Below are 114,674 nucleotides of genomic sequence, written 5' to 3'. Positions count from 1 at the left end.
GCGGATGCCGTCCACGTCGAGCAGCGGCTTGCGCGGGCCGCTCGGCTCCCAGCTGTTCGCGCCGCCGAGCAGCCCGGACAGCACGAACACCGTGGCCGTGAAGCCCTGTCGGCGCAGCAGCGGCACGGCGGTGGTGACGAAGTCGGCGTACCCGTCGTCGAAGGTGAGCCCCACCAGGCCGCGCTCCGCGCCACGGGCGCGCGCCGCGAGCAGTTCCCGGACGCTCACCCCGCGCAGGCCGCGGCGGGACATCCAGGCGAGCTGCCGCGCGAGGCGGGCGGGGGTGACGGTGACGTTGTACGGGTCGTCCGGGCAGTCGGACACGGAGTGGTACATGGCGACCCAGGCCGCGGGACGCGGCTTCGGGCGTGCCTTGACGGCCGTTCCGGGAGCGGGTTCGTCCGCGCGTGGCGCGGCGGAGATGTCAGCGACCATGGTGAGGCTTTCGTGTGACGGAGCGACGGACAGCGTGCGCGACGGGAAGCAGGAGGGCCCGGGCGCCCGCCGCGTCGAGAATCCAGGCCAGCAGCAGAAAGAGCGCGGTCACGCAGGCGCAGCCGGCGGCGACGGCCGCCGCCGGCGAGGCGAACAGCCCCGCGCAGACCAGCCCGGCGCCGCCGGCGCACACGGCCGCGTACACCGGTCGGGCCAGTTCGAGGACGACCCGTCGGACGCGCACGGGCACGCTGCGCGGACCCAGGCCGTGCAGCAGGAGCAGCGCCGTGAGGGTGATGCCGGCCGCGTTGGCCCCGGCGATGCCGCGGACCCCCCAGGGCTCGACGGCCCAGGCGCCGAGGGCGACGGTGGCGAGCGCGCCCACGCCCATCGCGCCCAGTGGGTACCAGGTGGTCCGGCCGGCCGAGAAGTACGACCGCACGAGCGCGCCCACCAGCGTGTGCCCGAGCAGCCCGACCGCGTACACCCGCATGACGGCGGCGGTCGCGGCGGTGTCCCGCGCCGTGAACGCGCCGCGCTGGAACAGGAGCTGGACGATCTGCGGGGCGCAGGCGACGACCACCGCGGCACCGAGCAGGACGAGGCAGGCCATCAGCGCCAGGTCCCGCTCGACCCGGTCCCGGGCCCGCCGTGTGTCGCCCTCGGCGATGGCCCGCGCCACCACCGGGAAGGTGACGACGCACACCATCATCGACAGCGACATCGGCAACTGGGCGACCTTCTGGGCGTAGTTGAGGTGCGAGATGGCGCCGGCCGGCAGTCCGGAGGCGAAGTAGCGCTCGATGAGGACCTGCGACTGCCGGCACAGCGCGAAGAGCAGGACCGCGCAGACGAGCCCGGACGCGAGCGCCCGTTCCGGGGGCGGCGCCGTCCGCTCGGAAGGCGGCGTCCCGGGCCGCCCGGCGATCCGCCGCCGCAGGGACGGTGCCTGTACGGCGGCCATGAGGCAGCCACCCAGCGCGACGCCGAGCGCCGCGGCACGCACGCCCCAGCGCTCACCGATGACGAACAGCGTGGCGATGATGGCGACGTTGTAGGCGATGTAGATCGCGCCCGGGGCGAGATAGCTGCGGTGGGCCCGCAGCGCCGCGCTGAAGTACCCGGCCAGCCCGAAACTCAGTACGCAGGTCGCGGTCAGCCGGGTGCAGGACACCGCCAGGGTCGGGTCGGGCAGGCCGGGCGCGAGGACCGAGACCAGCAGCGGCGCCCCGGCCGCGAGCACGGCGGCCGTACCGGCGAGGGCGAGGCACAGCCGCGGCAGCGAGGAGGCCACCAGGGCCCGCACGGGATCGGGCCCGCCGACACCACGCGCCCGCCGCGCCAGCGCGACACTGAACGCGGGCACGAGCACGAACGCCATGCCGTCCTCGATCAGCAGCGTCGACGCCATCTCGGGCACCGTCCAGGCCACCAGAAACGCGTCGCTCTCCGCACCGGCCCCGAAGAAGTGCGCAAGCGCCTGATCCCGCCCGAGCCCGAGAACCGCCCCCGCCAGGGACAACGCAGCGGACAACAAGGTCGCCCTGGCGAGAAACCGCCCCGAGGACACCCCGGCCCGCCTCCGCACGAAAGAGCGGACCGGCCGCCCTTCCCCACGGGTCGGCCCATCGACACCGACAGCAGGACGCCACCGCCCGCCCGACGAAAGCCACCCACCCTGCGGGAGCGGGCGCCCGGTACCGTCCACCGGGCTGGGCGGGCCACCCGGTGGGAGCGCACCTTGTGCGCCGGTCGCCGGGCTGGGTCGGTCAGGCGGGGGGAGGGGGCGGGTGGTGTGGGTCGTTGTGAGTCGTGCGCCCGGTGGCAGTGAGCCTTCCGTGCGGGACGCTGGATCGGGTCGGTGACCCGGCTGGAGCGGGTCGTCCGCGCCGGCCACCGGATCGTGTCTGCGGCCTGGCGGCAGCACACCGTCCGCGTCGGTGGCCGGGGGTCGGCCGCCCGGCAGGAGCGGGGCTTCCGTGCCGGTTGTCGGGTTGGGCTGGGTGGTCTGTGGGAGGGGGCCGGTGGTGGTTGCCGGATTGTTTCGGTTGCTTGTCGGGAGGGGGTGGGTGGTGTGGGTCGTTGCGGGTTGGCCGCTCGATCGGTGTGGGTTGTTCGGACTGGTCGCTGGGTCGTGTCTGGGGCCTGAGGGAAGCAGACGTTCCGCGTCGGTGGCCGGGGGTCGGCCGTCGGGCAGGTGTGGGTCTGCTGTGCTGGTTGTCGGATCGGGCTGGGCGGTCTGGGGGAGGGGGCCGGTGGCGGTCGCCGGATTGTGTCGGCTGCTTGTCGGGAGGGGGTGGGCGGTGATGGTCGTTGCGGGTTGGCCGCCCGATCGGAGTGGGCTGTTCGGGCTGGTCGCCGGGTCGTGTCTGCGGCCTGGGGGGAGCAGACCGTCCGCGTCGGTGGTCGCGGGTCGGCCGTCGGGCAGGAGCGGGGCTTCCGTGCCGGTCGCCCGGTCGGGCAGGTCACCCGGTGGCAGCGGGCGTTCGGTGCCGGGCGGCTGGTCGGCGGTGCCCCCGGTCGTCGTCGGGCGGGGGCTCATCGTGTGCCCGACTTCGTGGGCGGGGCCGTCGTCTCCGTGTCTGCCAGGGCCCACCAGGCGGCGAGCCCGAGGCAGATGGCCGTCAGGACGGCGGAGGGGCCGCCGGTGTCGGCGTACAGGAAGTTGACGAGCTGCCACAGCAGCAGCCCGCACACCGCGAGCGCACAGTCCCGGGCGGGCCCGCCTCGCCGCAGCCGCTGCAAGCGTCGCAGCCGTCGCAGTGCGCACACCAGCAGCGCCAGCCAGCTGCCCGCCACCGTGAGCAGCCCCAGCATGCCCTGCTCGCTGAGGACGAGCAGGTACATGTTGTGCGGGGACAGCAGCGGCTGGCGCCGGAAGGCCTGCCCCGCGCCCCCGGTGTCGCCGGCCGACGACAGCGCGAGCGAGGCGTGGCCGTCCCGGTGTGCCGGAAAGCCCCTCAGCCCCACGCCCGTCACCGGGTGCCCGCGCCACATGTCGACCGCCGCCGCCCACATGGTGTACCGGTCGACGACGGACTGGTCCGGCGCGTCGGTGACCTGCGTGATGCTGGTCAGCCGCTCCTCCAACGCCGCGGCGCCCAGCCCGAACCCTCCCACCAGCACCACCGAGGCGGCGACCGCCGCGGCGAACACCTTCACCGCCTGCCGCACCCCGGCCAGCAGGAGCTGCGCCCCGCAGGCCACCGCCGTGGCGATCCAGGCGCCCCGGCTGAAGGACATGGCGAGCGGCACAAGCAGTGCCAGCGCACATCCGGCCGCCACCAGACGCCGGCGCCGCGCCCGTGTCCCGAGGGCGAGACCGGTCGCGGCGACCACCCCGAAGGCGACGACGGTCGCCATCGCCATCACGTGGGACGGCCCGAACGTGCCCACCGCCCGGATCTCGGCCCCCTGATACAGGGCCCCCGTCCCGGTGAGGTACTGGCGCACGCCGATCGCCCCCTGCCACAGCGCGAGGCCGACCAGGGACCACAGCACCAGCCGGGCGCCCCGCCGGTCACGCACCAGCAGCAGCACCGCGATCGGCACGAGCACGAACACCTGCAGGTACCGGGCCAGCCCCGTGATCGCGTCGCCGGTGCCGGCCGCCCCCGCCGCGGCGACCGCGATGCCGAGCACGGGCAGCCCCAGCACGACCGCCGCCGTCCGCGTCAGGGGCCGCCCGGCCCGCCGTACGACCTGGACGAGGGCGCACAGCAGGACCAGCCCCGAGGCCGCGTCGGCGGGCGTGACGGCGCGGTCCGGTGCGACCGGCAGCCCCAGCAGGACGACGACCGCCACGACGGGCAGCACGGACAGCACGGGCCGGACCCGGCGCAGCACCGCGGGCGCCGGCACGAGCGGGAGGGAGACCGCCGAGGGAGTGCTCACCGGCGCTCAGCTCCCCGTCGGCCGTACGAACTGTGCCGCCGTGCGCAGCAGGATGCAGACGTCCTGCCACAGCGACCAGTTGTCGATGTAGGCGTTGTCGTAACGGCACCGGTCCTCGATCGAGGTGTCACCGCGCAGCCCTTGGATCTGGGCGAGCCCGGTGATCCCGGTCCGCATCCGGTGCCGCGCCGGATAGCCCGGATACGCCTGGCTGAACTTCGCGACGAAGTACGGCCGCTCGGGCCGCGGTCCGACCAGGCTCATGTCGCCGCGGAAGACGTTCCACAGCTGGAGCAGCTCGTCCAGCGAGGTACGGCGCAGGAAGTGGCAGAAGCGGCTCATGTCCTGTTCGTTCGCCACGCTCCAGCGGGTCGCCGCCTCGTGCGCGCTGGCGGGCCGGTGCGTGCGCAGCTTCAGCATCGTGAACGGCCGCCCGTCCTTGCCGATCCGCTCCTGCCGGAACACCACCCCCGGCCCGTCCATGACCCGCAGCACCAGCGCGCACACCGCGAGCACCGGCCCGGTCAGCACCAGCAGCGACCCCGAGAGCACCACGTCGAGCGCCCGCTTGCCCGCCCCGCCGCGCCGCCGTCCGCCCTCCGGGCCGAGCAACCGGCAGGAGAACCCCGCCAGTTGCCCCGCCCCCCCGCGGGCCCCGCCGGGACCGTACGCCGGCAGGTCCGTGTCCAGCTCCGTGTCCAGCTCCCACAGCAGACAGCCGTACGCGGCGAGCCCCCGCAGCTCAGCGGCCTTCGCCACCCGGGTGGCGGCCCCCACGACGAGCACCGTCTCCACACCGTTCTGGATGACCGCCCGACGCGCCTGAAGCGCCGTGGTGAGCACCGGCAGCCGGGGCTCGTCGTCGGTGTCGCCGAGGACCTCCGGGTCGTCGGCGACGAGCCCCACCGGCCGCACCCCGCAGTCCGGCCGGCGCAGCAGCGCGGCCGCGACCCGCCGGGCCGTGCCGACCGGACCGACCACCAGAGCGGGACAGGGCCGGCGCCGCAGCGCCCGGCGCCGGTGCCCGTGCACCGCCGCGCGACCCGCGCAGGCCAGCCCGCAGTGCACGGCGACCGCGACGACCAGCGCGGTCATCGGCAGCGACCGCAGCGGGGAGAGCGTCACGGCGGCCGCCCAGGCGACGGCGATCCGCCCCCAGACGGCGGGGAGTTCGTCGAGCACGCCGGGGACGACGCAGGTGTCGTACAACGAGGCCCGCCGGTTCAGAACGATCACACCGAGCGCCAGCAGGGCGACGACCAGCGGGTACCTGTGCGACGCGGGCACGACCAGGGCGGTCGTCAGGGCGGCGCCGCCGTCGACGGCCCCCAGCGACGCCCCGCAGGCCCGCCGCGGCCGACGGGGTCCCCGCCCGACGGGCGCCCGGCGTCCGGCGGAGTGGCCGCGCCGGCCGAGAACGGAGACGGCGCCCTCCGGCGCCGCGTGCTGCCCCGCGGGTGAGGCAACGGTGCTTTCCGCGGTCATGTGGTGATGCACTTCCTGCCCTCGTAGGGTCCGACGACCGGCGCGGCGGTGCCGCCGAGCAGTTCGCGGTACAGGTCGGTCACTGCGTCCGTCACGTGCCGCAGGTCGTGGGCGACGAGCACGTGCGCGCGGCCCCGGACGCCCAGCGCCGCGCGCAGCGGCTCGTCCCGCAGCAGCGCCGTGAGCGCCCGGGCCAGCGCGGCGGGGTCCTCCGGCGGCACCAGGCAGGACGGGGCGTGACCGGGCGGAAGGCTCTCGCGCGCCCCGTCCACCTCCGTGACGACGACCGGCCGGGCGCACGCCATGGCCTCCAGCGGAGCGAGCGCCATCCCCTCCCAACGGGACGGCAGGACCACGACGTCCGCGGCCCGGTACCAGGGGGCGGCGTCGGCGGCGGCACCGGCGAACTCCACCGACGCGGGCGCACCGCGGCGCAGCCGCTCCGCGTCGGGACCGTCGCCGACCAGCACCAGCCGCGCGCCGGGCACCCGCCGCACCACCTCCGGCCAGGCCGCGAGAAGCACGTCCTGCCCCTTCTGGCGGCACAGCCGGCCCACGCAGACGACGAGCGGCGCGTCCCCGGACCGCGCGCCGTCCCCCTCCGGACGGAACCTGCCGGTGTCGACGCCGTTGGGCACCACACGCCACGCGGCGGTGATTCCGCGTCGCTCCCCGGTCCGCCGTTCGGCCTCGCTCACGCACACCACGCGCGCCGTCCACCGCACCCCGAACCGCTCCCAGCCCAGCGCCAGCCGCGCCACGAGGCCGTCGGCGGCCTCGAACGACCAGGCGTGCGGCTGAAACACGGTCGGCAGCCGGCCGTGCACCGCGAGCCGCGCCGCGAGCCCCGCCTTCGCGCTGTGCGCGTGCACCAGGTCCGGCCGCACTTTGCGCACCAGCCGCGACAACTGCCACATTTCACGCGGGAGTCGAGGCCCCGGCGAGCGGGTCGCGTCCCAGCGGATGACCGTGCAGCCCAGCGCGCGCAGGGCGTCCGCGAGCGCGCCACCCTCCGGGCAGGCCACCGTCACGCGCAGCCCTGTGGCGAGCTGTGCCGCCACGAGGTCGGTCACGACCCGCGCGACTCCGCCCTCGACGGGCTGAGCGACATGCAGGATGTGCGGCGCCGTAATGCGCATGACCGAGGCTGCCCTTCCGAAGAAAAGAGTCCGAACCAGCAACACGATGTGTGGCTCGCGTTCCCGATGTAAGATCCCGCGTCTGTTCGAGAGGGTGCGTGCTTCAACCGCTTCCTGGATTCGGGGGACGAGCGGCACCTGCCACTTTTTTATATTTATCTGCAAACCCGTCAGTCAGGTAGGAATGGCGGCGCTCTGCGAGCGGTTTCCCGCGTGGGACCACCCGTTCGGAGCCCTCGGGCGGTGTGGTTCTGCGCGGCCACCCGATCGGCTGGCGAGATGGCCTGCTCGGGGCAACGGGTCTTTTCGTATGAGTTCCAGCGACTCGGGGGCAGCAGAGTTTCCCGAGAGGTCCCCGGTCGTTAGCCCAGGAGAACCGAGACCGAGTCACTCGCGAGTCCTGCGGGATGAAATCCCTTACGACCACCGCGAGTTACGGAAGACGAGTTTCCAGGAAAGGGAACATGATGAAGAAGCTGAAGGCTGCCGCCGTCGTCGCGGGCTCCCTCGCCGTTGCCGGTGTCGCAGGTCCCGCCGCCGCGCTGGACATGCCGGCGCAGGGCCTCGTCGACAACGGGAAGACGGTGGCCCGCAGCCTCCCCTCGGCCGCCAAGCTGCCGACGGGCTACGTGGGCAACAACGTCAAGCGCACGGCGGACGGCGTGAAGAAGGGCGTGAAGCGGTCGGGAGTCGTGAAGACCCCCGTCTTCGGCGGCACCCTGCCCAACCCGATCGACGGCCAGCTGCTCGGTGGACTCCCGATCAACAAGTAGGCGATCAGGCAGGCGATTCGTTCCTCGACTTCGTCGCCCATCGGCTCGACGTTCCGGGCCGGCTCCGCAGTCCGCGGAGCCGGCCCTTCGGTATATGAGGGGGTGTACGGATTTTCCTCGCCGTTGTGCATATTTTCTCTGCCATTGGGCCGAACGGCTGGTTCAGGGTGACCATGGGCCATGCACTGCCGTTGGACCAATTGAGTGGGCGCTCTTTCCTCCTTGCCGGCGCTCTGACCGTGGGCCCTGTCCGCGCTTCGACGCGGACTGGGCCCACGGGTTTTTCCATCGAACCGGATTCGCCATGGAGCACGACACGGCACAACAGGCGATGGCGGCCCGCCGGATACCCGGCGGGCCGCCATCGGATGAGGCGCTGCTCAGAACAGCAGGCCGCCGACGTACGGGGCGTTCTGCTGCTGGTTGACCGTGGCCGTGTCGCAGGCGGCGTAGTGCGAGTTCGGCGCGGCGACGCCGCCGAGGACCGCACCGTTCGACCACGGGGCGAGGCAGCGGGCGTCCAGGAAAGCGCCGTTGACGACGGCGATCCCCTGCTGCGGTTCGTTCACGACGACCGGGGCCGACGAGAAGCCGCTGCCGCCCTTGACGGTGGTGGTGTCGCTGTCCGCGGCGGCGGTGCCGCCGGCCGCGAGGACGATGCCCGCGGCGATGGCGGAAATGGCCGTGACCTTGTTACGCATGAGCTGAGCCTTTCCGGGCTGCGTTTAGGGTTTACCTGCTCCGAATTGCTCGGAGCAGGAGTCAGAACAGCAAGCCGCCCTTGTACGCGGCGTTCTGCTGCTGGTTGATCGTGGCCGTGTTGCAGGCCGCGTAGTGCGAGTTCGGCGCGACGACACCGGCGAGAACGGCACCGTTCGACCACGGGGCGGCACAGCGGAGGTCGACGACCGTGCCGTTGGCGACGAGGATCCCCTGCTGGGGGGCGTTCACGACGACCGGGGACTGCGAGAAGCCGCTGCCGCCCTTGACGGTGGTGGTGTTGGTGTCGGCGGCGGCGGTGCCACCGGCCGCGAGGGCGATACCGGCCGCGAGGGCGGAAATGGCCGTAACCTTCTTAAGCATGAGTTGCGCCTTTCCGGGCTGGTTGGGGGAATGGCCTGTTGGCAACTGTCCTGAGCAGGCGTCAGAACAGCAGCCCGCCGACGTACGGGGCGTTCTGCTGCTGGTTGATGATGGCCGTGTTGCAGGCGGCGTAGTGCGAGTTCGGCGCGGGGACGCCGCCGAGGACGGCTCCGTTGGACCACGGGGCGAGGCAGCGAGCGTCGACGAGGCTGCCGTTGAGGACGACAACGCCCTGCTGAGGCTCGTTCACGACGACCGGGGCCGACGAGAAACCGCTGCCACCCTTGACGGTGGTGGTCTTGCCGTTGCCGTCGTACTCGCCGGCGGAGGCGAATCCGGCGGTGCTGACGACGGTGCTGAGGGCGAGGGCCGTGATGACCGCGAACTTCTTGGGCAACTCGGTTCCTTCCTGAATTCACGGTTGCGCACGCTTACGAAAAGGAAACCCGTATATGCACGCATAAGTCACGGCGGGAACAATCAAACGGGGACAGATTCCATCGGATGGCGCAACGCGGCGTGCCGACCGGCCCATCCGGCTTTGGCGTGATTCCTGGAGCGGGTCCCGGGCGCGGATGGGAAGCGGGTTTTCCGGAATCCGCGCGGGGTGCGGGAAAAATCCGGTTCGTTGGGCCGAATGAAGGGGGACGAACGGACGCCGACGTGCCTCCGGCCCACCGGCCAGGAAGTGGGCCGGTGGGCCGGAGGGTGGTGCGTGGGTACCGAGAACCGGATCAGAGCCTCAGAATTCCGGGACCAGGGACTCGTACGGTTGCCGGGTCGTCACTTGGGGAGGAAGGTGCCGAGCCCGGCGGCGGTCGGCGCGTGCAGCGGGTGGACCTGGACCGAACCGGAACCGGCCGGGTTCTTCACCGGAATCGTGGGCCTCTTGGCGGCCTTCGGGTCCATTCCGTCCAAGTAAATGCCCGAACTTCCCACCGAGCCGGGCTTCTTGTCGAATGCGCTGCCCTTCGTGACACCGCCGTCGCGCGCCAGTCGCGTCACGGCGTCGGCGGCCGGCACGATCGCCGGGCTCACCTTGGTCGGGGACACGAGACCCCCGAGCGTACTGGCGGAGACCCCCGATCCTCCGGAGGCGGCCGACGCCGCGGCGGCTGAGCCACCCACAAGACCCGCACCGATGGCCAACGCCGCAGTGGTGAAAACTGCCTTCTTCATGATTCACCTCGCTTGAAAGTACCTCTGATCCGACGGTTGGAGAACATAGCAGTCCACGGACCCTGCAAAAGCGACGCGTTGCTCCATACGCGTGAAAGTCGCGGGGGTGAAGAATGGAATGCACGGAGGCATTCGCATGGATTGGCATCTGGTCGGCGAATCAATTGATCGTATGGTGCGCCCGGCTCGGTTCGCGTGCCTGCGCGGACTGAAACGGGAATTCGGCAGGTGGCCTAACCTCGCCGCCATGACCATCGACACCGCCACGCTCACCCCGGCCTGGTCGGAGGAGTTCGACACCCCGATCTCCTGGGGTGCCAGATGGGTCGGCGACAGATCGAGCGCCTACCGCTACTGCGATCACAACCCGGACGACAACAAGCTCGATTGGCTGAATCCGGGCTGTGTGACCGTCTCGGCCGGTATGGCCACCTTCACCGCCACACCGGCCGACCGCACCCTCGAGAACGGCCGGCGGGCCTGGCACACCGGGCTGCTCACCACCGAGTACTCGGACGAGGGCTTCCAGGTCCGCACCGGCGACCACGTCGAGACCCGGGTCCGGCTCCCCTCGGGGACGGGAGCCTGGCCGGCGCTGTGGACCTGGAAGGACGGCGCGAACGAGGTCGACTGCTTCGAGTACCACCCGGACAACCCGAACCTGCTGGAGCTGTCCAACCACGTCAACCACTCCTCGACGTACCACACCGACGCCGACGCGATCGCCCCGGACCGGTGGGTGACCATCGGCACCCGCTACGGCGCGCGTTCCGTCGAGTGGTACGTCAACGGCGACAGGGTCTGCCGCGACGCAACCGGCGTCGGCGACGACTGGTCGGCGTATCTGATCCTGAACCTGTCGGTGTGCGCCGGCCGGCACCACCCGGCCCCCTGCGGCCCGGATCCGATCAGCTTCGCCGTCGACTACGTCCGCGTCTACCGCGGGGCCCCGCGATGGTGACCCCCGCCCCCGCTCCCGCTCCCGTCCCCGCCCCCGCCCCCGGCTCGCGGCGGACCGCGGGCGGCAGCCGTGCGTTCGCGGTGCTGCTGGTGCTCAGCGGGGCGGCCGGACTGCTGGCCTCCTGGGTCATCACCCTCGACAAGTTCAAGCTGCTGGAGGACCCGGACTTCACCCCCGGGTGCAGCCTGAACCCCGTGCTGTCCTGCGGCAGCGTGATGGAGAGCGACCAGGCCTCGGCGTTCGGGTTCCCCAACCCCATGCTGGGCCTGGTGGCCTACGGCATCGTGGTCTGCGTCGGTGTGAGCCTGCTGGCCGGGGCCGCGTTCCCGCGCTGGTACTGGCTGGCCTTCGAGGCCGGATGCGTCTTCGGGATCGGGTTCGTCTCCTGGCTGCAGTTCGAGTCCCTCTACCGGATCAACGCCCTGTGCCTGTGGTGCTGCCTGGCCTGGCTCGCGACGATCGTGCTGTTCTGGTACCTGACGTCGTTCCTCGTGCGCGACGGCTTCCTGCCCGCGCCGGAGCCGGTGAGGACCCTCTTCGCGGAGTTCACCTGGGTCCTTGTGCTGCTGCACATCGGGATCGTCGGGATGCTGATCCTGACCCGTTGGTGGGACTTCTGGACGAGCTGACCACGGAGCCCGAGGCCGGGTTCCGGGCTGTGCACCGACCGCCCGGGCGTGTGGGGCGACACCGCCGTATGGGCGCCTCGGCGGTGACCCCGAAGGGGTGTGAACGGTTACTCGTACGAACAGCCGAACCGTACGAGGAGTGAGCGATGGCCGTCAGCGCAGACGGGGTGTCGGTGGGTGCGGTCCAGGGGGCGGGCGCCCCGGTGAGCGGAGAGCCGAAGCGGCGGACACGGCGGGAGGTGGCGCGGCTGCTGCTCGCGTCCTCCGCCGTGGCGCTCACGCCGGTGCTCGCCGCCTCCCGGCCCTCACAGTCCGCGGACGGGCAGCGGGAGATGCCCCCGCCCTTCGACGAGACCTACCGCGGCCGCCACATCCAGGGCGCCCCGCTTCCCCTGGAGGGCCTCAGCGCCCTCGGCGCCCAATGGCGCGTCACCGTCGACGGCAACGCGCTGCACCTGATGCGCCGCGCCGACGGCACCTGGCTGAGCATGCTCGACCACTACAGCTGGTACCGGACCCCGCTGGAGGCGACCCGCGCGGCCGTCGACGAACTCGGGCCCACCCGGCGACTGCGCGACCTGGCCCCCGGGCCGTTCGGCGGCGGACACCCGCACAGGGAGGCAGCGCATGGTGTACGTGCGTAAGAACGTGAGCAAGCTGACGGCCACCGAGCGACGGCGGTTCGTCGACGCGCTGCTGGAGCTCAAACGGAGTGGCGAGTACGACGAGTTCGTACGGCTGCACATCGCGCACTTCCGCGGTGACGGCGAGCGCGGCCTGCGCGCCGCCCATATGGCGCCGTCCTTCCTGCCCTGGCACCGCCAGTTCGTGCTGGACCTGGAGAACGCCCTGCGCCGCGTCGACGACTCGGTGACGGTGCCGTACTGGGACTGGACCCGGGACCGTTCCCCCACGTCGAAGCCGTGGACCGACGACCTGCTCGGCGGCAACGGGCGGCGAGGGGACCGGCAGGTGATGACCGGGCCGTTCGCCTTCAGGACGGGCGGGTGGACCATCAGGGCGGGCATCACCGACGGCAGGTTCCTCACCCGGGACCTGGGCCGTTCCCGCAGACCGATCGACCTGCCCACGAAGGCCGATCTCGACTGGGCGCTGAGGGACCCCGTCTACGACGTCTCCCCGTGGGACTCGACGGTCTCCAAGGGCTTCCGCAACAAGATGGAGGGGTGGGGCAGCGGCGGCACCCCGTGGCGCAACCACAACCGGGTGCACCGCTGGGTCGGGGGACACATGCTCGGCGGCGCGTCCGTCAACGACCCCGTGTTCTGGCTGGTCCATGCCTTCATGGACATGCAGTGGTCCCGCTGGCAGCGGCGCCACCGCAAGCACCGCTACCTGCCGGCGCGGCCGCCGGGCCGGGACAGCGACCAGCGCAACCGCATCGTCGCCCGGCACGAGCGCATGCCCCCGTGGGACGTGACTCCGGACGAGCTGGAGGACGTGTCCGAGATCTACCGGTACGCCTGAGACCGCCGGCGGAAAATTCGCTCAGCTTCGCGGGCGACGTCCACTAGCCTCCCGGCATGGCAACCGATCCGACGGAACAACTGGTCCGACTGTTCGCCGAGGAGAGCCGGGTGCGCGCCTTCGCCGCCGTGGCGCTGGGCGCCGGGAGCGCCGAGCAGGTCGCCCGGGCGGCGGGGCTGTCTCCCAAGGAGACGGCCGTGGCGCTGCGGCGGCTCGGGGAGCAGGGCGTGGTGACGGCGGGGGACGACGGAGAGCTGGCCGTGGCGTACGACCTGTTCAAGGAGTACGCGCGGGCGGCGGCGCAGCGGGAGAAGGACTCCGCGACCCCCGGGGCTCCGGCGTCCGGGGACGAGCGGGCCGACATCGTCCTGCGGACCTTCGTCCGCGACGGGCGGCTGGTACGGCTTCCCGCGCGGTGGACCCGCAAGAAGCTGGTGCTGCGGCACATCGCCGAGCAGACCTTCGAGCCGGGCGTCGCGTACCCGGAGCGGACGGTCGACGAGAAGCTGCGCGCCTGGTGCGAGGACAGCGACGACATCGACCATGTGACGCTCCGGCGCTCTCTGGTCGACCTGCACCATCTGCGCCGGAGCGAGGGCGTCTACCGGCGGCCGGCCGAGGCCGCGCACACCGGGGGCGCGCACGCTGAGGCCGCGCACGCCGGGGACGCGGACATCGCCTGACCGCCGGGCCTCAGGGCAGCCGCCGCACCGGTGCGCCCGCCAGGTACGCCTGGATGTTCTCCACCGCCTGGCCGTAGTACGTCGCGTAGTTGGCCTGCGAGACATAGCCCAGGTGGGGTGTGGCGAGGAGGCGGGGGGCCGTGCGCATCGGGTGGTCGGCGGGCAGGGGCTCGATGTCGAAGACGTCGACGCCGGCGCCGGCGATACGGCCCTCGTGCAGGGCGGTGAGCAGGGCGTTCTGGTCGACGATGGCCGCCCGTGAGGTGTTGACCAGGTAGGCGGTCGGCTTGAGGAGGGCGAGTTCGGGCGCCCCGAGCAGGCCGCGGGTGCGGTCGCTCAGGGCCAGGTGGACGGAGACGAAGTCGCTGTCGGCCAGCAGCTCCTCCTTGGAGCCGGCCAGGTGGACGCCGACCTCGTCGGCGTACTCCTTGGTGAGGTTCTGGCTCCAGGCGCTGACACGCATGCCGAAGGCGAGGCCCACCTGGGCCACCCGGCTGCCGATCTTGCCCAGGCCCAGCAGTCCCAGGCGGCGGCCGTGCAGGTCGGCGCCGACCGTGCTCTGCCAGGGGCCGCCGCCGCGCAGGGCGTTGCTCTCCTGGACGATGCCGCGGGCGAGGCCGAGCAGCAGCGCCCAGGTGAGCTCGACGGGCGGGGTGGAGGAACTGGCCGTGCCGCAGACCGTGACGCCGTGCGCCTCGGCGGCGGCGTAGTCGATGACCGAGTTGCGCATGCCGGAGGCGATCAGCAGCTTCAGCCGGGGGAGACGGGCGATCAGGGAGGCGGGGAAGGGGACCCGTTCGCGCAGCGTGACCACGATGTCGAAGTCGGCGAGGGCCGCGGCCAGGGCGTCCTCGTCGGGGATGTGGGTGGTGAACGGGACGACCTCCACGTCGTCCGCGAGCGGAGACCAGTCGGCGACCTCGGTCGCCACGTTCTGGAAGTCGTCGAGCACAGCACAGCGCAGCCGCACGGTGGTTCCTTTCATGGCCGGGGTGAACCGACTGTACGGAAACGCGCGCGACCCGCGGTACGCAGGCCGGGCCTTGCGCTGTACCGTGACGGCCAGGCACGGCGTCGGAGCCCGCGTACGCGTCCCGGGAGGACCGCACCTTGTCACCGAGCATCCTCGTCACCGGAGCCAGTGGCTTCGTCGGAGGTCATGTCGCCGCGGCACTGGGGGAGTGGAAAGGCACCGCCGCGCCCTCCCGGGTCCGGTTCCTCCTGCGCGACCCCGGGCGCCTGCCACGGCACCCCGGCGTCGCCACCCCGGCGGCGGACGTCGTACGAGCGGACCTGGCCGAGCCGGTATCCCTGCGCGGGGTCTGCGACGGCATCGATGTCGTCCTGCACTGCGCCTCCCACATCGGCGACGACGAATCGCGCACCGAGACCGTCAACGACCACGGCACCCGCGCCCTCGTCGAGGAGGCGACACGCGCCGGTGTCGCCCGCGTCGTCTACGTGAGTACGGCCGCCGTGTACGGCCGAGGTCCCTTCACCCACGCGTCCGTGGCCGGGTCGACGCTCGCGCCGGCCTCGCCGACCAGCCGCTCGCGCGCCGCCGCCGAGCGCCATGTGCTGGACGCGGGCGGCGTCGTACTGCGCCCGCACCTCGTCCTGGGGGACGGCGACCGGTGGGTGGTGCCCGGGCTGGTCGCCCTGATGAGGGCGCTGTCGGCGAGCCTGAAGGAGGACACCGCCCGGCACTCCGTGGTCGACGTACGGGCGTTGGGGCGCGCGGTGGTCGCCGCCGGGCTGTCGGAACGGGAACTGGCGGGCGCGCATCACGTCAACCATCCGGAACCGGTGGGTACTTCCGACCTGCTCGACACGGTGGCCGACCGGATCGGCCTGCGCCTGCCGGGCACACCCCTGGACGTCGACGAGGCCCGGACACGGCTCGCCGGGCAGCCGCGGGCGCTGCGCCACCTCGCCATGCTCGCCGTGGACCACTGGTTCGCGGACGACGGCTTCTGGGCCGGCGTCGGCGTGGACCCAGGAGCGGGGCCGGTGCGCAGCTTGGCCGAACACGCGTGGTGGTACGGGCAGTTCCTGGCCCGCTGACGGGGCATGCTGCCTTGCTCGGAACAGGCTTTCGACACGCGGGGTCTTCGTGGATACCAAGCGCACACTGACGGGCAAGATCGCACTGGTCACCGGGGCCGGCCGCGGGATCGGCAGGGCCATCGCCGGGCGGCTCGCCCAGGACGGGGCACTCGTCGGCGTCCACTACGGCCACAGTGAGGCCGCCGCTGTGGAGGTCGTCGCGGAGATACGCAAGAACGGCGGGCGGGCCTTCCCGGTCGGGGCGGAGCTCGGAGTGCCGGGCGATGCCGCCGCCGTCTTCGAGGCCTTCGACGCGGGGGTGCGGGAAGAGGCGGCGGTGGACGTCGAGGGCTCGCTCGACATCCTGGTGAACAACGCGGGGGTGAGCGGCTCGGGCCCGGTGGGGGAGGCGGTTCCCGAGGTCTTCGACCGGATGATCGCCGTCAACGCCAAGGCACCGTTCTTCCTCGTGCAGAGCGCACTGCCGCGTATGCGGGACGGCGGGCGCATCGTCAACATCTCCTCGCTCGCCTCACGACGCGCCTTCCCCGAGTCCGTCGCGTACGCCATGTCCAAGGGCGCCCTGGACACGATGACCCTGTGCCTGGCGAAGGAACTCGGCGGCCGCGGCATCACCGTCAACACGGTCGGGCCGGGCTTCATCGAGACGGACATGAACGCCCGGCGCCGGACCACACCGCAGGCCCGGGCCGCCCTGGCCGCGCGGTCCGTCTTCGACCGGATCGGCAGGCCCGCCGACGTGGCGGACGTGGTGGCGTTCCTCGCCTCCGACGGCTCCCGGTGGATCACCGGGCAGTACATCGACGTCAGCGGGGGGACGGATCTGTGAGGGCGGCCGGGCGGCCCGGCGGCCTAGGCCGAGCCGATGCCGGCCTGAGGCTTGGCTGCGTCCAGTGGAACCAGCTCTGACCAGCAAAAAGCCCTCCCGAGGGGGAGGGCGGAGACTTGCGCCCCCGGCAGGACTCGAACCTGCGGCCAAGCGCTTAGAAGGCGCTCGTTCAACTCGTGGCCTCTGAGCTGGGCCTACAGCTGGTGACAGCTCTCTTATACGCCAACTTCGACACGTATTCGACCCGAGCTTCGGATTACTCGTACACGGCCGCAGCTCCCAAGGCCCGTGCGAAGAAGCTCCAGTCGCCGTTGACGGGCAACTCGCGGCCGAAGTTGCTGTACCAGCCGTCCGCATCGTCGATCCATGCCGCCAGGGCTTCAAGGAAGCTCCCGAGGTCCGCGTTCTCCCATGAGCTGCCGTCCTCAGCGTGGCTGCGGTGGAGGGAACGGACGAAGGCGGCCAGGTCTTCTCTGCTGCCGACGTGATCAGGAGAGGTGGTCATGCCCGGCACCCTAATGGGCAGGCCAACAGCCGTGGTACGGCAAGAAAAACCCCATCTTGCCCGACCGCTACCCCTGGGGGGAAACCCATATGGTCGAGGGGCTCTGACCTGCGACTTTCACCCGGAGGTCCCCTAGCTCATCTGTCACTGTCGGTCGTCATCGATCGGCTTCGGGCAGCCTTGCACCGCCCAGAGACGGCCCAGAACGCATGCAGGTGGTCACGCATAGGACTGCACGCATCTGGTGGGATCTGAGTATGCGCCACGTCACTCGGGTGCAAGATGCCTCCCTGAACGAGCTGAGCGCTCTTGCCGACATCGGCAAGATCATGGGCGGGGTGGTGGCGGCACTGACCCTCATCGGAACGGTGACCGAGTGGTGGAAGAAGGGTCCGGGCAGGCGGCGGACTTGGACCAAGAACTTCAAACTGCCCGCCCCGGGCGTGCGGCCGGCCTACGTCGAGGCCCTCTTCGGAGAGCCTGCGTTTGAGCTGACGGTGCCGGTGCTGAGCATCACACCTGGCGAGGGGAGCCGCCTGAGCGTGACAGAGCGGGTATGGCCCCTGGCGACCGAGAGCTACCTGACGACATGGGGCAGTGAGTCCGACGTTGTGGCCTACTCACTCACCACCACCAGTAAGCGGTTCAAGCCCAAGATCCGTATAGGCTCCTCCTGGTACTCCAACGGGCCCGCCCTGAATGTGCGCCTGGGGCGTACGCGGCTCGCTCAAGTCAGCAGCGCTCTGGACTTGCCGCACCCGGAAGAGATCGCCTCATGGAAGGGTGCTCGGCGGCACGAGTACTACGAAACGTACTACTTCGGGAACCCAGGGCATTACATGACGTGGATGTGCGGCGTCTCCGGTACCGGTTATCGGGCTGGTGAAGCAGGAGCCATGGAGCGGCTCGGTCCTGAGAACTCGGCGTTTCTCCGGGGTGACCTGATCGAAAGACTCCCAGTGGATCAACAGCAGGAGCTGGACGTGTACCGCACCCGTGCGGTCGTGAACAGCCTGATGGTTCAGGGCATGGAACGGTTGAACATCTGCCCGGAGGTACCGCGCAGCGGTCCTGACTACGACGTAGTCCGAACACTCGAGAAGGCCCCGGGGGTCCTCGGCAAGATCAGGATTCGACGGGAGTTGCGAAGAGTGGAGGGGCGCCCAGGGGCCTGGGAGAAGGTCCGGCATCGACTTCCTAGACGGTTGCTGCGACGGGCCAGAGGCCCACGACCACCGCTTTATAAGACATCGACCGCTGAACCGGCAGGTGTTGGCACTGTCTCGCCGCTTGGCGTGCGCGATTGCCTGAGACTCGCCTTCGAGGAGAATGCTGAGGGTACCCATCAGACCGGTGCCCGCCAGGAAGTGGGCGAGTGGTGCTACCGACGTAGCCACCCCTTGTGTGACAGGGCCGCCGTGGGCGAGTGAATTGCGCACGGATCGCAGGCGATTGAGGGCACGCGACCAGCGGTCATCGAGCTCCTCCTACCAGGTGCGCATGCCCCTCGCCTCCTGCTACTCGGCCCGTCATGTCCTCAGTACGCCGGCGCTGCCTGCTGTGCGTGGGGTAGATCGACATGAGGTCGGGCAGCGTGGAGATGACCCTGCGCACGTCCGTGCGGAAGCCCATCCGCCGTTGCCCTTGGTCAAGATGAGGCACTTGCCAGGCAGGGCAAGCCGTTGGCCCACTGACGGGACCCCGCCCAGCGCGCCGCGACGGACGACATCACGGTCGTTCGGCCGTCAGCATGTCCGGAAGTTCCCGCAGGTCCTGCGCGCTGTAACTGGGTGGCAGCGCCGTCTGCGGATACACCGACGCTCCGCGCCGCAGCCACGCACCGTCCAGCCCGGCTCGCTGCGCTCCGTCGATGTCCCAGGGATGCACGGCGACCATCAGCGCCTGGTCGGGCCGTACGCCGACCCGCTCGACGGCGTAGTGGTAGGCGGCCGGCGCGGGTTTCCAGCAGCGTGGGCCGCTCACGTCCGACAGGGCGTCGAAGCGGTCCAGTACCCCGGCCTTGTCCAGTAGCCGCTCGGTCAGTGCGACGCTGCCGTTGGTCATCGCCGTCAGGCGATACCCCGCCTCGCTCAACTTCCGTACGCCGTCCGGCACATCGGGGTGTACGTCCAGGTGGGCGAAGCCATCGAGAATGTGCCGGGCTGCCGCTTCTCCATCTCCCGCACAGCCCGCCAGCCCGGACAGCGTCGCCTGAAGTCCGTCGTGGGCGATGGACGTGAAGTCCGCGTAACCGCCGGCCGCCGTCAGCGCGAACCCGTCCCGCAGTACCCCGGCGAACCAGGTAGCCAGCAGATGCCCAGGGGCACCGATGTCCTCGAATCGGGTGCGCAGCGGCGTGAGGTCGCTGAGCGTCTCGTTGACGTCGAAGACGAGGACCTGGGGCCGGTCGGCTGGCATGCTCTCCTCCTCTTGGCGTCCGATCGTCCGATGTCGGATGCAAGGCCCATCAGGCTGCGAGTACCCGGCCTGCGCGCAAGTGCTGCGGCAGCTTGGCTCCTCCGTCGGCTTCGGAGTGCTGCAGGGGCATGGGCAGACGGAATCCGCGGAGCGTCCGGGTCTCCAGTTGGATGGCGGCATCGCGGCGCCGGCCGTGTTCCAGCAGGCGGCCCAGGGCTTGCCGTATGCGGGTGGCCGGTTCGTCGATGCAGATACGTTCCTCCGCGTAGGCGTGGACGAGGGGGTGGAGCCGGAAGCGGCCGGGCGCGGTGCGCTCGATCAGGTGTGCTGCCGTCAGGGCGGCGAGATGATGCTCGGCCGCGGCGGGCGGTTCGCCCAGGAGCGCGGCGGCCGTGGCGGCGTCGGTCTCCTGCAGGGGCTGGAGGGCCAGCAGACGCAGTAGCTGTCGCGCGCCCGTCGGCAAGTTCGCGTCGGAAGCAGACAGTGCGGTCCGTACGCCGTCCTCCAGGGCCAGGGTGATCAGGGGCTCGCGGTAGTAGTCGCCGAGCGCCCAGGCAGGGTGGTCCCGCATGTGGCGGCCGATAACCGACAGCGCCAGCGGGAGGTGGCCCAGCAGGCCCGCGATCTCGTGGACGGCCGTGCTGTCCGGGATGATGCGATCGGCTCCCGCTGTCGCCCGCAGCAATTCGACAGAGTCGTCCGGGTCGAGCGGCCGCACTGCCAGACGGGCGGTGTCACCGAGGCCGGAAAGGGCGTGCCGACTGGTGATCACAGTGCGGCATCCTCGGGTCCCGGGCAGCAGGGGACGCAGCTGTTCCGCATCCGCCGCATCGTCCAGGACGATCAGTGCGCCGGTTCCCGCCAGCAGCTGCCGGTAGAGAGCTGCGCGTGCGTCGAGGTCGTAGGGGATGCGGTCGCCGGTGGCCCCGAGCAAGCGAAGGAAGATCTCGAGTACGGCTGCCGGGTCGGCGGGCGGGCCCTGCGGGGCGGAGCCTCGCAGGTGTGCGAACAGGACGGGCGCTCCGGTGCGTTGCTTGGCGAGCAGTTGGTGAGCGATGTGGAGGGCCAGTGACGTCTTGCCCACCCCGGGCATGCCCTCCAGCGCCAGCGTCGTGACGTCCCGGTCGCAGGCGAGTAAGACCTCCGCCCGGGCCGCCAGGTCAGTCCTGCCGACGAACACGGAGAGCCCGGCGGGCAGCCGGTCGTAGGCGCTGACCCGTGCGGCGGCCTCGGCCTCGCCGAGCACGGCCCGAAGCGACTGCCGCCACACGGAGAGGACGGCTTCGTCGGCGCCGACGAGGGCTTGCACCACGGCCAGTAGCAGGTCGGAGTTGGGGCGGCGGCGGCCCACCTGGAAGCAGTTGCCCACGGTCGAGCGGGCCGGCCATTCGCCGCGGGGGCGTCCAGCCCGCTGCCAGTCCCGGTGGACGCGCCGCGTGATCTCGGTGATCGACGGGTTGCCCGCCCACGCTTTCAGCAGTCTGAGTTCCGCGATGAATTCATCCATTGTGCGGGCTTTTCTCGGATCCAGTACCTGCGGCACGAACATCCTCCCCCATGGGACACCTGGGCCACGACCAACTTGGAACGGTCGTTTCAAGTTAGCCGTCATGGGGCTGTACCTGTCAACTGGCTTCCATCTGTTGAGCTCCAGCCACGGAGCGCATCCAGGATCATCCACGATCCGTCCGGAAGTCCGTATTCCGTCCTGATGCTGAGGCCCGTTCCCCCTCACCGGCACCCCGGGAATCCGACCGAGCCCCGCGTGCCCCGTTCCAGGACAGGAGTCCGTGCATCGCCATGCCCGAAATCGGTGTGTCCCTACGCCCCGGCGGCGGCAGCGTCGTCGTGGGTCAGGCCAGAGACCACACGGTCACCATCGACCGGCCCAAGGAGAAGGAGGGCACCGACGCCGGCCCCATGGGCAGTGAGCTGCTACTTCTGGCTCTCGGCGGTTGCTACGTGAGCACCTTCCTCGCGGCCTTGAGGGCTGAGGACCCGGAGGCCGACGCCTCCGAGATCGGCTTCCAAGTCGACGAAACCCTCGTGAGCGCGCCGACCCGCTTCTCCGAGATCACCGTGCGGGTGTCGGCGCCGGCCGCCCTCCAGGACCTGATCTCCAAGCCCCTGCTCAAGGCCGAGCGGGGCTGCATCGTCCACAACTCGATCCGTGACGCCGTGACAGTTCGCTTCACCCACGAGTGGCACTGACTCTTCCCCCCTGAAGGAGACAAGACCGTGGAAACGCAGCACAGCACCATGCAGGACAGCCACAGCCACAGCCAGGACCGCGGCATGGCGGACATGGTGATGCACGCGAGCAGCATGCAGCACGGCCCGATGGGCGGTGCGGCTCCCGACACCCGGCGCGTCACGATCGTAGGCGCCGGGTTCTCCGGCACGCTCACCGCCATCCGGCTGCTCCACTTCGCTGATACACCACTGGAGATATGCCTGATAGAGCGGGAGGAGGGATACCGCTACGGCGGTATCGCCTTCGGCTGGGCGTCCACCAACTGGGAGCACATGCTCAACATCCAGGCCGGCCGCATCACCCTGCGCCGGGAGCGTCCGGAGGACTTCCTGGAGTGGGCCAACGAGGAGGCGGACCGCTCCGAGTGGCCGCAGAAGTGGCAGTACCACAACTTCGGCGTGGCCTGCGTCGTACCGCGGCGGATCTTCCGGCAGTACCTGGCCGAGCGGCTGCGCGGCGCGGCCGCCGACGCCCACGCCGAGGTGACGCTGCGGGAGCTGACCGGTGAGGTCATCGACGTACGCGGCCAGGGCGGTGGCTACGTCGTCAAGTACGCCGACGCCGGAGAGCAGGGCGGCGTGCACGACCTGCCGTCGGACCAGGTGATCCTCGCGACCGGTCACCTCTCGCCGGTCCAGGCGCCCTTCTACCACCGCATCAAGAACTCCGACCGTTTCATCGCCGACCCCTACGCGCCCGGAGCTCAGGAGCGGTTCCAGGAGGTCGGCCCCGAGGAGACCGTCCTCGTCACAGGCTCCGCACTGTCGGCCTTCGACACAGTGATCTCCCTCGTCCACGCCGGCCACCGGGGACAGATCCTGATCTGCTCGCGCGGCGGCCACATGCACGGCACCTACCCCGTCGACCACGAGCACGACATCTGGCAGGCCCGCCGACCACCGTTCCTCGACGCTGAGGAGCTCACCCCCGAGTCGGTGGTCGAGGGGATCAAGGCGGAGTACGCGCACTTGCGTGACGAGCAGGGCGTGGAGCCGGGCAGCGCGCTCGACGCCGTCTTCCCCGAGCGCGTCATGAAGGCGTGGGAGCCGTACGTCATCGAGCTGATCTCCCGCATGGACGCCCACGACGTGCGCATGCTGCTCGACAAGTACAAGAGCCTGATCGTCACCAACCGCACCAGCACCGTGCGGGAGATCGGCGGCGTCGTGCGCAGCCGGATGCGCGGATTCAACGGCGCACCGAAGACCGTCGAGGTCCTGTCCGCCAGCATCCAGGACATGCGCCTTGTCGAGGAGGGCACGAAGATCCGGGTGGTGTTCGCCGACCAGCCGGACATCGTCGTCGACCGCGTCGTCAACTGCCTGGGCAACAAGACCGACTACGAGCACACCGGCCACCCTCTGTGGAACGGCCTGGTCAACGGACACGGATACGCGCAGCCGCAGACCAAGACCCACCGGGGCATCGAGGTCGGCGCGCACGGACAACTCATCGCCGCAGACGGCGAGGTGGCACCGGGACTGTTCGGCGTCGGCCCCATGCGCCAGGGAGACGAGACCACCCGCCGCGGCCGTCTCGGCGCGTTCGTGTTCAGCATCGGCACCCTGCGCAACCAGTGCTTCGACACGGCGATGGAGGTGCTGCGCCAGCTGAAGTCCGCGAGCGACGAGGAGCAGATGGACATCCCCGACGGCGTCCACCACTGCCTGATCCGCAGCAGCGACTGGATCGCCGCGGACCTCACCGCCGAGGAGCCGCAGGCCACCCGCCTGCGGGAGCGCCTGCAGAGCTACGCCTGTGAGAGCGCCTACCCCAACGCCGTCAACTACCTGCAGGCCCAGGACCGCACCGAGCGCCGCAAGTACCGCGGCATCCTCGATGACGACCTGGCGGACTTCGGCGCCGCCCTGGCCCGCGAGTTCGACATCACCACCCAGCAGGCCCGGCGGACCGTCTCCCTGCTGGCCACCCTGGTGGAGAAGCACGCGGTACACAACCTGTGCGACATCACCAAGCTGGCGGGCTGGGACTCCCAGTACGCCGACCAGGTCAAGCACGCCCCGAAGAAGGGCATGTGATGGCAGGCCACGACGAGCAGGAGCTGCTCGGCCGCCTGTTCATGGTCCGGCACGGCGAATCGACCTGCAATTCCGTCCACCGCATCGCCGGTCAGCGCGACGCACCCTTGACCTTCCTTGGCCGGATCCAGGCCGAGAAGGTCGCCAAGGGGCACCGCGGCCAGCACTTCGACCGTGTCTACGTCTCCCCGCTGACCCGCGCGTACGAGACTGCCGACACCATCTTCGGCATCGACGCCCCCGACGCGGACGCCCCCGAGGTCGTGGTCGACGAGCGCCTGATGGAACGCGACTTCGGCAGCTACACGCTGGAAAGCAAGTCCATCCTCCAGCGCCGCCACGGCATCGCCGAGTACGAGCGGGCCATGAACGCCGACAGCCCGACCATGCACGGCGGCGAGTCCTTCCAGCAGTTCAAGGACCGCGTGCACGCCTTCTACGAGGAGGAGCTGCTGCCGGCGCTGCGCCGCGGCGAAGTGGTTTGCGTGGTCTCCCACAAGTACGTCGTCGAGCTGATCTGCCGGTTCATCCTGGCCCGCCCGGCTGACGAGTCGTACGACCTGCGCCTGCCCAACTCTCAGATGTTGCAGGGCGATCGGATCCACAGCTATGTGAAGAACGAGAACAAGACCATGAACATGGTCTACGACTGGATCGTCGTCAACCATCCCGTGGTCTTCTGCGGGGGACTGGCGGCGGGTCTACTCGCCAATGTCGCGGGGCTGCGGCTCTCGACCTCGCCGTACGTGCTGCTCCTGCTCCTGGTGCTGGCCAGCGTCATCACCATGTGCCGCATCGAGTTGGAGAACGCGCGAGCGTTCGTGACCGACCGAGGCCCCCTTCGGTCCGTTGCCCTGCGCTACCTCGCCCTGCCGATCGCCTTCGCGGCCCTGGTGCACTGGTCGGACGCGGGCAGTTCGAGTACGGCGGCGATCGCCGCGGTGTTCCTCGCGACCCCCAGCTCCGTGGTGGCGATGACGGTCAGCCGCTGTCTCGGCGGCATGATCATGCCGACGTTCGCGCAGGTCCTGCTCTCCTCACTGGCGGCGACGCTGTCATTCTCGGCCGTCCTCGCCCTGACCCTGCACGAGGACGTGGCACCGGCCGTCGCTATCAGCGCTGCCACCTCGACCGGTGTCGTCACGGCGGCGTACGTCTTGGTCAAACGCCTGCGGGAGCGCTCTCCCATCCGTACGGCCAAGTACGGCGAGCGCAACGGATACGTGGCGGTGCTGCTGCTGACCGCGTTTATCGTGCTGGTCTGCCTCAAGCTCGACTTGGACGGCTTCACCACCTATGCGCCGACCGCCGTGGGTATCGCTGTCGGGCTGCGACTGGTTGCCGCGCTGCTCAGGCGCCGCCGTCACGTCCAGACGCTCGACGACTACACCGCGATGACCTACCCGAACGTCTTCGTGGTGGTCATCATCGCCGCGCTCACCGGCAACGGGCCGCTGGAGCAGGTGGCGATCTGGACCCTCCTGCCCATGTTCGTCCTGTCGTTCTTCGACAGCTGGTACGCCCGCTTCCTCGTCGTCGCCCCCGACGACGCGCGCTGGCCGGCCGTCCTCGGACTTCCCGCGCACCGTCCCGTGTGTGGCCGCCCGGTCACCGAGGACCCACGCGAGCCCTCCGTCCCCGCCCGTTCCTGATGACCACGGGAGTCGATGTGCAACCCACGCACCCCACGGCCTATCTGGCCGCCACCACCGACAAGAACCTCGAACTCGTCCTCCACGTCCTGCCCGCGATCGTCGTCATCCTGGTCGCCTCGGCCCTCTGCGGACGCCTCGCCCTCCTGGTGAAGCAGCCGCGGGTGCTGGGGGAAATGGTCGCGGGCGTGCTGCTCGGGCCTACCTTGTTCGGCGCGCTGTTCCCCGAGGCGCAGAAGGCAATCTTCACCGCCGATGTGAAGCCGATCCTCTACGTCCTGAGCACTATCGGCCTGACCGTCTTCATGTTCCTGGTCGGCGCCGGCCTCGACCACGGTGGCGGCACCGGCGGGAAGGACACCAAGAACGCCGCTGTCCTGGCCGTCTCCGGCATCATTCCCTCCCTGCTGCTCGGCGCCGGCGCTGGCTACCTCCTCTACGACCGGCTTTCCCGCCCCGACGTCACCTCCTTCGAGTTCGCCCTCTTCATGGGCGGCGCCCTGTCGATCACGGCCTTCCCGATGCTGGCCCGCATCCTCTACGAGCGCCGGCTGGAGAACACCCCGCTCGGCCGGATGACCCTCTTGGGCGCCTCCATCGACGACGCTGCGGCCTGGTGCTTCCTCGCCGTGCTGTCGGCCATGCATTCCGGGGGCGGCCCCATGCAGGTCCTGCGAATGATCGGATTCACCGCCCTGTTCGCCCTGGTCATGCTGACCGTCGTGGCCCGGCTGCTGCGCCCCATGGGCGCCAAGGTCGAACGCACCGGCCACTTCGGCTTCGACCAGATGTACATCGTCGTCGGTATCGTCCTGCTGGCCGGACTGTTCACCGACTACATCGGCATCTACTCCGTATTCGGCGGCTTCATCGCCGGACTCGCCATGCCGCGCAACCCCGCCTTCCGCGCGGCGCTGCACAACCGCATGATGGACATCGTCTGCGTCCTGCTCCTGCCGATCTTCTTCGCCTTCTCCGGCCTCAACACCGAGCTCGGTGGCGTCGCGGGATGGGCCATGATCGGCCCGTTCCTGCTGATCCTTGCGGCGGGCTTCGTCGGCAAGTACGCGGGCTGCGCCCTCGCCATGCGCGGTGTCGGATTCTCCTGGCGCGAGTCCTGGGCGGTGGGCGGCCTGATGAACGCCCGCGGCCTGATGATCCTCATCTTCATCAACATCGGCCTCGCCCAGGGAATGATCAGCAAGGACGTCTTCTCCATGCTGGTCCTGGTCGCGGTCATCACCACCGCCGGCGCCGTACCGCTGTACCGCTGGGCGCTGCCCGAGCGGCTCGAACAGCGGATGTCCCCTCCGGCACCACAGCCCAAGGCAGCTTCCGGATCGACCCCGGCCGAGGCAGAGCCCGTTCACGCCTGACCCAACGGCCGGCCGGACGCGTAAGCGCCCGGCCGGCCCTCACGTCATCACCCGCTTGAAATCCTTCGTCCCCGCACGGGAGCAGCCATGCCCAACGGCGTGAACGGCGTCGCACTCGCCGTCTTCATCTTCTTCTTCCTGGCCGTCACGGTCATGGGCTTCCTGGCCTCGCGCTGGCGCAAGGCCGAGAACGAGCACAGCCTCGACGAATGGGGCCTGGGCGGCCGGTCGTTCGGCACCTGGGTCACCTGGTTCCTGCTCGGCGGCGACGTCTACACGGCCTATACGTTCGTGGCGGTCCCGGCGGCGATCTACGCGGCGGGCGCGGCTGGCTTCTTCGCGGTCCCGTACACGATCCTCGTCTACCCGTTGATCTTCACGTTCCTGCCCCGCCTGTGGTCGGTGAGCCACCGCCATGGATACGTCACCACAGCGGACTTCGTCCGCGGCCGGTTCGGCTCGAAGGGCCTGTCGCTCGCGGTGGCCTTCACGGGCATCTTGGCGACGATGCCGTACATCGCGCTCCAACTGGTCGGAATCCAGGCAGTGCTGGACGTGATGGGCGTCGGCGGCGGCGAGAACACCAACTGGTTCATCAAGGACCTCCCCCTCCTGGTCGCCTTCGGCGTGCTGGCCGCGTACACCTACTCCTCGGGCCTGCGCGCCCCCGCCATGATCGCCTTCGTCAAGGACACGCTGATCTATGTCGTCATCGTGGTCGCGATCATCTATATCCCGATCAAGCTGGGCGGTTTCGACGAGATCTTCGCCGCGGCGGACAAGAAGTACACGGACGCCGGTGTGGGCGGACTGCTCCCGGTTCCGGCGGGCCAATGGACCTACGCCACACTGGCGTTGGGATCCGCGATGGCCATGTTCATGTATCCGCACTCGATCACGGCGACGCTGTCGTCCCGCAGCCGTGAGGTGATCCGGCGCAGTACGACGGTGATGCCCCTCTACACCCTGATGCTGGGCCTGCTGGCCCTGCTGGGCTTCATGGCGATCGCGGCCGGCGTCAAGGTCACCAACGGGCAGTTGGCGATCCCGCAGCTGTTCGAGGACATGTTCCCGTCCTGGTTCGCGGGTGTGGCCTTCGCGGCGATCGGCATCGGCGCGCTGGTCCCGGCGGCCATCATGTCCATCGCGGCGGCCAATCTCTTCACCCGCAACATCTACAAGGACTTCATCAAGCCGGACGCGACGCCCGCGCAGGAGACCAAGGTCTCCAAGCTGGTCTCGCTGCTGGTGAAGGTGGGCGCCCTGGTCTTCGTCCTCACCATGGACAAGACGGTCGCGATCAACTTCCAGCTCCTGGGCGGCATCTGGATCCTCCAGACCTTCCCGGCCCTGGTCGGCGGCCTGTTCACCCGCTGGTTCCACCGCTGGGCCCTGCTGGCCGGCTGGGCGGTCGGCATGATCTACGGCACGATCGCCGCGTACGGCGTCGCCTCGCCGACCCAGAGGCACTTCGGTGGCTCGGCGAAGGAGATCCCCGGCATCGGGGAGATCGGCTACATCGGCCTGACGGCGTTCGTGCTGAACGTGGTCGTGACGGTCGTCCTCACCTTCGTCCTGAAGGCCGCGAAGGCCCCCGAGGGCATCGACGTCACGTCCCCCGGGGACTACACGGCGGATGCGGCAGAGGAGGCGATCCCCGCGCTCCGTCCCGGCACTTCACCTGCAACCAACCCCAGTTGAGCCGGATCCACGCACCTCTACGCCGCCGCCCGGACGCCGATCGAGTCCAGGGCGGCGGTCACCGTCTTGCCCAGAGTCGCGGCATCCGCACCGGCGCGGGAGCGCAGGTTGACGCCATAGGCGAGCAGCGCCAGCAGATCCGCGGAAGCTCCGGGGTCGGCGCCAGGGGCGAGCTGCCCCTCGCGGTCGGCGGTGACGAGGGCGGCGTACATTGCCTCGCGCAGCCCTCGGTGATGCTGGTCCAGGACAGCGCGTACCTCAGGATCGCTGTTCTCAGCCCCGGCGTGCGCGTTGGAGACCATGCAGCCCCAGCGGGCGTACTCACCCGAGCAACGCGCCTCGATCAGGCCGCCGAAGAACTCGGAGATCGCGGGCAGGCCCCGCTCGTCCTCGGCCAGGCGCCGGAACATCGGCTGGGAGCGCTGCTCCAGGTAGCGGCGCAGCGCGGCGAGGTAGAGCTCCTGCTTACCGCCGAACGTGGCGTACAGGCTGGAGCGGTTGAGCCCGGTCGCGGTCACCACGTCCTGGATCCCGGTCGAGGCCACGCCCTGCCGCCAGAACAGTCGCACCACGGTCTCCAAGGTGGCATCCGGATCGAAGTGCTTGATGTCCGGCATGTTTCACCTCGCCATCTTGAAATAGGGATTCCAAGATACTCCCCGTTCAGCAGACGGCAAAGGTGCTGACAGATGCAGAGCGGGGCAGGTCGCCCGCCAGCGCGAAGGCGTCCAGCTTCGTCCACGATCCGCCCGGTGGCCGCCCGCGCGCCGCGACCATGCCCCCATGAATCGCATACCAGCCCTCTGGGCGGCCGCGTACGGGTCGCAGTCACCCCGCGTCAGCCGCTTTCTCGCCCGCCGTGTGGTCCATCTCTGCGCCTTCATCCGGGCTCTCGCCCTGACCGACCATCGCCCGTTCACCAGTCTCTGACGCGTCGACACCTCCGCGTGGCTGGCGCGGGACTGCGGATACCCTTATCTTGGAACGAGCGTTTCAAGATCTGCTCGCGGGTACCGCTCGGATGCTTCGTCGCGTCCGGTCCCGCTCCAGTCGCCAGCCAGGAGGAACAAGCACCATGACCACCCTCAACGCCGAACTGCGCACCTTCTATGAAGCGCGTCAGCAGCAGATCCCCGCCGAGATCCGGGCGATCATGCAGCGGGCCGGCCAGGAACTCGCCGACTCCGGCCAGGCTGACCGCGCCCTGACCGTGGGCGACAAGGCCCCGAGCTTCAGCCTCCCCTCCGCGGCTGGACAGACCCTGTCCCTGGACGCCCTGCTCGCCGAGGGCCCGGTCGTCCTGACCTTCTACCGCGGCGCCTGGTGCCCGTACTGCAACATCGCCCTGCGCTCCCTCCAGCAGCACCACGACGCCGTCACCGCACACGGCGCCCGCCTGGTGGCCGTCTCCCCGCAGATCCCCGACGAGTCCCTCACTCTGACCGAGAAGCACGACCTCGCCTTCGACGTCCTCAGCGACATCGGCTCCGACACCGCCAAGCAGTACGGCCTATCCTTCGACCTCCCCGACGACCTCGCCGCCGTCTACGACAAGCTCGGCTTCGACCTCCAGCGCGTCAACGGCGGCCACCCGCGCACCCTGCCGCTGCCCGCCACCTACGTCATCGACCGCGACGGCGTGATCCGCTGGGCCTTCGTCCACACCGACTACACCACCCGCGCCGAACCGGCAGACATCCTCGCTGCTCTCGACGCGCTGGCCTGAAGCAGGCAGCCCTAACAGAGCTGGTGCCGTCAGGGCCTGTCAGGCATGGGCGAGTTCGGCCGCACCGAAGGAGACGTCGAACCGGTCACACCAGATGCTGACGCTGCTGAAACGGGCCGGGTCGACGTCCTCGGGCAGGGCGTAGTTCTGGCTGCCCTTGTTGCCCTTGAGCTTGCCGAGGCTGACGTATTCCCCAGCGTCGAAGACGTGCCAGCCGGCCGTCCCTTCCTTCACCGGTGCGTCGGTGAGCCACACGCGCAGGTCGGGGCCGTTGCTGGTGTCGAGGTTCTCCAGCCGGACGATGTGGGAGCCGTCGGCCAGCCGTACGAGCTTCACCGTGCCCGACGTCGGGTGTTCGTGGCTGATCAGCTCACCGCTCGCCAACGTCTGCGGCCCGGCCGGCGTGGTGGGTGTCCGGGAGCGTGCCGCCGCAGGAGGTGCGGAGGTTTCCACAAGCTGGGGCAGGGCCTCCTCGACGGTCTCGTCCTGCCACAGCTTCCACGGCTGGAACCAGTACAGCCCGAAGCCGACTCCGCCGACCGCCACCACAGGCACCGCGATGACCAACGGCCTGGTCAGCACCTTCCGCACGCGCCCCATCCCCGCCTCGCCTCCTGGAAGTTCTTCTGTCCTGCCCCATTCAACGGAAGCGGGCGGCCGTCCCACACCCCGCAGGAGATGACGGAATCCTTACGCCGCACCGTCGCATTCAGCGGTGCTCGGGGTTGTCCGCCCCGGCCGGCAGCCGGCGTCCCACTCCGAGTGCATCAGGTTCCAAGTCATGAAGGAGGTGTTGCGGTTGATGAAGTCATTCTCCGGGCCGCCCAAACCGTGTCCAGGTACGAGGGGCCGGGCCCGTCCGCGTCGATCCAGCCCGCGTCCGCCTTCCCGGTGATCAGACGCCCTGCGACTCGCCCGTAGCAGGCGTACGGGCCCTGGGAGTTGAGCAGGCTGGAGCAGTTGTACAGGCGCTCAATGACCTGCTGAGTGACGGAGCTGTTGTCGCCAGCCAGAGGTGCCCGGCCAGCACCCGCTCGTGCTAACCCGGCCAGGCGTCGGTGGCGAAGACGTGCTCGGTCATTTCCGGATAGAGCATGTGCCTCAGTGTCCCTGCCATCTGCGGCGACGCCTGGGAATCCGAGTTTCGGCTGGGCGGGATGACGCGGACGGTCAGAGCGCCCCGCTTTGCGCGGCCGAGTGCGATGCTTGTGGCTGACCACAGACCCTGGCGTGGGTGAGCGGTTCGACGGCAAGAGACCGTACTGAAACCTCGGGAAGTTTTCGGGAAGGACACCCGCCGAGGGCCGGACGAAATCGGCCCTAGCCGGACACTCGCTGACTCCGTCCTAGGGTCCACCTGCACCCGCGAAGCTGCTCCGCCGAGCCCGATAAATGGCCTCTGACCAGCAAAAACGCCCTCCCGATGGGAGGGCGGAGAGAGGGCGCCCCCGGCAGGACTCGAACCTGCGGCCAAGCGCTTAGAAGGCGCCTGCTCTATCCACTGAGCTACGGGGGCCGGTTGTGGTGGCCTCGGTCGTGGTGCCCGGGTGTGGGCTGATCCGTGACGTTGCCGGGGACAAGGATAGGGCTCCCGTGTCCATGTCCCTGTTGCTTCGCCTCCGTGGCTCGATGTGGAGGTTCGGTGAAGCGGTCCTGATAATCGCAGGCAGGTGCGAATCGTGCACCGTTTTTTGGCCTCTTGCGTCCCGGGTGTTGTGCACTCGTTATGCCTGGACTGTGCCTGTGTCCCAGTCGCCCCTTCCGTCCCTTGTGTTCCATCGGCGCGCAGACATGCTCATATGCTTCAGAATTCCCCTAAAATTGGGCATTCTTCGCATGTGGTGACCTTGGACGTACGGCCTCAGCTGCTCGACGCACTCTCCGCCCTGCGCGACCGTGTCGCCGCCGCACGCTTCCCGCTGCCCCTGGCGGGGGCCCCACGCGCGCGTGCCAACCGCGACGAACTGCTCGCGCAGCTCGACGACTATTTGGTGCCCCGCTTGAGAGAGCCCGAAGCACCCTTGCTGGCCGTGGTGGGCGGATCCACCGGGGCCGGCAAGTCGACGCTCGTCAACTCCCTCGTGGGCAGACGCGTGACCGAGGCGGGCGTACTGCGGCCGACGACACGGACCCCGGTGCTGGTCTGCCATCCGGAGGACCATCACTGGTTCAGCGGGATGCGCGTACTGCCCGACCTCGCACGCGTGTGGGTGCCCGAACACGATCCCGCTGAGGAGCTGATGCTGCCCGGCGAGGACTCCGCGCGCGTGCTGCGGCTCGAGACGGCCGACACGCTGCCACCCGGGCTCGCCCTCCTCGACGCGCCCGACATCGACTCCCTGCTCGGCGACAACCGCGCCCTCGCCGCCGAACTGATCTGCGCCGCCGACATCTGGATCATGGTCACGACAGCCGCCCGGTACGCCGACGCCGTCCCCTGGCACCTGCTGAGGACCGCCAAGGAGTACGACGCCACCCTCGTGACCGTGCTGGACCGGGTGCCCCACCAGGTCGTGTCCGAGGTGTCGCGGCAGTACGGGGCGCTCCTCACCAAGGCCGGACTCGGCGACGTACCCCGCTTCACCGTGCCCGAACTGCCCGAGTCCGCCTGGGGCGGCGGGCTGCTGCCGGCCACGGCGGTGGCGCAGCTGCGCAACTGGCTCGTCCAGCATGCCCAGGACCCGGCGGCACGGGAGCACGCCATGGCCCGTACCGCCTACGGGCTGCTCGACTCCCTCAAGGCCCGCATGCCCGAACTCGCCAGTGCCGCCGCCGCCCAGTACGCGGCCGCGCTGCGGCTCACCGCCGCCGTCGACTCGGCATACGACAGCGAGTACGCGCGCGTGCGGGCCCGGCTCCAGTCCGGCGCCGTACTCGCCGGTGACGCCCTGAAACGCTGGCGTGCCTTTCCACTGGACTGCTCCGCCGGGGAGCTCCTCGACTCGCTGGTGGAGAGCCTGAGCACCCTGCTGCTGTGCGCCGTCACCGCCGCCGACGAGCGCGTCGACGACGCCTGGCGACGCGAGCCGGCCGCCGACGCGCCGGAGCTGATGGGCCGTGACCCGAGGCCGACGAGTGTCGAACACCGTATCGGCGTGGCCGTACGGCGCTGGCGGCGGGAGTTGGAGGAGTACGCCGAGGACGAGGTCAGCGACCTCGAGCGCACTGGCGTCGTCCCGGATCCCGAGGTCGTCGCCGCCCTGGTCGCCACCGCCCTGCTCGGTGCCCGCCGCGCGCGGTCCGCGGGGGAGGGGCTCGCCGAACGGATCGGGGCGCACGGAGCGCTGCGGCTGCGCGACCGGGCGGGGCGGCTGCTCGCCGAGCACCTGGACCGGGTCATGCACCACGAACGCGAGCGTCGGCTCGCGCCGCTCGACGCGCTGGAAATCCATCCGGAGCCGCAGGCCGAACTCATCGCCGCGCTGTCCGTACTGCAGAAGGAGAGGTGACCGGTGACTGCCGTCACTGACCAGGACCAAACGGAACAGGACCAGACGGAACACGTCGATCGCCCGGAGGACAGCGCCACGAAGAACGCCGAGCGGGAGAACACCCCCATGGAGGCCGGCTCTGCGGAGACCGCCCCCGAGAACGGCCTCCCCGCCGGGAACGGCCGCGCCGAGGCCGACCGCGCGGACGCGGAGCCCGGGGAGGGCGAGAACTCCGCAGCGACCGGGGAGCCGGAGAAGCGCACGCTCTGGGGGAAGCGGGGGAAGCAGGAGGAGGACCAGCCGAACGACGAGGGGCACGCGCGCGTGGACGACGGTGACACCCGCGCGAGCGCGAGCGCGGACGCGGAGGACGGCGACGCCGGCACGACCGCGAACGACGGGGACGCCCCCGCGCGCGTGGAGGACGGTGACGCTCACACGCGCGGACGCACTTCCGGCTCCGGTGGGTCCGGCGGCTCCGGTGGGTCCGGTGGGTCCGGTGGGTCCGGTGGGTCCGGGGGGTCCGAGGGCGGTGGCTCCTCGCGTCGTACGGGATCGGCTTCTCGTACGGAGTCTTCCGGCCGTAAAGAGTCCACGTCTCGTACGGAGTCCCCGACACGCAAGGAGTCGCCCACTGCGCGTGCGGAGCGATCGTCCCGTACGGAGTCCTCCTCGCGTAAGGAGTCCCCCTTCCGTAAGGAGACTCCCTCGCGCAACGACTCCCCCTCCCGCAAGGAGTCCTCCTCGCGCAAGGACTCCCCCTCGCGCAAGGAGTCCTCCTCGCGCAAGGACTCCTCGTCCCGTACGGAGGCCACTTCCGGTGCGGAGGTCGCGACCCCCTGGGACGACGGGCTGATCGCACGGCGGGTCAGTGAGAGCGCCGCCCCTGAGCAGCCCGCCGCCGCGGAGCCCCGGGCCTCCGGCTCGCCGGTCGTGCTGCCGCTCGCCTACGACGGACCCCTGCGTGCCCGGCTCGACGCGCTGCGCGAACTGGTCGGGCTCTCGCGTACCCGGCTCGACAGCAAGACGCTCGCCGAGGCGGGCCGGGTGCTCGACGAGGCGGCGGCGCGGCGCAGGCTCTCGGGGCAGCACACCGTCGTCGCCATCGCCGGTGCCACGGGCAGCGGCAAGTCACAGCTGTTCAACGCGCTCGCCGGAGTGACCATCTCGGAGACGGGCGTACGGCGGCCGACGACCGCCTCACCCCTCGCGTGCAGTTGGAGCGATGGTGCGGTCGGCCTCATCGACCGGCTCGGCATCCCGCCACGGCTGCGGCGCCGCCCGGCGCAGAGCGCGGCCGCGGACGGGCAGCTGCGCGGGCTCGTCCTGGTCGACCTGCCCGACCACGACTCGGCGGCCGTGGCGCACCGCGAGCAGGTCGACCGCGTCCTGGCACTCGTCGACGCGGTCATCTGGGTCGTCGACCCGGAGAAGTACGCCGACGCCGTCCTGCACGAGCGCTATCTGCGGCCCATGGCGGGACACGCCGAGATCATGTTCGTCGTCCTCAACCAGGTCGACCGGCTGCCGGGGGAAGCCACCGACCAGGTCCTGGACGACCTGCGGCGGCTGCTCGACGAGGACGGCATCGCCCTGGGCGAGCACGGCGAACCGGGCGCGACGGTGCTCGCGCTGTCCGCGCTCACCGGGGAAGGCGTGGGCGATCTGCGGGAGGCGCTCGGCCAGTTCGTGGCGGAGCGCGGAGCCGCGGCCCGCCGGGTCGCGGCCGACATGGACGCCGCCGGATGGCGACTGCGGCCGGTGTACGCCGCGCGCCGGAGGACCGGGCTCAGCGAGGAGGCGCGGGACGAGTTCTCCGCCCGGCTCGCGGACGCGATCGGCGCCACCGCCGCGGGGGAGGCCGCCGAACGGGCATGGCTGCGCAATGCCAACCGCGCGTGCGGGACGCCCTGGCTGCGGCTGTGGCGCTGGTACCAGGACCGGGGCGAACCCCCGACGGGACGCCTGTCCCTGCGCGCCCAGACGGACGAGGAGGCCACCGCGCGGCAGCGCGTCGAACAAGCGGTGCGTACGGTCGCCGAGAAGGCGTCGGCCGGGTTGCCCGCGCCCTGGGCACAGGCGGTGCGGGAGGCGGCCGTACGGGGGGCGCAGGGGCTGCCGGAGGCGCTGGACGAGCTGGCGGCGCGGGCCGGACTGCCGCCGGGGCGGCCGCCGCGGCCGGGCTGGTGGCCGGCGGCGGTGCTGGTGCAGGCGGCCATGACGATCCTTCAGGTCATCGGGGGACTGTGGCTGGTGGGGCAGATCATCGGGGTCATGTCGCCCAACCTGGGCGTGCCGGTGCTGCTGATGGTGGCCGGCATCGTCGGTGGCCCGCTCGTGGAGTGGGGTTGCCGGATCGCGGCACGGGGGCCGGCGCGGCGGTACGGCTTGGAGGCGGAGCGGCGGTTGCGGGAGGCGGCGGCCGGGTGCGGGCGGGCCCGGGTGCTGGATCCGGTGGCGGCCGAGTTGCTGCGCTATCGGGAGGTTCGGGAGCAGTACGGGAGGGTGATGGGGGTGGGGGTTGGCGTGAGGTGATCAGGCGGCCGGTGAGGTGACGGCGGCCGTCGGCGCGGCGAAAAGACGGTCTGGTGCTGGTGCTCACCCCCTCCCCTTCGTCACGCGTTCGGGTGGCGGAGATATCCACAGGCGGGCGTTGATCCACAGGGCTCAGCGGGCTCGGCCCGACGGAGGCAGTCTGGCTTCGCGGCGATCGCGATGGACGCGGTCGACATGTCGGACGCAGCCGTACGGGACGGGCCCGTACGCGTATCCGCCCGGCGAGAGCGGCCGGGCCAGGGAGGGGTTCGAGATGAACGAGACGATCATCTGCGCGGTGGGCAACGTGGCGACACAGCCGGTGTACCGGGAACTCGCGACGGGACCGTCCGCGCGTTTCCGGTTGGCGGTGACCTCGCGTTACCTGGACCGCGGGAAGAACGAGTGGACCGACGGCCACACCAACTTCTTCACGGTGTGGGCCAATCGGCAACTGGCCACCAACGCCGCCGGGTCGCTGAACGTCGGCGATCCGGTCGTGGTGCAGGGCAGGCTGAAGGTGCGCTCGGACGTACGCGAGGGGCAGAGCTGGACGTCGGCCGACATCGACGCGATGGCGATCGGCCACGATCTCGCACGCGGCACCTCGGCCTTCCGGCGCACACCCAGGCCGGAGCCGGGGGCCGTCACCGCACCGGCCCAACCCGAGCCGAACTGGGAGACGCCACCCGCAGACAGCGAGTCCCAACAGGCCCCAGAACCAGTCGGCATGACGTGACGTCAGTCACCCACAGGAGCTGACCGAACTGCGGCTTATCGGTGAATGCGCGCCGAACGACCTCAGTGGATTTGTCGATAAGCCCTGCTCGTCGCGGGTCTTGGCGATAACGATTCCGAGTCGGATCGGCCCTCCGACGGGATCACGGGGAAGCGTGGTGCGCCGCGTCCCTAGGATGCCGGAGATAGCTCTCGGGGCATCTGATTCTGCTGGTGGGACCGTATCCCCCCACGTCAACGGGTCCTGCTCGAAGGGGAATTCTGTGTTTGCTGCGTTCTCTGCGCTGTCGGTGCGCCGGCGAGGTGCGGCCCGCCTCGCCGCCTCGACCCTCGTGTCCGGGCTCGTCACCGCCTCCGTGATGGCCGGTGCCGGAACGGCGGCAGCGGCCGACGGGAGAACGCAGAGCCAGGGCGGGGCGACCGCCACCATAGGTGGTCTGAAGACGTACGGCGCGGCGGTCGTCCACGCCGACTCCGGGGACCAGGAGATCTCGGCGGGCCTGTTCGAGATGTCCGTCGACGGGGGCGGCACCCTGCAGACGTACTGCGTCGACATCCACAACCCCACGCAGCGGGACGCGAGGTACCACGAGACGCCCTGGAGCGGCACCTCGCTGGGCGCCAACAAGGACGCGGGCAAGATCCGTTGGATCCTGCAGAACTCCTACCCGCAGGTGAACGACCTCGCGGCCCTCGCCGCCGAGGCGGGCGTCAAGGGCACCCTCACCGAGCAGGACGCGGCGGCCGGTACCCAGGTGGCCATCTGGCGCTATTCGGACGGCGTGGAGGTCGACGCCCTCGACCCGCAGGCCGAGCAACTCGCGGACCACCTCGAGAAGAACGCCCGTGGCGTCGAGGAGCCCCGGGCGTCCCTGACGCTCGACCCGCCCGCCGTCTCCGGTCACCCCGGTGAGCGGCTCGGCCCGGTGACGGTGCACACCGACGCGGACAGCGTGACGGTGACGCCGCCGGCGGACGCGGCCACCAGCGGGGTGCGGATCGTGGACAAGGACGGCAAGGCCGTCACCTCCGCGGCGGACGGCGGCCAGGTGTTCTTCGAGGTACCCGACGACGCCGCCAACGGCCAGGCGGAGCTGACCGTGCAGGCCTCGACGACCGTGCCGGTGGGCCGCGCCTTCGCCGCCGAGAGCCGCAGCCAGACGCAGATCCTGGCCGGCTCGAGCGAGTCGACCGTCTCGGCGACGGCGAGCGCGACCTGGGCGAAGACCGGCGCGATACCAGCGCTGTCCGCGGCGGAGAACTGCGCCAAGAACGGCGTCGACATCACCGCGGTCAACGAGGGCGACGCGCCGTTCACCTTCGAACTCCTCGGCATCGAGTACACCATCGGGGCGGGTGAGTCCCGGACGGTGACGGTCCCGCTCCAGGAGGACCAGGCGTACGACTTCACCATCCAGGGGCCGGGCGGCTTCGAGAAGCGGTTCACCGGCGTGCTGGACTGCAAGACGCAGGTGACCGAGGCGGACGAGGCGGGCACCGTCACCCAGACCCTGAACGAGCCCAGCCCCGCCACGGTCGGCACCACCTCCGACGACACCAACCTCGCCGCGACCGGCGGCTCCAGCATGACCCCCCTGATCGCGGGCATCGCCATCGGCCTGGTCCTGATCGGCGGGGCGGTACTGGTCGTCGTGCGGAAGAAGGAAGCACCGGCAAAGGGCTGAGAAGCGCAAAGGGCTGAGAAGCAGGGCGTGACAAGGTCTCGGTGACCCGGTGGCGGCGGGCTCTGTGAAGTGCGCCGCGTCACCGGGCCGCCGGACCTACCCTGGCCGACATGGCCGTCGATCTCTTCGCAGGCATCCCCGTCAACGACTACGCAGCAGCGCTGACCTGGTACGAGCGGCTGCTCGGCTCCCCGCCGACCTTCGTCCCGAACGACACGGAGGCCGTGTGGGAGCTGGCGGAGCACCGGCATCTGTACATCGAGCACCGGCCGGGGCGGGCCGGTCACGCCCTGCACACCGTCTTCGTCGACGACTTCGACACCCGCGTCGCCGGCATCGCCGAGCGGGGACTGGAGCCCGTGAGCCGCGAGACCTACGCGAACGGCGTGCGCAAGGCCACGTACCACGATCCCGACGGAAACGAGATCCAGTTCGGCGGCGCTCCCCTCTGACGGCATCGGCCCTCGTCCGCCCGGCACTACGGGGAGCGCATTCCGCAGCCGGGCGTTGGCTCAGCGCTCAGCGCTCGCGCGCAGCGACGAAGGGCAGTGACATGACAGACGGGATGGCGTACGGGCCGAGAAGCGGAGACCGCAGGTCACAGGCCCCCGGCCATACGCGTTTCCACCCAGGGGTGGCGGTACGGCAAGATGGGGTGTATCTGCCCACTGCCTGATTTCAAGCTGCCGGACGGTTTCTCTTGGCTGAGTTCATTTACACCATGCGCAAGGCGCGCAAAGCGCACGGCGACAAGGTGATCCTCGACGACGTCACCCTGAACTTCCTCCCCGGGGCGAAGATCGGCGTCGTGGGCCCGAACGGTGCCGGTAAGTCGACCGTTCTGAAGATCATGGCGGGGCTTGAGCAGCCGTCGAACGGTGACGCCTTCCTGTCGCCGGGGTACACCGTCGGCATCCTGTTGCAGGAGCCCCCGCTGAGCGAGGAGAAGACCGTCCTGGAGAACGTCCAGGAGGGTGTCGCCGAGGTCAAGGGCAAGCTCGACCGGTTCAACGAGATCGCCGAGCTGATGGCGACCGACTACTCGGACGCGCTGCTCGACGAGATGGGCAAGCTCCAGGAGGAGCTCGACCACGCCAACGCGTGGGACCTCGACGCCCAGCTGGAGCAGGCCATGGACGCGCTCGGGTGCCCGCCCGGTGACTGGCCCGTCGTCAACCTCTCCGGTGGTGAGAGGCGCCGCGTCGCGCTCTGCAAGCTGCTGCTGGAGCAGCCCGACCTGCTGCTCCTCGACGAGCCCACCAACCACCTCGACGCCGAGTCCGTGAACTGGCTGGAGCAGCACCTCGCCAAGTACGAGGGCACCGTCGTGGCCGTCACCCACGACCGGTACTTCCTGGACAACGTCGCCGGGTGGATCTGCGAGGTCGACCGCGGCCGGCTGCACGGCTACGAGGGCAACTACTCCAAGTACCTCGAGACCAAGCAGACCCGTCTCAAGGTCGAGGGGCAGAAGGACGCCAAGCGGGCGAAGCGCCTCAAGGAAGAACTCGAGTGGGTGCGGTCGAACGCCAAGGGGCGGCAGGCCAAGTCCAAGGCGCGTCTCGCGCGGTACGAGGAGATGGCGGCCGAGGCCGACAAGATGCGGAAGCTGGACTTCGAGGAGATCCAGATCCCGCCGGGCCCGCGCCTGGGCAACGTCGTCGTCGAGGTCAACAACCTCAGCAAGGGCTTCGGCGAGAAGCTCCTCATCGACGACCTCTCCTTCACGCTGCCCCGCAACGGCATCGTCGGCGTCATCGGCCCGAACGGTGCCGGTAAGACCACCCTGTTCAAGATGATCCAGGGGCTGGAGACGCCCGACTCCGGCAGCATCAAGGTCGGCGAGACCGTCAAGATCTCGTACGTCGACCAGAGCCGCGAGAACATCGACCCCAAGAAGACCCTGTGGGCCGTCGTGAGCGACGAGCTCGACTACATCAACGTGGGTCAGGTGGAGATGCCCTCGCGGGCGTACGTCTCCGCCTTCGGGTTCAAGGGCCCGGACCAGCAGAAGCCTGCCGGTGTGCTCTCCGGCGGTGAGCGCAACCGTCTGAACCTCGCGCTCACCCTCAAGCAGGGCGGCAACCTGCTCCTCCTCGACGAACCGACCAACGACCTCGATGTCGAGACGCTCTCCAGCCTGGAGAACGCGCTGCTGGAATTCCCCGGCTGCGCCGTCGTCGTCTCCCACGACCGGTGGTTCCTCGACCGTGTCGCCACGCACATCCTCGCCTACGAGGGTGACTCCAAGTGGTTCTGGTTCGAGGGCAACTTCGAGTCGTACGAGAAGAACAAGATCGAGCGGCTGGGTCCGGACGCCGCGCGTCCGCACCGCGCCACCTACAAGAAGCTGACCCGGGGCTGATCGATCTTGCGGCACATCTACCGCTGCCCGCTGCGCTGGGCGGACATGGACGCGTACGGCCACATCAACAACGTGGTCTTCCTCCGCTACCTGGAGGAAGCCCGTATCGACTTCCTGTTCCGCCCGGAGAAGGACTTCAAGCAGGGGTCCGTGGTGGCACGCCATGAGATCGACTACAAGCGGCAGCTCGTCCACCGGCACACCCCCGTGGACATCGAGCTGTGGGTCACGGAGATAAGGGCGGCGTCCTTCACCCTCACCTACGAGGTGAAGGACGACGACCTCGTCTACGTCCGGGCGTCGACGGTGATAGTGCCGTTCGACTTCGAGGCGCAGCGGCCTCGCCGGATCACCGCTGAGGAGCGGGAGTTCCTGGAGGAGTACAGGGACGACGACGAGGAGGAGGCCGTCGCCGCATGACGGTGCTCCACCTCGCCGACGAGGGGGAGGCGGCGGATCTCGCGGCCTTCCTCTCCCGGCTGCTCCACTACGACCGTTCAGCCGCGGTGCGCCTGCAGGCGGCCGGCACCGCGCTCGCCGTCTTCGGGCGGCCGCCGTCCTTCGAGGTGCTGGCGATCCGCGCGGTACGGCTGGCGAAGCCGTACGAGAACGGGCTCGACGTCACGCTGGACGTGACCGTCTCCGCGGGCGAGCTGCTGGAGTCCGTCGACGAGGCGGCGGCCACCGCCGTCGTCCCGGCCGCCGTCACCGGCCCGCCATGGGCCGGGGTACTCCCGCCGCGCGGCGGCTGGCGACGCGAGGCGGGGCTGCCGGAACCGGGTGAGCTGCGGGCGGCGGTCGGCGCGGCGGTCGCCGAGTTCCGGTCCCGTACGCGGGAGCTGGCGCCGGAGCGGCGTACCCGGGCCGAGCTCGACCGGATCGGGCGGGAGATCTGGTCCCGGACGATCGGGGAGACCCGCCTTCCGGTACGGGCCGTGCACGCGGCCCAGTCGCTGGGCTTCCTGCGGCCGAGAGGGGCCGCAGGGCAGGGCCAGGAGGAGCTGGGGCTGTTGTCGTCGGGCGCCTGGCTGCGGCTGCGCACGCCGTACGGGTCGATCGCCGTCCGCACGGCGGGGCTCGGGGCGCTGGACGTCAGCGTCCGCTGATCCCGCCGCTCGGCGACCAGGTCCTCAGTCCGCGGTGTTCACCATCGACGCCGCCGCGTACGTCAGGTAGTTCCACAGCGTCCGCTCGTGCTCCTCCGAGAGGCCGAGCTCGTCGACGGCGACCCGCATGTGCTTCAGCCAGGCGTCGTGGGCCGCCCGGTCGACGGCGAACGGGGCGTGGCGCATGCGCAGGCGGGGGTGGCCGCGGTTCTCGCTGTACGTCGTCGGGCCGCCCCAGTACTGGATCAGGAACAGGACGAGGCGCTCCTCGGCCGGGCCGAGGTCCTCCTCGGGGTACATGGGCCGCAGGATCGGGTCCTCCGCGACACCCTCGTAGAAACGGTGGACGAGGCGGCGGAAGGTCTCCTCCCCGCCGACCTGCTCGTAGAAGGTCTGCTCCTGAAGAGTGCCGCGCCGAATCTCGGTCACGCCGCGCCGAATCTCGGTCACTGTGGGCTGCCTCGCATGTCTTGTTCCGGTCCGCCCGAGTCTGCTCTGCCGGGGGGCCCGGGGGTCCTCCCCCGGAATGCAGTACGTCACCCATGGTCTCAGACGGGACGGCCCAGGACTCAAGGCCTAGGACCACCCACCCCGAGCCCCCGGTTCCGCATCCGTCGGTCAGGGGGCTCGCCTCGCGTCGTCGGCCGCAGCACAGTGGACGTATGAGCGCGCAGGAACTCGACAGGGACGCCGGGGAACTCGCCGACCTCGCCGCCTCGGCGCGGGCCGCGCTGGTCCGCGAGATCGAGGCGAGCGGGGCGTGGGCCGACGACCCCCGGTGGCGGGACGCCTTCGCCGCCGTACCGCGGCATCTGTTCGTGCCGTACTACTACGTCGGCGTCGCCGGCGGCTACGAGCGGCGCTGGGGTCTGAGCCCCGACCCGGCCGCCCGGGAGCGCTGGGTACGCGGCGCGTACGCCGACGTCCCGCTGGCCACCCGGCTGCGCGACGGCGAGCTGCTCTCCTCCAGCAGCCAGCCGTCCCTGATGGCGATGATGCTGGCCGCGCTGCGGGTGGCGGACGGCGACCGGGTCCTGGAGATCGGCGCGGGCACGGGCTACAACGCCGCCCTGCTGGCCCACCGGCTCGGCGACGACGATCTCGTCACCACCGTCGACCTGGAGCCGGAGATCACCGAGGCGGCCCGGCAGCATCTGGCGGCCGCCGGGTACCACCCTGTCGTCGTCACCGGCGACGGCGCGCGCGGTGTGCCCGAACGCGCTCCCTTCGACCGGATCATCGCGACCTGCACCCTGCCGTCCATCCCGCGCGCCTGGCTCGCCCAGTCCCGCCCCGGCGGGCGCATCCTGACGCCGCTCGCGACCGGCCTGGTCGCCCTCGACGTGCGGGACGCCGAGCACGCCGAGGGGCGCTTCCTGCACACGCCCGCCTACTTCGTGCCGCTGCGCGGCGGGACCCGTTCCGAGCCGGAGCGCGCGCACCTGGGCGGACTGCCGCGTCGTGCTCGCGACGACGACCTGTTCCGCTTCCTGTTGGCGCTGACCCGAGGCAGCCTCGATCCGCAGGAGGCGTACGCGCTGTGGGAGCGCGAGGGGCAGCCGTCGCGGGAGCGGTACGGCATCACGGTGAGCGGCGAGCACGAGTGGGCGTGGCTGGACGATCCCGAGGGGCCGTACGCGTGGCCGCTGCCCGGCTGAAATGCCCGGCTGAAATGCCCGGCTGAAACGCCCGGAGGGGGCGGTCGTACGGCGCTTTCTCGCCGTACGACCGCCCCCTCCGGGTCTCGCTCCGTACCCTAGCCGCGCCGGACCGTGATCGTCGTCCACGCCCCGACGTGCACCCGGTCGCCGTCCTGCAGCGGCACCGGTACGAACGGCTGGATCGGCTCCTCGGCGCCGTTCACCGTCGTGCCGTTCGTCGAGTTCTGGTCGACGACCGCCCAGCTGCCGTCCGGCTGCTGGACCAGGACCGCGTGCTGGTGCGAGACGCCCGGGTCCTCGGGCGGCACCGACAGGTCGATGTCGGGGGTGTCGCCGGTGGAGTGGCGGCGGCGGCCGATCGTGACCTGGTTGCCGGTGAGCGTGCGCTGCTGCTCGGGCGAGTACGCGGGCAGGTTGAGACCCGCGGCCTCGGGGCCGGAGCGCTGCATCATCGCCATGAAGTACTCGCGGTCCGGGCCGATGGTCGCCATCCAGGTCGCCGGCTGCTGCGGGAAGGCGGGGCCGGGCGGAGGCGGGGCCTGGGTCGCGCCGGGCTGCGGGTAGCCGTAGCCGCCCTGAGCCGGAGCGCCGGGGCCGCCGGGAGTGCCGGGAGCGCCGGGTCCGCCACCGGGGCCGGACGACGGCGGGGAGATCACCCAGTCGTCGTCACCGCCGCCGAAGGGCGGGCCGCCCGGCTGCGGACGGTTCGGCTCCTGCGGGAACCCGGGCGGGGCGGAGGGGCCACCGGGCGCCGGCGGGGGCGGGGGCGGGGCCGAAGGGCCGCCGGGTCCGGGCTGGCCGGGCTGCAGGAAGCCCTGCGGAAGGCCACCGGTCGCACCGGGGCCGCCGGGCGGTGTGGATCCGGGCGGGGGTGGAACCGGCCGCGACGGGTTGCCGCCGAAACCGGAGGGGCCGTTGCCCTGCGGGCCGCCGTGACCGCCGGGGCCGCCGGGGCCGCCAGGGCTGGTGTTGCCAGGACTGCCGGGGGGTCCGCCGAAGCCGCCCGGGCCACCGGGCCGACCGGGGCCGGGGCCTGGACCGGGGCCGGGGCCGGGGCCACCCATGGCACCAGGACCACCAGGGCCACCGGGGTGCCCAGGACCACCAGGGCCACCAGGGCCGCCGTGCCCCCCGGGGCCGCCAGGGTTGGTGTTGCCAGGACCGCCGGGGCCCGCGCCGAAGCCGCCCGGGCCACCGCGACCGCCAGGGCCTCCCGGACCCGGCGGCTCCGCGCCGAACGGCGGGATCGGCTCCGCGGGGCGGTTCACCTGCGACGGGCGCGAGCCCTGGTAGTCGTACGAGTCACCGCCGCCGTACGACGGGCCAGGACCCGGCGGCTGCGGGAAGCCACCGGCCGGGCCGGGGCCGGGGCCGGGCGCCGGAGGGTGCGGGGCAGCGGGGGTGTACGACGTCGCCGTGTTGGTCAGGAAGTTCCACCGGCACTCCTCGCAGAACGGCGCACCGCCCTCACGCGGCGTACGGCACTGCGGGCAGAGCTCCGGCTCCGGTGCTCCTCCCATGTGCGGGCGACCGCCGCCCGGCTGACCGGCGTTCGGCCCACCGGACGGACCGCCGGGGCCGGGCGGTGGAAAGCCGTAGCCACCGCCGGGCGGGGGCGGGGGCGGCGGAGGGGGCGGAGGCACGGCACCGGCCATGCGGTGACCGCAGACCTCGCACCAGTCGTCGGAACCCGACTGGTGTCCGTTCGGGCAGGTCGGCATGTCGGCGCTTCCCCCTCTCCTTTCCGGTCGGTTCGACCGGATTTCTCCAACCCCAAGGGGTCAGGCTCGCTTGTTTTCCAAAACCTTCAGGGTCGTGCTAGGCCACTTCTTTACACGAACAGTCTTTGTCGACCGTGTCTCGAGAGTCATCTCGTCGGCCTCCGCGACCTTCGCCTTCAGTCGCACAGTACCTGCCGCGGCATCGACCACGTCCACCACCTTCGCAAGGAGTTTCGCCGTATCCGCGTTTCCGGAGCTGCTGGCGAGCTGAACGGCTCGGCCGAGTTTGGCCGTTGCTCCGTCCATATCTCCCGCTTTGCGGAGATCGAGACCTTGCTGGATGGCCTGTGCCAGTTCTGCCTGGCCGGTGTAGTGGGCGACCTGGGGGTTGATCGAGGTCGAGGCGACCATGTCGTCGGTCCAAACGGCCCGTACGAGGCCCTGGGCGCCCAAGTTCCGCGCGGTGCCGTCGGGTTGCGGGACGACCAGGGAGATCCGGGCGGCGAGCATCTCCTGGCCGAGGTTCGCGGCGGGGACCTCGACGCAGACGTGGTAGTCACGGGACTCATCACCCCATGAGCCCGTGGGGTAGTCCCCGGCGCGCGGGCCGGCCTCGGTGCGCCGGTCGGTCAACTCCTCGACCGTCGGCGCGACTTGCTTGACGAACTTGATGGTGGTGCCCACCGGCGTCCACACCCGCAGGGCGACGTCCGCGACCTCCTTGCCCATCGCCGTCTCCATCATCCGCGTGAAGTCGGCGGCGAGACCGGCCGGGTCGGCGACGATGTCGGCGCTGCCGAGCAGCGCGGAGGCGATGGCTGTGACTTCTTTCACTTCCCAGTCGGTGCCCACGCCGCGGGCGTCACAGGTGAAGCGTCCGGCGCAGGCGTCGAGCGCGGCCCTGAGGTCCTCGGGCGACTCGTGTTCGTTGCGGCCGTCGGTGAGCAGGATGCCGTGCCGGATGGCGACGTCGGCGGAGGACAGCAGCCGGTCGGCGAGGCGCAGCCAGGTGCCGATGGCCGTGCCGCCGCCCGCGCCGAGCCTGCGCAGCGCCTGCTTGGCCTGGTCGCGGGTGGTGGCGTCGGCGACGGCCAGGCGGCCGCCGCCCGGGTAGACCTCCTTGGCCACGTGCGTGCCGCCGATCACCGCGAAGTGCACGCCGTCGCGCAGGGTGTCCACGGCGGCGGCCGTGGCGTCGCGGGCGTTGCGCATCTTGGTCGGCGGGTAGTCCATCGAGCCCGAGCAGTCGACCATGAGCGCCACCGCCGCGGACGGCCCCTGCCCCGGTGCGTAGAGGTGGGGCGCCGCGACCGCGCTCCCGACCGTGCCGCCGCCGGTCGCGGTCACCGTGACGATCGCGTTGACCTCGCGACCGCCCTCCGGCAGGTACTCGTTCTGGTACACGTCCACCGAGAACTGCGGCACGTTCGACTTCGAGAAATTGGCCATACGCTCTCAAACCCCCCTAAAACCCCCATGGTGGGGCGATGGCTGTCACCGGACCGGTCCCCTCCGGTCCGGCGAGGTCGCTCCCCGCAGTGCGGCCTCAGGCCGATCCTGCCCCCATCGACGGTGCCGGGAACGGCAGGACGGCCACTGTTACGTTGTCGTGGCCGCCGCCGTCGAGGGCGTGACCGACCAGGACCTGGGCGCTGTGCAGGGGGCGCGCGGCGGCGTCGAGGGGCACGACCTCGGCCATGTGCTCGGCCGCCTCCGCGTAGTTCCACAGCCCGTCCGTGCACACGACCACCACACCCGGGCGGTCCGGCTTGAAGGACGCGGTGTGCGGCTCCAGTTCGTAGGCGTCCGCGCCGAGCCAGCCCGTGATCGCGTGGGCGCGTTCGTCGGCGTACGCCTCGGCCTCGTTCATCAGGCCCGCGGCGACCATCTGCGCCGCCCACGAGTCGTCCTCGGTGAGCCGGGCCGGGGGTGTGCCGCGGTCCACCGGGACCCAGTAGGCGCGGCTGTCGCCGACCCAGCCGACGATCAGCAGCTCGGGCGTCACCACGGAGCCGACGATGGTGCAGGCGGGGGCGTTCTGGTGCGGGGCCTGCTCGCGGGCCGTGGCGGGTTCGTCGGCGAGCGCGTTGACCGCGTTGGCGGCGGCGACGATCGCGTCGTGCATGGCCTGCTGCGGATGCGTGCCGCGCGGCAGGGCGGCCAGCAGCGACTCGCTCGCGGCCCGGGAGGCGGCCATCGAGGCGTCGTCGGGCCGGGTCGCCGAGGACACGCCGTCGCACACGATCGCCAGGACCGCGGGCCGGCCGTCGGGCAGCGCGGTGCTGCCGACGGCGAAGGCGTCCTCGTTGCGGTGGTGGCGCAGACCGCGGTCGCTGACGGCGGCGACCGGGCCGGCGTCCAGCTCCATGTGGTCCCGTTCGCGCGGCTGCGCGTGCCCGCAGTTCTCGCAGTACCCGTCGTGGTCGACGCGGCCCGCCCGGCAGGCCACGCACACCTTGGAGCTCTCGCGCGGGTTCGGCAGCTCGGCGACGCGCGGGTCGGGTGCCTGCAAGGGGTACTCCTCGGGTTCGGCCGGGCGGTCGAACCGGACGCCGGTGGCCGGGGAGGCCGGGGAGTCGGTCGGGGCGGGGGGACCGGCGGGCGCGGGCGGCACCTGGGGAGCGGCCGGCACGCCGTGGTCGCCGCCCGGGGCCGGGACGCCGGGGAAGCCGGGGGCGGCGGAGACCGGGGAGCCGTGCGGGTCCGCGGAAGCCGAGGAGCCTTGCGGGTCGGCGGAAACCCAGGAGCCGTGCGGTGCGTCGGGGCCGCTCCCGGGCGGTGGTACCGGCGCGACCGGCGGCGGTGACTGCGGGGGCGGGGGTGTGCCCGGAGGCAGATCGTGGCCGCCGGAGCCGATGCCGTGGAGGTCCGCCGGCTGATGCGCGGCCGGCGGGATGCCCGTGCCGTCCGGCGCGTGGGCCACGGGCCAGTGCACGCCGGGCGCGCCCGCGGCGGGGGGCGGCACCGTGCCGTTCATGGCGATGGTCGGGTTGTCGTCCGGCCGTACGGGCACGGCGGACAGGTCGTATCCGCACGCACCGCAGAAACGGTCACCCGACTCGAGCGGCCACTCGCAGCTCGGGCAGGCGGACAACTGGGGCATCTGCGACATCAACTACACCCACGTCCGGGGGCGGTAACGGTTGGCACGTTCCACCAGGTCGATCCTCTCCTCGCCGCCCCGTGCGAGCCGGGCCAGCGTGCGGTACGAACGCTCCAGGCCGAAACGCAGTCCCCGCTCGTCCAGGCCGCTGCCGAGCAGCGTCCGTCCTCCGGGGGCGGGCGGGGCGGAACCCTGGCCACCGGAGAGTATCCAGTCCAGCGCGCAACCGAGGACTTCCGCCGACAACTGCTCCCGGCGCGCCGGATCCAGACCGTACGCCTCCAGCGCCTCGACCTGGCCCGCGGCGGCGGTCAGGTCCTCAAGGAACGGTACGTCGGCGGCGGCCGCCGTGCGTTGACGCAGTCGCGCGCGGACGGCCGCCACCCGGGCGGCCGTGTAGTGAATGGAGCTTTCCGGAACCGACTCCAGGGTCCGCACGGCGCCGCGGCGGTCGCCGGTCGCGAGCTGGACGCGGGCGAGACCGAAGGCGGCGCTGACGTAGCTGGGGTCGGTCGACCACACGAGACGGTAGTACTCGGCGGCGTTGTCCAACTGGCCCAGCACCTCCGCGCACATGCCGAGGGCCAGCTTGGGGGCGGGCTCGCCGGGAAACGCGTCGTAGATCGCGTCGAAGGCCAGCGCGGCGCCCTCGTGGTCGCCGGTGACGAGGGCGGCCACGCCGCGGTACCAGACGACCCGCCAGTCGTCGGGCCGCTCGTCCTCCAGTTCCAGCAGCGCCACGTGCGCGTTGCCGGTGTCGCCGTTCTCCAGCCAGGCACGGACCTGCCGCAGCCGCGTCTCGGTCGACGGCGCCGGCGTGGCGGCGAGGGCCCCGAGCGACTCGGCCGGAGCCGTGGTCATCAGACCCGCGAGGAAACCGGCGTTGGGGTCGGAGGGGTCCACGTGGGGGACCGGCAGGGCGAGGGCGGCGGCGGGGGCGTCGACGGACCTGACGATGCCGGCGGGAAGCGGAGCCGCCGGGGAGTGGGCCCAGGTGGCGAGCGGAAGGGCGGAGCCCGAGGAGGTGCGGGTGACGGAACCGGACGAGGTGCCGGTGACCGCGCCGGACGAGGTGCCGGTGACCGCGCCGGACGAGGTGCCGGTGCCGCCGGCCGAGGAGACGGCCGAACCGGCGGCGGCCCTGCGGCGCCACCGCCCCGGCGGGGCCACCCGCGCCCCCAGCCGCGACACCTCCCCGTCCGCCTTCGGGAACAGCTCCGTGTCCGTGACCCGCACCTCCGGGCCGAACAGCGTCGACAGCGACGGCCGCGCGCGCCCCGTCTGGAGGGACACGACCTCGCGCAGGACGCCCGTCAGTTGCTCCGCCATCTCCTGGGCGGAGGCGAAGCGGCGGGCCGGGTCGGGGTCGGTCGCGCGGACCAGGAGGCGGTAGAAGGACTCGTACTGGCGGAAGACCTCGATGTTGTCCGGGTCGGGCAGGGAGTCGACGTAGACGTTCGTGTAGCCCTGGAAGTCGAAGGTGAGGACGGCGAGCGTACGCGCGACCGTGTACAGGTCGGACGCCACCGACGGGCCCACCTCCGCGACCTCCGGCGCCTGGTAGCCGACCGTGCCGTAGATGGCCGACTCCTCGTCGTCCATCCTGCGCACCGCGCCCATGTCGATCAGCTTGAGCTGGTCCTCGGTCTGGATGGCGTTGTCGACCTTGAAGTCGCAGTACAGCAGGTTCCGGCTGTGGAGGTGGCCGAGCGCCTCCAGCGCCTCGATGCCGTACGCGCACGCCTGTTCGACGGGCAGCGGGTTGCGCCGGCCCTCGGGCGTACGGCGGCCGTTGGCGATCTCCTTCAGCGACTTGCCGCCCACGTACTCCATGACGATGTAGCCGTCGAGCGAGCCCGTGCGCTGGTCGAGGTGCTCGACGAAGTTGTAGATCCGCACGATGTTGGCGTGCTCGATCTCCGCGAGGAAGCGCCGCTCGGAGATCGCCGCCGCCATCGCGTCCTGGTCGCCGGTGTCGAGCAGGCCCTTGAGCACCACCCAGCGGTCGGAGACCGCGCGGTCCACGGCGAGGTAGATCCAGCCGAGCCCGCCGTGCGCGAGGCAGCCCACGACCTCGTACTGGCCGTGCACGATGTCACCGGCCTTCAGCTTCGGCACGAAGGAGTACGGGTGGCCGCACTTCGTGCAGAAGCCCTCCGTACGGCCCGGACGGTCGCCGCGGGCCCGGCCGACGGGCGCGCCGCAGTCCGAGCGGGAGCAGAACCGCTTGCGCTCCGGCACCTCTGCCTTCGCCAGCACCATCGCGCGCGGGTCGGGGCGCGGCACGTCCGGGACCTGGACCAGACCGGCACCCAGCCGCCCACGGCCGCTGGAGCCCGCGGGGGAGCCGGAGCTGCGCACCGACACCGAGCGTCCCGTGGCGCGGCCCGACGACGAGCGCGACAGCCGGCCCGACACCGAGCGCCGGGACTTCGACGACTGCGACGACGTACGGGAGCTGCCGCGACCGGTGGCGCGGGAGCCGGCGCTGCCCGCCGAGCCGCGCGAGCCCTTGCCGCCGCCCGTGACCCCGGTGGGCGGTGAGCCGACCATGCCGGTCGCCGAGACGACCGGGGCGAGGCCGCACGTGTCGCAGTACAGCTCACCGCCGCCCACGTCCTCGTACGACCCGTCGCAGTCCGGTCGCTGGCATTGCCGCTGTGCCTGACTCATGGCGACGACTCCCCCCTGTCCCTCATGCCCCCGCTGCCCGTCATGCCCCCGGACCCCCGCGGTCCTCGGGCCCGCGCGGCCCCGGCACGCGCCCGCTGCCCAGCAGTTCGGCCGCCGCCTGCTGGTAGCGCAGGACCGCCTGCTCGGCGACGCGCAGGTCGCACGGCGCGCTCCACAGCATGCGGCGGGCCGCGTCGTAGCGCTCGATGAGGAACGGGTCCTCGGCGAGGCCGTGCCGGGCGACCTTCGCCCGGTACGCGTCGAGGCGGCCGCGCAGCTCGGCGCGGACCGCCAGGGGCGCGGTGACCGCGGTCAACGACTCGCGGGCGCGCAGCAGTTCGTCCTCCGCCTTCTGCTCCAGGGACTCCAGGAGCGGGGACAGGCGGTGCCACTGGGCCTGTCTGCGGTACTCGGCGGCCGTCGCCAACTGCTCCTGCAACGCGGTCGGCGGGCCGCTGACGACCGGCACCTCCGTGGCGGCGATCTTCGCCAGCACCTCGCCGCGCGCGGTGCGGGCCTCGGCGAGCGTGCGGTCCGCGCGGGAGAGCACGTCGCGCAGCTTGACCAGGCGCTGCTCGGCGTCCTGGCGAACCGTCAGTACCGCGTCGATCTCACGGCGTACGTCCTCCAGGGCGCGCGCCTCCCGGTCGTAGACCGTGGTGTCCGGCTTGCCTCCGCCGGGCGCCGAACTCCCCGGCGTGGGCAGCCAGTACGCGAGCGGGTCGGACACCACCTCGGCGCGCAGCTTGGTGAGCGTGCGCGTGATGCGCTCCAGGTCGTCACCCGCCGGGTGCTCACCGGGCCGTACGCCGACGGAGTGCGCGAGCCGGCGGGTGCGCTGCAACTCCGCGGCCAGTAAATCGATACGGGCGGGCAGCGCCGACCAGACCGCGTCCGCGGCGACGACCATGTCCAGCGACGACGCGTACAGCTCGTTCATCCGGTCCACCAGCGCCGCCAGGCTGAACTGCTCGCTGAGCCTGCCCGAACCACCGTGCAGGGTCGGGGCGTTGGCCGTCGCGGTCGCCGAACCGGCGACGGTCACCGACTCGCCGCGCAGCAGCTCCGTCAGCTGCACCAGGTCGTCGCGGCTGGACCAGCGGCGGCGGGCGCGGATCTCGCGGGCGGAGCGCAGCGCGTCGGTGTACGCGTCGAAGTACGCCCACAGCAGCGTGATCGACGCCTCCGCTGCCGTCCAGCGTTCCTTGGTGGTGCCCGTGAGCTCGGCGCCCTCGAGAAGTCTGCGGCCCGCGTGGTCCTGGAGGGCGAGGAGCGAGGTCTCGATCGCCTCGTGCTCCGCCCCGAGCCGCGCCAGCGCACGGTCCACCTCGTCCCGGTCCATCACCGGCCCGGCGGGGTCCGTGACGCCCATCGATCACCTCTCGCTGCGTAGTGTTCCGTCGGTCGGTCGTCGGTTGCTTGCAGTCGGCTACTTGTAGTCGGCCTCGGGAGGCGTTGCCGACCTCGACTTCTCGCCGGGCTTGTCCATGGTGGGGTGCAGCCACTTCTCGTAGGACGCCCGCCAGCCGTCCGATGCGGCTATGTAGCTCTCCAGCGTCCGGTTGACCTGGCGTACCAGATCCTCCGCCTTCAGATTCATCGCCACGCCGTAGTACTCGTCGGTGAACAGCCCGCCCTTGAGTTCCACCGTCGGGTCCTGGGCGGCCTGGCTGGCCGCGAGGGCGCCGTCGGTGACGACCGCGTCCGCCTGGCCGAGCTGCAGCTTCACCAGGCAGTCCAACTGGTTGGGCACGGTGGTGGAGATGTCGGCCGAGGCCGGCAGGTCGCGGTTCTTCTTGTCCGCCTCCAGTTTGTCGTACGCCGTGGATCCCGTCGCCGAGCAGATCCGCTTGCCGGCGAGGCTGTCGTCGTAGCCCTTGATCGTCGAGGTCTTGGGCGCCAGGACCTGCTGGCCGGTCACGAAGTACGGGGCGGAGAAGGCGACTTCCTCGATGCGGTCGCAGTTGATCGTCATGGTGCGGACCACCATGTCGACCTCGCCCTTCTGGATCGCCTCGATACGCCGGCTGGTCGGGATGGCCTTGAACTGCACCGCGTCACGGTCGCCGAGGATGTCCTCGGCGATCCGGTGGACCAGGTCGATGTCGAACCCCTCCAGCTCACCTGCCGGGTTGTTCGGGTCGAGATAGCCCCAGCGGTAGCTGTTGGTGTCCACGCCGACGATCAGGCGCCGGTCCTTGCGGGCCTTGATGGCGTCCAGGGTCGGCGTCTCGCCGTTGCCGCCGGACGGCGACAGGCTCTGGTTCTGCGGGTCCTCGCAGTCCTCGGCCCGCACCCGGGTGCTGTGGGCGACGCTCTGGCCGGCCGCGGCCGCGGCGTCGCCCCGGTTGTGCGGCTGGCTCAGGGGCAGCAGCAGCGCGAAGGCCACCGCCAGGGCGCACAGGAGTGCCATCGCGCCCACACCGCCCCAGCCGCGCAGGTGCGCCCGGTTCGCCGTCGTGTCGCGTGCGTTCATCGTCGTGCCCCCTCTCACCGGTACTCCGACAGCCTGCGGCCGATGCCGAGCACCGCGCCGGCCGCGCCCAGGACCGCGAGGACCGCGGCGCCGGTCGGAAGGCCGGTCAGCGAGTCACGGCCGTCGCCCGCGGCCCGCCTGAACTCGGTCTGCTCGTGGGCGAGCGCTGTCGCCAGGGCCCTGTCGACGTTGTCGAAGCACACGCTCGTCGGCTCCTTCGCGGCACCGATGACGCGGTCGCGGGCGGCCTGGTAGTCGCCGGAGTCGTTGTCTTCGCGGGCGAGGCCGTGGCGGTCCTTCCAGATCTTCATGAAGCCGTTCGCGTCCTGCACCGGCTTCCTTCCCGCCGTGTCGTCGGCGAGGTCCTCGGCTCGGGCGAGAGCCTTGCCGAGCTGGTCGATCTCCTGGTCGTAGCCCCACTCGTAGGCGTCCACGACCGTGCCGTCGTCGAGCGTCTTGGAGTCCGCGCCGCGGCGGACCAGGGTCAGGTTCTCGTCGCTGCGGGCGGTGAGGGACGCGATGCGGGCCTCGTGCAGCACGTCCAGGGAGCGGACGCCGTGCTCGTACGAGTCGTTCAGGCCCGCGCGTGCCACGGTGTGGCCCACGGCGAGCCAGAGCAGGACCACGGTGGACGCGGCCGTGGCGGTGACGAGGCCGTGGTTGAGGACCCTGTTCGTGCGCCGGTAGTTGCGGCGCTGGGCCCAGGCGAGGGCGGCCAGGGCGACGATGCCGAGGCCGGCCGCGGCCCAGGGGAAGGACTTCGCCGCCGCGTAGTCCGAACGCAGGCGCTGGTTCTCCGTCTGGTAGAGCTTCTCCGCGGCCGGCAGCATCTTCTGCTGCATCATCTCGTTCGCGGCGCGGAGGTAGGCGCCGCCGACGGGGTAGCCCTGGCGGTTGTTGGCCCGAGCCGTCTCGACCAGGCCCTTGTACTCCGGCAGGAGTCCGCTGAGTTCGGTGATCGTCTTCGCCGACGGGGAGCCCGGCTCGGAGTTGGCGGCGGCCGTGACGAGTTTGGCGGCGGCGGTGCGGATGTCCTTTTCGTAGCCCTCGCGCATGGCGGGTTTCTCCTGGAGGCCCGCGAGGTAGCCGCTGGCCGCGGCGGTGTTGGCGTCCGCGAGGGAGCGGTAGATGTCGGCCGCGTCGGAGCTGAGGGGCTGGCTGCGGTTGAGGACGTCGTCGGCTGCCGTCGCGCGGTCGGTCATCTGCCAGGCGGCCAGGGTGCCGAAGGCGATGACGAGGAAGGCCAGGAGGGCGCCGATGACGCGCAGGCGACCGGGTTCGGTGGTGGCGGCCGCGCGGAGTTGGTCGAAGCCCTCGGCGAACGCGGTGCGGCGGGGCGCGGTGGCCGCCGGGTGTGCCGCCGGGTGTGCGGTGGGGCGGACGGGCCGGCCGGGCTGTGGGGGTACGGACGGCAGGGTGGGTGCGCCGGGGGCCGGGCTGTGTCCCGGTGGTGGTGCGCTGCTTTTCGGCGTCTGTGTCACTGCTGACCTCCCCCATGGTCATCCGTCGCCGCAAGTATCGCTGCCGGGACTGACATCCGCATCGCGGACCCCGGACCTTCGGCACACCAATCACGCCCCGCACGTCCCCCTGCCCATGAATACGCCGCGGGAATCGGTTCGGTTCCAGGTTCGGGGGGTGGGTGCGTGCGTTGATGCCTGCGACACCTGTGCGGGTGGCGCGGGGGTGCGCGGCCCGACCCCGACTGGGGGTGGCCGTGCGACTTGGCCTAAGGCTCGAAGTGTTGGCGGAGTCGTGTATGGGCCGCCGTGGGTGCTTCGATCGCGTCCAGGCCCAGCAGAGCCGCGCCCAGGACCGGGCTTGCCGTGACCAGCCTCGGTACTGCCTTGGGGGCGCGGGTGGTGAGCAGGTCGTGGATCCTGTCGGTCAGTTGGGCGTGGCGGGCTGCCAGGACGCCTCCGCCCAGGAGTACGGGTGTCTCCTCTTTCAGCAGGTCCAGGCGGGTCAGGGCGACCGTGGCCATCGTGACCACCTCGTCGGCCAGGCGGTCGACGATGTCGCGGGCGATCGGGTCGCCGGCCGCGGCCGTGGTGAAGAGGACCGGGGTCAGTTCGTGGCGGCGGGCGGGGGTGATGTGCTCCAGGTGCAGGGCCTCGATCAGGGCGTACATGGTGGGGAGGGCGAAGTGGGCGGGCAGCGTCTGACTCAGCGCCGTGGGTGACCCTCGGCCGTCCTCCGCTCGGGCCGCGTGCCACAGGGCCTCCTCCGCGAGGGCCCAGCCGCCGCCCCAGTCGCCGGAGACACGGCCCAGCGCGGGGAAGCGGGCCGTGCGGCCGTCGGGGCGCATGCCCACGCAGTTGATGCCGGCGCCGCAGACCACGGCCACGCCGCGGGGTTCCGTCACGCCCGCTCGCAGGATGGCGAAGGTGTCGTTGCGGACCTCGACGGTGGAGCCCCACGCGCGCGCGTGCACGGCGGCCGCCAGGCTCTCCTCCTCCACCGGGAGATCGGCGTTGGCCAGGCAGGCCGAGACGTGGTCGACGGAGGTGACGCCCGCTGTGGCGAAGGCTTGTCGCACGGTGTCGGCGAGGGTGGCCATCGCCGGGTCCACGCCCACCGTCGGCGGGCGGAAACCGCCTCCGCGGGCGGTGGCGAGGACGGTTCCGTCGGCCGCCACCACCGCCACGTCGGTCTTGCTGTTGCCCGCGTCCACGGCGAGGACTCGTGCGGTCACGCCCACGCGAGGTGCTCCCGGTTGTGTGCGATCAACTGGTCGGTCAGTTTCTCCGCGTACGCGTACTGGCCGATCAGGGGGTGGGAGAGCAGGGCCTTGAAGACCCGGGTGCGGCCGCCGCGCAGGGCCGCGTCGAGGGCCAGGTCCTCGTAGGCCGTCACCTGGGCCATCAGGCCCGCGTACAGGGGCGTTGGGCTCGGTACGGGGAGGGGGGTGGGTCCCTTCTGGCCCACCGCCGCCTGCACTTCGATCACCGCGTCGTCGGGGAGGAAGGGCAGCGTGCCTTTGTTGTGGGTGTTGACGACCTGGTAGGGGCTGCCGGCGCCGTTCAGCAGCGCGGCCGCCAGGTCCACCGCCGCCTCCGAGTAGTAGGCGCCGCCGCGCTTGGAGAGCAACTCCGGCTTCTCGTCGAGGGTCGGGTCGGCGTAGAGGGTCAGCAGCTTTCTTTCCATTTCCGCCACCTCCGCGGCGCGGGACGGTTTGGTGCGCAGCTCGCGGACCACCTCGTCGTGGGCGTAGTAGTAGCGCAGGTAGTAGGAGGGGACCACGCCCAGGCGGTCCAGGAGGGGGCGGGGCAGGCGCAGGTCCGCGGCGATGGTGTCGCCGTGGTCGGTCAGCAGTGCGGGCAGGACGTCGTCGCCCTCGGGGCCGCCCAGGCGTACGCCGGTCTCCCAGGTGAGGTGGTTCAGGCCCACGTGGTCGAGATGGATGTCGGAGGGGGACGCGCCGAGCAGGGCCGCGAACTTCCGCTGGAGGCCGATCGCCACGTTGCACAGGCCGACCGCCCTGTGACCCTCCTGGAGCAGGGCCCGGGTCACGATGCCGACCGGGTTGGTGAAGTCGATGATCCAGGCGGTGGGGTTGGTGCGGCGGACCCGGTCCGCGATGTCGAGGACCACGGGAACGGTGCGCAGGGCCTTCGCCAGGCCGCCGGCGCCGGTTGTCTCCTGGCCGACGCAGCCGCATTCCAGGGGCCAGGTCTCGTCCTGTTCGCGGGCCGCCTGGCCGCCGACGCGGAGTTGGAGCAGGACCGCGTCCGCGCCGTCCACCGCCGCGTCCAGGTCCGTGGTGGTGGTGACGGTGCCGCCGTGGCCCTGACGGGCGAGGATACGGCGGGCCAGCGGGCCCAGCAGGTCCAGGCGGTCCGCTGCCGGGTCCATCAGGACCAGTTCCTCGATGGGCAGGGTGTCCCGGAGGCGGGCGAAGCCGTCGACGAGTTCGGGGGTGTAGGTCGAGCCTCCGCCGACCACGGTGAGTTTCATGTCTGGGTCAACCCTTTACTCCGGTGAGGGTGACGCCCTCTACGAACGCCTTCTGCGCGAAGAAGAACACGAGGATCACGGGGGCCATCACGAGAACCGTGGCGGCCATGGTCAGGTTCCAGTCGGTGTGGTGCGCTCCCTTGGTGGCACCGGACTCCGACTGGCCGGTGCAGGCCGTGGCGAGCAGGGCCAGGGAGGCGGAGGCGGAGGCGGCGAGAGCGGTGGCCGTCCTACGGGACACCGAAGGTATGACATTCCATGACTTTCTGGGCATGGCGAGGTCTCCCAAGGGCGGGATGGGCTGGGTGAGGGAAGGCGGGGGGTGGGTCAGGGGGATGCGTTGCGCGTGCGCCGGCTGGGCCGGGCGGTCAGCGTGAGGTGTCGAAGACCTCGTCGCGTGTGGTCGCGAGCGCGCTCTCCAGCGCGCCCCGCAGCACGGGGTGTTCACGGACGTCGCCGACGACGAGCCGGGGCCGGGACGCGGCCAGCTCCTCCAGCTCGGACTGGACCAGGGAGCGCAGTACCTCGCCGCCGGAGGTGAGGGAGGCGCCGCTGAGGACGACCAGTTCGGGATCGAGGACGGAGACCAGCGAGGCGAGACCGGTGGCCAGCCGCGTCGCGTACGTCTCCAGGAGCAGCCGGTGCAGGACGGTGTCCTCCGTGGCGGCCCGCTGGACGAGGGTGGCGGCGGCCTCGGCGTACGGCCCCGACGGGACGTTCGTCATGCCGAGTTCGCGGGCGAGCCGGAGGATCGCCTGGGAACCGGCCAGCTCCTGGTAGCCGCCACTGTTGGCCTTGGTCACCTGACGGACCAGGGGTGCCCCCGGAACCGGCAGGAAACCTACCTCGCCCGCGCCGCCGGTCCAGCCGCGGTGCAGGCGCCCGCCGAGGACCAGGGCGGCGCCGAGGCCACCCTCGTTCCACAGCAGCACGAAGTCCTCGTGGCCGCGGGCCGCGCCGAGCCGCTGCTCGGCCACCGCCACGAGGTTGACGTCGTTCTCGTACTCGACCGGCATCGGCAGGGCGGCGGCGAGTTCGTCGAGCAGCGCCGGGGTGTGCCAGCCGGGGAGGTGGGAGGCGTAGCGCAGTCGGCCCGTGTTGGGGTCGAAGGCGCCCGGGGTGCCGATGACGAGCCGGCGGACGTCGTCACGGGCGAGGCCCGCCGCCTTCACGGCGCCGTCGAGGGCGTCGGTGACCTGCCGGACGACGGGCTGGGCCGGGCGTCTGCCGGGGGTGGGCAGTTCGTACGACCCCACCGTGCGGCCGGTGATGTCGGCGACGGCGGCGAGGATGCGGTCCGGGGTGACATCGAGCCCCGCGGCGTACGCGGCGGCCGGATTGACCTCGTACAGCTGGGCGCCCGGGCCGGGCCGGCCCTCCGTCGTGCCGGTGGCCAGGACGAGGCCGGCGGCCTCCAGGCGGGCCAGCAACTGGGAGGCGGTCGGCTTGGAGAGGCCGGTGAGCTTGCCGATCCGGGTCCGGGAGAGCGGCCCGTGCTCCAGGAGGAGGTCCAGGGCGGCGCGGTCGTTCATGGCGCGCAGGACGCGCGGGGTGCCCGGCGTACCGGCGGTTCCTGCCATGGGATCGACACCTGCCTTTCGGCTGACCAGCTTCTCAGCGGCTCGTCGGGTACGTCCATTCGGGTACCTCGAAGGAGCATTGTTAGGAAACTTTCCTATCGCTCGCAGAGGAAGGTAAGCCCGGGAGGAAGGGCACGTCAAGAGCGGCCGTTCTGGCCGTTCCGGGCGTCCTGGTCGTCCCGGTCGTCCCGGTCGTCCCGAGAGGGGGAGCCGTTACTTGCGCGGCAGCAGCAGAGGGGTCGCCAGGAGGAGCACGCCGGCGGCGGCGATCGCCGTGCGTGTGTCGGTGGCGGCGGCCAGCAGGCCCCACAGTGCGGTCATCGCGGCGGTCGTCGTCCTGCCGGTGATCTGCCAGGCCGACAGGGTGCGGGTCACGCGATCCCTCGGGGTCAGTTCGAGGCGGCGGGTGGCGAGCACCGGGTTGAAGACGCCCGCGCAGGTGATCAGGCCGAACTCGACGGCCATGACGAGGAGGAGACCGGACGTGCCGGGCCCGACGAAGGCCAGCCCGACCGACCAGCAGGCGCGCAGGGTGCCGGCCGTGAGCAGGACCCGGCGCGTGCCGTACCGGGCCACCAGCCGGCGCGACAGACGGGAGCCCAGCAGGCCGCCCAGGCACGGAACGGCGAAGGCGAGGCCGTACTGCCAGGGAGAGAAACCGAGGTGGCCGAGCATGAGGACGGCGAGCAGCGGGGCCGGTGCCATGATCAGGGCGTTGACCAGGACCGTGTTGAGGAACAGCGGGCGCAGGGTGGGGTGGGTGAGGATGTGCCGCCAGCCCGCCGGAAGGTCCGCGGCCGACAGCGCGCCGGCACGCCGGGCCGACGGGTGCCCAGGACGGAGCGGTTTCCTTTGCTCACCGACCGGGGGGTCGCTGGGCAGCGACTGTTGCCTTTCCTTACGCGCCGACGGAACGTCAGCACGGGGCCGTTGCCTTTCCTTACTCGCCGACGGAACGTCAGCACGCGACTGTTGCCTTTCCTCACCGCCGATCGCCCGGATCCCCAACGCTGACAGCAGATAGCTGACCGCATCCGCCAGCACCGTCGTCATCGGCCCGAACACCCCGATCGCCGCCCCGCCCAGCGGGGGCCCGAGCGCGGTGGCCGTCCATGCCGTGGCCTCGAAACGGCCGTTCGCCACGAGCAGGTCCTCGGGCGCCACGAGGGACTTCAGATATGCCCCGCTCGCCGCGGTGAACGTGATGTCCGCCGCGGCGACCACCATCGACACCACCAGCAGTTGGCCCAGGCCGAGCACACCCAGCGCGAACGCGGCGGGCACGCTCAGCAGCGCCACACACCGAAGCAGGTCCGCCGCGATCATCACCGGACGCTTCCGCCGAAACTCCACCCAGGCCCCGAGCGGCACCGCCACCGCCGCGCCCACCGCGAGCCCCGAGGCCGCCAGCAGCGCCACCTCCCTCGCCCCGGCGTGCAGCACGACGACCGCGATCAGCGGCAAGGCGTCGAAGGCCAGCCGCGTCCCGAACGTACTGACCCCGTACGCAGCCCACAGCCACCCGAAACGCCGCCCCAACGACTGCCCGCCCGCCATGGCCCGCCCCAGCCTCCCGTTGTCCGAGCCCATCCAAACGAGCGTCGATCTCACAGGTCAAACAACCGTCGCTCAGTTCTGCTCGGCTCGCTCCGTCTGCCGTGGCCGGCCCGTCGCGGCCGCGCACGCGCCGATCACCCAGAGCGCGATGGCCACGGCGGCGGCCGAGGTTCTGGACGACGGATGCAGTGACCAGGCCCATGGCTCGGGGGTGTTGTCGCTGCGCACGCCGAGGAGCAGCGTGGGGCCGAACATGGCGAGCGGCAGCAGCCACGCCAGGCCACTGCCGAAGAGGCGGGCGCCGATCATGGCGAGGCCGAGATAGCCGATCACGTTGCGGGCGGCGGAGACGAAGACCTCCCCCGTGGCACCCGCGAACAGCGGCAGCGCGCTCAGGCCCAGGGCCAGGGCGAGCAGGACCACCAGATACACGCCCCGGTGGCGGCTCATCGGCTGAGCCGACGTCTGCTCCAGATCGGCCATGGGCGAGAACAGCGTGGTGGCGAGGACCACCGCATGGGCGAGCGGTACGACTTCGGCCACCGGCACACTGAAGTCGACCAGATACCGGAACTCCGGCACGGCCAGACGCTGCCCCGCGAAGGCGGTTGCGACCAGGGCGAAGATCAGCGCGACCCCTGTGGCTCGGAGCAGGCCCCGGCAGCGTACGAAGGCGATGACCGCGCCCAGCCGGGGGCCGGGCGCCAGGCCGGCCCGGCGATTCTCCCCGGGCTCCGCCGCGGCGTGCGGCGTGGAGGGCGCGCGGCTCACCGGGGAAGCCCGGGGACGGGCTCGCATGCGCGGATCGCCCTGGCCGCCTGCTCGATCCAGGCGTCCTGCTTCGCTCGCGGGGCGCCGGTGACCCGGTCGAGGGCACGGCCGAACTTCTCGCCGTAGTACTCGCCAGACACGCCGATGCGGGAACGGACGACGGCTTCGAAGAGGAACGTGTCGGGATAGCCGCCGGTCTCGTCGAGCGGATGGGGCGGGCAGCCCGGCGAAGCGGGCTGCGGCAGGGCCGCCGTGAACATGGCGTCGGTCAGCTCGGCCTGGCTCACCGCGGGCGACATCAAGGACAGCCCGGCGGTGTCGCCCGCAGGGAGCTTGAGACCGCTCGCGTAGAAGCTGCGGTTGAGCCCGGCCAGCGAGCCCAGCGACGAGTCGACGGTCTTCACGGCGGCGCGGGCCGCCGGCAGCAGGTGCCGGTCCTCGGGCCACAGGCACACCTTCGTGCGGCCGCTGGTGGCGCAGAGCGGGTGTGCGGGCTGTTCCTTGCGCACGGCCCAGTACGAGTCGGGCACCGGCGTGCGGAAGGCCACGAGGGTGCCGCCCATGACCAGGGCCACCACCGTCAGGGCTCCCAAGAGCAGCGGCCGGGGCGCCAGCGCGGCACGGCGCCGCAGCGTGGACAGCGCCGTCAGCACCAGGGCGAGCGTCAGACACCACGCGACGGCGATCAGCATGCGGGTCCTGTTCGGCTCGAACTCCGAGCTCCAGAACTCGTCTATCGCCGGGAACAGCTTGTCCAGGGGAGTACCCGGGACGAACCCCACGAAGACGAAGAGGACGTACCACAGGACCCCGGCGAAGGGCGCGACCACGCGTGACGGCAGCGCCGAGCCGATGGCGACCCCGACGGCGATCTCCAGGCCCATCATCGCCGCGCCGAGCAGCAGAGGGGTCCACGCGGGCTCACTGACATCGCTCACCGCCGAGGTGCGCGAGAACGCGATGGCGATGAACACCGCGTATGCGAGCAGGGCCCACAGCCAGACGGCGAGCCAGAGCAGGAGCGCCTGCGACCAGCCGTTCCTGGCGGCCGCGTCGGCCCAGACCCGGGTGCGGTGGCGGAAGGCGCGGCCCGCTCCCCAGGCGGCCGCGGAGCTCATCACCGAGCCCATGACAATTACCGAGAAGAGTTGGACATGCAGGCTGGTCTGGTTCCACCAGCCGATCCAGTCGCTGTCGCCGGGGGTCTCGGAGCTGAAGTAGTAGACGCCGACGGCCCCCATGAGGGCGGCGGCCCACTTGGCCTCGCCGCGCCGCATCTCGGTCAGCAGGACGCGCATCAGGTCGCCACCGTTTCCGTTCCGGCCAGATGCAGATAACCGGCTTCCACGGCTCCCCCGTCGACTTCCCTGTCCGTCGCGTCGTTCGAGCCCACGTCCTCGGAGGCCGTGCCCCCTTCCGGTAGGGCGCACAGCTCGGCGACCGTCCCTGTGAATCGGACCGTCCCGTCCAGCAGGACGGCGACCCGATCGCACACATGCGCCACGTCCTCGGCGAGATGGGTGCTCATGACGACGGCGCAGCGGTCGCCCAATTCCTTGATCAGGCTCCGGAACCCGACCCGCTGAGCTGGGTCGAGACCGACCGTCGGCTCGTCGAGGAGAACCAGGGAGGGGTCGTTGACCACGGCCTGGGCGATACCGACACGGCGCAGCATGCCGCCCGACAGGGCGCCCATCCGGCGGTCGGCGTACTTCTCCATCTGGACCAGGCGCAGCGCCTCGCGGGCACGTTCGCGCCGCTGGGCCGCGGGTACCTTGCGCAGCCACGCCGCGTACTCGGTGAACTCCAATGCGGTGAAACGGGGATAGAACCCGAAGGACTGGGGAAGCACCCCGATCCGCTGCCTGAGATGCTGCACGCGCGCCCGGCCCGACGCGCTCTCTCCCAGGAGGGTGACCGTGCCGGACCTGGGTCTGCGCGCTGTGCTCAGCAGCGACAAGAGGGTGCTTTTCCCTGCTCCATTGGGACCGAGGAGGCCGGTGACCCCGGAGGGAAACTCGAGGGAGACGTCGTCGAGGGCGGTCGTCGATCCATATCGGACCGTGACGCCCGCGACCGCCGCGACCGGTTGGGCGCCGGCCGCGGCGGTGCTGTGCAAAGAGGTCACGTGAGTCCTGATCCTGAATCAGTTCTGGGCGTTCACGTAACCATAGGCCCGGCTGCCGGGTATGCTGGCCCAGGTGGCCTTGGTGTAGTACTTGTCACCGGTGCTGGTGCCCTTGTACGACCCGCAGCCGTATGCCTGCTTGTAGCTGCGGGACGTGCTGGCGATCTGCGGGTCAGGACGGAGGCTCCTGTCCTGGTAGATGTACGCGCTGAACGTCCGCGTGTCGTTCACCGGCACGTCGCCGCACGCCTTGGCGTGACCGCTGCCGCTGCCCTTCCAGCGGTTGCCGTCCTCCGCGCTTCCTCCGGTGGCGATCGCGAACGGCAGCCGGCTTCCGCTGATCTCGGCCGCGACGGCGGTCACTGCGGGTACCCCGATTGTGATGGCCGTCAGCGTCCCGACGACCGCGAGCTTGCGCTTCCCCGTCAAACTCTTGCGCATGAATCCCCCTAAAAGCAGGGCTAATTGGTCATGCGTCAGGTTGCGCGAGAGACACGAGAGGTTGTCGGGCGCGCGTTCGATTGTGTTGATCGTCACCATTGTTGCGACACGCTTGCAGTTGCTTGTTGGCTGCCTGTGCGCCTGATAACGGAAAGGCGGCCCGGTGGATCGCTGGGGTGAGGCCTACTTCGTCACGCTCGGCGGCGTCAGCGGCGTAGCCGCCTGGGCCTGTGGGGAAGTGGTGTTCGCGTACACCGACGGGGCCGCCATGCCCGCCGTCGGGTCGGCCGTGGACTCCTCCTCCAGGGTGAGGGGGGCGCGGCCCACGATCGGGATGTCGGCGGCGTCGAAGGCGCGCTTGATGCGCCAGCGCAGTTCGCGCTCCACCGTCAGGGACTTGCCGGGCATCGTCTTGGCGGACACCCGCACCACCATCGAGTCCAGCAGCACGCTGTCCAGGCCGAGCACCTCGATCGGGCCCCACAGGAGCTCGTTCCAGGGCTCCTCCTTGCTCATCCGCTCGGCGACCTCGTCGATGGTGGCCTTGACCTTGTCCAGGTCCTCGCAGGAGCGGACCGTGACGTCCACGCCGGCCGTCGCCCAGCCCTGCGAGAGGTTGCCGATGCGCTTGATCTCGCCGTTGCGGACGTACCAGATCTCGCCGCTGTCGCCGCGCAGCTTGGTCACGCGCAGGCCGACCTCGATGACCTCGCCGGAGGCGACGCCCGCGTCGATCGAGTCGCCGACGCCGTACTGGTCCTCCAGGATCATGAAGACGCCGGAGAGGAAGTCCGTCACGAGGTTGCGGGCGCCGAAACCGATGGCCACACCCGCGACACCGGCGGAGGCCAGCAGCGGGGCCAGGTTGATCTGGAACGCGGAGAGGATCATCAGGGCGGCGGTGCCCATGATCACGAAGCTGGCCACCGAACGCAGGACCGAGCCGATCGCCTGTGAACGCTGACGGCGCCGCTCGACATTGACCAGGAGGCCGCCGATGGCCGTGCCGTCCACCGCCTGAACGGTGCGGTTCATCCGGTCTATGAGCTTGGTGATCGCCCGCCGGATCGCCACTCTCAGCACCGCCGCGATCACCAGGATCAGCAGGACCTTGAGGCCGATCGCGAGCCAGGTCGACCAGTTCTGCTCCACCCAGCTCGCGGCCTGGGTCGCGCTCTCCTGGGCGTCCTGGATCGTGGGAACCGCCGGGGGCGTCGTCCCCGAGGGAGACGGTGACGGCGTCGAACCGACGGCCAGTAGGACGGCGGGCAAGGACACGGCTGGTACCTCCAGTGCAGCGGCCCGCCCCACCGGCAGCTGGTCAAGGTCATGAGGTCAAGGTCACGAAAAGGTCACCGGTAGGGCAGGTCCACCACACTATCGGGGCATCGTGTGTGGGTCGTCGCGATGTTCGAGGGAGAAACCGTGCCCACCTGGGGATGTACTGGTGGGATGAACAGTTCCTCGTCCGGGGGATGAATCAGATGTGGTCGAAAACACTCCCAGCCCGTTACCGGGACATGGTGGCGCTTTCACCAGGCAAGAGGGGAGACTGACTACCAGATCGTCCCGGCGCGAGCCACGCGCCGCCGACGCCCAAGGAGGCATCCGTGCCGCATGTCCTGGTCCTCAACGCGTCGTACGAGCCACTCGGCGTCGTACCGCTCCGCCGCGCGCTCGTCCTCGTCCTCGAGAACAAGGCCGTATGCCTCGAGGAGTCCGGCGCCTATCTGCACAGCGCAACCGTCACAGTCCCCGCACCCAGCGTGGTCCGGCTCAAGCGATTCGTCCGGGTTCCCTATCGGGGACCCGTTCCTCTGACCCGAAGGGCGCTCTTCGCGCGCGACGGGGGCCGGTGCATGTACTGCGGTGGCGTCGCAACCAGCGTCGACCACGTCATCCCGCGCAGCCGCGGGGGCAAGCACGTCTGGGACAACGTGGTGGCGTCCTGCCGCCGCTGCAACCATGTGAAGGCCGACCGACACCTGTTCGAAATCGGCTGGCGGCTGCGTCACAAACCCGCCCCACCCACCGGTCTCGCCTGGCGCATCATCGGCACCGGGCATAGGGACCCGCGCTGGCTGCCGTACTTGCAGCCGTACGGCGCGGAGGACGCCATGGCCCGGATCGACGGCATTTCCGCCTGAGGACCCGGGCTTTCGCATACGCCGGTGCGGCACACACCGGCGAGGCGCACGACGACCAGGCGGCCCCGGTGCCGGGCACGGGCCCCGACCCGCGTCCGGCACCGGGCCCCATCCGCGTCCGGCACCGGACCCGCCCCGCCTCAGTCGCGGGCCTCCTCCGCTCGCGCCCCTCGCCGCAGGTACAGCACGCCCCCCGCCGCGAAGGCGACGAGCGCCACCAGCCACGCGTCCCACTGCCCGGCCGGCTGCACGAGCCAGGCCCACACCGGCACCGAGTTCCCGCGCAGGCCGGCGGCCCCCACATACACCGCGCTGACGTACCCGAAGACCGGCAGCCAGCTCAGCCGGGCGCCGAGCAGCACGGCCGAGGCCGCGGTGAGGCCGACGCAGCCGAGGGTGTTGCGGATCATGGCGGGCGGGCCGAACGACGACGTGTGCCCGAGCACCGCCCACGGCAGCAGGGCGGCGGCGAGGGCCGTGAGGGCCAGCAGGTGGAGCAGCCGTCGCCGCCACCACGGGCGTACGGCGGTGCGGTCCAGTTCGTCGGATGCGGTGTACAGGCTCATGCCGATCACCGCGGCCGCGGCCAGCGGCGCGAGCGCGACGACCGGGACCCGTCGGTCGGGGTCCAGGTAGGCGTCCAGGCCGTGCGCGGCCCAGACCGCGAGCGCCGCGGTCGCGACGAGAGCGGCAAGGGTGCGCGGGACGGCGCGCGAGCGGGCGTAGAGAAGCGGTCCGGAGGTCGTCACAGGGCAGGCACCTCGCTCGGGTCGCACGCGCGCGCGGTCGCGAAGTACTCCGACAGCCAGGCGCGGCGCTCCTCGTCGCCCATCGCCTTCAGACGGGCGCGGGCGTCGAGCCGGGCCCGCAGCTCGGCACGTTCCGCCTCGCTGCCCTCGGCGGCAAGCTCGTCGAATCGCCGCTCTGCCGGGCTCGGCGCCAGATAGTGCTGCACGGCGTCGTCGGTCCTGGCCAGGCGCGGGTCACCGGTCAGGTCGCACTCGACCCGGCTGTACAGCGCCATCCCGGCCTCCCACGCGAACTGCCGCGGATCGGTGAGCCGTCCCCGTGCGACGCTCCAGCCGAACGGCGTGATCATGGGCAGGTCGACCTCGTCCGGTCCGGGCTCGCCCGGCAGATCGGTGAAGCGGACCGGAAGGTTCTGTACGCCGTCCAGTCGGCCCGTCAGACCGGACAGGGCGTCCGTGACCTGGGGCAGGAGCTTCTCGTAGCGGGCGTTGACGCAGATCTGCGGGGAGGTGGAGGTGTCGCACACCTGGCGCCGGGTGACCGGGTTGGTGTGCCACAGACCGTCGCCGGTCTGCACCAGCAGCGCGCCCGCGGCCGTCGCGGCGGCCAGCGGTAGCAGGGCCGTGAACCGGTGGCGGGCGGCGTACCCGAGGACCGCGGCCGCCCCGACACCGCCCGTCCACACCACCATCGCCAGGGGCTGCCACCACACCGGTAGCTCGGTGTTCGACGTGTAGCCGATGGGGGACAGGTGACGGAGGGGGCCCCTGCTGTCGTACGCCACGACGCCGAGGACGACGTACCCCGCCACCGCCAGCAGCGGTGCCGTCAGCCGCCAGGGCAGCAGCCGGCCCAGGACATGGCCGATCAGGGCGGCGGCCGCCAGGGTGACCGCGTCCGTGACCGGCGCGACGAGGTCCGGCTCGTCACCGGTGGCGTACAGCCGGGTGGCGAGCAGGGCGAGGGCGGCGGCCACCGCGTACCCGGCGGCCGCCCCGACCGCGACCGGCAGGGCGGCCGCCAGGAACCGGGCGAGCCGGCCCCGCACGGCCGTGGCCAACAGGTCCTCGGTACGGCGTCTGCGCTCGCGGCCGCCCTGCCAGCAGCCGGCGGCCAGGGCCAGCGGGACACCGAGCAACTGGGCCACCGTGTGCAGCCGCTCGCGGGTCTCGGCCCAGCCGCCCTGCCACTGCGCGGACGTGGTGGCCAGGCCGACGGCGAGCGTGACGAGGACGACCGAGCCGGTCCAGGGAGCGATGCCGCGCACGAACTCGGCGCGCAGGGGGTGGCGCGACGCGCGGGCCGGAACGGCGGCTCCCGCCCCGTGCTCCTTCTTCCTCTTCTTCTCCGCTACGAGGGTCATCGTGCCGTGCCTTCAAGGGTGCGGGCCGCGTGGGCGGCGGACTCCTGGGCGGCGGACTCGTGGGCGCGGTGGACGCGCAGCGCGGCCGTGTAGCCGCGCTCGATCGGGTTGTCACCGACGCCGCCCGCCGCCGTCTCGCCGAGGGCCGCGAGGGACTCGGGTGTGCCTCGGTAGGCGACGCGGCCGGTGTCGACGAGGGTGACCTCCGTGCAGGCGGCGGCCACGTCCTCCACGAGGTGGGTGGAGACGATGACGGTGGCCGAGGCGCCCAGTTCGCGCAGCAGCTCCCGGAACTCCACACGCTGTTCCGGGTCGAGACCGGCGGTCGGCTCGTCGAGGAGCAGCACCTGCGGGTCGTTGACGATGGCCTGCGCGATGCCGACCCGGCGGACCATGCCGCCGGACAGCGTGCGGACCTTCGCGTCGATCCGGTCAGCGAGGCCGACGCGGGCGACGGCCCGTTCGACGGCGGCCGGGGCCTCGGCGGGGGGCATCTCCTTCAGCCACGCCACGTACGCGACGAACTCCCGCACCGTGAAGCCCGGGTAGTAGCCGAAGTCCTGCGGCAGATAGCCCAGGCGCCGCCGCACCGCCCCGCGCCGCCGGTGCTCACCGGTGTCCTCGCCGAGGATCTCCACCCGGCCGCCGGACGGGTCGGCGACCGTGGCGAGGACCCGGATCAGCGAGGTCTTGCCGGCACCGTTCGGGCCGAGCAGACCGTGGACGCCGGGGCCGAAGTCGAGGTCCAGCGCGTCGAGGGCGACGGTTTTGCGGTGCCGGACCTGTAGGCCGGTGACTCGGATGGCGGGCAAGGGGGCTCCAGGGGTTCGGGGTGATCGGGTGGGTGGTCGCGGCGCGCACCGGGGTGGGCGACGGTCGCGAGGTGCGGGCGGTCGCGACATGTGCGGTGCACGCGATGTAGGTGGTGTGCGCGGTGTCCTAGGTGTCCGCGGTGTTCGCGGTGTCCGAGGTGTCCGCGGTGTCGGCGGTGTGGCGGTTGTCGTGGTGCGTCGTGGTGGAGGCGGCGTGCGTGGTGTGCCTCGCCCGCTCCGTTGACGAGGGCCGGACCGTACCGCTCGCGGGCGGTGGCCCGGACCGCGGTCAACGGTGTTGCAGTCGGCCGAAGGCCGTGCGGCGCGTGGCCAGCAGGGCGGCGCAGACGAGGGCCGCCCCGGCCCAGCCACCCTGTGCGGCGGCGCCGTCGAGACATGCCGAGAGCTGGTCGGCCAGACGTGCGCTCAGCCGGCCCTGCTCGGTGAGCACCGGGGCGAGTACGGCGCACAGCCAGCCGCCGCCCGTCAGTGCCGTGGCGGCCCGGACCCCCACCCAACCGGCCAGGGCCAGCGAGGCGAGCGTCAGGGCGAGCCCGGGCAGCAGCCAGGCGGCCGCGGCAGGCGCACCCGAGGACGGCAGCAGCAGCCCCGCCAGGGTCAGCAACGGCAGGCTCACCGCCAGCACGGCCGCCGTCCGGGTCAGCACCAGCCGGAGCCCGGCCGAGGGGGTGGCGGCCGTGATCTCGTGCAGCGGGTCCGCGTGCGCGCCGTAGGACAGGGCGGTCCCGAGGACCGGTACGACGGGAGCGACGGCCAGCAGCAAGGGCCGTGCCCCGTCGAAGCCGACGCCTCGGGCCAGCACGACCGCGCCGAGGGCGACGAACAACACGGCCAACGACCACGCCCCGCGCACCGCGGGCCCGGCGGCCCACAGCACCTGGGTGAGCCGGGAGCCCACGGCAGGGACGGGCAGCCGCCGTGAGGCACGGGCGGGGATGTCGCTGAGGGGCGGCCGTACGGACGTCGGTGCCGGAGTCCGCGGGGGAGCCGGTGCCCGCACCTCCGCCGCACGCACCTCCGCCGCACGCACCTCCGCCGCACGCACCTCCGCCGCACGCACCTCCGCCGCTCGGACATCCTTCGGTGCCGTCCCCAGCACCGCCTCCCGCAGCTCGGCCAGCACCACGCCCGCCGGCGTCCGCCGCACCGCGCTCGACACACGGGACGCGCAGGTGCCGCAGGACTCCAGGTGCTTCTCCAGGGACCAGGCGTCGCCATCCGGCAGGGAGCCGTTCGCGTACCGGGTGACGACGTGGTCGGACGCATGCCATTCGGTCATGCCGGGCCTCCCAACGGGGACGGGCTCAACTGGGCGAGGGCGGCGCGCAGTTCGGCACGGGCGCGCATCGCGCGGGACTTGACGGTGCCTTCCGGGATGCCGAGCAGCCGGGCCGTCTCCCGGGTGGTCAACCCGTCGACGACCGTGGCGCGCAGCACCTCGCGCAGCTCGGGCGAGATCCGGTCGAGGGCGGTGCCGACATCGCCGTACTCCAGCCCCGCCAGCACCCGCTCCTCCACGGACGGCGCGGTCGCGGCGGCGTACCCGACCCCGGCCCCGGCCCCGGCCTCGTCCATCGGCATGGTCTCCAGCCGAGCCGCCCGCTCCCGCACGCGCAGCGCGTCGACCAGGCGTCGCGCCGCGATGGTCCACAGCCAGCCGCCGGCCTGCTCGCCCCGGTGCGCGTCCGCGGACCGCCACACCGTCACGAACGTGTCCTGGAGCACCTCACGCACGACCTCCGGATCGGCGCAGCGCCGGCTCAGCCGGGCGTGCAGCCACCCCGCGTGGCGGTCGTACAGCACGGCCATCGCCGCCGAGTCCCCGCCCGCGACAGCACGCAACAGCGCCGCGTCCGAGTCCCCCTCGTCGATCTCCCGATGGCCCCCCATGGGGCGGAACAGTCTCACACCCCGTCTATCGACGAGGTGGGGGGAGCCGGTTCACGCTCCGGGAGAAGCGGGGAATCAGCGATACGTTCGCGACCTGGAGGCGTCGAGGCGCGGGGGCGGCAGAATGTGAGGCGAGGCACGTTGTTGTGGTCGGTACGTCTGCCGCCGCGCCCGCTGGGTAGGGCTGCGGTAACCGCCAAGCCGTACTCGACACAAGGAGGCCCCCGTGCCCACAGCATCTGCCCTGTCCAAACCTGAGGCGCCCTTCGAGCCCGAGATGCACGCCTGCGTCTTCAGCGCCGAGGGCGCCTGCGCCGAGATCCCCCTCACCAGCGAACCGCCCCATCCCGACGCCGAGCCGCTCACCAGTGAGCCGCCGCTCGCCGATGCCGCGCCGCTGACGAGTGAGGCGGCCACCTGGGACACGGGCATGGACATGGGTATGGACATGGGTATGGACACCGTATGGACATGGACCTAGCCACGAGGCCGTAGATGACAGCAGAGCGGTCGGCCGAAGCCCCAACCGAGGAGCCCGCGGAACCAAGGGAACCCGAGCCCGAGGCGCCCGAGGGCCCTGGTGGTCCCGAGGGGCTCCCCTCCGACGATCTGTCCCGGCTCGCCGAACTGTACGGCGTCGCCACCTCCTATCAGCCGTCCGCGGACCGCACGGTCACGGCCTCCGCCACCGCCCTCACGCTCGCCCTCGCCGCACTCGACGTCGACGCGAGGACACCCGCTGCCGTCGATGCCGCGCTCGCCGCGCGGGAACGGGAGCTGAGTGAGCGGCTGCTGCCGCCGACGGTGGTGTGCTGGAGCGGCGCCGAGCCCGACGCGCTGGCCGCGCTGCCCGCGCTGCCCTCCGGAACCCGGCTGCGCATCGAGACCGAACAGGGCGAGACCACCGACGCCGTCGGCCAACTCCTGCCCGGCGTCCACCGTTTGACGGTCACCGCCCCCGACGGCCGTACGGCGACCAGCCACCTGGTCGTCGCCCCGCCCGGCCTGCCCACCCCGCCCGGACGCTCGTACGGCCTCCTCGTCCAGCTCTACTCCCTCCTCTCCCGCCGCTCCTGGGGCATGGGCGACCTCGGTGACCTCGCCGAGCTCGCCGCCTGGGCCGGCCGGGCGCTCGGCGCCGGATTCGTGCAGGTCAACCCGTTGCACGCGGCCGTACCCGGAGCCCCGACCGACCCTTCCCCCTATCGCCCGTCCTCCCGCCGCTTCCCCGACCCGGTGCATCTGCGGATCGAGGACGTACCCGAGTTCGCGTACGTCGCGGACCGCGAGCGGGTGCGGACGCTGCTGGAGCGGGCCGGGCGACTGCGTGAGGCGGTGCTGGAGAAGGACGCGTTGATCGACCGGGACGCGGTGTGGGCCGCGAAGCGGGAGGCGCTGGAACTGCTGCGCGAGGTACCGCTCGGGCCGGGGCGGCGGGCCGCGTACGCCGACTTCCTCGCGCGGGAGGGCGAGGCGCTGGAGGACCACGCCACGTGGTGCGCGCTGGCCGAGGTGCACGGCTCCGACTGGCAGCGGTGGCCGGAGGGACTGCGGGACCCTCGATCGCCGGAAACCACCCGCGCGCGACGGGAGTTGATGGACCGCGTCGACTTCCACTGCCGTCTCGCCTGGCTCACCGACACCCAGCTCACCGCCGCCCAGCGGATCGCGCGGGAGGCGGGGATGCCGGTGGGGATCGTGCACGACCTGGCCGTCGGGGTGCACCCCGGGGGCGCGGACGCCTGGGCGCAGCAGGAGTACTTCGCGGCCGGCATGTCGGTGGGGGCGCCGCCGGACGCCTTCAACGCCCGCGGCCAGGACTGGGGGCTGCCGCCGTGGCGGCCGGACCGGCTGGCCGAGTCGGGGTACGCGCCGTACCGCCGACTGCTGCGGGCGTTGTTCGGCCACGCGGGCGCGCTGCGGATCGACCACGTCATGGGGCTGTTCCGGCTGTGGTGGGTGCCGCAGGGGCATCCGCCGACGGAGGGGACGTACGTCCGTTACGACGCCGAGGCCATGCTCGCGATCCTGGTGCTGGAGGCGTCCCGGGCCGGGGCGGTGGTGATCGGGGAGGACCTCGGCACGGTGGAGCCGGGGGTGCGGGAGAAGCTGCGTGCGCGGGGTGTGCTGGGCACGTCGGTGCTGTGGTTCGAGCGGGACTGGGGCGGGGACGGCCGGCCCCTGCCGCCGGAGTCCTGGCGTGCCGACTGCCTCGCCACCGCCACGACCCACGATCTGCCGCCCACCGCGGCCCGTCTCACCGGCGAGCACGTCGAACTCCGCGACAGCCTCGGCCTGTTGACCCGGCCCCTGGAGCAGGAGCGGGCGGAGGCTTCGGCGGACACGGGGGAGTGGCTGGAGCTGCTGTCCCGGCTGGGGCTGCTGCGGGGCACGGGGGGCGGGCGCTGCGCCTCGGAGGAGGAGGCCGAGATCCAGGCCGTCCACCGCTTCCTGCTGCGGACCCCGGCCCGCATGGTCGGCATCTGGCTCCCGGACGGCATGGGTGACCGCCGGCCGCAGAATCTGCCGGGCACGTGGGACCAGTACCCGAACTGGCGGCTGCCGATCGCGGACGCGGAGGGCAGGCCGGTGACCCTGGAGGAGCTGGCGGCTTCACCGCGGGTGCGGGCGCTGGTGGACGTGCTGCGGGACGGGATCGCTCGGCGCGGGTGACGTCGTGCGGCGTTGTCGTGCGGTGGCTTCGGAGCAGTGCCGTCGGAGTGGTGGCGTCGGTGCGGTGCCGTCGGTGCGGGCGGGCGATACGGCACCCCGGGCGCGCGGCCAGCCGTGGGGTTCTGTACTTTTGGGACCGTGGACAAGAAGAACGCCCTGCGCGCCGGCGCCCTGGCTGCCGGTACGACGCTGATGATGCTGCTCATGTCGTCCCCCGCGCTCGCGCTCACGCGTGACGACGGCGACGACCCCGGTCAGGGTCTGAGCGTGATCGAGACGGTGACTCAGTTCGTCCTGGCCCCGATCGTGCTGTTCGCGGTCATCGCGGGCCTGGTCATGGTCCTGGACAGGTCGCACAAGCAGAAGGACACGACCAGCTCCAACATCCAGACCAAGGCCAACGCCGACGCCAAGGTCTGACGCGGGGCTCTCTTCGAGTCCGCCGCGCACTTTCCCGAGGGCGCCGACCCCATCGTACGTACGCGCATCCGCCGTACGTGGACGAGGCCGGCGCCCTCGGCGCGTCCGCCCGCCGGCGGCCCTCACGTCCCCGGATGCGGCGCCGGGTAGGGCGCCGTCAGATACCGCTGCACCGTGGGCGCCAGCCAGGCCACGACCTCCTCGGGAGTCAGTGCCACCGCGGGCGGGAAGCGCAGGACATAGCGCGTGAGCGCCAGTCCGAGCAGCTGTGACGACACCAGCGCGGCCCGCGCCGGAGCCTGCTCGGGGTCGGGGCACACCTGGCGGGCGAGCGGCAGCAACTGGTCCCCGAAGACGCCCCGCATGCGCTCGGCCCCGGCCTGGTTGGTCACGCCGACCCGGAGCAGGGCGGTGAGCACCTCGTTCTCCTCCCACATGGCCAGGAAGTGCGTCACGAGCGCCCGGCCGGCGTCGTGCCGGGTCAACGACGCCGGGTCCGGCAGCCGCAGGTCGATGGCGACGGCCGCCGCGAACAGGCCCTCCTTGTTGCCGTAGTAGCGCATGACCATCGACGGATCGATGTTCGCGTCCTTGGCGATGGCGCGGATGGTGGCGCGCTCGTAGCCGTCGGCCGCGAAGCGCTCGCGGGCCGCGTGGAGGATCGCCGTGCGGGTGGCGTCGGAGCGGCGCGGTGGGGTGGGGGCCTTGCGTTCGGTCATGCCAACGATCGTAGGCCAACGGCAGTAGGTCCACGCTTGTAGGCCAACACCTGTTGACCCGGCTGTCCGGGCGGCCCTAGGCTTGCCTACAGGCGTTGACCAACAAGTGTTGGCACTCTGGAGGAGGCCGCCATGACCGGCACCACCCACCACCCCGTCCCCGTCCCCGACCCCGTCCCCGTCCCCGTCCTCGTCGTCGGCGCCGGCCCCACCGGCCTCCTCCTGGCCGGTGACCTCGCCGCCGCCGGCGTACGCGTCACCCTCGTCGAGAAGCGCCCCCACGGCATCAGCAACCTCTCCCGCGCGTTCGGCGTCCACGCCCGCACCCTGGAACAGTTCGACGCCCGAGGCATCGCCGACGACCTGCTCGCCACCGGCACCACCATCACCGAGCTGCGACTGTTCCGCCGTCTCTCCCTCGACCTGGGCACGCTGCCGTCCCGCTTCCCCTTTCTGCTCATCACTCCGCAGTACGAGGTCGAGCGACTGCTGGAGCGGCGGGCGCGCGAGCTCGGCGTCGAGTTCCTCTTCGAGCACGAGGTCGTGGGGCTGCGGCAGGACGACAGCGGGGTCGACCTCGACATCCGCGACCCGGACGGCGCGGTCGTCACCCGCCGCGCCGTGTACGCCGTGGGCGCGGACGGCCACCGCAGCGCCGTACGCCGCGCGCTCGCCATGCCCTTCCCCGGCGTCTCCGTCATCAAGTCCCTGTTCCTGGCGGACGTCCGGCTCACCGAGCGGCCCGACAGCGTGCTCACCATCGACGGAGCGGGCGACGTCTTCGCGGGGATCGTCTCCTTCGGCGACGGCTGGTACCGGGTCATGGGCTGGAACCGCCGCCACGAGGTCCCCGACGACACCCCGCTCGACCTCGACGAGGTCAGGGAGGTCACCCGCCGCGCCCTGGGCACCGACTACGGCATGCACGATGCGCGTTGGCTCTCCCGCTTCCACAGCGACGAGCGACAGGCGCCCGAGTACCGGGTCGGGCGGGTCTTCCTCGCCGGCGACGCCGCCCACGTCCACTCACCGGCCGGCGGCCAGGGCATGAACACCGGTCTCCAGGACGCGGCCAACCTCGGCTGGAAGCTCGCCGCGGCCGTGCGGGGCTGGGCGCCCGAGGGGCTGCTGGACACGTATCAGGCCGAGCGTCATCCGGTCGGCAGGGCGGTGCTGCGCAGCAGTGGCGGGCTGGTCCGGCTGGCGCGGGCGCAGAGCCCGGTGCTGCGTGCCGTACGCGCCCTCGTCGCCGCCTTCCTCGCCGCGGCCCGGCCCGCCCGGGCGAAGGCCCTGGCCCAGATCTCGGGCATCGGCTACAAGTACGCCGCCCCGCGCGGCTCCCACCCCCTGGTCGGCACGCGCGTCCCCGACGCCGCCCTGGAGAGCGGTCGCCTTTACGAGGCGCTGCGCGGCGGACGGTTCGTGCTGATCGGACCGGAGTCCCCGATGGCGTACGACGGGCAGGGTGCCCGCAAGGACCGGCTGACCGTGGAACGCTGGGCGAGCGGCCGCCGTACGGCCGTGCTGGTGCGGCCCGACGGATACGTGGCCTGGGCGGCGGAGGGCGCGGACGCGGCGACGGTTCGGCGGGCGGTCGCCGCTCACCTGGGGTGAGTGAACTCCTTACCTGGGTTCGGATGTCGCCGTGAGCAAGTCCCGGAGCAGGTCGGCCAGTTGGCCGGCCTGGTCGTCGTCCAGGACGGACAGGGCTTCCATCTGGACGGCGAGTCCGGCGGTGACGGCCTCGTCGACGAGGGCCAACCCCTTCTCGGTGAGGGTGACTTGGAGGCCCCGGCGGTCGTGCGGGTCGGGGGAGCGGCGAAGAAGCCCTGCTCGCTCCAGCTTGTCGAGGCGGCCGGTCATGCCACCCGTGGTGAGCATCAGCGTCGCCGAGAGCCGGCGGGGCGGAAGGGTGTACGGCTCGCCGGCGCGGCGCAGGGTCGCCAGGACGTCGAACTCGCCACGCGAGATCCCGAACCGGGCGTACGCCGTCTCCATCCGGGCGCCCACCGTCTGCGTGAGGCGGTGGATCCGGCCGAACACCTCCATCGCGGTCGTGTCGAGGTCGGGCCGCACCTGCGCCCACTGGTCGATGATCGCGTCGACGGCGTCCCTGCGCCGGGGCGGGCGTGCACTCATGGGTCGAGTATCGGGCGCCGGACGATCACCCGCAAGGAAGTAGCTTGGCAGAAAGCCGCTTGAGTGAAAGTAGCTTAGTGTTGAGCTACCCCTCCCCGTGGAACAGGCCGATGTGCTGTCAGCTCGACCGTGTCGATGTCGCAGAGCGGCGGCGGCCTTCTCGATCGCCGGCCAGAACCACGTGTCGGGCGGATACGCCTCCTCGTAGTTGGACCGTCGACGGATGGGCACCGGCGAGGAACACGGCCTCGACACCGTCGAAGGCAGGGGCGCACTCCAGCGGGCGGGTGATGGAGCCTTCGACGACCTTCACCCCGTCAGGCCAGCCATCGCACTGGCCCGGCTCGGCGATCACCCGGACATCTGGGACTGGCGCCCTCGCCCCTGCGGGGGCTGACGGCGGTCAGCAGGTGTACGCCTGCGGTGCCCCAAGGGGCGTCCGGTCCAGGACCGGACGCCCCGACAGACGTTCCTGGGACGGCCGTTACCGCTCCGCCGCCGCGTCCGCAGCCTGGGCCTTCAGGGCCCGTTCCACGCCCGAGCGGGACTCCGAGACCAGGCGGCGCAGGGCCGCGTTCGGGTCGGCCGAGGCCAGCCAGGCGTCCGTCTTGGCCAGGGTCTCCTCGGAGACCTGGAGGGACGGGTACAGGCCGGTCGCGATCTGCTGGGCGATCTCGTGGGAGCGGGCGTCCCAGATGTCCTTGACCACCTCGAAGAACTTGTCCGTGTAGGGGGCCAGGAGCTCACGCTGGTCGGTCTGGACGAAGCCCCCGATCACCGCTTCCTGAACGGCGTTGGGAAGCTTGTCGGAGTCGATGACCGACGACCACGCCTCGGCCTTGGCCTCGGCGGTCGGGCGGGCCGCACGGGCCGTGGCGGCGTGCCGCTCGCCGGCCGCCGTCCTGTCCCGCTCGTACTCGGCCGCGATCTCCGTCTCGTCGAAGCGCCCCACGGCCGCGAGCCGCTGTACGAACGCCCAGCGCAGCTCCGTGTCGACGGCCAGGCCCTCGATCGACTGCGAGCCGTCCAGCAGGGCCTCCAGCAGGTCCAGCTGCTCCGGCGTGCGGGCCGTCGCCGCGAACGCCCGCGCCCAGGCCAGCTGGTGGTCGCTGCCCGCCTCGGCGCCGCGCAGGTGCGCCAGCGTGGCGTCCGTCCAGCGGGTCAGCAGGCTCTCGCGGGCGGCCGGGGCGGCGTACAGCTCGATCGCCAGCTTCACCTGGCGCTGCAACGACTGCACGAGGCCGATGTCGGACTCCTTGCCGATGCCCGACAGGACCAGGGAGAGGTAGTCGCGGGTGGCGAGTTCGGCGTCGCGCGTCATGTCCCACGACGACGCCCAGCACAGGGCCCGCGGGAGCGAGGCCTCGAAGTCGCCGAGGTGCTCGGTCACGAAGGCCAGCGACTGCTCGTCCAGGCGGACCTTCGCGTACGACAGGTCGTCGTCGTTGAGGAGGATCACGTCCGGGCGGCGCGTGCCCGACATCTGCGGTACGGCGGTCAGTTCGCCGTCCACGTCCAGCTCGATGCGCTCGTCGCGGAGCAGCTTGCCCGACGCGTCGTCGAGGTTGTACAGGCCGACCGCGATGCGGTGCGGACGCAGCGTGGGGTCGCCCTTCGCGCCCGTCGGCAGCGCGGGGGCCTCCTGGCGGATCGCGAAGGACGTGATCACACCGCTCGCGTCCGTCTCGATCTCGGGGCGCAGGATGTTGATGCCGGCCGTCTCCAGCCACTGCTTCGACCACGTCTTCAGGTCACGGCCGGAGGTCTCCTCCAGGGCGCCCAGCAGGTCGGACAGGCGGGTGTTGCCGAAGGCGTGGCGCTTGAAGTACGCCTGGACGCCCTGGAAGAACTCGTCCTCGCCGACGTAGGCGACGAGCTGCTTGAGGACGGAGGCGCCCTTGGCGTAGGTGATGCCGTCGAAGTTGACGAGCACGTCGTCCAGGTCGCGGATCTCGGCCATGATCGGGTGGGTGGACGGCAGCTGGTCCTGGCGGTACGCCCACGTCTTCATCTGGTTGGCGAAGGTGGTCCACGAGTGCGGCCAGCGCGACTCGGGCGCGTACGCCTGGCAGGCGATGGACGTGTACGTGGCGAACGACTCGTTCAGCCACAGGTCGTTCCACCACTCCATGGTGACCAGGTCGCCGAACCACATGTGGGCCAGCTCGTGCAGGATGGTCTCCGCGCGCGTCTCGTACGCCGCGTTCGTCACCTTGGACCGGAAGACGTACTGGTCGCGGATGGTCACCGCACCCGCGTTCTCCATCGCGCCCGCGTTGAACTCCGGCACGAACAGCTGGTCGTACTTCTTGAACGGGTACGGGTAGTCGAACTTCTCCTGGAACCAGTCGAAGCCCTGCCGGGTCACCTCGAAGATCGCGTCCGAGTCGAGGAACTCGGCGAGCGAGGGCCGGCAGTAGATGCCGAGCGGGACGGACTGGCCGTCCTTCTCGTAGACGCTGTGCACGGAGTGGTACGGGCCGACGATGAGCGCCGTGATGTACGTCGAGATGCGCGGCGTCGGCTCGAAGGACCAGACGTTGTCCTTGGGCTCCGGGGTGGGCGAGTTGGAGATGACGGTCCAGCCGTCCGGCGCCTTCACGGTGAACTGGAAGGTGGCCTTCAGATCGGGCTGTTCGAAGGACGCGAAGACGCGGCGGGCGTCCGGGACCTCGAACTGGGTGTAGAGGTAGGCCTGCTGGTCGACCGGGTCGACGAAGCGGTGCAGGCCCTCGCCGGTGTTGGTGTAGGCGCAGTCCGCCACGACCCGCAGGACGTTGGGTCCCTCCAGCAGGCCGGACAGGGCGATCCGGGAGTCCTTGAAGACCTCGGCCGGGTCGAGTGCGTCGCCGTTGAGGGTCACCTCGTGGACGGTCGGGGCCACGAGGTCGATGAACGACCCCGCGCCGGTCTCGGCGACGTCGAAGCGCACCGTGGTGACAGACCGGTAGGTACCGCCCTCCTGCGCGCCGGAGAGGTCGAGATCGATCTCGTAGGACTCGACGGTGAGCAGCTGCGCCCGCTGCTGAGCCTCTTCGCGGGTCAGGTTTGTGCCAGGCACGCGGTCATCTCCTCGATATGTGTAGGTTCGGCGGTTCGGTCATCCTTCCATGTGAGGTGCACGGCTGTCTCCGACGGTTCAGCCGGGGGGTCGGGGGGCGAGGTGTGCAGGGTTGCCGCAGGAGGATGTCGCCTTCGTCGACGAGTACGCCGCCAAGAAAGCGGCGGATTCCAGATCCGCGGTGATACACGACGCCATTCAGATGCCGCGCGAAGCAGCTCTTGAGGAGGAGTACCTCGCGGCTTGGGACGAGTGGTACGCGAGCGAGGATGCGGAGCTGTGGGATCGTACGGCGGGGGACGGCATTTCTGATGAACCGCGGTGACATCTACCTGGTGGATCTGGAGCCGGTCGTCGGCAGTGAGGCGAACAAGAGGCGCCCGGCGGTCCTCGTGACCAACAACGCCGCGAACCGTATGGCCGACCGGGCGGGGCGCGGCGTCCTGGCGGTGGTGCCTGTGACCTCCAACGTCACACATGTACGGCCGTTCCAGGTCTTCCTGCATGCAGCGGAGTGTGGCCTGAGAGTCGACTCCAAGGCGCGGTGCGAGCAGATCCGGGCGCTCGACCTGTCGCGATTCGGCCACCGCATCGGTGTCGTGCCACCGCACGCGCTGAAGGAGACCGACCAAGCGCTGCGCCAGCAACTGGCACTCTGAACACGACGAAGGGGCGCCCACCGTTCACCGGCGGGCGCCCCTTTCGTATGTGTACCGGCGTCAGCCCTTCAGCTCCGCCGCCACCAGCTCCGCGATCTGCACCGCGTTCAGCGCGGCCCCCTTGCGGAGGTTGTCGTTGGAGAGGAACAGGGCGAGGCCGTGCTCGACCGTCTCGTCGGTGCGGATGCGGCCGACGTACGACGGGTCCTGGCCGGCCGCCTGGAGCGGGGTCGGGACGTCGGTGAGGGCCACGCCGGGGGCGCCGGCCAGCAGCTCCTTGGCGCGCTCCACGCTGATCGGGCGGGCGAAGCGGGCGTTGACCTGGAGGGAGTGGCCGGAGAAGACCGGGACGCGCACACAGGTGCCGGAGACCTTCAGCTCGGGGATCTCCAGGATCTTGCGGGACTCGTGGCGGAGCTTCTGCTCCTCGTCGGTCTCATTCAGACCGTCGTCGACGATCGAGCCGGCCATCGGCAGCACGTTGTACGCGATCGGCGCGACGTACTTGTTCGGCGCGGGGAAGTCCGCCGCCGAACCGTCGTGGGTCAGCTTGGGCGCGTCGTCGCCGACCTTCTTGACCTGCTCGAACAGCTCGTCCACGCCGGCCAGACCCGAGCCGGACACCGCCTGGTAGGTGGCGACGACCAGCGCCTGGAGCCCGGCCTCCGCGTGCAGCGGCTTCAGCACCGGCATCGCGGCCATCGTCGTGCAGTTCGGGTTGGCGATGATGCCCTTGGGGCGGTCGGCGATGGCGTGCGGGTTCACCTCGGAGACGACCAGCGGGACCTCGGGGTCGCGGCGCCAGGCCGAGGAGTTGTCGATCACCACGGCGCCCTGGGAGGCGACCTTCGGCGCCAGCGCCTTGGAGGTCGAGCCGCCCGCCGAGAACAGGACGATGTCCAGGCCGGTGTAGTCGGCCGTGGCCGCGTCCTCCACGGTCACGCCGTCCAGGACCGTCCCCGCCGAGCGGGCCGAGGCGAACAGGCGCAGCTCGGTGACCGGGAAGTCGCGCTCCGTGAGGATCCTGCGCATGACCGTGCCGACCTGCCCGGTGGCTCCGACGATTCCGACCCTCACGGCGACTCCCTTACGCGTTCTTGAATGTCTGCGGCCTTTCCATCATGCGGCCGACCCGGGTCCGCCTGTCCAATTCTTTGCGTTCCATGCCCGAGGACCGGGACACCCCGACCCGTCCGGCGGCACCGGAACTCCCGTGCGCACCCACACTGAGCTGCAGAAATTCGCCCTACGAGGCCCTCGTTCCGCAAGCTGTGCTGCGCCCGCGCCGCGGTGTGACGTACGCCTCGCGGAAACTCCCGGCGACCCGGGCGAACGTTTCCGTGCGCTGCGGCGTCGTAGGAGAAACGCGGTGAGGGGGGTGGCTTGTGCTGCGCAGAAAGGCCCGCCGTGCCCAGGAGGACGATCACACAGATCCTCTGGACGCGGCTCAGGAGCGCCGGGTGCGGGCGGTGCTCGCGCTGGGCGGGGTGCCGCAGACGGACCTGCTGGACGGGGTACAGCAGGTCCGCCTGCGGCTGCTGGAGCGGGCCGCGAGCGGGCGGGAGGCGCCCCGGGACGTCTCGGCGTGGGCGGCGGTCGTCGCCTCCAACCTCGCCATGGACTGGCACCGGGCCAAGAAGCGCCAGGAACGGCTCGGGGAACGGCTCGCCTCCCTGCGTCAGCTCGAACACCCCTCCGGCGAGGACACCAGCCTGCTCTCCCTCGCCGTCGCCCAGGGCCTGGACGAACTGCCCGACGCCCAGCGTCAGGTCCTCGTCCTGCGCTTCTACGCCGATCTGCCGGTGCGCGGGATCGCCGAGGAGCTCGGCATCCCGGAGGGCACGGTCAAGAGCAGGCTGCACACGGCGGTACGGGCCCTGCGCGCCCGCCTGCACGAGGACGAGGTGGTGTGACGTGACCGCCGAGAACGAAGGCCGTAACGGTCGCGACGGCAACGACGGCAACGACGGCAACGACGGCTACGACGGCAACGACGGCTACGACGGCTACGACGGCCACGACGGCAACGACGGCTACGACGGCCGAGGCGGCGTCGACGCGCTGATGGCCGCGATCACCGGCGAGCCGCTGCCGGACGCGGCCCGCGCGGACGCCGCCCTCATGGCCGAGCACCGGTCGGCCACCGCCGACGTGGCACTGCTGCGGCAGCAGCTGGGGATCATCGGGGACGCCCTCGCCGCGCCGCCGGCACCGGCTCCCGAGCCGGCTCCCGAACCCGCACCCGAGCCCGTTCCCGTACGGCACTCCTCCCGGGTCCGGCGGCGTGCGTTCACCCTCGCCTTCGGCACCCTCGCCGTGGCCGCCGTCGCCTCCGTGGTGACCGGGCTGGGCTGGCTGCTGTCGCAGGCCGGGGACGGCGGCCTGGCCTCGGGAGGCAGTGCCGACCAGGCGAGCTCCAAAACGGCCGAGGCCGCCTTCGGCAGCCCCCGCTACCTCGCCTGCGCCCGCCTTGTCGCCGAGGGGGACGTCACCGCCGTGGAGCCGGTGCCCGGCACGGCACACGAGCGGATCACCCTGAGCGTGACCCGCTCCTACCGCCCGCAGAAGCCGAGGACGCCGGAGAAGGACGAGGACGAGGTGACCTTCCTGATGGAGGAGGACGCCGTCGGCAAGGGGGAACACCTCCTGGTCGGCATCCCCCGGCATGCCGCGGGGCCGGACTTCTGGGCCGTCGGCGAGCAGGACATCGCCCCCGAGCGGGCCTGGATCACCGCCGCGCTGCCCGAGGCGCGGAACCTCACCTGCGCATGACGAGGGGCGGGCGCCCGTACGGACGCCCGCCCCCATGGCCGTACACCGGACTACGGCGTGACCTTCTCGATCTTCACGTTGCCGAGGCCCGCGACCGTGCCACGCGCGTTCAGCAGCCGTACCTGACCGAAGAACTCACGGCCCTCCGGAGCGGCCGCCAGCGCGGTGACGCTGCCGGAGACGGAGGCCGAGTCGCCCGTGCCCAGCTTCACCGGCGCCGACTCGTCGACCGTGACGGTGCCGAGCGCGGCCGAGTAGAACACGTCCAGGTAGTCGTACGCGGTCGAGCCGGCCGGCACCGCGTAGCCGATGACCTCGATGCGGTACTTCCCGGCCGCCGGGTTCGCGACCGAGACCGACTCCTCCGAGTCGCCGTCGGCGGAGCTGCCGACCTCGGTGCCGGCCGCGTCGTAGACGACCAGGTCGAGGTCCGCGGCGGCGTCGGAGACGTTGCCGATGGTCACCTCGAGCGACTTGGCGCCCTCGGGCACGTCGACCGCGGTGGTCTGCGTGACGCCCTCGGCGATGGTCGGACGGGTCGTCTTCGACGAGCCGAGCGGGCCGCCGGCCAGCTTGCCGTCGAGCGCGGCGTACTTGTTGGTCACCTTCCAGGAGGCGGTGGCCGGGGTGCCGACCTTGGCCTCGGGGACGGTCACGGTCTCCGGGTCGAAGGCCGCGCCGAGGACGGCGACGTCCAGCTTGTACGGGTTGTCGAGCAGCGGCGACGTGCGGCGCGACTCGACCTCGATCTCCCAGACGCCGGGCTGCGGGTCGGCGTAGGAACGCACGTCCGGCTTGCAGCCGTTGCCGTCGAGGTAGTTGTTGTAGCAGCTCGGAGTGCCGGTGGGGTCGGACGGGACGCCGAACGGGTGGATCGAGACGAACCGGGTCTGGCTCTTGTCCTTCAGCCCGCCGATCGCGACCTCCAGCGTCTTCGCGCCCTCGGGGACGGTCACGAAGTACGACTTGGTGCTGTTGCGCTGCACCGAACCGGACGCGGAGTAGGTGTGCTTGACCGGCTCCGACACCACGACCGTGTTGAGGACCTGCTTGTCGATGCCCTCGGTGCGCGGGTCGTCGACCTCCAGGATCGCGCTCTTGATGCCGGCCGAGGACGGCTTGGCGGCGACCTTGACGGTGACCGGCTTGTTCAGGCCGAGGCTGATCTCGTCGGAGCCGACGATGCGGAAGGTGCCACCGGCGTTGTTCTCCAGGTGCAGCTCGTGCCGGATCGCCCGGTCGGCGCCCGACGTACGGGTGACGGTGACGTCGTACGTCTTCTTCTGGCCGACCTTCAGGCCGCCTTCGCGGTCGTAGAGGCCGGTGCCGTAGCCGGGGGTCTTGAGCTTGTCGTCCATCGCGGTGTCGACCGGCGCCTTCACCGTGTACTCGTGGGCGGTGGCGCCGTCACGGACGGCGTCCCAGGCGTCCTCGATGTTGATGAGGCCGGCCCCCTCCTCGTACGCCTGGACACCCTTGATGTGATCGGCGGTCGAGGTCAGCGCGGTGCGCAGCTTCGCGGGCGTCAGGTCGATGCCCTTCTGCTTGGCGGCGCTCAGCAGCAGCGCGGACGCGCCCGCCGCCTGCGGGGAGGCCATCGAGGTGCCCTGGAGCATGCCGTAGCCGGCCGGGAGCGAGTAGCCCGCCTCGGCGACCGGGGCGCCCGGCAGCCAGGTCTGGATGGTGTTGATCGCGGCACCCGGGGCGGTCAGGGTCGGGGTGAAGCCGCCGTCCTCACGCGGGCCGCGCGAGGAGAACGGCATCATCGCGTACTTCTTCTCCACGACGGAGCCGTAGTTGGCGGCCCAGGTCTCCTTGGAGATGGACGCGCCGACCGAGATGACCTTGCTGGACAGAGCCGGGTCGCCGATGGTGTTGGCGCCGGGACCGGAGTTGCCGGCCGAGATGACGAGCTGGACGCCGTAGGTGTCGATCAGGCGGGTGTACAGCTCGGCGCGGGCGTTGTTGCCGTCGTTCAGCGCCGGGAGACCGCCGATGGACATGTTGACGATGTCGACGCCGCGGTTGACGACGAGGTCGATCATGCCCTCGGTGAGCGCGACGTTGGTGCAGCCGCCGCTCCAGGTGCAGGCACGGGAGGCGACGAGCTTCGCGCCGGGCGCCGCGCCGTTCATCTTGCCGCCGAACAGGCCGTTGGCGGCGGTGATGCCGGCGACGTGCGTGCCGTGCTCGGACTCGATGACGCCGATGTTGACGAAGTCGGCCTTCTTGCCGACCCAGTCGCCGCCGTACGGGTCCATCGGCACGTCCTTGCGGATCTGCACGACGAACGGCTGGCGCTCGGCGACGTCGGTGGCCGGGTCGTCGGTGCCGAAGTACCCGATCTGGAAGCCGTCCTTGTACGGCTTCATCGGGGTGTCGTCACCGAAGTCGTTGTTGTTGTTGAGGTCCACGCGGACCGTGCCGTTCGCGGCGTCGTAGAGCATGCCCCACGAGTCGGTCTTGTCGCCGTCGCGGTTGGCGTCGCCCGCCGCGTCACCGCCGGTGGTGTACGACTCCAGGAAGGTGCTGACCTGGTACGAACCCGCGGGCGCCGTCCAGGTCCTGCCGCCGTAGGTGAAGGTGGGCCCGGAGACGGAGGTCACCATCGGGCGCCAGGTGCGGTCGTTGTCGACTATCGGGTCGGTGGCGGTGACCCAGTCGACGATCTTGCGCTCGCCGGTGGTGGTCTTCTGCAGGGCCGGGTGCCCGAGGTCCACACCGCTGTCGAGGATGCCGATGGTGATGCCGCGGCCGTCCGCCTTCGGGTTGTCCTCGACGAAGTCGACGGCGCCCGTCTCGAAGGACGGGTTGTACGGGTTCTCGGCCGGGGTCTTCTTGCCCGGGGCGGGGTACGAGGTCGCGGCGGCCGTCGACTTCTTCGTGTCGACGGCGGGATCGTCCAGGGGGATCTCCTCGCGCAGGTCGATGCCGTGCACCGAGGAGAGCTTCGTCGCGGCGGCGATGGCCGAGTCGGCCCTGCCGGTGGGGACGGTGGCCCGGACGTAGCCGAGCTTGTCGTAGGTACGGCCCACAGAGCCGACCGCGTCGAGCTGCTCGGCGACCTTCTCGGTCTGGCCGGGGGCGGTCGCGACCATCATCGTGACGTTCTTGTCGCCGTCGGCCTTGGCCTCGGCGAGCAGGTCGGCGTCGTCCGAACCGAGCTTGTGGTGGGCGGACTTGACGCTCGGGTCCGCCGCCGCGGGCGCGGGGTCCGCGGCGAAGGCCATGGGTATCGGCCCGGCCGCACAGAGCGCGGCGACGAGACCGGCGGCCACGGCTGTGCGCGCCGCGCCTCTCGGACCCGGCTTCGGATCGCGCTGGGGGGTGTGGGTCATCGGCATCCCTTGTTGGTAAAGGAGCATGGGTCGTCCGGAATGCGACCCCGGACGACCGCACAGCTTTATGCAAGGGAAGGATGTTTGGGAAGAGTTGGCCGAATCGAAATGGACGGATGGGGAAAACCCCCGACGGACTTTGGGGAGATGGGCCGCAAAGGGGGACAAGGTGACCGTCGGCGCTAATGTCCGTATGTGCGGAAGAACTTGAGGGTGGCGGCCTACGCCATATGCGTACGTGACGGACAACTCCTCCTCGCCCGGTCCCCGGCGTCCCACGGCGGCTTCGAGTGGGTGCTGCCGGGCGGCGGCATGGAACACGGCGAGGATCCCTACGACACGGTCGTGCGGGAGGTGGAGGAGGAGACCGGCTACCTCGTCGAACCCACGGGGCTGCTCGGCGTCGACTCCTCCCGCCGCGTCGTCCCGGACCGCTTCGGCCGGAGCGTCGACCACCACGGCGTACGGCTCGTCTACGAGGCCCGGATCACCGGCGGCGACCTGCGCTACGAATCCCATGGCTCGACGGACATGGCGGCCTGGCATCCCCTGGACGCCGTGGCGACGCTGACCCGCGTCTCCCTGGTCGACAAGGGGCTGTCACTGTGGCGCGAGCGGCCCGCCGCGGGGCGGATCCAGAGCGCCGGGACATAGCTTCCCTACCCCGGAAGATGAACACAAAGTGACCGCGTCCCGGCCGTTCGAGGAGCGGCCGTGGACGCGGAAGGTAGTCCAAGATCCACGTACGGTGATCGGCGCTGCGCGTTGCGGCACCGTTCATGCACAGGTCACCCCGGGTGCCAACGATCCACAGTGAGCGGGACGTTCGCCTCGGCGAGCGCCCGCGACCACTGCCGACGCGTTCGCACTCGGGGAGATCGCGCATGTCGCGCACACGCTCTGTCGCCAGCTCCGCGCTGGGGGTCCACCGCCGTACGCTGCTCGCCGCCACCGGAGCGGTCGCTGTCTCCGCGGGCGTCGGCTACGCCCTGCGGCCCACCGCCAGCGAGGCCGCCACGTCCACCGGCACCGCGGGCGCCGTCGGCGCGGGCAACGCCGCCGCCGAGGCCCCCGTCGGCGCCTCCCGCAAGCTCCCGGTCGCGCTCGCGCCGTACACCCGGGGCACGACCCTCGCGAACGTCGCCACCCCGACCGGCTCCTCCGGCTACCGCCGCCTCGGTGACGGCCCCGGCTGGCGGCGGATCGTCCGCGAGGACCTGGCCGCGCCGAAGACGGGGCGCGCGAACCGGCGTACGGCACTCGCCGCCTTCGTCCAGCTCACCGACCTGCACCTGATCGACGCCCAGCACCCGCTCCGGCTGGAGTACCTGCGCGCCACGGACGCGCACGCCTGGCGGCCGCAGGAGGCGCTGACCGTGCCGGGCGCGGTGGCGCTCGTCGAGCGGATCAACGCGCTGCGCGGCGGTCCCGTCACCGGCGCCCCGCTGCACTTCGCCATGACCACCGGCGACAACACGGACAACAACTGCAAGTCCGAGCTGGAGTGGTTCCTGACGGTGATGAGCGGCGGCCGCGTCACCCCCAACACCGGTGACCCGCGGCAGTACGAGGGCGTCCAGAACAGCGGCCTGAAGCTCTACTGGCAGGCCGACGACAGCGTCCGCGACGCCGACAAGCAGCTCGGCTTCCCGCACATCGAGGGCTTCCTCGCCGCCGCGATCCGCGAACTGCGCAGCCCCGGCCTCAACATCCCCTGGTACTCGACGGTCGGCAACCACGACGCGATGCCGCTGGGCACCTACGCCTCGCACAGCGACTCCTACCTGACCGACCTCGCCGTCGGCGGCAAGAAGCTGATGAACGTCTCGGCGGCCGACGCCAAGAAGCTCCAGGACTCCCTCAAGCAGGACAAGGACCCCAGGGGCACGGTCTTCAAGGACTTCCTCAAGGCCCACGCCCGCTCGATGCGCTCGGTCACCCCGGACGAGAGCCGGGCCCCGTTCACGCCCAGGGAGTACCTGCGGGCCCACCTGGACCCGGCCTTCCAGGGCCACGGCCCGGTCGGGCACGGCTACTCGGCGGCCAACCTCGACGCCGGCACCCAGTACTACAGCTTCCGCATCGCCGACGACGTCATCGGCATCAGCCTCGACACCACCGACCCGGGCGGGCACTACGAAGGGTCCATCGGCGCGGCGCAGTTCGCGTGGCTGGACAGGACACTGCGCGACAACAAGGACGCGTACGCGATCATCTTCAGCCATCACACCAGCGAGACGATGGACAACCTCCGCCGCGACCCGGCCCGCCCGGGCGAGCGGCGCGTGGGCGGCGCCGAGGTGGTCGAGCTCCTCGCCCGGCACCGCAACGTGCTGGCCTGGGTGAACGGCCACATCCACAAGAACGTCATCACGCCGCGCTCCGGCGCCGGCGGCGGCTCCTTCTGGGAGATCTCCACCGCCTCCCACGTCGACTTCCCCCAGCTCGCCCGGATCATCGAGGTGGTGGACAACCAGGACGGCACGCTCTCCCTCTTCACCACCCTGATCGAGTCCTCGGCCCCGCACCGCACGGACTTCACGGACCTCTCCCAGACGGGCCTGGCCGCCCTCTACCGGGAGCTCTCCCTCAACGCGCCGGGCGCGCGCACGACGCTGGCGGGGGAGCGGCGGGACCGCAACACGGAGCTGGTGCTGAAGAAGGGCTGAAACACGATCAACTACCGCCCCTTGCCTCAACCTTGGCCGCACCGGCCCGGTCTCTCCCCCTGACCACGCTCGACGTGAGCGGGCAGAAGGGGGAGAGACATGAGCGTACGTACGACACGCACGGCCCTGGTGGCGGCGACCGCCGTGGCGCTGTCCGTGGCCCTCGCGGCCCCCGCGGTGGCCGCGGCCCCCGCCGGAGCCGACCACGGGGCGACCCGCAAGGCCATCGAGGCCGCGGTCGGGGCCGGGGTCCCCGGCGTGACGGTGACGGCGAAGGACGGGCAGGGCGCCTGGTCGGCGACGGCGGGGGTCGGCAACCTCAAGACGGGGAAGCCGCGTTCGGCGGACGACCGTTACCGGGTGGGCAGCATCACCAAGACCTTCGTCGCCACGGTGCTGCTCCAGTTGGAGGCGGAGGGCCGGTTGTCCCTGGACGACACGGTGGAGGAGTGGCTTCCGGGCGTGGTGCGGGGCAACGGCCACGACGGCAGCCGCGTCACCCTCCGCCAGCTCCTCAACCACACCAGCGGCATCTTCAACTACACGGCGGACGAGGAGTTCGGCCGCACGTACTTCCTGAAGGACGGCTTCTTCGAACACCGCTACGACACCAAGAAGCCCGCGGAACTGGTCGCGCTCGCCATGACCCACAAGCCGGACTTCGAGCCGGGGGCGTCCTGGAACTACTCCAACACCAACTACATCCTGGCCGGAATGGTGATCGAGAAGGCCACGGGCCGCCCGTACGGCACCGAGATCCGCGAGCGCGTCATCGAGCCGCTGCACCTGACGGCCACCTCGGTCCCCGGTACGCGCGTCTCGGTGCCGCAGCCCAGCAGCCGTGCCTACTCCAAGCTGGCCGAGACGGCGACGGGGCCGACGTACGACGTCACGAGGATCAACCCGTCGCTCGCCTGGTCGGCCGGCGAGATGATCTCCGACTCGAAGGACCTCAACCGCTTCTACACGGCCCTCCTGCGCGGCAAGCTCCTCCCGCGCGAGCAACTGGCCGAGATGACCACGACCGTCCCGGTCGACGAGGCCAACTCCTACGGTCTCGGCCTGCTGAGGACCGAGCTGAGCTGTGGCGTCACCGTCTGGGGTCACGGCGGGGGCATCCACGGCTCCCTGTCCGAGGCGATCACGACGAAGGACGGCCGTCACTCCCTCGCCTTCAACTTCAACGGTGACTGGTCGGGGGACATGGTGTCGGTGATCGAGGCGGAGTTCTGCGGGAAGACCACGGCGGCAGCCGGGCGTACCGGAACGCGCGCCCCGGACCTCACCTGACGACACGAGGAGGGGCCGCCCGGACGGTTCCGGCCCGGACGGCCCCTCCTCTCCCCTCCTGATGCTGCCCTCCCGGTCCGTCACTACCGGGGCAGCACCACGACATACGCGGCCGGGTCGCGGTCCGCCGCCGCCATCAGCGCCGTACGGACCACCGCCGCCTGCTGCTCCATCGCGTCCCGCAGCTTCTTCGGGGTGATGTACACGACCGTGATGCCCAGCCGCTCCAGGTGCTCGCGCTTGCGGGCGTACTCGGACCACAGGGCGTCGTCGTCCTGCCGGTGGCCGTGGCGGGGGGCGCGGGTGTCCAGTTCCACGGCCACCGCCTGCTCGGGCCAGTAGGCGTCCAGGCCGCCGAGGTAGGGGCCGCCGGGCAGGCGCAGGTCGACGTTCCAGACGGGGTCGGGCAGGCCGTGGACGTGGACCATCTCGTACAGGCGGTCCTCCGCGATCGCGCGGCCCTCGGCGAGCAGGGAGTCCACCGCGTCCACCACGTGCGGGCGGGACAGGAGCTTCGCCTGGTTCAACTCCCGCACCACGGACGCCGGTTCGCAGTGGCCGCCCCGGACGGCCTCCGTCAGCAGCCGGCGTACGGCGCCCGCGTCCGTCAGTTCGGCGACCGCGTCGGCCAGGGCGCGCGGGACCGGCGCCACCGGCAGGCCCGTCACCTGCTCGGGGGTGGGGAGCGCGGAGGTGCGCAGGATGCGGGCGCAGCCCGTGGAGCGCAGCCGGCGCATACGGGGGACCAGGACGTCGATCGTGTCCAGGGCGGTGAGGGGCGGCGTCGCCGAGAACCCGTGCAGGGTCAGCGCCGCGAGGCCCGTGATCACCGCCTCGGCGTAGCCGGGGCCGTGCCCCTCGCCCGCGTTCGGCTGGGACGGCACCCCGGAGGTCCGTTCCCGCGCCGCGTACATCAGCACCGCGTGCAGGCGCTCCTCGCTGGTCGGCGGGCCGGGGTGGAGCAGGAAGACGCCGGGCAGGAGCTGCTGCCACGGCCCGCCGGGGCGGCACTGCTCGTTCGTCTCGGCGGGCGGGACACCGTGCGACTTGAGCTGCGCGGCCGTCATGACGCGGCGGTGCACCTCGGAGAGGTGGCGCAGGGGGCGGGGGGAGAGCGGGGGGAGTGGGGCGTTGTGGTTCATGACCCGGAGGTTCCCGCGTTGAGTCCGCCCTTTAACCGCTGTTACACGGCCGTCGACAAATACGGACAACCCAGCACTAAAGGACGGATGTTCGGATGCCGAGTAGGGACGGAAAACCCCTGGTCCGTTCGGGTCGGCCCAGGGGTTACGGCTGCTATTGCCTGAATTCCGTAACGGTCACGGAGTGCCCTGACCGTTGGCCAGAGGTCTCATCGGGTTGACGCCGCCGCGTCGCACGCCTGCCCCCGCAGCGCCCGCGCCAGGTCGTCCCGCGCCTCCAGCACCAGCCGCCGCAGCGCCGGAGCGGCGTCCTCGTGGTCGGCCAGCCACGCGTCCGTCGCGTCCAGCGTGGCCTGCGACTGCTGGAGCCCCGGGAACAGGCCCCGGACCACGTCCATGCCGATCTGGATCGACCGCTCGGCCCACACCCGCTCGATCACCGTGAAGTACCTGTCGGCGTACGGCGCGAGCAGCTCCCGCTGCGACGGCTGGGTGAAGCCCGCGATGGTCGACTCGACCAGGGCGTTGGACAGCGCGTCCGACTCGACGACCTGCGCCCACGCCTGCGCCTTCACCGCCGCCGACGGCCGCGCGGCCAGGCAGCGCACCTGGTGGCGCTTGCCGGACGCGGTGTCGTCCCGGGCCAGCTCGGCGGCCAGCTCCTTCTCGCCGACGACGCCGTGCGTGGCCAGGGTGTTCAGGAACGCCCAGCGCAGCTCCTGGTCGACCTCCAGACCGTCGATGGTCGCCGTGCCGTCGAGCAGGCCCGTCAGCAGCTCCAGGCCCGGCTCGTCGGTCACCCTGGCGAAGAACCGTGCCCACGCCAGCTGGTGTTCGCTGCCGCGCTCCGCGGCGTGCAGCTGGACCACCGCGCCCTGCGTGAGCAGCCGGGCGCCCTGTTCCCGCCACTCGGGCGCCGCGTAGTTCGTCAACGCCGACTCGGCCCACGCGTGCAGCATCTGCAGGACCCCGATGTCGGACTCCCGGCCCGCGAACCTCAGCACCAGGTCGATGAACTCCCGCGCCGGCAGCAGCGCGTCCCGCGTCATGTTCCACAGCGCCGACCAGCACAGGGCGCGCGCCAGCGGGTCGGTCATGTCGCCGAGAGCGGCACGCAGCGTCGCCAGGGACGTCTCGTCGAAGCGGGTCTTGCAGTACGTCAGGTCGTCGTCGTTGACCAGCACCAGCTCCGGCGCCTCGGCGCCCGCCAGCTCCGCCACGACCGTCCGCGGGCCGTCGGCGTCCACCTCGGCCTGCGCGTACCGCTCCAGGGCCCCGTCCGCGTTCCGCCGGTACAGGCCCACCGCCACCCGGTGCGGGCGCAGCTCGGGAAGCGACTCGGCGGCCTCCTGCACCACCGCCAGCTCGTCGATCCGGCCCTCCGCGTCCAGCAGCACCTGCGGGGTCAGCGAGTTCACGCCCGCCGTCTGGAGCCAGGAACGCGCCCAGAGGCCCATGTCCCGCCCGCTGGTCTCCTCCAGTACCGACAGCAGGTCGCCGAGGCGCGTGTTGCCGTACGCGTGCCGCTTGAAGTAGCGCCGCGCGCCCTCCAGGAAGGCGTCCTGGCCGACGTAGGCCACCAGTTGCTTCAGGACGGAGGCGCCCTTGGCGTACGTGATGCCGTCGAAGTTCAGCTTCGCGTCCTGGAGGTCACGGATGTCCGCCGTGATCGGGTGCGTGGAGGGAAGCTGGTCGGCGCGGTACGCCCACGCCTTGCGGCGGTTGGCGAAGGTGATCCAGCCGTCCTTGAAGCGGGTCGCGCCGACCAGCGAGAACGCGCCCATGAAGTCGGCGAAGGACTCCTTCAGCCACAGGTCGTCCCACCACTCCATGGTGACCAGGTCGCCGAACCACATGTGCGCCATCTCGTGCAGGACGACGTTCGCCCGGCCCTCGTAGGACGCCTGCGTCACCTTCCCGCGGAAGATGAACTCCTCCCGGAACGTCACCAGCCCCGGGTTCTCCATCGCGCCGAGGTTGTACTCCGGCACGAACGCCTGGTCGTACTTCCCGAAGGGGTACGGGTAGTCGAAGTGGTCGTGGAAGAAGTCCAGGCCCTGCTTGGTGACCAGGAAGACGTCGTCGGCGTCGAAGTAGGGGGCGAGGCCCTTGCGGCACATGGCGCCGAGGGGGATCTCCAGCGTCGTGCCGTCGGCGAAGGCGCGGGAGTAGGAGTCCGTGACGTAGTGGTACGGGCCCGCCACCACGCAGGTGATGTACGTCGAGATCGGCTTGGTCTCCGCGAACCGCCAGACGCCGTCGGCGAGTTCGCCGGCCCCGTTGCTCCACACCCTCCAGCCCTCGGGCGCCCGCACCTCGAAGCGGAACGGGGCCTTGAGGTCCGGCTGCTCGAAGTTCGCGAAGACGCGGCGGGAGTCGGCCGGCTCGTACTGGGTGTACAGGTACACCTCGCCGTCCTCGGGGTCGACGAAGCGGTGCAGGCCCTCACCCGTGCGGGAGTAGGCGCACTGGGCGTCGACCACCAGCTCGTTGTCGGCGGCCAGGTCCTCCAGGACGATCCGAGCACCGTCGAAGACCTCGCTGGGGTCCAGGTCCTTGCCGTTGAGGGAGACGGCCGTCACACGCGGCGCGATCAGGTCCGCGAAGCTGGTGGCGCCCGGTTCGGCGCAGCGGAAGCGGATCGTGGTGACCGAGCGGAAGGTGCGCGGCTCCTTGCTCTCGGAGTCACGGTCGGCGACGGCGGACCGCACGTCGAGGGACACGTCGTACCCGTCGACGGACAGCAGGGCGGCCCGCTCCCGGGCCTCGTCACGGGACAGATTCTCACCGGGCACGAGTGGCGCTCCCTCGGGTGGTGTTCAGTATGCGGACGGACGGTCCTGATCCTGCCATGCGCCCTGTCCGCACGGCACCGGGGAATGGCCGGCCGGGCAGCGGCGTTCCTCCAGACATTGCGCGGACACACGCCTGCCTCATGAGGAGAGACATGTCGGAGAAGACCCCCGTCGACTTCTGGTTCGACCCGCTGTGCCCCTGGGCCTGGATGACCTCCCGCTGGGTGCTGGAGGTGGAGAAGGTCCGCGACATCGAGGTCCGCTGGCACATCATGAGCCTGGCCGTGCTGAACGAGGACAAACTGGACGAACTCCCCGAGGAATACCGCGAGATGCTCGCCACGCACGCGTGGAAGCCGGTGCGGGTGGCGACCGCCGCCTGGCAGAAGCACGGCGACGACATCCTCGGCCCCCTCTACACCGCGCTCGGCACCCGCTTCCACAACAACGGCGAGGGCCCGACCACCGAGGCCATCGCCGGCGCGCTCGCCGACGTCGGCCTGCCCGCCGAGCTGATCGACTACGCCGACCAGGAGGACTTCGCCTTCGACGCCGAGCTGCGCGCCTCCCACAAGGAGGGCATCGACAAGGTCGGCCAGGAGGTCGGCACCCCGGTCATCGCCGTCCCCGGCGCCGACGGCGAGCAGATCGCCTTCTTCGGCCCGGTCGTCACCCCGGCCCCCAAGGGCGAGGACGCCGCCAAGCTGTGGGACGGCACCCTCGCCGTGGCCTCCGTGCCGGGCTTCTACGAGATCAAGCGCACCCGGACGAAGGGGCCGGACTTCAGCAACCTGTAGGGGTTACTCGGCGGCGGCTTCCGGGTTCTGGAGCTCCTCCGGGAGCCGGCCGCCGTCCTTCTGCTTGCTCCAGCGCTGGTACCACCGGCAGCCCGGGGCGGTGCAGCGCCACAGGTCGGTCAGATGCCGGTGGTCCGGCTCGACCGCCGCCCTCTCCTTGGCGTCGAGCGGCCTGAACACCTGCTGGCCGCTGCCGCCACAGGTCGGGCAGTGCTTGTTCTTGAAGAACATCAGCCCCTCCTTGCCAGCACCGCGAGATCGGGGAAGTCGGTCACCACCGCGTCGACCCCCAACCCGTAGTACAGCGCGTACTCGGCGAACGCGTCCCCGAAATCGTTCGCTCCGCTACCGCGCCGGAACTGGGCCGGCAGGAACTGGTTCTCCGCCCGGAAGGTGTACGGCCCGATCCGCAGCCCCGCCGCATGCGCGTCCGCGACGAGGGACGTACCCGCCACCGACGACTTGTCCGGCCCGATCCAGTCCGCGTACGCGGCGATCCGCGCCAGGCCCGCCGGGGTCATCATGTCCTTGTACGTCGTCGGATCACCCGACGAGACCAGGTCGTACGGCCCACCCGTCGTCCCCAGCGCCTGCCACAGCGGCACCTTCAGCCGCTCCGCCGCGATCCGTTCCAGGCTCGTCGGCTCGAAGGACTGCACGACGCACTCACGCGGCCCGAGCCGGTTACGGCGGATCGCGGACACCAGCTTCGGCTCCAGGGGCAGGCCGATCGAGCGGAAGTACGTCGGATGCTTGGTCTCCGGGAACACGGCGATCGTACGGCCGTACGCCTTCGACAGCCGCCGCGCCAGATCCACCACCTCCTGGAAGGTGAGCACCTCCTCGCGGCCGTCGAACACCGTGTTGCGGTTGCGCACCAGCGGCAGCCGCTCCACCGCCCGCAGCGTCTTCAGCTCCGCCAGCGTGAAGTCCTCCGTGAACCAGCCGGTCACCGACCGCCCGTCCACCGTCTTCGTCGTACGCCGGCCGGCGAACTCCGGGTGCGCGGCCACGTCCGTCGTCTGCGAGATCTCGTTCTCGTGCCGGACCACCAGCACATGGTCCTTCGTCGGCACCAGGTCCGGCTCGATCCAGTCGGCGCCCGTCTGCACGGCGTACGTGTACGAGGCCGCCGTGTGCTCCGGACGCCAGCCGGCCGCGCCGCGGTGTCCTATGACCAACGGGCCCCGGCCGTGCGAGGTGTGCTCGGCCGCGTGTGCGGAGACGGCTGCGCCCGCCGGGGCCGCGGCGGCCGCCAGCAGCAGGGAACGGCGTCTGAGGTGCATGTGACTCCCTCGGGTCGTCGGGTCGTCGGGGCGGCGGGGCGTTCAGGCGCGAGCCGTGTGCCGCGCCCGAGCCAGCCGGGCCAGATGGTCCTCGTAGGCGTTCGCGTAGTACGCCGCCCGGTCCGCGTCCGGCTCCACGATCGCCGTCGGCTCGGTCCAGGCCGCCGCGTCCAGGGCGACCCCGAACCGCCGCGCTGCCGCCAACACCGCGCCCCGCGCTCCCACTTCACCCTCGACGACCCTCAGCGGACGGCCCAGGACGTCGGCGAGCAGCCGCATCCAGGCAGGGCTGCGCGTGCCGCCGCCGCACACGGCGAGGGAGCCGGTCAGCCCCGCCGCTTCGAGGCAGTGGCGGGCCGCGTAGCCGATGCCCTCGCAGGTGGCGCGGATCAGGTCGGCCTTCGTGGACTCCAGGCAGACGCCGGTGAGTTCGGCGCGCAGACGGGGTTCGACGAAGGGGGCGCGCTCACCCGAGGGGGCGAAGTACGGCAGGACGCGGACGCCGTTCGCGCCGGGCGGCGTCTCGGCGAGCAGGGCGTCGACGTCCTCGTGGTGGACGCCGGTCGTGGTGAGCACCCAGTCCAGGGCCGCCGTCCCCACCATCGCGGGCATGGCCCGCAGCCAGTGGCCGGGACGGTCGGTGGAGATGTACAGGCCGGCCGGCTCGCCCTTCAGGTCCAGGTCCGTTGTGGCGACGAGGCTGGCGAGGCACGTGCCGACGATCAGCAGTCCGTCGCCGGGGCCGGTCACCCCGGCGCCCAGCGCGCAGGACGGGAGGTCGTACGGGCCGTTCGCGAGCCGCGTCCCCGGTGGCAGCCCCTCGCGCGCCTCGGCCGTCGCGACCGGGTCACTGACCGGCGCCAGCAGACCGCGGCGGTGGGTCAGGCCCAGCAGCTCCACGACCCGGTTGTCGTACCTCCGGGTGCGCGGGTCGAGGAACGGCATCGACGCGTCCGAGACATCCGTCGTCGCCGGTGCCCCGGTCAGCCGGCGGAAGACCATGTCCTTGCAGTACAGCGCCGTGGCCGCGGCGTCGAGGGACGCGGGCTCGTAGCGGTCGAACCAGGCCAGCAGTGGTCCCGGACACCCCGGGAACATCGCGCTTCCGGTGCGTCGGAACACCGTCTCGAACGTGCCGTCCGCCAGCCACTGGTCGAGCAGTTCGTGCGCCCGGCCGTCCATCCAGGAGGCCGCGGGCCGGACCGGGCGGCCCTCCTCGTCGACCAGCCACACGCCGTCGCCCTGGCCGGTGAGGCCGGCCAGCTCGACCGGTTCCGCGACCCGTGCCGTCAGCGCGTCGAGCACGCCGACGACCGCCGCGTACACCTCCTCCATGTCCTGCTCGACCACGCCCCCGTGCAGCGCGAGGCCCACCTGGCGGGCCTCGACGGCCAGTTCACGGCCTGTGCCGTCGAAGGCGGCGGCCTTCACCGTGGACGTGCCCACATCGATACCGACGTACATTCCAACCCACCTTCGTGGTTCGGTCGGCTGTGCAGTGCCTGCTGCAGCCGGTGTGCCGAATGTCTGGCTCGGTCGCCTCCGGGGCGCCTTGTGCCGGTGTCGAGACGGCGATCGTGCTCGGCGCTTCGCGCCTCCGCGCGTTCGCCGTCTCGACACCGGCGCGCCCCTACGGCTCTCTCGCGGCCGGTGTCGTCGGCCCAGTAGAGGTTGGTGGGCTCGCACCCGGCGCGGTCGGCCCTCAGGTCAGGCAGTGAGCCAGGGGCTCGCCGCGGGCCCAGCGGCCGACCTCCTCGGCGGCGATGCGGGCCGCCTTCTCCGCCACCGCGCGGGACGCGCCGCCCAGGTGCGGGGTCATCACCACCCGTTCCGCCAGTGCGCGCAGCCGTGAGTCCGGCGGCAGCGGCTCCGTCGCGTAGGTGTCCAGGGCCGCCGCCGACACCTGCCCGTCCTCCAAGGCGTCGCACAGGGCCTCCTCGTCCAGGAGCGGCCCCCGTGCCGCGTTCACGACCACCGCGCCCCGCGGCAGCAGGGCCAGCTCGCGGGCGCCGATCAGGCCGCGGGTCTCGGCGGTGAGACGGGCGTGCAGGGTGATCGCCCGGGACTGGCGCAGGAGTTCGTCGAGGGAGGCGATCCGCAGGCCGTGGATCTCGCCGTGCACGTACGGGTCGTACACCATGACCCGGGCGCCGAAGGCGCACAGCACGCGGGCGACGCGGCTGCCGACGGCCCCGTAGCCGACCAGCCCGACCGGCAGGTCCTCCAGCTCAAGGCCGCTGTGCTCGTACGTGTAGTAGGTCGCCCCCTCCCAACTGCCCTGCCGGGCCAGGAGGTCATGGGCCTGCGGGATGCGGCGCAGGGCGGCCAGCAGCAGGCCGACGGTGAACTCGGCGGTGGCGGCGGCGTTGCGGCCGGGGGCGTAGCAGACCCGGACGTCATGCCGTTTGGCCGCGTCCAGGTTGACGTTCACCGGGCCGCCCCGGCACACCACCACCAGCCGCAGGTCGGGGCAGGCGGCGAGGACGCGTTCCGTCACCGGGCCCATCTGGGTGACCAGCACCTGGGCACCCGCGAGCGCCTCGATCAGTTCGTCCTCGGCGTCGCTCGCCTCGGTCACCTCGGCCACCGATCCGAAGGGTTCCAGTGGCCAGCCGAGGGTCAGTTCGGTCACGTCGTGGGCGAGTTCGGGGGCGAGGGCCTCCCTGATCAGTGACGGCAGGATGAAGTGGTCGCCGGCGGCCACCACGCGCACGCTTTTCCCGTCGGTCATCGCAGGCGGTCTCCTGTCTCGGCGTCGAAGACATGGGTGAGGTGGGGGTCGGCGGCGACATGGACGCGGTCGTCGTGGGACAGGCGCACGTCGGGCTCGGTGAGGACGACGAGGGGGCTGTCGACGCCGGCGAGGGCGAGGGTCGCGATGCCGGATTCGAGGAGGGGCTCGTGGGCCACCACCCGGGCGGGCAGGCCGTCCTCGCCGGTGAGGGCGAGGTCCTCCGGGCGGATGCCGACCACGACGTCGCGGCCCGCCCCCACCGGCACCGGCAGCGCGATCCGCACGGTGTCGGACAGGCGGGCGTGGGCGTCCGCCTCGGCGACGCCGGGCAGGAGGTTGATCGCGGGTTCGCCGACGAAGTCCGCGACGAAGAGGTTGGCCGGGCTGTCGTAGACCTCGTACGGCGTGCCGAGCTGCTGGATGACGCCGTCCTTCATCACGGCGATCCGGTCGGCGAGGGACAGGGCCTCCTCCTGGTCGTGGGTGACCAGGATGGTGGTGTGGCCGAGGTCGCGCTGGATGCGTTTGAGTTCGCGGCGGGTCGTGTCGCGCTGGGCCGCGTCCAGGTGGGAGAGGGGCTCGTCGAGGAGCAGGACGTCCGGTTCGCGGATCAGGGCGCGGGCCAGGGAGACGCGCTGCTTCTGGCCGCTGGACAGGCCGGCGGGGCGGGCGTCGAGGATGCCGGTGAGGTCGACGCGTTCGGCGATCTCCTTGACTTTGCGGTCGACGTCGCCCCGGTCGGCTCTCCTGCGTGCCTTCAGGCCGAACGCCAGGTTCTCCGCGACCGTCAGCGGCGGGTAGAGGGCGTAGTTCTCGAACGCGACCCCGATGTTGCGCTGTTGGGCCGGTCGCTCGATCACCGACGTGCCGGCGACCAGGATGTCTCCGCCGGTCACCGGCTCCAGGCCGGCGATCATCCGCAGGGTCGTGGACTTTCCGCAGCCCGACGGGCCGAGGAGGCCGAGCAGCTCGCCGGAGCGCAGGGTCAGGTCGATGCCGCGCACGGCGTCCACGGCCGGACGGCCCCGCGCGCGGTAGGTCTTGCGCAGATCACGTAGCTCCAGCTCGGTCATCGCTGCCCTTCGTCACGGTCGGCGGCTTCGCGCAGACTTCGTAGGTGACCTTGTGCTCGTCCAGGTCCCGCAGCGCCTCCGCCGACGCCCCGTCGTCGACGAGGAGCAGGTCGAAGCGGGAGAGGGGGACCACCCGGTGCAGGGCGACCCGGGCGAGCTTGGTGTGGTCGATCAGCAGGACGTTGCGGGCCGCCGCGTCGAGCATGGCCCGCTTCACCGACACGATGTGCTGCTCCTGGTGGTAGGCGTAGCCCCCGCGCACCGCCGAGGTCGACGCGAAGCAGACGTCCACGCGCAGCTGCTCGATCGCCTCCACACAGGACACGCCGAGGAAGGAGGAGTGCAGCGGATCGTAGTCGCCGCCCAGGGCCATGAGGTGGATGCCGCGCTGGTCGGAGAGGAGATTGATCGCCTCCAGGAAGTTGGTGACGACCGTGAGGGGGGTGACCTCGCCCAGCCGCAGCCTGCGGGCTATCTCCAGGGTGGACGTGGAGTCGTCCAGCATGATCGCCATGCCGGGCTCGACGAGCTTCAGGGCGCGGTCGGCGACGGCGGCCTTCTCCGCGCGCATCGTCTTCAGCCGGTACTGGACATTGGACTCGAAGACACCGGAGGGCTGTGCGGTCACCCCGCCCCTGAACTTCCGTACGATGCCCTGCCGTTCGAGCTCGTCGAGGTCCCGGTGGATCGTCATCAGGCTCACCCCGAAGCGTTCGGCCAGGTCGGCGGCGGTCGCCGAGCCGTCGGCGAGCACCTGCTCGGCCATGGCGGCCTGGCGGGCGGCGGGGCCGCCCTGCTGACCGCCGCTGTTGCTGCTGCTCATCGTGCGTTCATCTCGATCCGTCGTCCTGGGCGCTGCGGCCGGTCGGCCTCGAACAGCAGCAGGTTCTCAGGCCGGACCGACAGCCGTACCGGGTCGTCGGGACGCAGGCCGGCCGCGTCGCCGCGCGGGGCGACCAGCGACAGGTGCCGCTCGCCGAGCCGGACGGTGACCTCCACGGACCGGCCGAGCACCTCGGTGACGTAGACCGTGCCGGTGAGCTCGTGGCCGGGGCCCTCGCCGAGGGTGAGGTCGCGGGGCCGGACGCCGATCAGCACCTGAGTGCCGGGCGCGGCCCCGGCTGCGACCGGCAGCTCGACCCGTCCGTCCGCCGACCGGAATCCGCCGTCGGCCGTGACGGCCCCCGGCAGGAGGTTGATCCGGGGGCGCCCGAAGGCCCGCGCGACCTCCGTGTCGTAGGGCCGGTACCAGATCTCCTCCCGCGTCCCGGTCTGCACGATCCGCCCCTCGCGCAGCACCCCGATCCGGTCGCCGAGCGCCAGCGCCTCGACGGAGTCGTGGGTGACGTAGAGGGTGGTCGTGCGCCGCACCGCCCCGATCGCCTTCAGCTCGGCCCGCATCTGCTGGCGCAGCTTGGCGTCCAGGTGGGAGAGGGGTTCGTCGAGGAGGAAGGCGCGGGCGGGGCGGACCAGGACCCGGCCGAGGGCGACGCGCTGGCGCTGGCCGTTGGACAACTGGCCGACCGGGCGGTCCAACAGGGCGGAGATGCCGAGGAGTTCGGCGATCTCTCCGATCCGCTCCCGGGCCTGTGCGGCGGGAAGGCGGTGGCGCGGGGAGCGCAGGGGTGAGGCGAGGTTGTCGTAGGCCGACTTGTGCGGGTACAGGGCGTAGCTCTCGAAGCACATCGCCACGCCACGGTCGTACGGCTCGACGCCGCGCATGTCCGTGCCGTCGAGCCGGACCGTTCCGGCGTCGGGCTGTTCGAGCCCGGCGACCGTCTTGAGCGTGGTCGTCTTGCCCGCGCCGGACGGGCCGAGCAGGCAGAAGAACTCGCCCTCGTGGACGTCGAGGTCGAGGCCGTCCAGGGCCGTCGTCCTGCCGTACGTCTTCCTGATCCCCTCCAGCGTGATCACGACTTCACCGCCCCGAAGGAGAGCCCGCGCACCAGATACCGCTGGATCGTCAGCGCGAGCAGCAGCGGCGGTACGACGGAGACCAGCGCCGCCGCGGCCGTCAGGTTGTACTTGGGGCGGTCGCCGCCGAGGAAGGACAGCGCGCCGACGGTGACGGTCTGGGCCTCGTTGGAGGTCAGGATGAGAGGGAAGACGAAGTTGTTCCAGGCGAAGATGAAGGCGAGGAGCGACACGGCCGCCACACCCGGTTTGACCAGGGGGAGGGCCACCTTCACGAACGCCTGCTTGCGGGTGTAGCCGTCCAGCAGCGCCGCCTGTTCCAGCTCGGGTGTGAGGTCGGCGAAGTACGACCGCATGATCCACACGATCAACGGCAGCGTGACCAGCTGGAGCACCCACACCATGCCGACGTACGTGTCGAACAGCCCGAGCTTCTGGTACAGCACGAACAGCGGGATGATCACGGTGAGTTCGGGCGCGAACCGGAACGACAGCAAGGTGAACATCAGGTTCTCGGAGCCCTTGAACCGCCAGCGCGCCGAGGCGTACGCGGCCGGCAGCCCCACGAGCAGCGACAGGGCCACCGCGCCCAGCGACACGACCAGGCTGTTGACGAAGAACCGCATGAACGGGATGCCCTCGCTGTCGCCGAGGACCGTGCGGTAGCCGTCGAGGGTGGGGGAGAAGGAGAAGTACGTGGAAAAGAGCTGGTTGGCCGGCTTCAGCGACAGGATCACCATCCAGGCGATGGGGAACAGCGCGAAGACGAAGTAGAGGACCAGGGCGGCGTCGGCCGCCCAACCCGACAGCCGTTTCCTCAAGGTCACTTGGCAGCCACCTCCGCGGCCTTGCGCTGGATCTTCCCCAGGTGCTTCACCAGCACCATCGCGGCCAGATACACCACGGCCCACAGCACGATCGTGTAGCTGATCCCGAAGGAGTACCGCTGGAAGCGGATCGCCTCCAGGTAGGCCCGGATCTGCAGGACGACGGTCGAGTCGCCCGGCCCGCCCTCCGTCAGGGCGTAGATGATGTCGAACACCTTCAGCGAGTCCATGAACCGGAAGATCACCGCGACCAGGACGTACGGCCACAGCATCGGCAGCGTCAGCCGCCGGAAGGTGTACCACCAGCCCGCCCCGTCGACGGCCGCCGCCTCGAAGGGGGACGTGGGCAGCGACCGCAGCCCGGCGAGGGCGAGGATCGCCACGAACGGGGTGTAGACCCAGACGTCCACGGCGATCGACGACAGCAGCGCCCCGGTCGGGGTGTCGGTCCACTGGACTCCGCCCAGGCCGAAGGGTCTCAGCAGGTAGTTCACCACCCCCACCGACGGCTGGAGCATCAGCTTCCAGATGATCGCCGCGATCACCGGCGCGATCATCAGCGGCAGGATGAGGATCTTCTCCAGCACCCGCCCGAGCAGCGTCGACCGGTGCAGCAGCAGGGCGACGGCCACGCCCAGGACCGTCTCCACGACGGCCGCCCCGACCGCGTACAGCACCGTCACCCACGCCGAGTTCCAGAAGGCCCCCTGCGTGAAGACCGTCTCGTAGTTCTCGAACCCCACCATGTCCGGCTGCGGCTTGCTCGCCGAGAAGTCGAACAGCGTGTAGTACAGGCCGAGCGCGAAGGGGTAGAGGATCCCGCAGGTCAGCAGCAGGGCGGGCACGATCAGAACGTACGGGCGCAGGGCGAGCCGCCATCCCATCGCGCTAACCCACCTTGTCGGCGAGGTCGCCCGCCAGCCCGTCGAGCACCGACTCGGCGCCCTTGCCGCCGTAGATCTCCTGGAGGGCGGCGGCCCAGCTGGTGGTCGCGTCGAAGAACTGCGCCTGCGGCGTGAACTGGATCTTCGTCTGGTCGACGACGGCCTCGAAGGTCTCCAGGAAGCCGGGCAGGTGCCGCATCTTGTCCTTGTAGGCGGCGTCCTCCGCGATCGACCTGCGCACCGGGTCGATGTGGTTGTGCGTGATCGCGCTCTTGCGCAGGTGCTCCTTGCCGGTGGCCCACTGGAGGAACAGCCAACTGGCACTCTTCTTCTTGCTCTTGGCGTTCATCCCGAGCGACCAGATCCACATGTTGGTGGCCAGCGACCCGTCCGGCCCCTTCGGCCCGGGATGGAAGGCGATCTTCCCGGAAGCGGGGCTGGCGCCCTCGACCGCCTGGAAGTACGCGGCCGTGTCCGCGTCGAACAGCATCCCGGCCTTCTTCGCGCCGAGGTCGCTGGAGCACTGGTACCAGGTGTACGACGTCCAGGACGGCGGTCCGCCCTGCTTGACCATGCCGGCCCAGTCCTCGGTGAAGGCGACGGCCTCCGGGGTGTTCATGGCGGGTGTGAGCTTCCCGCCGGCGACTGTGAAGTCCTTGAGGCCGTTACGGGCGTACATCGTCATGAAGCCGGGGTGGATCGTGGCCCAGCTCCTGGACCCCCGTACGGCGATCCCGTACATGCCGTCGAATCCGGCGCCCGGCGCCTTCCGCTTGATCGTCCCGGCGAGTTCGCGCAGCTCGTCGAAGGTCTCGGCGGGCTTGAGGCCGAGCTTGTCGAAGACGTCGGTGTTGTAGGCGACGACGTTCGTCTCCCAGCCCCACGGCAGCGCGTACTGCCCGCCCTGACCGAGCGGCGCACCGGCCTTGAGCGACCACTGGTCGGCCTGGAGGAGGTTCGGGAAGAAGTCGGCCTGGTCCCATTCGGCGCCGGTGGCCGAGGAGTTGCGCATCCACGGGCCGAGGTCCTCCAGCCAGCCGGGCGGCCCGTACTGCCAGACCATGTAGGCGCCCAGCATGAAGACGTCGTACGAGGCGCGTCCGCTGGACAGGTCGACGGTGAGCTTGTCGAAGTAGTTGTCCTCCGGGAAGACGTCGTACTCGACCTTGATGCCGGTCTTCTCGGTGAAGGACTTCAGGTCGGCGACGAGGGCGTCCGTGTACGGGTGCTTGTTGAGCAGCGCCTTGACGGTCGTGCCCTGCTCCCGCTTCCAGTCGAAGGAGCCGGTGACGTCGTCGGCGGCCGAGCCGTCGCTCTGTTCGTCGTCACCGCCGAACCCGGCCCCGCAGGCCGCGAGCAGCGGGGTCGCGGCGGCCGCGGCGGTCAGGGCGAGGAAGCGGCGGCGGTCGTGCACGTGCTTGTCCATCCGTGACCTCCACGTGGGGGCTCGGTCAGGCTGCGGGTTAACACGGCGAGTCGACTCGCTAACCGAGGGTGGAACGGCGGAAGTTGGTCGTCAATCCCTCGCGCACCGGAAAATCTCAGTGCAGAGTGAGAAGTTCACGGATCGGATCGCGATGAGCGGGAGGTTCCGGATGGCGGACGAGTGGGTCGGGGACGAGGCCTGGCTCGGGATCGACCTGGGCACCCAGAGCGTGCGCGTGCTGCTCGTGGCGCGCGACGGCACGGTCCTCGGCAGCGGCTCGGCCCCGCTGGCCGGGCGGCGGGACGGGGCGCGGCACGAGCAGGATCCGGCGGAGTGGTGGGACGGGCTGTGCGCGGCGTCCCGTGCCGCGCTGGAGGGGCGTTCGCGGGTGCGGGTCGGCGGGCTCGCGGTGTGCGGGACGTCCGGGACCGTGCTGCTGACGGACGGGGCGGGGCGGCCGATGAGCCCCGCGCTGATGTACGACGACGGGCGGGCGACGGCGCAGGGGGCGCGGGCGCGGATGGCGGGACTCGCGGTGCAGGACACCTGGGCGCTGCCGAAGGCGCTGTGGCTGACCGACGCCTACGGTCCGGGGCGGATCACCCACCAGCCGGACCTGATCGTCTCCCTCCTCACCGGGAAGCTGCCCCCGGCCGACTCCAGCCACGCCCTGAAGACCGGCTACGACGTGGAGCGCGACGCCTGGCCGTCCCTGCTGCCCCGGCTGGGCCTGCCCGACACGGCGATCCCGGACGTGGTGCGCCCCGGCACCCGGCTCGGCGAGGTCTGCGCGACCGCCGCCGACGCCACCGGCATCCCCGCCGGCACGCCCGTCCTCGCCGGGATGACCGACGGCTGCGCCGCCCAGATCGCCTCCGCCGCGCTGCGCCCCGGCTCCTGGAACTCGGTGCTCGGCACCACCCTGGTCCTCAAGGGCGCGTCTCCCGAGCCGGTCCGGGACCCGACCGGCGTGGTCTACAACCACCGTGCCCCGGACGGGAGCTGGCTGCCCGGCGGCGCCTCCAGCGTCGGCGCGGGCGTGCTCACGGCGGCGTTCGCGGGCGCCGACCCCGCGGCCATGGACGAGCTGGCCGCGGCCCATGAGCCGTCCGGCGCGATCACCTACCCCCTGGTGTCACCCGGCGAACGCTTCCCGTTCCTGGCCCCGGACGCCGTCGCGCTCGTCCTGGGCGAGCCCGAGTCGGACGCCGACCTGTGGGCCGCGCTCCTCCAGGGCGTCGGCTTCGCGGAACGCCTGTGCCTGGACTACCTGCACCACCTGGGCGCCCCGCTCGACGGGACCCTCACCTTCACGGGCGGCGCCGCCCGCAGCGCGTACTGGAACCAACTGCGCGCCGACATCCTGGGTCGCCCGGCACGGGTACCCGAGCAGACGGAACCGGCCCTCGGGATGGCCGCGCTGGCGGCGTACGGCGCGGGCGCGGCACCCCGCCTTCAGGAGGCCGCGGAGGCCATGGTCAGCATCCGCACGACCGTCGAACCCCGCCCCGACCGCACCGCCCGCTTCGCCGAACCGTACGCCCGCCTGGTCGACGAACTCGCCTCGCGGGGCTGGCTCCCACCGCCGGTCGCGGCGCACGCACACGCACGCCTGGACGGGGATACTGCGGACTCATGAGCACGAGCACGAGCACCGGTACGACGCTGCTGCTGGCCCGGCACGGGCAGACGATCTGGCATGCCGAGAACCGCTACGCCGGCGTGAGCGACGTGCCCCTCACCGACACGGGCCGCGCCCAGGCCGAGGCCCTCGGCCGCTGGGCCGCCGCCCACCCGGTCGACGCGATCTGGACGTCACCGGTGTCCCGGGCCGTCGTCACCGCCGAGCCCGCCTGCCGGGCCCTCGGCCTCACCCCGCGCCGCGAACCCGACCTGCGCGAATGCGACTTCGGGGTGGTGGAGGGCCGTACGCTCGCGGAGTTCGCGGCCGAGGACCCCGAGGCGGCGCGGGCCTTCCGCACCGACCCGGTGGCGCACCCCTTCCCCCGGGCGGAGAACCCCGTGGCCGCCGCCGAACGCGGTGCCGCCGCCCTGCGCCGCATCGCGGCGGCCCACCCCGGCGAACGGGTCCTCGTCGTCGCCCACAACACCCTGTTCCGCCTGGTGCTGTGCACGCTGCTGTCGATCCCGGCGGGCGAGTACCGCAGGGTGTTCCCGCGGTTGCGCAACGCGGCGGTCAGCGAACTCCTCGTGAGATCCGACGGCGGCGCCGCCCTTCTCTCCCTCAACGTGCCGTGCGAGCCGGACCTGCCGTAGCACCACGGGCCCATGACGGAGCCCGGCGCGTCACCGGTCAGGAGGACGACCGGACCGTGAGCGCGGCCAGCTCCCCCAGGACTCGGGCCGCCGGCGCCGGGTCGACCAGCCACTTCAGGTGGCTGCCTTCGAGGGTGCGGACGTCGTAGGGGTTTTCCGGCGTCAGCGCGTCGCCCTCGCGGATCAGCCGGTCCTGCAGGGCGAGCGGCATACTCGCGTCGCCGGCCAGACGCACGAAGGTCTTCGGGATGCCGCCCCAGGTCGCGGCCTGCGCCCGGTCGGCGGAGGTACCGACGTCCAGGTTCTCGTCGGGCTGGAAGGTGTTCAGGAAGGTCAGGAACTCGTCGTCGGTGCCGTCGGCGAGGAAGGCCGCCTTGAACGCCGCGAGGGCGTCCGGGTCCGCGGTGCGGAAATTGACGCGGAGCAGGCCGAGTTCGGCCGGATTCCCGGCCATGGCCAGACCCAGCGAAGCGGCGTCGACCGTGGCCATCTCCGGCTCGGCGTAGTAGTCGTTGACGTCCAGCTCGACCGGGCACCAGGCCGCGACGTAGACGATGCGGTCGATCAGGTCGGGCCGTGCGTTGGCCGCGGCGGTGGCCGTGACACCGCCACGACTGTGCGAGACGAGGATCACCGGCCCGTTCTCCTTGGCCCGTTCCAGGATCCCGATCAGGTGCGCGGCGTTGTCGGCGAGCGTGACGCCCTTGATCGAGCCGGGTGCGGTGGCGAGTCCTTCGAGGTCCTGCGGCGCCTGATAGGCGTGCGGGTAGCTCGCTCCGAAACCGTGGCCGGGGAGGTCGACAGCGACCGACCGGTGCCCGAGAAGGCCGAGTTCGGCCTGGAGCGGCGCGAAGGAGAAGGAGTTCCCGAAGGCTCCGTGAACCAGCACGAACGTCGGCTGCATCTGTCTGCTCACTCTCTGACCTCGGCGATCGAGGGGCTGCGCGAACGGTTGTCCGATGTCCCGTGGGGGACCCTACGCAGCTAAAGATCACCGCTGCAACCGGTTCGGGGCCTTCCGCCTGCCGGGAAGGCCCCCGCGAGTCACGTCCTCGCGGGGGCTTCCTTCATTCCGCCTGCCGCCGTGAAGGGTGAGAAGACGATCACGAGGGCAGGACGCCCGTGCGGGAGCTTGTTGCAAAAAGCTCGCAATAACAAGCTAACAGCAAAAAGCCCCCCGTGTGGATCATGCGGATCACACGAGGGGCTTCGGTTCCGACGCGGGACGTCAGCTCTTGGCGCGCGCCTTCTGCTTCTGCCACGCGAACCCGATCGCCGCCAGGAACAGCGTCATCCCGCCCGTCGAGTACAACTGCACGCGGGTGCCCGGTTCCCGGGCCATCAGGACGAAGATCGCCACCATGCCCGCCAGGGCCGCCCAGGTCAGCACGGGGAACGCCCACATCCGCACGGCCAGCTTCTCCGGAGCCTCGCGCTCCAGGCGGCGGCGCAGGCGCAGCTGGGAGACGGCGATGAAGATCCAGACGACGAGGATGACCGCGCCGATCATGTTCAGCAGCCAGGGGAAGACGTCGTCGGGACGCCAGTAGCTCAACACCACGCAGACGAAGCCGAACACCGACGACGCGAGGACGGCGATACGCGGGACGCCGCCCGACACCCGGCCGAGGGCCTTCGGTCCCTGGCCGCGCTCGACCAGCGAGTACGCGATGCGCGAGGAGCCGTAGATGTTGGCGTTCATGGCGCTCAGCAGGGCGACCAGGACCACGACGTTCATCAGCTGGCCGGCGCCGGGGATGCCGAGGTGGTCGAGGGCGGCGACGTACGGGCCCTTCTCGACGATCTGCTCGGAGTTCCAGGGGACGAGGGTGACGACGACCGCCATCGAGCCGATGTAGAACAGGGCGATGCGCCACATGGCCGTGCGGACCGCGCGCGCCACGCCGCCGACCGGGTTCTCCGACTCGGCGGCCGCGATGGTGACCGTCTCCAGGCCGCCGTAGGCGAAGACCGAGGCGAGCAGGCCGATGATCAGGCCCTCGCTGCCGTTCGGCAGGAAGCCGCCCTCGCCGGTGAGGTTCGCGGTGCCCGGCGCGTCCGTGCCCGGCAGGACGCCCGCGATCGCGAGGCCGCCCACCACCAGGAACAGCGTGATCGCGCCCACCTTCAGCGCCGCGAACCAGAACTCGAACTCGCCGAAGTTCTTCACGGCGGCGAGGTTCGTGCCGCAGAAGACGACCATGAACAGCGCCACCCACGCCCACTCCGGCGTGCCCGGCAGCCACCCGGCGACGATCTTCGCGGCGCCGATGCCCTCCAGGCCGACGGCCGTGCACAGCAGCACCCAGAACGACCAGCCGGCCGTGAAGCCCGCCCAAGGGCCGAGAGCCCGCTCGGCGTGCGCGGAGAAGGAGCCCGAGGAGGGATACGCCGCCGACATCTCGCCGAGCATCCGCATCACCAGCATCACCAGCAGGCCGGAGAGGACGTACGCGATGACGATCGAGGGGCCGGCGGCGGCGATACCGGCGCCGGAGCCGACGAACAGGCCCGCGCCGATGACGCCGCCGAGGGCGATCATCGACAGATGGCGCTGCTTCAGGCCGTGGGACAGGGAGGCGCCGTCCGCCTTCGCGGGCGTCTGTGTGGTCGTGTGGGGCATGGGCGCGGCTGGTCCAATGCGTGAGAGGGCAAAAACGCCCACAGTCTGGGCAGCCTCTCCGCCCAGAAGCAGGAACTGTCCACTATGCGGACATCCGCCGCACCGTAGGTGATGCGCCGATCACGCCGCGACGGGGGTGCGGTGCGACGCGTCCCCCGGCGGGATGGCGGTCCATGCGGGCAATCGATTGGCGAAACCCTACAGTCCGCTTCCGGTCCGGCATGTGAGCCACACGTCCCTGCCTCAGTGAGCGACATCACCCCGTACCCGGTGTCACGCCCATCCTTTGTCCGGAGTCCACCAAGCCCGCGAACACCCCTTTGTCGACCACTGACGGTGATCGGACCGCGCGCCCCGGTATAGCGTCACAGCGTCCCGTACTGCCCTCACCCCGCGGAGTCCCCATGAGCACCGCTGCCGTCGCCCCCGCCCGCACCGGTCAGGTCCTCGCCGACCTGCTCCCGGCCTCCCGCGTCCGCGACATCGCGCTCGTCGTCGGCGGCGCCGCGTTCACCGGCCTCGCGGCCCAGATCGCGGTGCCCGTGCCCGGCTCCCCGGTGCCGGTGACCGGCCAGACCCTCGCGGTGCTCCTCGTCGGCACGGCCCTCGGCGCCGGCCGCGGCTTCCTCTCCCTCGTGCTGTACGCGCTCGCGGGCGTGGCGGGCGTGCCGTGGTTCGCGGAGGGCACCTCCGGCGCCGCGGCCCCGTCCTTCGGCTACGTCCTCGGCATGATCCTCGCCGCCACCGTCGTCGGCGCCCTGGCCCGTCGCGGCGCCGACCGCACCCCGCTGCGCACGGCCGGCGCGATGCTGCTGGGCGAGGCGATCATCTACGCCGTCGGCGTCCCCTACCTCGCCCTCGCCACCGGCATGTCGGCATCCGCCGCGATCGCGGCCGGCCTCACCCCGTTCCTGATCGGCGACGCCCTCAAGGCGGCCCTGGCGATGGGCGCCCTGCCCACCGCCTGGAAGCTGCTCGACCGCTGACGCCGTAGTTCCCGCGGAAGAGGCTCGCCGGGTCGCACCGCGACCTCAGTCCGGCGAGCCTCTCTCGCGTCTCGGCGCCGTACCGCCCACCGCCGCGATCCCCGGCACCGAGTTCGGCACCGGCCCGGCTTGCGCCCCGCCCAGATGATTGATCTGCACCGCGCACATGGCGCCGCGATGTCCCGGTGCGGCGGCGAAGGGAGCCGCCGTGGAGCCCGGTACAGGTCGGACTCCGGTGTGACAGGGCGCAGTCGACCGTCGGCGGTGACGACGTCCGGCGAACGGACCCGGTCGGCTGACCTGACAGGCGCCGTCAGGTCAGCCGCAGACCTACGCGAGGGTGAGGGACAGCTTCACGGTGCTGTGACGGCGGGTGCTTGTGACCGGACCGAAAGAAGGGGGAGGGGCGATGGGGCCCGCAACGGCGCGCACCCCACCACCCCTCCCCGAGGAGTGGACGGACTCAGCCGGACTCAGCCGGACTCAGCCGGTCTTGATCTCGTCACGCGACACGTCGGAGACGGTCCCCTCGGCGCTCGCGGGACGCCCGCCGCCGGCCTTCTCCTTCACGAAGGCGACGATCAGCACGACCGCGGCCACGAGCAGGGACAGCAGCACGGTCTTGCGGCCGTCGTGCTCGGTGTCGGTGAGCATGTAGCCGAGGACGAACACGATCAGCGCGGCCGTCGCCCAGGTCAGGTACGGGTACAGCCACATCTTCACGACCAGCTTCTCCGGCGCCTCGGCCTGGATGATCTTCCGCATGCGCAGCTGCGAGAAGCAGATCACCAGCCAGACGAACAGGGCGACCGCACCGGAGGAGTTGACGAGGAAGAGGAAGACCGAGTCCGGGAACTTGTAGTTGAAGAAGACCGCGACGAAGCCGAAGGCGACGGACGCGAGGATCGCCGTCCGCGGCACACCACTGCCGGTGGTGCGGGCGAACCCCTTCGGCGCGTCACCGCGCTGGCCGAGGGAGAAGGCCATGCGGGAGGCGGTGTAGAGGCCGGAGTTCAGGCAGGACAGCACCGAGGTCAGCACGATGAAGTTCATGATCTGACCGGCGTGCGGGATGCCCAGGGAGTTCAGCGCGGCGACGTACGAGCCGTCCTTGGCGATCGACTTGCTGTCCCAGGGGAGCAGGGAGACCACGACGAAGATCGAGCCGAGGTAGAAGACGGCGACACGCCAGATGATGCTGTTGGTGGCCTTGGTGACCGCCTGCTGCGGGTTCTCGGACTCACCGGCGGCCAGGGTGGCGATCTCGCTGCCCATGAAGGAGAAGACGACGAGCAGTACGCCGGTGAGGATGGCGCCGGCACCATGGGGCAGGAAGCCGCCGTGCGCGGTGAGGTTGCTCAGCCCGGCCTGCTCGCTGTCGACGCCCGGGAGCAGCCCGAACACGGCGAGCCCGCCGATGACGATGAACGCGGCGATCGCGACGACCTTGATGCCCGCGAACCAGAACTCGAACTCACCGTAGGAGCCCACGGAGACCAGGTTGGTCGCGGTCAGCACCACCATCACGATCAGCGCCCACGCCCACTGCGGAACGGCCGGGATCCAGCCCTCCAGGATCACCGCACCGGCGGTCGCCTCCACCGCCAGCACGACGACCCAGAAGAACCAGTACAGCCAGCCGATGGAGAACCCCGCCCAGCTTCCGAGCGCCCGGTCGGCGTGCGCGGAGAAGGAACCGGAGGTCGGGTTGGCCGCGGACATCTCACCCAGCATCCGCATCACCAGCACCACGAGCGTGCCGACGAGAGCGTAGGAGAGGAGGATGCCGGGTCCGGCGGTGGCGATACCGGAGCTGGATCCCACGAACAGCCCGGCACCGATGACACCGCCGATGGCGATCATGGAGAGGTGGCGGTTCTTGAGACCTGCCTGTAGGCCGTGGCCGCCTGCGGCCGGTTCGGCCGGCTTCTGCGTCGGCTGCGAAGTCATTGGAACGGATTTCCTTTGCGCCGTTGGGGAGGGGCTTTCCCGTACCAGCGGTGTACGAGTCGCACGAGCGGTGTACGAGTCGGACCAGTGAATCCGAGGAGAACGGATTCGGGAACCTTTGATTCAGGATTGTTACTTGAGGTTTCCTTGAGCTTCTATAGCGTGTGTCACAATTAAATCGATCGACACCCGGCGCTGCTGCCCCGAAACAGCCGTGTCACACTCGTTCCATGCGCGTGTATCTCGGCTCCGACCATGCGGGCTTCGAACTCAAGAACCACCTCGTCGAGTGGCTCAAGGCGGCGGGCCACGACCCGGTCGACTGCGGCCCCCACATCTACGACGCCCAGGACGACTACCCGCCCTTCTGCCTCCGCGCGGCCGAGCGGACGGCCGCGGACCCCGAGGCCCTCGGCATCGTGATCGGCGGCTCCGGCAACGGTGAGCAGATCGCCGCGAACAAGGTGAAGGGCGTCCGGGCCGCGCTGGCCTGGAGCGAGGAGACGGCGGCGCTGGGCCGCCAGCACAACGACGCCAACGTCGTCGCGGTGGGCGCGCGCATGCACACGCTGGAGGAGGCGACGAAGTTCGTCGAGACCTTCCTGGGCACCCCGTACTCCGGTGACGACCGCCACACCCGCCGCATCACGATGCTGGCCGACTACGAGACGAAGGGCACCCTGCCCCCGATCCCGCCGCACCACCCCCAGCAGTAGGGCGTTCTGCCCCTCAGGCGACGGTCACGTCCCTGCGGTGCCCGTCGGGGTGTTTCACCCCGCCCGGCGTTTGAGGGCGATCCTGCGCCGTCCTCAGCCCCACCCACCCGGACGGGCTCTGCCCCTCAGGCGACGGTCACGTCCTGCGGCGCCGTTCCGCCGCTTCCAGCCCGTCCGGCGTTTGAGGACGAGGCCCGTTCAGGGCCGAAAGCGGGGGTCTGGGCGGACGTATTTGCTCTCGCTGGGAAGCCAGCAGGGCAACGCCCACGTGCACTGG

The 114,674-nt window shown here is 71.3% G+C and carries 100 protein-coding genes, 2 tRNA genes and 2 pseudogenes (1 of these 104 running past the window's edge); 43 read left to right on the top strand and 61 right to left on the bottom strand.

What is annotated here, in order from left to right; translation table 11 throughout:
* From ABZ078_RS07750 to ABZ078_RS07730, 5 genes are all read right to left on the bottom strand, one after another.
* Positions 1–435: the 5' portion of a polysaccharide deacetylase family protein gene (locus ABZ078_RS07750; RefSeq protein WP_356572671.1), read on the bottom strand. 357 nt of this gene lie to the left of the window's left edge; 435 of the gene's 792 nt are visible here — the first part of the coding sequence; it begins with the start codon at positions 433–435; its stop codon lies off the left edge, out of view.
* Positions 425–2,023 carry a lipid II flippase MurJ gene (locus ABZ078_RS07745; protein WP_356572669.1) on the bottom strand — a complete coding sequence of 533 codons (1,599 nt, stop codon included), beginning with the start codon at positions 2,021–2,023 and terminating at the stop codon, positions 425–427. Before ABZ078_RS07745 ends, ABZ078_RS07750 begins: the two co-directional genes overlap by 11 nt.
* 950 nt (positions 2,024–2,973) lie before the next feature.
* Positions 2,974–4,329, bottom strand: coding sequence for an O-antigen ligase family protein (locus tag ABZ078_RS07740; protein ID WP_356572667.1), 1,356 nt, complete (start codon positions 4,327–4,329; stop codon positions 2,974–2,976).
* A 6-nt stretch (positions 4,330–4,335) separates the two neighbouring features.
* Positions 4,336–5,814: an exopolysaccharide biosynthesis polyprenyl glycosylphosphotransferase gene (locus ABZ078_RS07735; protein ID WP_356572665.1), complete on the bottom strand. Its 1,479-nt coding sequence runs from the start codon at positions 5,812–5,814 to the stop codon at positions 4,336–4,338.
* Positions 5,811–6,953: a glycosyltransferase gene (locus ABZ078_RS07730; RefSeq protein ID WP_356572663.1), complete on the bottom strand. Its 1,143-nt coding sequence runs from the start codon at positions 6,951–6,953 to the stop codon at positions 5,811–5,813. The genes ABZ078_RS07735 and ABZ078_RS07730 overlap by 4 nt, the downstream gene beginning before the upstream one ends.
* A gap of 467 nt (positions 6,954–7,420) precedes the next feature.
* Here ABZ078_RS07730 and ABZ078_RS07725 point away from each other — a divergent pair, with 467 nt between their 5' ends.
* Entirely contained in the window at positions 7,421–7,726 is a 306-nt protein-coding gene (locus tag ABZ078_RS07725) for a hypothetical protein (protein WP_356572848.1), read from the top strand.
* Positions 7,727–8,106: 380 nt separating this feature from the next.
* Here the strand turns inward: ABZ078_RS07725 and ABZ078_RS07720 are convergent, their stop codons facing one another.
* The 4 genes from ABZ078_RS07720 to ABZ078_RS07705 form a co-directional block, all read right to left on the bottom strand.
* On the bottom strand, positions 8,107–8,427 hold the full coding sequence (locus tag ABZ078_RS07720) for a hypothetical protein (protein WP_356572661.1): 321 nt from the start codon (positions 8,425–8,427) through the stop codon (positions 8,107–8,109).
* Between the two features lie 61 nt (positions 8,428–8,488).
* Positions 8,489–8,809 (bottom strand): hypothetical protein, encoded by a 321-nt coding sequence (locus ABZ078_RS07715; protein WP_356572659.1) that lies wholly within the window; start codon positions 8,807–8,809, stop codon positions 8,489–8,491.
* A 61-nt stretch (positions 8,810–8,870) separates the two neighbouring features.
* Complete coding sequence (locus tag ABZ078_RS07710; RefSeq protein ID WP_356572657.1) at positions 8,871–9,206, bottom strand: hypothetical protein; 336 nt, start codon at positions 9,204–9,206, stop codon at positions 8,871–8,873.
* 386 nt (positions 9,207–9,592) lie between these two features.
* A complete protein-coding gene (locus ABZ078_RS07705) occupies positions 9,593–9,862 on the bottom strand; it encodes a hypothetical protein (protein WP_356572655.1) in 270 nt (89 codons plus the stop codon).
* Between the two features lie 373 nt (positions 9,863–10,235).
* On the opposite strand from ABZ078_RS07705, the gene ABZ078_RS07700 reads away from it, so the two are divergent.
* From ABZ078_RS07700 to ABZ078_RS07680, 5 genes are all read left to right on the top strand, one after another.
* Entirely contained in the window at positions 10,236–10,949 is a 714-nt protein-coding gene (locus ABZ078_RS07700) for a beta-glucanase (RefSeq protein WP_356572653.1), read from the top strand.
* Positions 10,943–11,578, top strand: coding sequence for a vitamin K epoxide reductase family protein (locus ABZ078_RS07695; protein ID WP_356572651.1), 636 nt, complete (start codon positions 10,943–10,945; stop codon positions 11,576–11,578). Before ABZ078_RS07700 ends, ABZ078_RS07695 begins: the two co-directional genes overlap by 7 nt.
* Positions 11,579–11,724: 146 nt before the next feature.
* Positions 11,725–12,222: a tyrosinase family oxidase copper chaperone gene (locus ABZ078_RS07690; protein WP_356572649.1), complete on the top strand. Its 498-nt coding sequence runs from the start codon at positions 11,725–11,727 to the stop codon at positions 12,220–12,222.
* Positions 12,206–13,066 (top strand): tyrosinase family protein, encoded by an 861-nt coding sequence (locus ABZ078_RS07685; protein WP_356572647.1) that lies wholly within the window; start codon positions 12,206–12,208, stop codon positions 13,064–13,066. Before ABZ078_RS07690 ends, ABZ078_RS07685 begins: the two co-directional genes overlap by 17 nt.
* Before the next feature lie 56 nt (positions 13,067–13,122).
* Positions 13,123–13,749, top strand: coding sequence for a DUF2087 domain-containing protein (locus ABZ078_RS07680; protein ID WP_356572645.1), 627 nt, complete (start codon positions 13,123–13,125; stop codon positions 13,747–13,749).
* A 10-nt stretch (positions 13,750–13,759) separates the two neighbouring features.
* Here the strand turns inward: ABZ078_RS07680 and ABZ078_RS07675 are convergent, their stop codons facing one another.
* Positions 13,760–14,719, bottom strand: a complete 960-nt coding sequence (locus tag ABZ078_RS07675) for a D-2-hydroxyacid dehydrogenase family protein (RefSeq protein WP_356572846.1) — start codon at positions 14,717–14,719, stop codon at positions 13,760–13,762.
* A 140-nt stretch (positions 14,720–14,859) separates the two neighbouring features.
* Here ABZ078_RS07675 and ABZ078_RS07670 point away from each other — a divergent pair, with 140 nt between their 5' ends.
* Both ABZ078_RS07670 and ABZ078_RS07665 read left to right on the top strand, forming a co-directional pair.
* Complete coding sequence (locus ABZ078_RS07670; protein WP_356572643.1) at positions 14,860–15,813, top strand: NAD-dependent epimerase/dehydratase family protein; 954 nt, start codon at positions 14,860–14,862, stop codon at positions 15,811–15,813.
* Between the two features lie 49 nt (positions 15,814–15,862).
* Positions 15,863–16,645, top strand: a complete 783-nt coding sequence (locus ABZ078_RS07665) for an SDR family oxidoreductase (protein ID WP_356572641.1) — start codon at positions 15,863–15,865, stop codon at positions 16,643–16,645.
* 119 nt (positions 16,646–16,764) lie between these two features.
* Here ABZ078_RS07665 and ABZ078_RS07660 read toward each other — a convergent pair.
* Both ABZ078_RS07660 and ABZ078_RS07655 read right to left on the bottom strand, forming a co-directional pair.
* A tRNA-Arg gene (locus ABZ078_RS07660) sits at positions 16,765–16,839 on the bottom strand.
* 62 nt (positions 16,840–16,901) lie between these two features.
* The gene (locus ABZ078_RS07655) at positions 16,902–17,150 is read right to left on the bottom strand and encodes a hypothetical protein (protein ID WP_356572639.1); all 249 of its coding nucleotides are present in this window, start codon (positions 17,148–17,150) and stop codon (positions 16,902–16,904) included.
* A gap of 257 nt (positions 17,151–17,407) precedes the next feature.
* Here ABZ078_RS07655 and ABZ078_RS07650 point away from each other — a divergent pair, with 257 nt between their 5' ends.
* On the top strand, positions 17,408–18,580 hold the full coding sequence (locus tag ABZ078_RS07650; protein WP_356572637.1) for an ETEC_3214 domain-containing protein: 1,173 nt from the start codon (positions 17,408–17,410) through the stop codon (positions 18,578–18,580).
* A 298-nt stretch (positions 18,581–18,878) separates the two neighbouring features.
* Here the strand turns inward: ABZ078_RS07650 and ABZ078_RS07645 are convergent, their stop codons facing one another.
* The gene (locus ABZ078_RS07645) at positions 18,879–19,568 is read right to left on the bottom strand and encodes a haloacid dehalogenase type II (RefSeq protein WP_356572635.1); all 690 of its coding nucleotides are present in this window, start codon (positions 19,566–19,568) and stop codon (positions 18,879–18,881) included.
* A gap of 49 nt (positions 19,569–19,617) precedes the next feature.
* A complete protein-coding gene (locus tag ABZ078_RS07640) occupies positions 19,618–21,075 on the bottom strand; it encodes an NB-ARC domain-containing protein (RefSeq protein ID WP_356572633.1) in 1,458 nt (485 codons plus the stop codon).
* 293 nt (positions 21,076–21,368) lie between these two features.
* Between ABZ078_RS07640 and ABZ078_RS07635 the strand changes: the two genes are divergently transcribed.
* The 5 genes from ABZ078_RS07635 to mctP all read left to right on the top strand — a co-directional run bounded on the left by ABZ078_RS07635 (position 21,369) and on the right by mctP (position 28,590).
* Positions 21,369–21,779 carry an OsmC family protein gene (locus ABZ078_RS07635; protein ID WP_356572631.1) on the top strand — a complete coding sequence of 137 codons (411 nt, stop codon included), beginning with the start codon at positions 21,369–21,371 and terminating at the stop codon, positions 21,777–21,779.
* A gap of 27 nt (positions 21,780–21,806) precedes the next feature.
* Positions 21,807–23,861: an FAD/NAD(P)-binding protein gene (locus tag ABZ078_RS07630; protein ID WP_356572629.1), complete on the top strand. Its 2,055-nt coding sequence runs from the start codon at positions 21,807–21,809 to the stop codon at positions 23,859–23,861.
* Positions 23,861–25,513, top strand: a complete 1,653-nt coding sequence (locus ABZ078_RS07625; protein ID WP_356572627.1) for a histidine phosphatase family protein — start codon at positions 23,861–23,863, stop codon at positions 25,511–25,513. Before ABZ078_RS07630 ends, ABZ078_RS07625 begins: the two co-directional genes overlap by 1 nt.
* Positions 25,514–25,530: 17 nt before the next feature.
* Entirely contained in the window at positions 25,531–26,889 is a 1,359-nt protein-coding gene (locus ABZ078_RS07620) for a cation:proton antiporter (protein WP_356572625.1), read from the top strand.
* An 87-nt stretch (positions 26,890–26,976) separates the two neighbouring features.
* Positions 26,977–28,590: a monocarboxylate uptake permease MctP gene (gene mctP, locus ABZ078_RS07615; RefSeq protein WP_356572623.1), complete on the top strand. Its 1,614-nt coding sequence runs from the start codon at positions 26,977–26,979 to the stop codon at positions 28,588–28,590.
* A 17-nt stretch (positions 28,591–28,607) separates the two neighbouring features.
* Here mctP and ABZ078_RS07610 read toward each other — a convergent pair whose 3' ends face one another.
* Positions 28,608–29,207 carry a TetR/AcrR family transcriptional regulator gene (locus tag ABZ078_RS07610; protein ID WP_356572621.1) on the bottom strand — a complete coding sequence of 200 codons (600 nt, stop codon included), beginning with the start codon at positions 29,205–29,207 and terminating at the stop codon, positions 28,608–28,610.
* A gap of 166 nt (positions 29,208–29,373) precedes the next feature.
* On the opposite strand from ABZ078_RS07610, the gene ABZ078_RS07605 reads away from it, so the two are divergent.
* Positions 29,374–29,520 (top strand): hypothetical protein, encoded by a 147-nt coding sequence (locus ABZ078_RS07605; RefSeq protein ID WP_356572619.1) that lies wholly within the window; start codon positions 29,374–29,376, stop codon positions 29,518–29,520.
* A gap of 145 nt (positions 29,521–29,665) precedes the next feature.
* Entirely contained in the window at positions 29,666–30,316 is a 651-nt protein-coding gene (locus ABZ078_RS07600; RefSeq protein WP_356572617.1) for a peroxiredoxin-like family protein, read from the top strand.
* Between the two features lie 39 nt (positions 30,317–30,355).
* Here the strand turns inward: ABZ078_RS07600 and ABZ078_RS07595 are convergent, their stop codons facing one another.
* The 3 genes and pseudogenes from ABZ078_RS07595 to ABZ078_RS07585 form a co-directional block, all read right to left on the bottom strand.
* The gene (locus ABZ078_RS07595) at positions 30,356–30,916 is read right to left on the bottom strand and encodes a DM13 domain-containing protein (protein WP_356572615.1); all 561 of its coding nucleotides are present in this window, start codon (positions 30,914–30,916) and stop codon (positions 30,356–30,358) included.
* A 109-nt stretch (positions 30,917–31,025) separates the two neighbouring features.
* Positions 31,026–31,409 (bottom strand): annotated as a pseudogene (locus tag ABZ078_RS07590) (flavodoxin family protein); the annotation flags it as partial.
* A gap of 350 nt (positions 31,410–31,759) precedes the next feature.
* Positions 31,760–31,832: transfer RNA gene (locus ABZ078_RS07585), tRNA-Arg, on the bottom strand.
* Between the two features lie 322 nt (positions 31,833–32,154).
* Between ABZ078_RS07585 and ABZ078_RS07580 the strand changes: the two genes are divergently transcribed.
* From ABZ078_RS07580 to ABZ078_RS07545, 8 genes are all read left to right on the top strand, one after another.
* Positions 32,155–33,765 carry a dynamin family protein gene (locus ABZ078_RS07580; RefSeq protein WP_356572613.1) on the top strand — a complete coding sequence of 537 codons (1,611 nt, stop codon included), beginning with the start codon at positions 32,155–32,157 and terminating at the stop codon, positions 33,763–33,765.
* 306 nt (positions 33,766–34,071) lie between these two features.
* Complete coding sequence (locus tag ABZ078_RS07575; RefSeq protein ID WP_356572844.1) at positions 34,072–36,282, top strand: YfjP family GTPase; 2,211 nt, start codon at positions 34,072–34,074, stop codon at positions 36,280–36,282.
* Between the two features lie 274 nt (positions 36,283–36,556).
* Entirely contained in the window at positions 36,557–37,021 is a 465-nt protein-coding gene (locus tag ABZ078_RS07570; protein WP_356572611.1) for a single-stranded DNA-binding protein, read from the top strand.
* Between the two features lie 262 nt (positions 37,022–37,283).
* The gene (locus ABZ078_RS07565; RefSeq protein ID WP_356572609.1) at positions 37,284–38,705 is read left to right on the top strand and encodes a Cys-Gln thioester bond-forming surface protein; all 1,422 of its coding nucleotides are present in this window, start codon (positions 37,284–37,286) and stop codon (positions 38,703–38,705) included.
* 110 nt (positions 38,706–38,815) lie between these two features.
* Entirely contained in the window at positions 38,816–39,157 is a 342-nt protein-coding gene (locus ABZ078_RS07560; RefSeq protein WP_356572607.1) for a VOC family protein, read from the top strand.
* A gap of 248 nt (positions 39,158–39,405) precedes the next feature.
* On the top strand, positions 39,406–41,070 hold the full coding sequence (ettA, locus tag ABZ078_RS07555; protein ID WP_356572605.1) for an energy-dependent translational throttle protein EttA: 1,665 nt from the start codon (positions 39,406–39,408) through the stop codon (positions 41,068–41,070).
* A 6-nt stretch (positions 41,071–41,076) separates the two neighbouring features.
* On the top strand, positions 41,077–41,490 hold the full coding sequence (locus ABZ078_RS07550; protein WP_356572603.1) for a thioesterase family protein: 414 nt from the start codon (positions 41,077–41,079) through the stop codon (positions 41,488–41,490).
* Positions 41,487–42,176: a hypothetical protein gene (locus ABZ078_RS07545; protein WP_356572601.1), complete on the top strand. Its 690-nt coding sequence runs from the start codon at positions 41,487–41,489 to the stop codon at positions 42,174–42,176. Before ABZ078_RS07550 ends, ABZ078_RS07545 begins: the two co-directional genes overlap by 4 nt.
* A gap of 24 nt (positions 42,177–42,200) precedes the next feature.
* On the opposite strand, the gene ABZ078_RS07540 is transcribed toward ABZ078_RS07545, so the two are convergent.
* Positions 42,201–42,605, bottom strand: coding sequence for a globin (locus tag ABZ078_RS07540; protein ID WP_356572599.1), 405 nt, complete (start codon positions 42,603–42,605; stop codon positions 42,201–42,203).
* 233 nt (positions 42,606–42,838) lie between these two features.
* On the opposite strand from ABZ078_RS07540, the gene ABZ078_RS07535 reads away from it, so the two are divergent.
* Positions 42,839–43,834 carry a methyltransferase domain-containing protein gene (locus ABZ078_RS07535; protein ID WP_356572597.1) on the top strand — a complete coding sequence of 332 codons (996 nt, stop codon included), beginning with the start codon at positions 42,839–42,841 and terminating at the stop codon, positions 43,832–43,834.
* A 98-nt stretch (positions 43,835–43,932) separates the two neighbouring features.
* Here the strand turns inward: ABZ078_RS07535 and ABZ078_RS07530 are convergent, their stop codons facing one another.
* The 17 genes and pseudogenes from ABZ078_RS07530 to ABZ078_RS07450 form a co-directional block, all read right to left on the bottom strand.
* Positions 43,933–45,558 (bottom strand): FHA domain-containing protein, encoded by a 1,626-nt coding sequence (locus ABZ078_RS07530; protein ID WP_356572595.1) that lies wholly within the window; start codon positions 45,556–45,558, stop codon positions 43,933–43,935.
* Positions 45,559–45,618: 60 nt separating this feature from the next.
* Positions 45,619–47,007, bottom strand: a complete 1,389-nt coding sequence (locus ABZ078_RS07525; protein WP_356572593.1) for a VWA domain-containing protein — start codon at positions 47,005–47,007, stop codon at positions 45,619–45,621.
* 97 nt (positions 47,008–47,104) lie between these two features.
* On the bottom strand, positions 47,105–48,670 hold the full coding sequence (locus tag ABZ078_RS07520) for a PP2C family serine/threonine-protein phosphatase (RefSeq protein ID WP_356572591.1): 1,566 nt from the start codon (positions 48,668–48,670) through the stop codon (positions 47,105–47,107).
* Positions 48,671–48,673: 3 nt separating this feature from the next.
* The gene (locus tag ABZ078_RS07515) at positions 48,674–51,334 is read right to left on the bottom strand and encodes a tetratricopeptide repeat protein (RefSeq protein WP_356572589.1); all 2,661 of its coding nucleotides are present in this window, start codon (positions 51,332–51,334) and stop codon (positions 48,674–48,676) included.
* A gap of 40 nt (positions 51,335–51,374) precedes the next feature.
* Entirely contained in the window at positions 51,375–52,706 is a 1,332-nt protein-coding gene (locus ABZ078_RS07510; RefSeq protein ID WP_356572587.1) for a hypothetical protein, read from the bottom strand.
* 57 nt (positions 52,707–52,763) lie between these two features.
* Entirely contained in the window at positions 52,764–53,810 is a 1,047-nt protein-coding gene (locus tag ABZ078_RS07505) for a glutamate ABC transporter substrate-binding protein (RefSeq protein WP_356572585.1), read from the bottom strand.
* A gap of 14 nt (positions 53,811–53,824) precedes the next feature.
* Positions 53,825–55,291 (bottom strand): hypothetical protein, encoded by a 1,467-nt coding sequence (locus tag ABZ078_RS07500; protein WP_356572583.1) that lies wholly within the window; start codon positions 55,289–55,291, stop codon positions 53,825–53,827.
* A gap of 248 nt (positions 55,292–55,539) precedes the next feature.
* Positions 55,540–56,511 (bottom strand): BadF/BadG/BcrA/BcrD ATPase family protein, encoded by a 972-nt coding sequence (locus tag ABZ078_RS07495; protein WP_356572581.1) that lies wholly within the window; start codon positions 56,509–56,511, stop codon positions 55,540–55,542.
* Positions 56,502–57,767, bottom strand: a complete 1,266-nt coding sequence (locus ABZ078_RS07490; protein ID WP_356572579.1) for a 6-phospho-beta-glucosidase — start codon at positions 57,765–57,767, stop codon at positions 56,502–56,504. Before ABZ078_RS07490 ends, ABZ078_RS07495 begins: the two co-directional genes overlap by 10 nt.
* A 7-nt stretch (positions 57,768–57,774) precedes the next feature.
* Positions 57,775–57,915: pseudogene (locus ABZ078_RS07485) on the bottom strand (carbohydrate ABC transporter permease); the annotation flags it as partial.
* A 220-nt stretch (positions 57,916–58,135) separates the two neighbouring features.
* Positions 58,136–59,347, bottom strand: a complete 1,212-nt coding sequence (locus tag ABZ078_RS07480) for an ROK family transcriptional regulator (protein ID WP_356572577.1) — start codon at positions 59,345–59,347, stop codon at positions 58,136–58,138.
* A 213-nt stretch (positions 59,348–59,560) separates the two neighbouring features.
* Positions 59,561–60,904 (bottom strand): MFS transporter, encoded by a 1,344-nt coding sequence (locus ABZ078_RS07475; RefSeq protein ID WP_356572842.1) that lies wholly within the window; start codon positions 60,902–60,904, stop codon positions 59,561–59,563.
* A gap of 72 nt (positions 60,905–60,976) precedes the next feature.
* Positions 60,977–61,675 carry a hypothetical protein gene (locus tag ABZ078_RS07470; RefSeq protein ID WP_356572575.1) on the bottom strand — a complete coding sequence of 233 codons (699 nt, stop codon included), beginning with the start codon at positions 61,673–61,675 and terminating at the stop codon, positions 60,977–60,979.
* Positions 61,672–62,973, bottom strand: a complete 1,302-nt coding sequence (locus tag ABZ078_RS07465) for a hypothetical protein (protein WP_356572574.1) — start codon at positions 62,971–62,973, stop codon at positions 61,672–61,674. Before ABZ078_RS07465 ends, ABZ078_RS07470 begins: the two co-directional genes overlap by 4 nt.
* The gene (locus tag ABZ078_RS07460) at positions 62,973–63,803 is read right to left on the bottom strand and encodes an ATP-binding cassette domain-containing protein (protein WP_356572572.1); all 831 of its coding nucleotides are present in this window, start codon (positions 63,801–63,803) and stop codon (positions 62,973–62,975) included. Before ABZ078_RS07460 ends, ABZ078_RS07465 begins: the two co-directional genes overlap by 1 nt.
* Before the next feature lie 18 nt (positions 63,804–63,821).
* Positions 63,822–64,244, bottom strand: coding sequence for a hypothetical protein (locus tag ABZ078_RS07455; protein WP_356572570.1), 423 nt, complete (start codon positions 64,242–64,244; stop codon positions 63,822–63,824).
* 183 nt (positions 64,245–64,427) lie between these two features.
* Positions 64,428–65,522 carry a mechanosensitive ion channel family protein gene (locus ABZ078_RS07450; protein WP_356572568.1) on the bottom strand — a complete coding sequence of 365 codons (1,095 nt, stop codon included), beginning with the start codon at positions 65,520–65,522 and terminating at the stop codon, positions 64,428–64,430.
* Between the two features lie 332 nt (positions 65,523–65,854).
* Here ABZ078_RS07450 and ABZ078_RS07445 point away from each other — a divergent pair, with 332 nt between their 5' ends.
* Positions 65,855–66,391, top strand: coding sequence for an HNH endonuclease (locus ABZ078_RS07445; RefSeq protein ID WP_356572566.1), 537 nt, complete (start codon positions 65,855–65,857; stop codon positions 66,389–66,391).
* A 140-nt stretch (positions 66,392–66,531) separates the two neighbouring features.
* Here ABZ078_RS07445 and ABZ078_RS07440 read toward each other — a convergent pair whose 3' ends face one another.
* The 5 genes from ABZ078_RS07440 to ABZ078_RS07420 form a co-directional block, all read right to left on the bottom strand.
* Positions 66,532–67,140 (bottom strand): hypothetical protein, encoded by a 609-nt coding sequence (locus ABZ078_RS07440; RefSeq protein WP_356572564.1) that lies wholly within the window; start codon positions 67,138–67,140, stop codon positions 66,532–66,534.
* The gene (locus tag ABZ078_RS07435; RefSeq protein ID WP_356572562.1) at positions 67,137–68,504 is read right to left on the bottom strand and encodes a hypothetical protein; all 1,368 of its coding nucleotides are present in this window, start codon (positions 68,502–68,504) and stop codon (positions 67,137–67,139) included. Before ABZ078_RS07435 ends, ABZ078_RS07440 begins: the two co-directional genes overlap by 4 nt.
* Positions 68,501–69,316: an ABC transporter ATP-binding protein gene (locus tag ABZ078_RS07430; protein ID WP_356572560.1), complete on the bottom strand. Its 816-nt coding sequence runs from the start codon at positions 69,314–69,316 to the stop codon at positions 68,501–68,503. Before ABZ078_RS07430 ends, ABZ078_RS07435 begins: the two co-directional genes overlap by 4 nt.
* A 289-nt stretch (positions 69,317–69,605) precedes the next feature.
* The gene (locus ABZ078_RS07425) at positions 69,606–70,616 is read right to left on the bottom strand and encodes a zf-HC2 domain-containing protein (protein ID WP_356572559.1); all 1,011 of its coding nucleotides are present in this window, start codon (positions 70,614–70,616) and stop codon (positions 69,606–69,608) included.
* Entirely contained in the window at positions 70,613–71,227 is a 615-nt protein-coding gene (locus ABZ078_RS07420; RefSeq protein WP_356572557.1) for an RNA polymerase sigma factor, read from the bottom strand. Before ABZ078_RS07420 ends, ABZ078_RS07425 begins: the two co-directional genes overlap by 4 nt.
* 277 nt (positions 71,228–71,504) lie before the next feature.
* Here ABZ078_RS07420 and ABZ078_RS07415 point away from each other — a divergent pair, with 277 nt between their 5' ends.
* The 3 genes from ABZ078_RS07415 to ABZ078_RS07405 all read left to right on the top strand — a co-directional run bounded on the left by ABZ078_RS07415 (position 71,505) and on the right by ABZ078_RS07405 (position 74,320).
* Complete coding sequence (locus ABZ078_RS07415; RefSeq protein ID WP_356572840.1) at positions 71,505–71,708, top strand: hypothetical protein; 204 nt, start codon at positions 71,505–71,507, stop codon at positions 71,706–71,708.
* A 14-nt stretch (positions 71,709–71,722) separates the two neighbouring features.
* Positions 71,723–73,900 (top strand): 4-alpha-glucanotransferase, encoded by a 2,178-nt coding sequence (gene malQ, locus ABZ078_RS07410; RefSeq protein ID WP_356572555.1) that lies wholly within the window; start codon positions 71,723–71,725, stop codon positions 73,898–73,900.
* A gap of 138 nt (positions 73,901–74,038) precedes the next feature.
* Entirely contained in the window at positions 74,039–74,320 is a 282-nt protein-coding gene (locus ABZ078_RS07405; RefSeq protein ID WP_356572553.1) for a hypothetical protein, read from the top strand.
* Between the two features lie 122 nt (positions 74,321–74,442).
* Here ABZ078_RS07405 and ABZ078_RS07400 read toward each other — a convergent pair whose 3' ends face one another.
* Positions 74,443–75,039, bottom strand: a complete 597-nt coding sequence (locus ABZ078_RS07400; RefSeq protein ID WP_356572551.1) for a TetR family transcriptional regulator — start codon at positions 75,037–75,039, stop codon at positions 74,443–74,445.
* Between the two features lie 132 nt (positions 75,040–75,171).
* Between ABZ078_RS07400 and ABZ078_RS07395 the strand changes: the two genes are divergently transcribed.
* Positions 75,172–76,653, top strand: a complete 1,482-nt coding sequence (locus tag ABZ078_RS07395; RefSeq protein WP_356572549.1) for an FAD-dependent monooxygenase — start codon at positions 75,172–75,174, stop codon at positions 76,651–76,653.
* A gap of 9 nt (positions 76,654–76,662) precedes the next feature.
* Here ABZ078_RS07395 and ABZ078_RS07390 read toward each other — a convergent pair whose 3' ends face one another.
* Positions 76,663–77,178, bottom strand: a complete 516-nt coding sequence (locus ABZ078_RS07390) for a MarR family transcriptional regulator (RefSeq protein WP_356572547.1) — start codon at positions 77,176–77,178, stop codon at positions 76,663–76,665.
* A gap of 223 nt (positions 77,179–77,401) precedes the next feature.
* Between ABZ078_RS07390 and ABZ078_RS07385 the strand changes: the two genes are divergently transcribed.
* Positions 77,402–77,575, top strand: coding sequence for a hypothetical protein (locus tag ABZ078_RS07385; RefSeq protein WP_356572545.1), 174 nt, complete (start codon positions 77,402–77,404; stop codon positions 77,573–77,575).
* 87 nt (positions 77,576–77,662) lie between these two features.
* Here ABZ078_RS07385 and pepN (ABZ078_RS07380) read toward each other — a convergent pair whose 3' ends face one another.
* On the bottom strand, positions 77,663–80,239 hold the full coding sequence (pepN, locus tag ABZ078_RS07380; RefSeq protein WP_356572543.1) for an aminopeptidase N: 2,577 nt from the start codon (positions 80,237–80,239) through the stop codon (positions 77,663–77,665).
* Between the two features lie 112 nt (positions 80,240–80,351).
* Here pepN (ABZ078_RS07380) and ABZ078_RS07375 point away from each other — a divergent pair, with 112 nt between their 5' ends.
* Together ABZ078_RS07375 and ABZ078_RS07370 are read left to right on the top strand one after the other, a co-directional pair.
* The gene (locus ABZ078_RS07375) at positions 80,352–80,564 is read left to right on the top strand and encodes an antitoxin (protein WP_356572542.1); all 213 of its coding nucleotides are present in this window, start codon (positions 80,352–80,354) and stop codon (positions 80,562–80,564) included.
* On the top strand, positions 80,551–80,898 hold the full coding sequence (locus tag ABZ078_RS07370) for a type II toxin-antitoxin system PemK/MazF family toxin (protein ID WP_356572540.1): 348 nt from the start codon (positions 80,551–80,553) through the stop codon (positions 80,896–80,898). The genes ABZ078_RS07375 and ABZ078_RS07370 overlap by 14 nt, the downstream gene beginning before the upstream one ends.
* Positions 80,899–80,958: 60 nt before the next feature.
* On the opposite strand, the gene ABZ078_RS07365 is transcribed toward ABZ078_RS07370, so the two are convergent.
* Positions 80,959–81,975 (bottom strand): aspartate-semialdehyde dehydrogenase, encoded by a 1,017-nt coding sequence (locus ABZ078_RS07365; RefSeq protein ID WP_356572538.1) that lies wholly within the window; start codon positions 81,973–81,975, stop codon positions 80,959–80,961.
* A gap of 308 nt (positions 81,976–82,283) precedes the next feature.
* Between ABZ078_RS07365 and ABZ078_RS07360 the strand changes: the two genes are divergently transcribed.
* Both ABZ078_RS07360 and ABZ078_RS07355 read left to right on the top strand, forming a co-directional pair.
* Complete coding sequence (locus ABZ078_RS07360) at positions 82,284–82,811, top strand: sigma-70 family RNA polymerase sigma factor (RefSeq protein WP_356572536.1); 528 nt, start codon at positions 82,284–82,286, stop codon at positions 82,809–82,811.
* Position 82,812: 1 nt separating this feature from the next.
* On the top strand, positions 82,813–83,670 hold the full coding sequence (locus ABZ078_RS07355) for a hypothetical protein (protein WP_356572534.1): 858 nt from the start codon (positions 82,813–82,815) through the stop codon (positions 83,668–83,670).
* 50 nt (positions 83,671–83,720) lie between these two features.
* Here the strand turns inward: ABZ078_RS07355 and ABZ078_RS07350 are convergent, their stop codons facing one another.
* Positions 83,721–87,008, bottom strand: a complete 3,288-nt coding sequence (locus ABZ078_RS07350; RefSeq protein ID WP_356572532.1) for a S8 family serine peptidase — start codon at positions 87,006–87,008, stop codon at positions 83,721–83,723.
* A 195-nt stretch (positions 87,009–87,203) separates the two neighbouring features.
* On the opposite strand from ABZ078_RS07350, the gene ABZ078_RS07345 reads away from it, so the two are divergent.
* From ABZ078_RS07345 to ABZ078_RS07335, 3 genes are all read left to right on the top strand, one after another.
* Entirely contained in the window at positions 87,204–87,662 is a 459-nt protein-coding gene (locus ABZ078_RS07345) for an NUDIX hydrolase (RefSeq protein WP_356572530.1), read from the top strand.
* 230 nt (positions 87,663–87,892) lie between these two features.
* The gene (locus tag ABZ078_RS07340; RefSeq protein ID WP_356572528.1) at positions 87,893–89,677 is read left to right on the top strand and encodes a TIGR03767 family metallophosphoesterase; all 1,785 of its coding nucleotides are present in this window, start codon (positions 87,893–87,895) and stop codon (positions 89,675–89,677) included.
* A gap of 99 nt (positions 89,678–89,776) precedes the next feature.
* The gene (locus ABZ078_RS07335) at positions 89,777–90,967 is read left to right on the top strand and encodes a serine hydrolase domain-containing protein (protein ID WP_356572526.1); all 1,191 of its coding nucleotides are present in this window, start codon (positions 89,777–89,779) and stop codon (positions 90,965–90,967) included.
* 83 nt (positions 90,968–91,050) lie between these two features.
* Here ABZ078_RS07335 and ABZ078_RS07330 read toward each other — a convergent pair whose 3' ends face one another.
* Both ABZ078_RS07330 and pepN (ABZ078_RS07325) read right to left on the bottom strand, forming a co-directional pair.
* Positions 91,051–92,109: a hypothetical protein gene (locus tag ABZ078_RS07330; protein WP_356572524.1), complete on the bottom strand. Its 1,059-nt coding sequence runs from the start codon at positions 92,107–92,109 to the stop codon at positions 91,051–91,053.
* Between the two features lie 209 nt (positions 92,110–92,318).
* Positions 92,319–94,904 carry an aminopeptidase N gene (gene pepN, locus ABZ078_RS07325; protein WP_356572522.1) on the bottom strand — a complete coding sequence of 862 codons (2,586 nt, stop codon included), beginning with the start codon at positions 94,902–94,904 and terminating at the stop codon, positions 92,319–92,321.
* 152 nt (positions 94,905–95,056) lie between these two features.
* Between pepN (ABZ078_RS07325) and ABZ078_RS07320 the strand changes: the two genes are divergently transcribed.
* Positions 95,057–95,701 (top strand): DsbA family protein, encoded by a 645-nt coding sequence (locus ABZ078_RS07320; protein WP_356572520.1) that lies wholly within the window; start codon positions 95,057–95,059, stop codon positions 95,699–95,701.
* Between the two features lie 3 nt (positions 95,702–95,704).
* On the opposite strand, the gene ABZ078_RS07315 is transcribed toward ABZ078_RS07320, so the two are convergent.
* The 10 genes from ABZ078_RS07315 to ABZ078_RS07270 form a co-directional block, all read right to left on the bottom strand.
* A complete protein-coding gene (locus ABZ078_RS07315) occupies positions 95,705–95,932 on the bottom strand; it encodes a hypothetical protein (RefSeq protein ID WP_356572518.1) in 228 nt (75 codons plus the stop codon).
* Positions 95,932–96,987 (bottom strand): glycerophosphodiester phosphodiesterase family protein, encoded by a 1,056-nt coding sequence (locus tag ABZ078_RS07310; protein WP_356572516.1) that lies wholly within the window; start codon positions 96,985–96,987, stop codon positions 95,932–95,934. The genes ABZ078_RS07315 and ABZ078_RS07310 overlap by 1 nt, the downstream gene beginning before the upstream one ends.
* 42 nt (positions 96,988–97,029) lie before the next feature.
* The gene (locus ABZ078_RS07305) at positions 97,030–98,451 is read right to left on the bottom strand and encodes an FGGY-family carbohydrate kinase (RefSeq protein ID WP_356572514.1); all 1,422 of its coding nucleotides are present in this window, start codon (positions 98,449–98,451) and stop codon (positions 97,030–97,032) included.
* A 238-nt stretch (positions 98,452–98,689) separates the two neighbouring features.
* Positions 98,690–99,718 (bottom strand): 2-hydroxyacid dehydrogenase, encoded by a 1,029-nt coding sequence (locus ABZ078_RS07300; protein ID WP_356572512.1) that lies wholly within the window; start codon positions 99,716–99,718, stop codon positions 98,690–98,692.
* The gene (locus ABZ078_RS07295) at positions 99,715–100,794 is read right to left on the bottom strand and encodes an ABC transporter ATP-binding protein (RefSeq protein ID WP_356572511.1); all 1,080 of its coding nucleotides are present in this window, start codon (positions 100,792–100,794) and stop codon (positions 99,715–99,717) included. Before ABZ078_RS07295 ends, ABZ078_RS07300 begins: the two co-directional genes overlap by 4 nt.
* On the bottom strand, positions 100,772–101,617 hold the full coding sequence (locus tag ABZ078_RS07290; protein ID WP_356572509.1) for a DeoR/GlpR family DNA-binding transcription regulator: 846 nt from the start codon (positions 101,615–101,617) through the stop codon (positions 100,772–100,774). Before ABZ078_RS07290 ends, ABZ078_RS07295 begins: the two co-directional genes overlap by 23 nt.
* Positions 101,614–102,708 (bottom strand): ABC transporter ATP-binding protein, encoded by a 1,095-nt coding sequence (locus ABZ078_RS07285; protein ID WP_356572507.1) that lies wholly within the window; start codon positions 102,706–102,708, stop codon positions 101,614–101,616. The genes ABZ078_RS07290 and ABZ078_RS07285 overlap by 4 nt, the downstream gene beginning before the upstream one ends.
* Positions 102,705–103,535 (bottom strand): carbohydrate ABC transporter permease, encoded by an 831-nt coding sequence (locus tag ABZ078_RS07280; RefSeq protein ID WP_356572505.1) that lies wholly within the window; start codon positions 103,533–103,535, stop codon positions 102,705–102,707. Before ABZ078_RS07280 ends, ABZ078_RS07285 begins: the two co-directional genes overlap by 4 nt.
* Positions 103,532–104,419, bottom strand: coding sequence for a sugar ABC transporter permease (locus tag ABZ078_RS07275; protein ID WP_356572503.1), 888 nt, complete (start codon positions 104,417–104,419; stop codon positions 103,532–103,534). Before ABZ078_RS07275 ends, ABZ078_RS07280 begins: the two co-directional genes overlap by 4 nt.
* Positions 104,420–104,423: 4 nt before the next feature.
* Positions 104,424–105,845, bottom strand: a complete 1,422-nt coding sequence (locus ABZ078_RS07270; RefSeq protein ID WP_356572501.1) for a sugar ABC transporter substrate-binding protein — start codon at positions 105,843–105,845, stop codon at positions 104,424–104,426.
* Positions 105,846–106,014: 169 nt separating this feature from the next.
* Between ABZ078_RS07270 and ABZ078_RS07265 the strand changes: the two genes are divergently transcribed.
* Together ABZ078_RS07265 and ABZ078_RS07260 are read left to right on the top strand one after the other, a co-directional pair.
* Positions 106,015–107,484, top strand: a complete 1,470-nt coding sequence (locus ABZ078_RS07265) for an FGGY-family carbohydrate kinase (RefSeq protein WP_356572499.1) — start codon at positions 106,015–106,017, stop codon at positions 107,482–107,484.
* The gene (locus ABZ078_RS07260) at positions 107,481–108,122 is read left to right on the top strand and encodes a histidine phosphatase family protein (RefSeq protein ID WP_356572497.1); all 642 of its coding nucleotides are present in this window, start codon (positions 107,481–107,483) and stop codon (positions 108,120–108,122) included. The genes ABZ078_RS07265 and ABZ078_RS07260 overlap by 4 nt, the downstream gene beginning before the upstream one ends.
* A 37-nt stretch (positions 108,123–108,159) precedes the next feature.
* Here ABZ078_RS07260 and ABZ078_RS07255 read toward each other — a convergent pair whose 3' ends face one another.
* Both ABZ078_RS07255 and ABZ078_RS07250 read right to left on the bottom strand, forming a co-directional pair.
* Positions 108,160–109,038, bottom strand: a complete 879-nt coding sequence (locus ABZ078_RS07255; protein WP_356572495.1) for an alpha/beta fold hydrolase — start codon at positions 109,036–109,038, stop codon at positions 108,160–108,162.
* A 312-nt stretch (positions 109,039–109,350) separates the two neighbouring features.
* Complete coding sequence (locus ABZ078_RS07250) at positions 109,351–110,745, bottom strand: amino acid permease (RefSeq protein WP_356572493.1); 1,395 nt, start codon at positions 110,743–110,745, stop codon at positions 109,351–109,353.
* 404 nt (positions 110,746–111,149) lie between these two features.
* On the opposite strand from ABZ078_RS07250, the gene ABZ078_RS07245 reads away from it, so the two are divergent.
* On the top strand, positions 111,150–111,731 hold the full coding sequence (locus tag ABZ078_RS07245) for a biotin transporter BioY (RefSeq protein WP_356572491.1): 582 nt from the start codon (positions 111,150–111,152) through the stop codon (positions 111,729–111,731).
* Positions 111,732–112,214: 483 nt separating this feature from the next.
* On the opposite strand, the gene ABZ078_RS07240 is transcribed toward ABZ078_RS07245, so the two are convergent.
* The gene (locus ABZ078_RS07240; protein ID WP_356572490.1) at positions 112,215–113,681 is read right to left on the bottom strand and encodes an amino acid permease; all 1,467 of its coding nucleotides are present in this window, start codon (positions 113,679–113,681) and stop codon (positions 112,215–112,217) included.
* 230 nt (positions 113,682–113,911) lie between these two features.
* Between ABZ078_RS07240 and ABZ078_RS07235 the strand changes: the two genes are divergently transcribed.
* A complete protein-coding gene (locus ABZ078_RS07235) occupies positions 113,912–114,397 on the top strand; it encodes a ribose-5-phosphate isomerase (RefSeq protein WP_356572488.1) in 486 nt (161 codons plus the stop codon).
* The last annotated feature ends 277 nt before the right edge of the window (positions 114,398–114,674 follow it).

This window comes from Streptomyces sp. NPDC006385, from assembly GCF_040612485.1.
In the GTDB taxonomy this organism is placed as follows: Bacteria; Actinomycetota; Actinomycetes; order Streptomycetales; family Streptomycetaceae; genus Streptomyces.
This window is presented reverse-complemented; position numbering and strand designations above follow the sequence as displayed.

Coding starts and splice junctions, on each gene's coding strand:
- ABZ078_RS07735 (WP_356572665.1), bottom strand. CDS start 5,814: ATGACCGCGGAAAGCACCGTTGCCTCACCCGCGGGGCAGCACGCGGCG.
- ABZ078_RS07730 (WP_356572663.1), bottom strand. CDS start 6,953: ATGCGCATTACGGCGCCGCACATCCTGCATGTCGCTCAGCCCGTCGAG.
- ABZ078_RS07725 (WP_356572848.1), top strand. CDS start 7,421: ATGAAGAAGCTGAAGGCTGCCGCCGTCGTCGCGGGCTCCCTCGCCGTT.
- ABZ078_RS07720 (WP_356572661.1), bottom strand. CDS start 8,427: ATGCGTAACAAGGTCACGGCCATTTCCGCCATCGCCGCGGGCATCGTC.
- ABZ078_RS07715 (WP_356572659.1), bottom strand. CDS start 8,809: ATGCTTAAGAAGGTTACGGCCATTTCCGCCCTCGCGGCCGGTATCGCC.
- ABZ078_RS07700 (WP_356572653.1), top strand. CDS start 10,236: ATGACCATCGACACCGCCACGCTCACCCCGGCCTGGTCGGAGGAGTTC.
- ABZ078_RS07695 (WP_356572651.1), top strand. CDS start 10,943: ATGGTGACCCCCGCCCCCGCTCCCGCTCCCGTCCCCGCCCCCGCCCCC.
- ABZ078_RS07690 (WP_356572649.1), top strand. CDS start 11,725: ATGGCCGTCAGCGCAGACGGGGTGTCGGTGGGTGCGGTCCAGGGGGCG.
- ABZ078_RS07685 (WP_356572647.1), top strand. CDS start 12,206: ATGGTGTACGTGCGTAAGAACGTGAGCAAGCTGACGGCCACCGAGCGA.
- ABZ078_RS07680 (WP_356572645.1), top strand. CDS start 13,123: ATGGCAACCGATCCGACGGAACAACTGGTCCGACTGTTCGCCGAGGAG.
- ABZ078_RS07655 (WP_356572639.1), bottom strand. CDS start 17,150: ATGACCACCTCTCCTGATCACGTCGGCAGCAGAGAAGACCTGGCCGCC.
- ABZ078_RS07650 (WP_356572637.1), top strand. CDS start 17,408: ATGCGCCACGTCACTCGGGTGCAAGATGCCTCCCTGAACGAGCTGAGC.
- ABZ078_RS07645 (WP_356572635.1), bottom strand. CDS start 19,568: ATGCCAGCCGACCGGCCCCAGGTCCTCGTCTTCGACGTCAACGAGACG.
- ABZ078_RS07640 (WP_356572633.1), bottom strand. CDS start 21,075: ATGGATGAATTCATCGCGGAACTCAGACTGCTGAAAGCGTGGGCGGGC.
- ABZ078_RS07635 (WP_356572631.1), top strand. CDS start 21,369: ATGCCCGAAATCGGTGTGTCCCTACGCCCCGGCGGCGGCAGCGTCGTC.
- ABZ078_RS07625 (WP_356572627.1), top strand. CDS start 23,861: ATGGCAGGCCACGACGAGCAGGAGCTGCTCGGCCGCCTGTTCATGGTC.
- mctP (WP_356572623.1), top strand. CDS start 26,977: ATGCCCAACGGCGTGAACGGCGTCGCACTCGCCGTCTTCATCTTCTTC.
- ABZ078_RS07610 (WP_356572621.1), bottom strand. CDS start 29,207: ATGCCGGACATCAAGCACTTCGATCCGGATGCCACCTTGGAGACCGTG.
- ABZ078_RS07605 (WP_356572619.1), top strand. CDS start 29,374: ATGAATCGCATACCAGCCCTCTGGGCGGCCGCGTACGGGTCGCAGTCA.
- ABZ078_RS07600 (WP_356572617.1), top strand. CDS start 29,666: ATGACCACCCTCAACGCCGAACTGCGCACCTTCTATGAAGCGCGTCAG.
- ABZ078_RS07595 (WP_356572615.1), bottom strand. CDS start 30,916: ATGGGGCGCGTGCGGAAGGTGCTGACCAGGCCGTTGGTCATCGCGGTG.
- ABZ078_RS07570 (WP_356572611.1), top strand. CDS start 36,557: ATGAACGAGACGATCATCTGCGCGGTGGGCAACGTGGCGACACAGCCG.
- ABZ078_RS07560 (WP_356572607.1), top strand. CDS start 38,816: ATGGCCGTCGATCTCTTCGCAGGCATCCCCGTCAACGACTACGCAGCA.
- ABZ078_RS07545 (WP_356572601.1), top strand. CDS start 41,487: ATGACGGTGCTCCACCTCGCCGACGAGGGGGAGGCGGCGGATCTCGCG.
- ABZ078_RS07535 (WP_356572597.1), top strand. CDS start 42,839: ATGAGCGCGCAGGAACTCGACAGGGACGCCGGGGAACTCGCCGACCTC.
- ABZ078_RS07530 (WP_356572595.1), bottom strand. CDS start 45,558: ATGCCGACCTGCCCGAACGGACACCAGTCGGGTTCCGACGACTGGTGC.
- ABZ078_RS07525 (WP_356572593.1), bottom strand. CDS start 47,007: ATGGCCAATTTCTCGAAGTCGAACGTGCCGCAGTTCTCGGTGGACGTG.
- ABZ078_RS07520 (WP_356572591.1), bottom strand. CDS start 48,670: ATGTCGCAGATGCCCCAGTTGTCCGCCTGCCCGAGCTGCGAGTGGCCG.
- ABZ078_RS07515 (WP_356572589.1), bottom strand. CDS start 51,334: ATGAGTCAGGCACAGCGGCAATGCCAGCGACCGGACTGCGACGGGTCG.
- ABZ078_RS07510 (WP_356572587.1), bottom strand. CDS start 52,706: ATGGGCGTCACGGACCCCGCCGGGCCGGTGATGGACCGGGACGAGGTG.
- ABZ078_RS07505 (WP_356572585.1), bottom strand. CDS start 53,810: ATGAACGCACGCGACACGACGGCGAACCGGGCGCACCTGCGCGGCTGG.
- ABZ078_RS07490 (WP_356572579.1), bottom strand. CDS start 57,767: ATGAAACTCACCGTGGTCGGCGGAGGCTCGACCTACACCCCCGAACTC.
- ABZ078_RS07480 (WP_356572577.1), bottom strand. CDS start 59,347: ATGGCAGGAACCGCCGGTACGCCGGGCACCCCGCGCGTCCTGCGCGCC.
- ABZ078_RS07475 (WP_356572842.1), bottom strand. CDS start 60,904: ATGGCGGGCGGGCAGTCGTTGGGGCGGCGTTTCGGGTGGCTGTGGGCT.
- ABZ078_RS07465 (WP_356572574.1), bottom strand. CDS start 62,973: ATGCGCGTCCTGCTGACCGAGATGCGGCGCGGCGAGGCCAAGTGGGCC.
- ABZ078_RS07455 (WP_356572570.1), bottom strand. CDS start 64,244: ATGCGCAAGAGTTTGACGGGGAAGCGCAAGCTCGCGGTCGTCGGGACG.
- ABZ078_RS07435 (WP_356572562.1), bottom strand. CDS start 68,504: ATGACCCTCGTAGCGGAGAAGAAGAGGAAGAAGGAGCACGGGGCGGGA.
- ABZ078_RS07425 (WP_356572559.1), bottom strand. CDS start 70,616: ATGACCGAATGGCATGCGTCCGACCACGTCGTCACCCGGTACGCGAAC.
- ABZ078_RS07420 (WP_356572557.1), bottom strand. CDS start 71,227: ATGGGGGGCCATCGGGAGATCGACGAGGGGGACTCGGACGCGGCGCTG.
- ABZ078_RS07415 (WP_356572840.1), top strand. CDS start 71,505: ATGCACGCCTGCGTCTTCAGCGCCGAGGGCGCCTGCGCCGAGATCCCC.
- malQ (WP_356572555.1), top strand. CDS start 71,723: ATGACAGCAGAGCGGTCGGCCGAAGCCCCAACCGAGGAGCCCGCGGAA.
- ABZ078_RS07400 (WP_356572551.1), bottom strand. CDS start 75,039: ATGACCGAACGCAAGGCCCCCACCCCACCGCGCCGCTCCGACGCCACC.
- ABZ078_RS07395 (WP_356572549.1), top strand. CDS start 75,172: ATGACCGGCACCACCCACCACCCCGTCCCCGTCCCCGACCCCGTCCCC.
- ABZ078_RS07390 (WP_356572547.1), bottom strand. CDS start 77,178: ATGAGTGCACGCCCGCCCCGGCGCAGGGACGCCGTCGACGCGATCATC.
- ABZ078_RS07385 (WP_356572545.1), top strand. CDS start 77,402: ATGGGCACCGGCGAGGAACACGGCCTCGACACCGTCGAAGGCAGGGGC.
- ABZ078_RS07370 (WP_356572540.1), top strand. CDS start 80,551: ATGAACCGCGGTGACATCTACCTGGTGGATCTGGAGCCGGTCGTCGGC.
- ABZ078_RS07350 (WP_356572532.1), bottom strand. CDS start 87,008: ATGACCCACACCCCCCAGCGCGATCCGAAGCCGGGTCCGAGAGGCGCG.
- ABZ078_RS07340 (WP_356572528.1), top strand. CDS start 87,893: ATGTCGCGCACACGCTCTGTCGCCAGCTCCGCGCTGGGGGTCCACCGC.
- ABZ078_RS07335 (WP_356572526.1), top strand. CDS start 89,777: ATGAGCGTACGTACGACACGCACGGCCCTGGTGGCGGCGACCGCCGTG.
- ABZ078_RS07330 (WP_356572524.1), bottom strand. CDS start 92,109: ATGAACCACAACGCCCCACTCCCCCCGCTCTCCCCCCGCCCCCTGCGC.
- ABZ078_RS07320 (WP_356572520.1), top strand. CDS start 95,057: ATGTCGGAGAAGACCCCCGTCGACTTCTGGTTCGACCCGCTGTGCCCC.
- ABZ078_RS07315 (WP_356572518.1), bottom strand. CDS start 95,932: ATGTTCTTCAAGAACAAGCACTGCCCGACCTGTGGCGGCAGCGGCCAG.
- ABZ078_RS07310 (WP_356572516.1), bottom strand. CDS start 96,987: ATGCACCTCAGACGCCGTTCCCTGCTGCTGGCGGCCGCCGCGGCCCCG.
- ABZ078_RS07305 (WP_356572514.1), bottom strand. CDS start 98,451: ATGTACGTCGGTATCGATGTGGGCACGTCCACGGTGAAGGCCGCCGCC.
- ABZ078_RS07300 (WP_356572512.1), bottom strand. CDS start 99,718: ATGACCGACGGGAAAAGCGTGCGCGTGGTGGCCGCCGGCGACCACTTC.
- ABZ078_RS07295 (WP_356572511.1), bottom strand. CDS start 100,794: ATGACCGAGCTGGAGCTACGTGATCTGCGCAAGACCTACCGCGCGCGG.
- ABZ078_RS07290 (WP_356572509.1), bottom strand. CDS start 101,617: ATGAGCAGCAGCAACAGCGGCGGTCAGCAGGGCGGCCCCGCCGCCCGC.
- ABZ078_RS07275 (WP_356572503.1), bottom strand. CDS start 104,419: ATGGGATGGCGGCTCGCCCTGCGCCCGTACGTTCTGATCGTGCCCGCC.
- ABZ078_RS07270 (WP_356572501.1), bottom strand. CDS start 105,845: ATGGACAAGCACGTGCACGACCGCCGCCGCTTCCTCGCCCTGACCGCC.
- ABZ078_RS07265 (WP_356572499.1), top strand. CDS start 106,015: ATGGCGGACGAGTGGGTCGGGGACGAGGCCTGGCTCGGGATCGACCTG.
- ABZ078_RS07260 (WP_356572497.1), top strand. CDS start 107,481: ATGAGCACGAGCACGAGCACCGGTACGACGCTGCTGCTGGCCCGGCAC.
- ABZ078_RS07250 (WP_356572493.1), bottom strand. CDS start 110,745: ATGCCCCACACGACCACACAGACGCCCGCGAAGGCGGACGGCGCCTCC.
- ABZ078_RS07245 (WP_356572491.1), top strand. CDS start 111,150: ATGAGCACCGCTGCCGTCGCCCCCGCCCGCACCGGTCAGGTCCTCGCC.
- ABZ078_RS07240 (WP_356572490.1), bottom strand. CDS start 113,681: ATGACTTCGCAGCCGACGCAGAAGCCGGCCGAACCGGCCGCAGGCGGC.
- ABZ078_RS07235 (WP_356572488.1), top strand. CDS start 113,912: ATGCGCGTGTATCTCGGCTCCGACCATGCGGGCTTCGAACTCAAGAAC.